This window comes from Brevibacterium sp. FME17, assembly GCF_014897515.1.
Lineage (GTDB): Bacteria > Actinomycetota > Actinomycetes > Actinomycetales > Brevibacteriaceae > Brevibacterium.
Genome location: NZ_JABUYD010000009.1, coordinates 1 through 115,343, shown reverse-complemented (window position 1 = coordinate 115,343; position 115,343 = coordinate 1). Strand labels below are relative to the sequence as shown.

The 115,343-nt window shown below is 61.6% G+C and carries 102 protein-coding genes and 3 tRNA genes (1 of these 105 running past the window's edge); 45 read left to right on the top strand and 60 right to left on the bottom strand.

From position 1 onward, the window contains the following. From INT40_RS10270 to INT40_RS10220, 11 genes are all read right to left on the bottom strand, one after another. Positions 1–1,306, bottom strand: the 5' portion of a protein-coding gene (locus INT40_RS10270; protein ID WP_101572430.1) for a homoserine dehydrogenase. Its footprint begins 2 nt before the window's first position; only the first 1,306 of its 1,308 coding nucleotides appear in the window; its start codon is at positions 1,304–1,306; only part of the stop codon is in view: it crosses the left edge, with 1 base visible at position 1. Positions 1,307–1,337: 31 nt separating this feature from the next. Then, positions 1,338–2,774 (bottom strand): diaminopimelate decarboxylase, encoded by a 1,437-nt coding sequence (lysA, locus tag INT40_RS10265; RefSeq protein ID WP_101572432.1) that lies wholly within the window; start codon positions 2,772–2,774, stop codon positions 1,338–1,340. Next, positions 2,774–3,697: a DALR anticodon-binding domain-containing protein gene (locus tag INT40_RS10260; protein ID WP_101572434.1), complete on the bottom strand. Its 924-nt coding sequence runs from the start codon at positions 3,695–3,697 to the stop codon at positions 2,774–2,776. The genes lysA and INT40_RS10260 overlap by 1 nt, the downstream gene beginning before the upstream one ends. Positions 3,698–3,782: 85 nt before the next feature. Beyond that, positions 3,783–4,958, bottom strand: a complete 1,176-nt coding sequence (locus INT40_RS10255; RefSeq protein ID WP_101572435.1) for a CynX/NimT family MFS transporter — start codon at positions 4,956–4,958, stop codon at positions 3,783–3,785. 45 nt (positions 4,959–5,003) lie between these two features. Then, positions 5,004–7,538, bottom strand: a complete 2,535-nt coding sequence (locus INT40_RS10250) for an ABC transporter permease (protein WP_193096030.1) — start codon at positions 7,536–7,538, stop codon at positions 5,004–5,006. Further along, complete coding sequence (locus INT40_RS10245) at positions 7,535–8,272, bottom strand: ABC transporter ATP-binding protein (protein ID WP_193096029.1); 738 nt, start codon at positions 8,270–8,272, stop codon at positions 7,535–7,537. The genes INT40_RS10250 and INT40_RS10245 overlap by 4 nt, the downstream gene beginning before the upstream one ends. A 112-nt stretch (positions 8,273–8,384) precedes the next feature. Next, positions 8,385–8,460 (bottom strand) — tRNA-Arg (locus INT40_RS10240). Between the two features lie 87 nt (positions 8,461–8,547). Further along, a complete protein-coding gene (locus INT40_RS10235) occupies positions 8,548–9,585 on the bottom strand; it encodes a D-alanyl-D-alanine carboxypeptidase family protein (RefSeq protein ID WP_101572440.1) in 1,038 nt (345 codons plus the stop codon). A 277-nt stretch (positions 9,586–9,862) separates the two neighbouring features. Continuing rightward, entirely contained in the window at positions 9,863–10,918 is a 1,056-nt protein-coding gene (locus INT40_RS10230) for a hemolysin family protein (RefSeq protein WP_101572442.1), read from the bottom strand. Continuing rightward, positions 10,918–12,246: a hemolysin family protein gene (locus tag INT40_RS10225; RefSeq protein WP_101572444.1), complete on the bottom strand. Its 1,329-nt coding sequence runs from the start codon at positions 12,244–12,246 to the stop codon at positions 10,918–10,920. The genes INT40_RS10230 and INT40_RS10225 overlap by 1 nt, the downstream gene beginning before the upstream one ends. 131 nt (positions 12,247–12,377) lie before the next feature. Further along, positions 12,378–13,835, bottom strand: coding sequence for a GuaB1 family IMP dehydrogenase-related protein (locus tag INT40_RS10220; protein ID WP_101572445.1), 1,458 nt, complete (start codon positions 13,833–13,835; stop codon positions 12,378–12,380). A gap of 101 nt (positions 13,836–13,936) precedes the next feature. On the opposite strand from INT40_RS10220, the gene INT40_RS10215 reads away from it, so the two are divergent. The 3 genes from INT40_RS10215 (at position 13,937) to INT40_RS21350 (ending at position 18,504) form a co-directional block, all read left to right on the top strand. Beyond that, on the top strand, positions 13,937–17,704 hold the full coding sequence (locus tag INT40_RS10215; protein ID WP_101572447.1) for a multifunctional oxoglutarate decarboxylase/oxoglutarate dehydrogenase thiamine pyrophosphate-binding subunit/dihydrolipoyllysine-residue succinyltransferase subunit: 3,768 nt from the start codon (positions 13,937–13,939) through the stop codon (positions 17,702–17,704). Beyond that, positions 17,701–18,315 (top strand): GDSL-type esterase/lipase family protein, encoded by a 615-nt coding sequence (locus tag INT40_RS10210; RefSeq protein WP_101572449.1) that lies wholly within the window; start codon positions 17,701–17,703, stop codon positions 18,313–18,315. Before INT40_RS10215 ends, INT40_RS10210 begins: the two co-directional genes overlap by 4 nt. Before the next feature lie 114 nt (positions 18,316–18,429). After that, positions 18,430–18,504 (top strand): 50S ribosomal protein bL37, encoded by a 75-nt coding sequence (locus tag INT40_RS21350; RefSeq protein ID WP_374701025.1) that lies wholly within the window; start codon positions 18,430–18,432, stop codon positions 18,502–18,504. A gap of 84 nt (positions 18,505–18,588) precedes the next feature. On the opposite strand, the gene rsrA is transcribed toward INT40_RS21350, so the two are convergent. Beyond that, the gene (rsrA, locus tag INT40_RS10205; protein WP_101572451.1) at positions 18,589–18,861 is read right to left on the bottom strand and encodes a mycothiol system anti-sigma-R factor; all 273 of its coding nucleotides are present in this window, start codon (positions 18,859–18,861) and stop codon (positions 18,589–18,591) included. Continuing rightward, the gene (locus INT40_RS10200) at positions 18,858–19,514 is read right to left on the bottom strand and encodes a sigma-70 family RNA polymerase sigma factor (RefSeq protein ID WP_374701024.1); all 657 of its coding nucleotides are present in this window, start codon (positions 19,512–19,514) and stop codon (positions 18,858–18,860) included. The genes rsrA and INT40_RS10200 overlap by 4 nt, the downstream gene beginning before the upstream one ends. 150 nt (positions 19,515–19,664) lie before the next feature. On the opposite strand from INT40_RS10200, the gene INT40_RS10195 reads away from it, so the two are divergent. From INT40_RS10195 to INT40_RS10175, 5 genes are read left to right on the top strand one after another with little or no spacing between them, the layout of a single operon-like run. Then, on the top strand, positions 19,665–20,162 hold the full coding sequence (locus tag INT40_RS10195) for a DoxX family protein (protein ID WP_101572455.1): 498 nt from the start codon (positions 19,665–19,667) through the stop codon (positions 20,160–20,162). Continuing rightward, entirely contained in the window at positions 20,155–21,471 is a 1,317-nt protein-coding gene (gene aroA, locus INT40_RS10190; protein ID WP_193070646.1) for a 3-phosphoshikimate 1-carboxyvinyltransferase, read from the top strand. The genes INT40_RS10195 and aroA overlap by 8 nt, the downstream gene beginning before the upstream one ends. Position 21,472: 1 nt before the next feature. Continuing rightward, positions 21,473–22,510: a ribosome small subunit-dependent GTPase A gene (gene rsgA / locus INT40_RS10185; RefSeq protein WP_193070647.1), complete on the top strand. Its 1,038-nt coding sequence runs from the start codon at positions 21,473–21,475 to the stop codon at positions 22,508–22,510. A 9-nt stretch (positions 22,511–22,519) separates the two neighbouring features. After that, entirely contained in the window at positions 22,520–23,320 is an 801-nt protein-coding gene (gene hisN / locus INT40_RS10180; protein WP_101572461.1) for a histidinol-phosphatase, read from the top strand. A 49-nt stretch (positions 23,321–23,369) separates the two neighbouring features. Continuing rightward, positions 23,370–24,641: an aminotransferase class I/II-fold pyridoxal phosphate-dependent enzyme gene (locus INT40_RS10175; protein ID WP_193070648.1), complete on the top strand. Its 1,272-nt coding sequence runs from the start codon at positions 23,370–23,372 to the stop codon at positions 24,639–24,641. A gap of 173 nt (positions 24,642–24,814) precedes the next feature. Here INT40_RS10175 and INT40_RS10170 read toward each other — a convergent pair whose 3' ends face one another. Then, positions 24,815–25,363, bottom strand: a complete 549-nt coding sequence (locus INT40_RS10170; protein ID WP_101572465.1) for a YceI family protein — start codon at positions 25,361–25,363, stop codon at positions 24,815–24,817. Between the two features lie 189 nt (positions 25,364–25,552). Here INT40_RS10170 and INT40_RS10165 point away from each other — a divergent pair. Continuing rightward, positions 25,553–25,626: transfer RNA gene (locus tag INT40_RS10165), tRNA-Met, on the top strand. Positions 25,627–25,768: 142 nt separating this feature from the next. Here INT40_RS10165 and INT40_RS10160 read toward each other — a convergent pair. Then, positions 25,769–26,263 carry a hypothetical protein gene (locus tag INT40_RS10160; protein ID WP_193070649.1) on the bottom strand — a complete coding sequence of 165 codons (495 nt, stop codon included), beginning with the start codon at positions 26,261–26,263 and terminating at the stop codon, positions 25,769–25,771. A 55-nt stretch (positions 26,264–26,318) separates the two neighbouring features. Between INT40_RS10160 and INT40_RS20930 the strand changes: the two genes are divergently transcribed. From INT40_RS20930 to INT40_RS10135, 6 genes are all read left to right on the top strand, one after another. Then, entirely contained in the window at positions 26,319–26,450 is a 132-nt protein-coding gene (locus INT40_RS20930) for a hypothetical protein (protein ID WP_257930165.1), read from the top strand. Between the two features lie 6 nt (positions 26,451–26,456). Beyond that, positions 26,457–26,738, top strand: a complete 282-nt coding sequence (locus INT40_RS10155) for a hypothetical protein (RefSeq protein WP_180958979.1) — start codon at positions 26,457–26,459, stop codon at positions 26,736–26,738. Next, a complete protein-coding gene (locus INT40_RS10150; protein WP_145997431.1) occupies positions 26,735–27,130 on the top strand; it encodes an IS3 family transposase in 396 nt (131 codons plus the stop codon). The genes INT40_RS10155 and INT40_RS10150 overlap by 4 nt, the downstream gene beginning before the upstream one ends. A gap of 66 nt (positions 27,131–27,196) precedes the next feature. Further along, positions 27,197–27,270 (top strand) — tRNA-Met (locus tag INT40_RS10145). 282 nt (positions 27,271–27,552) lie between these two features. Further along, positions 27,553–27,870 (top strand): MGMT family protein, encoded by a 318-nt coding sequence (locus tag INT40_RS10140; protein WP_101572471.1) that lies wholly within the window; start codon positions 27,553–27,555, stop codon positions 27,868–27,870. A gap of 82 nt (positions 27,871–27,952) precedes the next feature. After that, the gene (locus tag INT40_RS10135) at positions 27,953–28,978 is read left to right on the top strand and encodes an ABC transporter substrate-binding protein (RefSeq protein ID WP_101572473.1); all 1,026 of its coding nucleotides are present in this window, start codon (positions 27,953–27,955) and stop codon (positions 28,976–28,978) included. 125 nt (positions 28,979–29,103) lie between these two features. On the opposite strand, the gene INT40_RS10130 is transcribed toward INT40_RS10135, so the two are convergent. Then, positions 29,104–32,082 (bottom strand): UPF0182 family protein, encoded by a 2,979-nt coding sequence (locus tag INT40_RS10130; RefSeq protein ID WP_226831113.1) that lies wholly within the window; start codon positions 32,080–32,082, stop codon positions 29,104–29,106. 32 nt (positions 32,083–32,114) lie between these two features. Then, the gene (locus INT40_RS10125) at positions 32,115–33,254 is read right to left on the bottom strand and encodes a PDZ domain-containing protein (RefSeq protein ID WP_101572477.1); all 1,140 of its coding nucleotides are present in this window, start codon (positions 33,252–33,254) and stop codon (positions 32,115–32,117) included. A gap of 171 nt (positions 33,255–33,425) precedes the next feature. On the opposite strand from INT40_RS10125, the gene INT40_RS10120 reads away from it, so the two are divergent. Together INT40_RS10120 and INT40_RS10115 are read left to right on the top strand one after the other, a co-directional pair. Then, the gene (locus INT40_RS10120; RefSeq protein WP_101572479.1) at positions 33,426–34,886 is read left to right on the top strand and encodes a zinc-dependent metalloprotease; all 1,461 of its coding nucleotides are present in this window, start codon (positions 33,426–33,428) and stop codon (positions 34,884–34,886) included. Continuing rightward, on the top strand, positions 34,887–35,456 hold the full coding sequence (locus tag INT40_RS10115; protein WP_193096028.1) for an NUDIX hydrolase: 570 nt from the start codon (positions 34,887–34,889) through the stop codon (positions 35,454–35,456). Here INT40_RS10115 and INT40_RS10110 read toward each other — a convergent pair. Both INT40_RS10110 and INT40_RS10105 read right to left on the bottom strand, forming a co-directional pair. Continuing rightward, entirely contained in the window at positions 35,434–35,991 is a 558-nt protein-coding gene (locus tag INT40_RS10110) for a M48 family metallopeptidase (protein ID WP_101572484.1), read from the bottom strand. The two genes, INT40_RS10115 and INT40_RS10110, sit on opposite strands and share 23 nt — an antisense overlap. Positions 35,992–36,161: 170 nt before the next feature. Further along, entirely contained in the window at positions 36,162–36,446 is a 285-nt protein-coding gene (locus INT40_RS10105) for a hypothetical protein (protein ID WP_193070650.1), read from the bottom strand. 61 nt (positions 36,447–36,507) lie between these two features. On the opposite strand from INT40_RS10105, the gene INT40_RS10100 reads away from it, so the two are divergent. Further along, complete coding sequence (locus INT40_RS10100) at positions 36,508–37,410, top strand: hypothetical protein (protein WP_193070651.1); 903 nt, start codon at positions 36,508–36,510, stop codon at positions 37,408–37,410. Here INT40_RS10100 and INT40_RS10095 read toward each other — a convergent pair. Beyond that, positions 37,387–39,426, bottom strand: coding sequence for an ATP-dependent DNA helicase UvrD2 (locus tag INT40_RS10095; protein ID WP_193070652.1), 2,040 nt, complete (start codon positions 39,424–39,426; stop codon positions 37,387–37,389). The two genes, INT40_RS10100 and INT40_RS10095, sit on opposite strands and share 24 nt — an antisense overlap. Beyond that, positions 39,423–40,400, bottom strand: coding sequence for an NAD(+) diphosphatase (nudC, locus tag INT40_RS10090; RefSeq protein ID WP_193070653.1), 978 nt, complete (start codon positions 40,398–40,400; stop codon positions 39,423–39,425). Before nudC ends, INT40_RS10095 begins: the two co-directional genes overlap by 4 nt. Positions 40,401–40,505: 105 nt before the next feature. On the opposite strand from nudC, the gene INT40_RS10085 reads away from it, so the two are divergent. Next, on the top strand, positions 40,506–41,606 hold the full coding sequence (locus tag INT40_RS10085; protein WP_193070654.1) for an aminoglycoside phosphotransferase: 1,101 nt from the start codon (positions 40,506–40,508) through the stop codon (positions 41,604–41,606). 12 nt (positions 41,607–41,618) lie between these two features. Here the strand turns inward: INT40_RS10085 and INT40_RS10080 are convergent, their stop codons facing one another. Together INT40_RS10080 and INT40_RS10075 are read right to left on the bottom strand one after the other, a co-directional pair. Then, the gene (locus INT40_RS10080) at positions 41,619–44,804 is read right to left on the bottom strand and encodes an ATP-dependent helicase (RefSeq protein ID WP_193070655.1); all 3,186 of its coding nucleotides are present in this window, start codon (positions 44,802–44,804) and stop codon (positions 41,619–41,621) included. Then, the gene (locus INT40_RS10075; protein ID WP_193096027.1) at positions 44,804–48,076 is read right to left on the bottom strand and encodes a UrvD/REP family ATP-dependent DNA helicase; all 3,273 of its coding nucleotides are present in this window, start codon (positions 48,074–48,076) and stop codon (positions 44,804–44,806) included. Before INT40_RS10075 ends, INT40_RS10080 begins: the two co-directional genes overlap by 1 nt. A 154-nt stretch (positions 48,077–48,230) precedes the next feature. Between INT40_RS10075 and INT40_RS10070 the strand changes: the two genes are divergently transcribed. Both INT40_RS10070 and INT40_RS10065 read left to right on the top strand, forming a co-directional pair. Next, complete coding sequence (locus INT40_RS10070; protein ID WP_240520347.1) at positions 48,231–48,767, top strand: TetR/AcrR family transcriptional regulator; 537 nt, start codon at positions 48,231–48,233, stop codon at positions 48,765–48,767. 91 nt (positions 48,768–48,858) lie between these two features. Continuing rightward, positions 48,859–49,080, top strand: a complete 222-nt coding sequence (locus INT40_RS10065; protein WP_096162875.1) for a DUF3107 domain-containing protein — start codon at positions 48,859–48,861, stop codon at positions 49,078–49,080. Positions 49,081–49,206: 126 nt separating this feature from the next. On the opposite strand, the gene INT40_RS10060 is transcribed toward INT40_RS10065, so the two are convergent. Further along, the gene (locus tag INT40_RS10060; RefSeq protein WP_096162876.1) at positions 49,207–49,839 is read right to left on the bottom strand and encodes a ferritin-like fold-containing protein; all 633 of its coding nucleotides are present in this window, start codon (positions 49,837–49,839) and stop codon (positions 49,207–49,209) included. Between the two features lie 62 nt (positions 49,840–49,901). Here INT40_RS10060 and INT40_RS10055 point away from each other — a divergent pair, with 62 nt between their 5' ends. Both INT40_RS10055 and INT40_RS10050 read left to right on the top strand, forming a co-directional pair. Beyond that, positions 49,902–51,371, top strand: a complete 1,470-nt coding sequence (locus INT40_RS10055) for a DEAD/DEAH box helicase (RefSeq protein WP_096162877.1) — start codon at positions 49,902–49,904, stop codon at positions 51,369–51,371. A gap of 135 nt (positions 51,372–51,506) precedes the next feature. Beyond that, a complete protein-coding gene (locus INT40_RS10050) occupies positions 51,507–52,613 on the top strand; it encodes an acyltransferase (protein WP_096162878.1) in 1,107 nt (368 codons plus the stop codon). A 9-nt stretch (positions 52,614–52,622) separates the two neighbouring features. On the opposite strand, the gene INT40_RS10045 is transcribed toward INT40_RS10050, so the two are convergent. Continuing rightward, on the bottom strand, positions 52,623–53,480 hold the full coding sequence (locus INT40_RS10045) for a PHP domain-containing protein (RefSeq protein ID WP_096162879.1): 858 nt from the start codon (positions 53,478–53,480) through the stop codon (positions 52,623–52,625). Between the two features lie 79 nt (positions 53,481–53,559). Here INT40_RS10045 and INT40_RS10040 point away from each other — a divergent pair, with 79 nt between their 5' ends. Further along, positions 53,560–55,074 carry an aminopeptidase P family protein gene (locus tag INT40_RS10040; RefSeq protein WP_096162880.1) on the top strand — a complete coding sequence of 505 codons (1,515 nt, stop codon included), beginning with the start codon at positions 53,560–53,562 and terminating at the stop codon, positions 55,072–55,074. Further along, entirely contained in the window at positions 55,071–56,147 is a 1,077-nt protein-coding gene (locus INT40_RS10035) for a P1 family peptidase (protein ID WP_096162881.1), read from the top strand. Before INT40_RS10040 ends, INT40_RS10035 begins: the two co-directional genes overlap by 4 nt. A 133-nt stretch (positions 56,148–56,280) precedes the next feature. Here INT40_RS10035 and INT40_RS10030 read toward each other — a convergent pair whose 3' ends face one another. Further along, positions 56,281–58,206: a calcineurin-like phosphoesterase C-terminal domain-containing protein gene (locus INT40_RS10030; RefSeq protein WP_135447183.1), complete on the bottom strand. Its 1,926-nt coding sequence runs from the start codon at positions 58,204–58,206 to the stop codon at positions 56,281–56,283. A gap of 191 nt (positions 58,207–58,397) precedes the next feature. On the opposite strand from INT40_RS10030, the gene INT40_RS10025 reads away from it, so the two are divergent. From INT40_RS10025 to INT40_RS21200, 4 genes are read left to right on the top strand one after another with little or no spacing between them, the layout of a single operon-like run. Further along, positions 58,398–59,669, top strand: coding sequence for a magnesium transporter MgtE N-terminal domain-containing protein (locus INT40_RS10025; protein WP_101572505.1), 1,272 nt, complete (start codon positions 58,398–58,400; stop codon positions 59,667–59,669). 2 nt (positions 59,670–59,671) lie between these two features. Further along, complete coding sequence (locus INT40_RS10020) at positions 59,672–60,205, top strand: DUF1003 domain-containing protein (protein WP_101572507.1); 534 nt, start codon at positions 59,672–59,674, stop codon at positions 60,203–60,205. A gap of 43 nt (positions 60,206–60,248) precedes the next feature. Next, positions 60,249–61,373, top strand: a complete 1,125-nt coding sequence (locus tag INT40_RS10015; protein ID WP_135447185.1) for an Mrp/NBP35 family ATP-binding protein — start codon at positions 60,249–60,251, stop codon at positions 61,371–61,373. A 7-nt stretch (positions 61,374–61,380) separates the two neighbouring features. After that, positions 61,381–62,823, top strand: a complete 1,443-nt coding sequence (locus INT40_RS21200) for a polysaccharide deacetylase family protein (protein WP_101572510.1) — start codon at positions 61,381–61,383, stop codon at positions 62,821–62,823. Positions 62,824–62,862: 39 nt separating this feature from the next. Here the strand turns inward: INT40_RS21200 and INT40_RS10005 are convergent, their stop codons facing one another. Continuing rightward, positions 62,863–63,336, bottom strand: coding sequence for a twin-arginine translocase TatA/TatE family subunit (locus INT40_RS10005; RefSeq protein ID WP_101572512.1), 474 nt, complete (start codon positions 63,334–63,336; stop codon positions 62,863–62,865). Positions 63,337–63,421: 85 nt separating this feature from the next. Here INT40_RS10005 and INT40_RS10000 point away from each other — a divergent pair, with 85 nt between their 5' ends. Continuing rightward, positions 63,422–63,754, top strand: coding sequence for an MGMT family protein (locus tag INT40_RS10000; protein WP_101572514.1), 333 nt, complete (start codon positions 63,422–63,424; stop codon positions 63,752–63,754). Between the two features lie 12 nt (positions 63,755–63,766). Then, positions 63,767–64,429 (top strand): O-methyltransferase, encoded by a 663-nt coding sequence (locus tag INT40_RS09995; RefSeq protein WP_226831081.1) that lies wholly within the window; start codon positions 63,767–63,769, stop codon positions 64,427–64,429. A gap of 85 nt (positions 64,430–64,514) precedes the next feature. Here INT40_RS09995 and INT40_RS09990 read toward each other — a convergent pair whose 3' ends face one another. The 6 genes from INT40_RS09990 to dapE all read right to left on the bottom strand — a co-directional run bounded on the left by INT40_RS09990 (position 64,515) and on the right by dapE (position 69,220). Next, entirely contained in the window at positions 64,515–64,685 is a 171-nt protein-coding gene (locus tag INT40_RS09990; protein WP_101572516.1) for a DUF3117 domain-containing protein, read from the bottom strand. 130 nt (positions 64,686–64,815) lie between these two features. After that, complete coding sequence (locus INT40_RS09985; protein ID WP_135447187.1) at positions 64,816–66,051, bottom strand: hypothetical protein; 1,236 nt, start codon at positions 66,049–66,051, stop codon at positions 64,816–64,818. Beyond that, positions 66,048–66,317, bottom strand: a complete 270-nt coding sequence (locus INT40_RS09980; RefSeq protein ID WP_101572520.1) for a DivIVA domain-containing protein — start codon at positions 66,315–66,317, stop codon at positions 66,048–66,050. Before INT40_RS09980 ends, INT40_RS09985 begins: the two co-directional genes overlap by 4 nt. A gap of 31 nt (positions 66,318–66,348) precedes the next feature. Then, positions 66,349–67,248, bottom strand: coding sequence for a dihydropteroate synthase (gene folP / locus INT40_RS09975; protein WP_205683597.1), 900 nt, complete (start codon positions 67,246–67,248; stop codon positions 66,349–66,351). Then, positions 67,245–68,048 (bottom strand): TIGR00730 family Rossman fold protein, encoded by an 804-nt coding sequence (locus INT40_RS09970; protein WP_193070661.1) that lies wholly within the window; start codon positions 68,046–68,048, stop codon positions 67,245–67,247. Before INT40_RS09970 ends, folP begins: the two co-directional genes overlap by 4 nt. Before the next feature lie 5 nt (positions 68,049–68,053). Then, positions 68,054–69,220, bottom strand: a complete 1,167-nt coding sequence (gene dapE / locus INT40_RS09965) for a succinyl-diaminopimelate desuccinylase (RefSeq protein WP_193070662.1) — start codon at positions 69,218–69,220, stop codon at positions 68,054–68,056. Positions 69,221–69,263: 43 nt separating this feature from the next. On the opposite strand from dapE, the gene dapD reads away from it, so the two are divergent. Next, positions 69,264–70,208 carry a 2,3,4,5-tetrahydropyridine-2,6-dicarboxylate N-succinyltransferase gene (gene dapD, locus INT40_RS09960; protein WP_193070663.1) on the top strand — a complete coding sequence of 315 codons (945 nt, stop codon included), beginning with the start codon at positions 69,264–69,266 and terminating at the stop codon, positions 70,206–70,208. A 320-nt stretch (positions 70,209–70,528) separates the two neighbouring features. On the opposite strand, the gene INT40_RS09955 is transcribed toward dapD, so the two are convergent. The 3 genes from INT40_RS09955 to fdxA all read right to left on the bottom strand — a co-directional run bounded on the left by INT40_RS09955 (position 70,529) and on the right by fdxA (position 73,476). After that, positions 70,529–71,812, bottom strand: a complete 1,284-nt coding sequence (locus INT40_RS09955; protein ID WP_101572529.1) for a citrate synthase — start codon at positions 71,810–71,812, stop codon at positions 70,529–70,531. Between the two features lie 215 nt (positions 71,813–72,027). Then, entirely contained in the window at positions 72,028–73,149 is a 1,122-nt protein-coding gene (gene dapC, locus INT40_RS09950; protein ID WP_193070664.1) for a succinyldiaminopimelate transaminase, read from the bottom strand. Between the two features lie 3 nt (positions 73,150–73,152). After that, positions 73,153–73,476, bottom strand: coding sequence for a ferredoxin (gene fdxA / locus INT40_RS09945; protein ID WP_101572533.1), 324 nt, complete (start codon positions 73,474–73,476; stop codon positions 73,153–73,155). Positions 73,477–73,676: 200 nt separating this feature from the next. Here fdxA and INT40_RS09940 point away from each other — a divergent pair, with 200 nt between their 5' ends. Beyond that, entirely contained in the window at positions 73,677–74,750 is a 1,074-nt protein-coding gene (locus INT40_RS09940; RefSeq protein WP_135447196.1) for a GNAT family N-acetyltransferase, read from the top strand. A 40-nt stretch (positions 74,751–74,790) separates the two neighbouring features. Here INT40_RS09940 and INT40_RS09935 read toward each other — a convergent pair whose 3' ends face one another. From INT40_RS09935 to INT40_RS09905, 7 genes are all read right to left on the bottom strand, one after another. Beyond that, positions 74,791–76,548 carry a VanW family protein gene (locus tag INT40_RS09935; protein ID WP_193096026.1) on the bottom strand — a complete coding sequence of 586 codons (1,758 nt, stop codon included), beginning with the start codon at positions 76,546–76,548 and terminating at the stop codon, positions 74,791–74,793. A gap of 13 nt (positions 76,549–76,561) precedes the next feature. Then, on the bottom strand, positions 76,562–77,932 hold the full coding sequence (locus INT40_RS09930; RefSeq protein WP_226831079.1) for a PIG-L family deacetylase: 1,371 nt from the start codon (positions 77,930–77,932) through the stop codon (positions 76,562–76,564). Positions 77,933–77,948: 16 nt separating this feature from the next. After that, on the bottom strand, positions 77,949–79,859 hold the full coding sequence (typA, locus tag INT40_RS09925) for a translational GTPase TypA (RefSeq protein WP_101572542.1): 1,911 nt from the start codon (positions 79,857–79,859) through the stop codon (positions 77,949–77,951). A gap of 250 nt (positions 79,860–80,109) precedes the next feature. Continuing rightward, positions 80,110–82,050 (bottom strand): ABC transporter ATP-binding protein, encoded by a 1,941-nt coding sequence (locus INT40_RS09920; RefSeq protein WP_135447200.1) that lies wholly within the window; start codon positions 82,048–82,050, stop codon positions 80,110–80,112. Next, entirely contained in the window at positions 82,050–83,081 is a 1,032-nt protein-coding gene (locus INT40_RS09915; protein WP_101572546.1) for an ABC transporter permease, read from the bottom strand. Before INT40_RS09915 ends, INT40_RS09920 begins: the two co-directional genes overlap by 1 nt. Further along, on the bottom strand, positions 83,078–84,622 hold the full coding sequence (locus INT40_RS09910) for an ABC transporter permease (protein ID WP_135447201.1): 1,545 nt from the start codon (positions 84,620–84,622) through the stop codon (positions 83,078–83,080). The genes INT40_RS09915 and INT40_RS09910 overlap by 4 nt, the downstream gene beginning before the upstream one ends. A gap of 100 nt (positions 84,623–84,722) precedes the next feature. Next, positions 84,723–86,531, bottom strand: coding sequence for an ABC transporter family substrate-binding protein (locus INT40_RS09905; RefSeq protein ID WP_101572550.1), 1,809 nt, complete (start codon positions 86,529–86,531; stop codon positions 84,723–84,725). A 251-nt stretch (positions 86,532–86,782) separates the two neighbouring features. Here INT40_RS09905 and INT40_RS09900 point away from each other — a divergent pair, with 251 nt between their 5' ends. Beyond that, complete coding sequence (locus tag INT40_RS09900; protein ID WP_240689197.1) at positions 86,783–87,370, top strand: hypothetical protein; 588 nt, start codon at positions 86,783–86,785, stop codon at positions 87,368–87,370. A gap of 33 nt (positions 87,371–87,403) precedes the next feature. Here INT40_RS09900 and INT40_RS09895 read toward each other — a convergent pair whose 3' ends face one another. Genes INT40_RS09895 through INT40_RS09875 form a run of 5 tightly spaced genes read right to left on the bottom strand, consistent with a single transcriptional unit; the run spans position 87,404 to position 92,268 of the window. Then, positions 87,404–88,060 (bottom strand): MBL fold metallo-hydrolase, encoded by a 657-nt coding sequence (locus INT40_RS09895; RefSeq protein WP_101572552.1) that lies wholly within the window; start codon positions 88,058–88,060, stop codon positions 87,404–87,406. A gap of 7 nt (positions 88,061–88,067) precedes the next feature. Beyond that, positions 88,068–89,138, bottom strand: coding sequence for an NADH:flavin oxidoreductase/NADH oxidase (locus INT40_RS09890; RefSeq protein WP_101572554.1), 1,071 nt, complete (start codon positions 89,136–89,138; stop codon positions 88,068–88,070). Positions 89,139–89,167: 29 nt separating this feature from the next. Next, the gene (locus INT40_RS09885) at positions 89,168–90,763 is read right to left on the bottom strand and encodes an SLC13 family permease (RefSeq protein ID WP_193070669.1); all 1,596 of its coding nucleotides are present in this window, start codon (positions 90,761–90,763) and stop codon (positions 89,168–89,170) included. Positions 90,764–90,805: 42 nt separating this feature from the next. Next, positions 90,806–91,594, bottom strand: coding sequence for an alpha/beta fold hydrolase (locus INT40_RS09880; protein ID WP_193096025.1), 789 nt, complete (start codon positions 91,592–91,594; stop codon positions 90,806–90,808). Between the two features lie 32 nt (positions 91,595–91,626). After that, positions 91,627–92,268, bottom strand: a complete 642-nt coding sequence (locus INT40_RS09875; RefSeq protein ID WP_193070671.1) for a thymidine kinase — start codon at positions 92,266–92,268, stop codon at positions 91,627–91,629. A 140-nt stretch (positions 92,269–92,408) separates the two neighbouring features. Between INT40_RS09875 and INT40_RS09870 the strand changes: the two genes are divergently transcribed. Genes INT40_RS09870 through INT40_RS09860 form a run of 3 tightly spaced genes read left to right on the top strand, consistent with a single transcriptional unit; the run spans position 92,409 to position 95,821 of the window. Then, positions 92,409–94,637, top strand: a complete 2,229-nt coding sequence (locus tag INT40_RS09870) for an NADP-dependent isocitrate dehydrogenase (protein ID WP_193096024.1) — start codon at positions 92,409–92,411, stop codon at positions 94,635–94,637. A 47-nt stretch (positions 94,638–94,684) separates the two neighbouring features. Next, a complete protein-coding gene (locus tag INT40_RS09865) occupies positions 94,685–95,173 on the top strand; it encodes a lipopolysaccharide assembly LapA domain-containing protein (RefSeq protein ID WP_193070673.1) in 489 nt (162 codons plus the stop codon). A 3-nt stretch (positions 95,174–95,176) separates the two neighbouring features. Beyond that, positions 95,177–95,821 carry a 4'-phosphopantetheinyl transferase family protein gene (locus tag INT40_RS09860; protein WP_193070674.1) on the top strand — a complete coding sequence of 215 codons (645 nt, stop codon included), beginning with the start codon at positions 95,177–95,179 and terminating at the stop codon, positions 95,819–95,821. Positions 95,822–95,868: 47 nt separating this feature from the next. Here the strand turns inward: INT40_RS09860 and INT40_RS09855 are convergent, their stop codons facing one another. Beyond that, entirely contained in the window at positions 95,869–96,276 is a 408-nt protein-coding gene (locus INT40_RS09855; RefSeq protein WP_101572568.1) for a hypothetical protein, read from the bottom strand. 60 nt (positions 96,277–96,336) lie between these two features. Continuing rightward, entirely contained in the window at positions 96,337–97,764 is a 1,428-nt protein-coding gene (locus tag INT40_RS09850) for a PLP-dependent aminotransferase family protein (protein ID WP_193096023.1), read from the bottom strand. A 168-nt stretch (positions 97,765–97,932) separates the two neighbouring features. On the opposite strand from INT40_RS09850, the gene pdxS reads away from it, so the two are divergent. From pdxS to INT40_RS09835, 3 genes are read left to right on the top strand one after another with little or no spacing between them, the layout of a single operon-like run. After that, positions 97,933–98,814 (top strand): pyridoxal 5'-phosphate synthase lyase subunit PdxS, encoded by an 882-nt coding sequence (pdxS, locus tag INT40_RS09845; protein ID WP_193096022.1) that lies wholly within the window; start codon positions 97,933–97,935, stop codon positions 98,812–98,814. Continuing rightward, complete coding sequence (gene pdxT / locus INT40_RS09840) at positions 98,811–99,392, top strand: pyridoxal 5'-phosphate synthase glutaminase subunit PdxT (RefSeq protein ID WP_193096021.1); 582 nt, start codon at positions 98,811–98,813, stop codon at positions 99,390–99,392. The genes pdxS and pdxT overlap by 4 nt, the downstream gene beginning before the upstream one ends. Positions 99,393–99,402: 10 nt before the next feature. Beyond that, positions 99,403–100,986, top strand: coding sequence for a helicase HerA-like domain-containing protein (locus INT40_RS09835; RefSeq protein WP_193096020.1), 1,584 nt, complete (start codon positions 99,403–99,405; stop codon positions 100,984–100,986). Here INT40_RS09835 and INT40_RS09830 read toward each other — a convergent pair. The 6 genes from INT40_RS09830 to INT40_RS09805 form a co-directional block, all read right to left on the bottom strand. Then, a complete protein-coding gene (locus INT40_RS09830; protein WP_180958980.1) occupies positions 100,983–101,966 on the bottom strand; it encodes a diacylglycerol/lipid kinase family protein in 984 nt (327 codons plus the stop codon). The two genes, INT40_RS09835 and INT40_RS09830, sit on opposite strands and share 4 nt — an antisense overlap. A 7-nt stretch (positions 101,967–101,973) precedes the next feature. Further along, on the bottom strand, positions 101,974–103,056 hold the full coding sequence (locus tag INT40_RS09825) for a winged helix DNA-binding domain-containing protein (RefSeq protein WP_193070679.1): 1,083 nt from the start codon (positions 103,054–103,056) through the stop codon (positions 101,974–101,976). 54 nt (positions 103,057–103,110) lie between these two features. Further along, positions 103,111–104,418, bottom strand: coding sequence for a carboxylesterase family protein (locus tag INT40_RS09820; protein ID WP_226831077.1), 1,308 nt, complete (start codon positions 104,416–104,418; stop codon positions 103,111–103,113). A gap of 10 nt (positions 104,419–104,428) precedes the next feature. Next, positions 104,429–104,938, bottom strand: coding sequence for a phosphoribosyltransferase (locus tag INT40_RS09815; RefSeq protein ID WP_101572585.1), 510 nt, complete (start codon positions 104,936–104,938; stop codon positions 104,429–104,431). A gap of 59 nt (positions 104,939–104,997) precedes the next feature. Beyond that, positions 104,998–105,471, bottom strand: coding sequence for a DUF2087 domain-containing protein (locus INT40_RS09810; protein WP_101572587.1), 474 nt, complete (start codon positions 105,469–105,471; stop codon positions 104,998–105,000). 188 nt (positions 105,472–105,659) lie between these two features. After that, positions 105,660–106,040 carry a YchJ family protein gene (locus tag INT40_RS09805; RefSeq protein WP_226831075.1) on the bottom strand — a complete coding sequence of 127 codons (381 nt, stop codon included), beginning with the start codon at positions 106,038–106,040 and terminating at the stop codon, positions 105,660–105,662. Positions 106,041–106,095: 55 nt separating this feature from the next. Here INT40_RS09805 and INT40_RS09800 point away from each other — a divergent pair, with 55 nt between their 5' ends. From INT40_RS09800 to INT40_RS09790, 3 genes are all read left to right on the top strand, one after another. After that, positions 106,096–106,674 carry an HhH-GPD-type base excision DNA repair protein gene (locus INT40_RS09800; RefSeq protein WP_101572591.1) on the top strand — a complete coding sequence of 193 codons (579 nt, stop codon included), beginning with the start codon at positions 106,096–106,098 and terminating at the stop codon, positions 106,672–106,674. 134 nt (positions 106,675–106,808) lie between these two features. Next, the gene (locus INT40_RS09795) at positions 106,809–107,450 is read left to right on the top strand and encodes a hypothetical protein (RefSeq protein ID WP_145997433.1); all 642 of its coding nucleotides are present in this window, start codon (positions 106,809–106,811) and stop codon (positions 107,448–107,450) included. A gap of 461 nt (positions 107,451–107,911) precedes the next feature. Continuing rightward, positions 107,912–108,307 carry a hypothetical protein gene (locus INT40_RS09790; RefSeq protein WP_193096019.1) on the top strand — a complete coding sequence of 132 codons (396 nt, stop codon included), beginning with the start codon at positions 107,912–107,914 and terminating at the stop codon, positions 108,305–108,307. Between the two features lie 40 nt (positions 108,308–108,347). Here the strand turns inward: INT40_RS09790 and INT40_RS09785 are convergent, their stop codons facing one another. Continuing rightward, a complete protein-coding gene (locus INT40_RS09785; RefSeq protein WP_257930170.1) occupies positions 108,348–109,847 on the bottom strand; it encodes a DHA2 family efflux MFS transporter permease subunit in 1,500 nt (499 codons plus the stop codon). Positions 109,848–109,925: 78 nt separating this feature from the next. Between INT40_RS09785 and INT40_RS09780 the strand changes: the two genes are divergently transcribed. Then, positions 109,926–111,164, top strand: a complete 1,239-nt coding sequence (locus INT40_RS09780; RefSeq protein ID WP_101572617.1) for an NAD(P)-binding domain-containing protein — start codon at positions 109,926–109,928, stop codon at positions 111,162–111,164. On the opposite strand, the gene INT40_RS09775 is transcribed toward INT40_RS09780, so the two are convergent. Next, positions 111,134–111,625: a hypothetical protein gene (locus INT40_RS09775; RefSeq protein WP_226831073.1), complete on the bottom strand. Its 492-nt coding sequence runs from the start codon at positions 111,623–111,625 to the stop codon at positions 111,134–111,136. The genes INT40_RS09780 and INT40_RS09775 overlap by 31 nt on opposite strands. 291 nt (positions 111,626–111,916) lie before the next feature. Here INT40_RS09775 and INT40_RS09770 point away from each other — a divergent pair, with 291 nt between their 5' ends. Beyond that, a complete protein-coding gene (locus INT40_RS09770; protein WP_193070687.1) occupies positions 111,917–112,633 on the top strand; it encodes a PIG-L deacetylase family protein in 717 nt (238 codons plus the stop codon). 38 nt (positions 112,634–112,671) lie between these two features. Here INT40_RS09770 and tpx read toward each other — a convergent pair whose 3' ends face one another. Next, on the bottom strand, positions 112,672–113,172 hold the full coding sequence (gene tpx, locus INT40_RS09765; RefSeq protein ID WP_193070688.1) for a thiol peroxidase: 501 nt from the start codon (positions 113,170–113,172) through the stop codon (positions 112,672–112,674). A 79-nt stretch (positions 113,173–113,251) separates the two neighbouring features. Further along, positions 113,252–115,267, bottom strand: coding sequence for a 5'-nucleotidase C-terminal domain-containing protein (locus INT40_RS09760; protein ID WP_226831071.1), 2,016 nt, complete (start codon positions 115,265–115,267; stop codon positions 113,252–113,254). Between the last annotated feature and the right edge of the window lie 76 nt (positions 115,268–115,343).

The window sequence follows — 115,343 nt, the reverse complement described above, 5'->3', positions numbered from 1 at the left end:
ACTGTCCTTCTACGCGGATCACGGATTTGACGGCGCGCACCACGGGGAGGCCGCTGAGGCGGTCGACCGTTTCCCGGAGGGTTGCGTCGGTGTTCGAGTGGGTGGCGAGCACGAGCTTCGCGTGCTGAGTGCCTTCGTCGTCGACCTCTCCCACGGTCTGGCGCATGAGTTCGATCGACGCACCTTCGTCGGAGAAGACCTCGGAGACTGCGGCGAGAACACCAGGACGGTCGACCACGTCGAGCGTGATGTGGTACCGGGTGGTGATCGCCGATATCGGCAGGATCTTCGAGTCCTCGTGGAATGGGCGCTCATACTGTCCCCGACCACCGAGCACCTTGCGACGGGCCACGGAGACCACATCTCCGAGGACCGCAGATGCGGTCGGTTCGCCGCCGGCACCCTGTCCGTAGAACATGAGCGAACCGGCAGCCTCGGCCTCGATGAAGACGGCGTTGAAGGCACCGCGCACTGTCGCCAGGGGGTGGCTGCGTCCCAGCAGGGCCGGGTAGACGCGAGCGGACAGGCCCGGTCCGGCAGGTGATTCGCTGACTCGTTCGCACACGGCGAGGAGTTTGATGACGAAGCCCTGATCCCGGGCCGTGGCGACCATCTCGGGTGTGATGTCTTCGATGCCTTCGACGTGGACATCGTCGATCGAGACCGGAGCGTGGAAGGCCAACGACGAGAGAATGGCGGCCTTCGCGGCGGCATCATGGCCGCCGACATCGGCGGTGGGGTCCGCCTCGGCGAATCCCAGCTCCTGCGCGGTCTTCAGCGCCTCATCGAAGCCCCATCCCTCGGAGTCCATCTGGTCGAGGATGTAGTTGGTGGTGCCGTTGACGATGCCCATGATTCTGTCGATCCGGTCCCCTGCCAGCGAGTCGCCGACAGGACGGATGATCGGAATGGCACCGGCGACGGCTGCTTCGTGCTCGAGGCGCACACCGGCGGAGTCTGCCGCCGACATCAGCTCACCGTAGTTGGCAGCCAGCAGAGCCTTATTGGCTGTGACAACGGAGGACCCGTGGTCAAGGGCTGAGCGGATAAGCGTTTTGGCAGGCTCGATGCCGCCCATCAGCTCGATGACGATATCGGCGTCGGCAATGGCCGCCTCAGCATCTGTCGTCAGCAGGCTCGAATCGATTCCCGGGCGCTGCTTGGAGGTGTCACGGACGACGATTGCGCTCAGTTGCAGCGGCGCACCGATCCGTTCGGCCAACGCCTCGCTCCGATTCTGGATGCGGGCGGCGACCTCGGTGCCGACGACTCCACATCCGAGCATGGCAACTTTCAAAGCCTGCATTTGTTCACCTTTTCGCTGTCTTCAATGGCACTCATACGCGCTCTCCGGCGTTCATTCCCGGATCGCTGCGCAACATCTGAGAGTAGTCCTCGGGTGTCACAATCCACTCAACCTTATCCGTTGTCACGGCCAGGACCCCTGGTTTGGGCACGTGGTTGTAGTTGTTGGCCAGTGACCGGCAATAGGCACCGGTGTTCGGGACCGCGACGAGGTCACCGGCGGACACATCAGACCCCATGTATTCGTCTCGGACGATGATGTCACCGGATTCGCAGTGCTTGCCCACCACGCGCACGATGGCCGGTTCGGAATCGGAGTTCCGATTGGCCAAGGTACACGAATAGTCGGCATCGTAGAGAGCTGTCCGAATGTTGTCACTCATCCCCCCGTCGACGGCGACGTAGGTGCGTACGCCGTTGTCTGTGTCGACCTCTTTGACGGTGCCGACCTGGTAGAGGGTGAATACGGATGGGGAGATGATCGCGCGTCCGGGTTCGATTGAGATCCGCGGCACGTTCGTGCCCAGTCCACGACATTCCTTCGCGACCACCTCGGCGAGTTCCTGGGCCATCTTCGCCACCGGGATAGGTGTGTCCTGTGAGGTGTAGCGGACGCCGAAGCCGCCGCCCAGGTCGACATCGGGCAGATCAACGCCGTGTTCGGCCATGATCTCTGCGCGCAGCGCCAGGACGCGGGCGGCAGCGACTTGGAAGCCGGAGATGTCGAAGATCTGGGAGCCGATGTGCGAGTGCAGACCGTCGAAACGCAGATGTGAGGAGTTCGCCACCGCCGCGGCGGCCTTCGCAGCGGTCCCGGCGGAGACGGAGAGGCCGAACTTCTGGTCTTCATGAGCCGTGGCGATGAAATCGTGGGTGTGTGCCTCGACGCCCACCGTGACGCGCAGCATCACCGGAGCGGTGGTTCCCTTCGCTGCCGCGATCGACTCGAGCAGTGCGATCTCGTCGAGGCTGTCGACGAAGATCCGTCCCACACCGTAGTCGAGAGCATATTCGAGCTCGGCCGCAGATTTGTTGTTGCCGTGCAGGCCGACCCGCTCGCCTGGGACCCCTGCTGCATTGGCCACCATCATCTCCCCCAGGGAACAGGTGTCGAGGCCGAGGCCCGCTTCGTGGACCCACCCGGCGACAGCAGTGCACAGGAATGCTTTGCCCGCATAGAAGACGTCGACTCCGGCCAGGCCTTTGTCTGTGGAGAAGGCAGCCGAGTAGGCGCTGACGTAGTTCTCGGCGCGCGCTGTGAAGTCGGCGACGTCCATGACGAGGGTCGGGGTGCCGTAGCGTTCGGCGAGGTCGGTGACCGAGTGCCCGGCGATGGTGAGGACACCGGAGTCGGACTTCGTCACATTGTCTGACCACAGGCTGGGCAGGAGCGCATTCACGTCCTCTGGGTACGGCAGCCACACGGGTGCTGGGGTGGCGTGCATGGTGCCGGCGATATGGGCTGGCATTACATCCTCTCCGGGGCGCTGACGCCCAGTAGTCGAAGTCCTGTGGCCAGGACGATGATGGCGGCTCGGTCGAGGACCAGCCGGGAAGCGTGGAGTCGCGTGATCTTCTCGTCGATGCTCGGTGTCACAGAGCATGCCTGCGCCCAGTCTAGGAACAGCTGGGCTATGGCTTCGAGGAGGCAGGTGATGCGCTGTGGTTCGCCCCAGGAAGCAGCGTGGCGCGTCGTGGTGATGAAATCGGCCAGTGCTGCGGCCAGAGCGGTCTCTCGGGCATCGGTCAAGGTGTTCGCGTCGAAGTCGGAGGCATCGATTCCAGCCGCTGCCGCACGCCGTTCGACTCGACGGGCTGCGGAGTGCGCGAGCTGGACTGCGTACATAGGGTTGTCCGAGTGGGCTGTGCGCAGCACTTGGGTGTCGCCTGGCTGCGGCGGGGACGTGCTGCTGCGTGCGGCCAGGAAGCGAAGCGCGTCGGTTCCCACCGCGACCTGCAGTGCCTGCAGCTCGGAACTGGCCAAGATGCGCTGGCCGATGGCGGCTTCGATGCGCGCTGCTGCGTCACGATCAGGACCGAAGGGCTGATCGGAGTCGACGATGTCAGCGGCGGTCTGGGCGAGGCTGCTGGGACTGACCGTGATGTTGAGGAATCCAGGTCCGGCGACTTCGACGTCGGCTACTCGTATGTCCGCGCGCAGCTGAGACGCGATCTCTTCTGCCAGCAGTCTGGGATCCGTGTGCAGGCTCGCAGCACTGCGCAGTGCAATGGTCGAAACCCAGTCCCCGGGGCGTGAGGCCTGCGGCCGACGGCGCTTCTCCTGCACACGGCGGAGGGGCGGCTCCGGAACAGGGACGTTGTGGATTCCTCGTGCGGCGGCACTGCTCGCCAGTGCACGCGCCAAAGCGGTCTGCAGAAGTTCCGGGGTCACCCGATCAGATTACTCGTGTCCGGTTGTCGACGGCGAATCAGGTGTCATAGTCCTCAGCATCGTCTCAACCCGGGAGGTGGACGGATCAGATCGAGCCTGGGCGACAGGCGGAGAAGCTGACCGCGAATTTCACCGCGGTGGAGGCCAGGACCACCGCATAAGCTGGCCACATCGCATCAAAGGACTGAATCAAGAAGGCGAAGATCAGGGGGCCAGTTGCTGCCATCAGGTAGCCACCGCCCTGAACGAAGCCGGACAGCGCTGCCGAGGCCTCGGCGCTGCGAGAGCGCAGGGTGATCAGGGTCAGGGCCAGTGGGAACGTTGAGATCCCAATTCCCAACAGAATCGTCCACAACACTGGTGCGGCTTCGGGGACGAGCCAGAGACCGAGGTACCCGGCGGCCAGAGAGCCGCAGAAGACCGCGACGATCGGTGAGGCTGTGCGCATCTTCTGTGCCAGAAGCGGCAGAACGAACCCGAGGACGAGAGGTATCGCGGTCACCAGGGCGAGCATGGCTCCTGCAAATGCCGGGTCGAAACCGGAACGTGTGAGCAGGGTGGGCAGCCAGGTGAACAGGATGAAGTTGTTGAAAGAGGTCAACCCGGTCATCGTCATCAGGGCCCAGGCGCGCTTGGTCTTGACCAATCTGAGCAGCTCGCTGCCGCCGACGACTGTGGCTGTAACCTGCGATCGGGGCGAGGGCCGGAGAACGGCGATCAGGACCCAGACAGCAATCCCGGCTGCTGCGGATGCTGCCCACACGAGCAGAGACCCGCGCCATTCGAACTTCGATGCCAACGGCACGGCCACCAGTGGCGGGATGAATGTTCCCAACTGCAGCATGCCCACGTGCACAGTCGACATGAGTGCGACCCGATCGGGGAAGTAGGACTTCACGATCGGTGGCACGACCACGTTGCCGATGCCCATGCCCAGCAGCGCGAGAACGCTGAGTGCCAGGAAGAGTGCGGGAGAGTCGACGATCGCGCGCAGGCCAAGACCCGCCGTGATCATGATCATCACTGCCAGGGAGATCGTCAGTCCAGAGAAGCGGTTGTACAGCCGTGGGGTGATGAAGCCGCTGATTCCGTAGAGCAGCGGCGGCAGCATTCCGATGATGGCCAGAAAGGCGGAGCTGAGATGGATCTCGGATCCCATCGCATCCAGCAGCGGCGAAAGCCCCGTCACGCCTGGACGGAGATTGAATGCGGCGACAATGATTCCGATGCCGATCAGAATTGATGCCCACGCAGATTTCATGCTTGCATTTCTACCATCCGGTACCCCGCACCAGAATCGCCGGGGTCAGTTCTCCTGTTTAAGTCCTTCGACCGGTGACAGCCGTGCTGCCCGTCCGGCCGGTGCCAGCGCCGAGAGCAGACCGGCCAGAATCGCGACAAGAAGGATACCCAGAGTTGAGGGGATCGACCAGTCGACGATGAGCCGATTGGAATAGTCATGCGTGATCAGACTGGTGCCGACGATGCCCAGTCCCCCGCCGAGGAGGAGCCCGATGAGTGCCGCCACAGACGAGATGAGGGTGGCTTCCAGTGCGAGGATCGATCTCAGCTGGGAGATGCTCAGGCCCAGTGCCCGGAGCAGAGAGTTCTCTCGTCGACGTTCGATCACCGACAAACTCACCGTGTTCGAGACGCCGAGGAGGGCGATGAGGACGGCGACGAACAGCAGGGCCACCGCAACGATGAGGAGGACATCGATGAATTCGGAGTATTGGCCTCGGACCACTGCCGAACCACCCACCTCGTCACTGGTCACGTCGAGTTCTTCGGCTACGTCCTGTTGGATTCGAAAGATGTCGGAGACTGAGGCATCCGGATCGACCTTGACCAGGACGGAGGTGGAGGTCGCGGACACACCCAGATCATTGCCGACATCCGGGGTGGTGAGGAAGACCAGACTCGAGTCACCGGCCTTCTCAACCGGAAGAGTCGCCTCGGTGAGCCCCTTGATGCGGATGCTCTCTGGCCCGTAGTCGTCGGGGACGAGCACTTTCCCCGGAACGGGTGGCTCGGCGCCCTCACTGAGCACAGTCTGGGCGGAATCGGGATCGATGACATAGAGCTCGGGGGGCATATCGCCGTGGTCACCGAGCACCTCCGCCCGATGGGCGATGACGACGGCTTCCACCCCTGCAATCTCACGCACACCATCGGCTTCGTCCCGATCGACGGTGGTTTCGAGCGGAACGGAGATGTCGACGGGATAGCGCTGGTCGAGTCCGAAGCTCAGCGTGGCCTTCGTCGACATTCCACCGACCACGATCGTCGCCACCAGGGTGACACCGATGATGAGTGCGGTTGCCGTAGCCGCGGTTCGGCTGCGATTGCGCAGAGTGTTCAACGTGGCGAGGCGGCCCGGGACGCCGAAGGGACTGAACGCCAGGTCGCCGATTGCTGCGAGGATCGGCGGAATGATCATCACGGAGCACAGGATCAGGCCGAAAACGAGCAGTGCGCCCCCGAGCGCCCCACCCAGGATCCACCCCGGTGATCTCCCGATGAGATAGACCGAAGCGACGAGGAGCACGATTCCGAGGCCGATGCTCGACCACCCGATGAGCTGACGCACCCGGCTGTGCCGCGAGGGCGACAGGGACTCGTCGAGGGGCTGCAGCGCCTCCAACGGCGTCACAGCGATGGCGCTGCGGGCCGGTCGGATGGTGGCAAGGACCGTGAGGAGCACACCGACGACAATGCCGATCAGCAGCGCCGAGAGAGGAACGCTGAGGCTGAGATAGTCGAATTCGTTGGGCCAGACCTGCTTCGCTCCCGCGGCGAGGCAGAAGCTGAGCCCCGTCCCGACCACCACTCCACAGATCGAGCCAAGCAGCCCGATAAAGGTTCCCTCGGTCACCACGGACCCGTAGAGCTGAACCCGTGATGCACCCAGGCAGCGCAGCAGTGCCAGTTCGCGCCTGCGACCGGCCACGATGACGGAGAAGGTGTTGGACACCACCAGTATCGCCACGATGACGGAGATGCCGGCGAAGGCCAGGAGCAGCCAGGTGACGACCTCATTGCTGCCGGAGAGCCGATCCGTCTTCACATCGATGGCATCGCCGACGCTCATCGCCTCCAGGCTTCCCTGCAGAGCTGAGTCGTCGATCGCGTCCTGAAGGTGTGCGCGGACCACGTTCGGATCAGCACCCTCGTCGAGAGCGATCTGTATCGCGACAACATCACCCTGCGAAGCGAAGTACTCCTGATAGCTCGCCGAGGTGGTTAGCCCGCGGTGCGATCCTGCAGTCGCCGGGCCGCTGTCCATAGAGGCCAGGCCGACGACGGTGAACGTCGTGTTGCTTTGATTCGGCCCCCGGTAGACGGGCATCGCCTCATCGTCAGGGCCGACGGAGAAGCGGATCTCGTCGCCGATGCCCACCCCCAGGTCATCCGCGGTCTTCTCGTCCAGGACGAGATCTGTGAGGGACTCGGGCCGGGTCCCATCGGTGAGCGCGAATGTGTCCAGGCCCGGGTCTGCGGGTGCAGGTGTCAAAGCGAACGTGCTCTCAGAGAATGTCTGCCCTCGACCGGTCGTCGTTGTTCGCGCGTTGACAGTTGCAGTGTCCACTCCCTCGACCTGTTCCAGCGGCTTGGTCAGCGGAGCGGCTTCCTGCCCGTTGACGAAGATGTCCTGGCCCGGGACGATGACGAGGTCGGCCTCGGAGAATGTGTGCGACACAGACTCCTTCAGGCTGGCCTGCAAAGACGAGCTGATAATCAGAGTAGAGGCGACGAAACCCGCGGCCAGCGCGATGCCGAGTCCCACTGCGAGGAATCGCGCCCAGTGGATACGAATCTCCGCCAGAGCGACTGCGATCACAGGTCGCTCAGTTCACCCAGCGCGGAGACCACGGACTCTTTGGAGGGCTGGTGCACTTCCCCTCCGGCACGACCGTCTTTGAGGAGCACGACTCGATCCGCGTGTGAGGCGGCTACGGGGTCGTGGGTAACCAAGATGATCGTCTGCCCGTAGCGGCTTGTTGCTCCATGCAGCAGCGCCAGCACTTCAGCACCGGCTTGTGAGTCGAGGTTGCCTGTGGGCTCGTCGGCGAAGATCACGTCAGGGCGAGTCAGCAGGGCACGAGCCACAGCAACACGCTGCTGCTGACCGCCGGAGAGTTCATGCGGGCGATGTTTGAGCCGATCCCCCAGCTCAAGGCGCTCAACGACTTCGGTCTTCCACTCGGGATCGATCCTTTTGCGTGCCAAGGCCACCGGCAGTTCTATGTTCTGCTCGGCACTGAGAGTGGGAACCAGATTGAATGCCTGGAAGATGAATCCGACGCGGTCGCGTCGCAGTTGCGTCAGTTCCTTGTCGTTGAGACCTGTGATCTCCTGACCGCCTAGGGTGATGGTGCCGGAATCCACTCTGTCGAGACCGGCGAGGACATGCATGAAGGTGGATTTTCCTGAACCCGAGGGGCCCATGATCGCACTGAACCTACCGGCTTCGAAGTTCACCGTGATGTCGTCGAGGGCTGTCACTGCGGTGTCGCCGCGTCCGAAGCTCTTGCGCACCGATTGTGCACTGAGCACGACATCAGAGCTCGTCACGTCCGCAGGAGTCGACATCATGACCTTCATCAGCTGGTTGAGATTCGTTATAGACCACCCTAATCGGTGATAGCAGAAACCGCCCACCTCAGGTGTTGAGGAGGGCGGCATGTGGTGCCCGCGACAGGATTCGAACCTACGACCTTCTGCTCCGGAGGCAGACGCTCTATCCACTGAGCTACGCGGGCAACGGATGCAATGCTATCACCGACATGTAGTGCTTCCCAAAACGAAACCGCGTGCAATCGAGACTCGATTGCACGCGGTTGAAAGCATCAGGCGCCCTTCATGTCCTTGCGCCCGGGAACATATTCCCAGTGCCAGAGTTCATAGGAGTTGCGCTTGGCCCAGTCCGGGTTCTCCCAGCCGTACTTCTCACCGTTGGCGATGAGCCACTCGGACTGCGGGCCGGTTCCTGTCTCGGTACCGCCGCCGAGGTCGAGCGCGATTCCCCAACCGTGGTTGGACGTACCCGGCCGGGCAGCGAATCCGGGCTTGCGCTCGGCAACGGAGATTTGGGATTCGAGCGAGCGATAAGAATCAGTGATGGCAAGTTCCTTGCCAGTGTCCTTCTTGTACGCAGCGTTCATCTTTGCGAACGACACGGCGGCATCGGAACGCAGCTTGTGCTTGCCCACGCCGACCTCGCACAGCCAGTCTTCGGGCAGTTCGCCGTTCGACACATGGCCCTTGGGCGCCTCGTCCTTGCAGCCGGGCAGCACCGTCTTCGTGATGGCGCGCGAGGCGGCCTCCACCTTGGTCTGCTTTGCGCTGGGCGCTCCGATGGCCATGCTCGTCTTCTCGTCGTCGGCCTTGATGTCGGCCGAAACGGATTCGGAATTGATTGCACGAGCCTGAGTATCGGCTGCAGTCTCGTCGACCTTGACTTCCTGGTTGCCGCTCATGTTGCCGGCGACCATGACGGCAGCGATTGCGGTACCCGTCACGGAGACAGTTGCCAGTGCGGAGAAAGTTGTCATGCGACGACGACGGACCGACCGCAGAAGAGAACCGTCCGATCCGCGGCTGCCCATCCGGGCGGCGACGAATGCCGAACCACCATGATCGGGACGAGCCGACGCTTCTTTGGCCATTGCGGCCCGACGCGGTGACCCTGCAGCCGCTTTGGCTTCTGCAGCCATCGCGGCGCGTCGCGGCGAGAGTGGTGTTGAAGGAGTCGGGCCCGAGTGCTGCGGCGCCGATGGCGCATGCTGCTTGGAGAAGACAGATGTCACGGGTGAAGACGTATGCTGCTTGCGCAGATCGCGGCGGCGAACCGGTTGCGCCTCTGCGGTCGAGGACTCACTCGACATATTACTCCGTACTGTTGTCCCTATTTCGGCCGTGATGATTACCGGCAAACGAAAACCTTATGTCACAACACTATAACGACCTCGTTACAGATTGTCATTTTCCGTTCATACTTGGCGTGTGACCTCGGGTTACACATGCTTTCGCCCCCACCAGGGCGGCACAGATAACGTATTTGCGGCCGCTGGTCGGGGAGATTCGTAACATATTGTTATAAAGCATTAAGTTCGTGGATGACCCGCGTCACAGATCGATAGTGATCTGTGGGCGATGTCATGCTCAGTGCTGGTGTCGGCCCCGCTGCATGGCGTCCTGAACCTCACCGACAAGTTCTTCCAAGACGTCTTCGAGGAAGAGCAGACCCAGCACGTTGCCCTCTTCCGAGACGACCCTGGCCACGTGGATGCCGACCTTCTGCATCTGGGACAGTGCCTCTTCGACCTCATCACTGGCGGTCACAGTGAACAGAGGACGGAATCGCTTCGCCGGAACGGGCGCACCGTATTCGAGCGTGCTGTCGGCGTAGAGAACGTCCTTGATGTGGAGATAGTCCTGCGGGTAGCCGTCATCGTCGGTTACGAAGTACCTCGAGAACCCGGTTTTTCCAACCAGGGTGACGAGATCGTCGGGGGTCACACTCGAGACGATGGTGATCAGTTCGGACATGGGCACCATGATGTCGGCGGCTGTTTTGTCACTGAATTCCAGCGCACCCTTGAGCAACCCGGTGTCGTCGGTGAGCAGGCCTTCGCGCTTGGACTCAGCGACGATCGATTCAACCTGCTCGATCGTGAACGCTTCATTGACCTCGTCGCGAGCCTCGATTTTGAACAGATGCAGGATCGAGTTGGCCAGACCGTTCAGCGGTTTGATGACGAAGCCGAAGACTCGGGACAGGAAGACGAGCGGAGGTGCCAGCAGCATCACTGCCCGCGCCGAGCCCGCCAGCGCCATGTTCTTCGGCACCATCTCACCGATCACCACGTGCAGGTAGGTGACGACACCGAGAGACAGGATGAAGGAGATCGTCGAAGACAGTCCTGCCGGAATCCCCAGTCCCTCCAGCGGGCCGGACAGGAGGTGGTGAATGGCCGGCTCCGCAACATTGCCCAACAGCAGAGAGCAGACGGTGATTCCCAGCTGACAGATCGCGAGCATCACCGAAACATGCTCCATCGCGTACAGAGCGGTCTTCGCTGCCGCCGACCCCCCCTGTGCTCGGGGCTCGAGCTGCGATCGTTTGGCCGCGACCACGGCGAATTCGGCGGCCACGAAGAAGGCATTGCCCAGAAGCAGCACGAGGAGCCAGATGAGGCCCAACCAGTCGGTGCTCATCAGAACTCACCACCCTGTTCATAGCCGACCGCGTCGGTTGCACGAAGGAGTATGCGCAGCCTTTCGATGCGTCGACCGTGCATCCGTTCGACTCGGATCAGTGCGTCCTCAGTGCGGATCTGGTCGCCGGGCTCCGGGATCCGGCCCAGCTCTTTGAGGACGAATCCAGCCAGAGTCTCATAGTCGGAATCTTCAGGTATGTCGAGACCGATCGTCAATGAGACTTCGTCGGGGCGAAGCTGTCCCGGAACGATCCAGGTGCCATCACGGGCGGGCCGTGCCGCCACACGCATCCGGTCATGTTCGTCGGCGACTTCACCGACGAGTTCTTCCACGACGTCTTCGAGGGTCACGACACCGGCGGTGCCTCCGAACTCATCGACGACGACTGCCATCTGCAGGCCCTTGGCTCGAAGTTCCATAAGAAGCGGATCGAGCAGAAGGGTTTCGGGAATCTCGGTCACCTCGGTCATCAGTCCCCCAGCGTATGCATCGTCGCGGTTCGCCAGCGGAACAGCAAAGGCCTGCTTGACGTGAACGACGCCGAGGATATGGTCCTTGTCTTCTCCGGCGACCGGGAAACGGGAGAACCCTGTCTCTCGGGCCTGTTCGATGATCGCTCGCGCGGTCGTGTCCTTGACCACCGATGACATACGTGTGCGCGGAGTCATCACGTCCTCTGCGGTTCGCTCGGAGAAGCTCAGCGTCCGCTGGAGAAGGTCAGCCGTCTGCTCATCGAGCACTCCCTCTTCAGCGGAGTGACGCACCAAAGAGGTGAGCTCTTCGGGCGAGCGGCCAACAGAGCCCTCCTCCTGAGGCTCGATGCCGAAAGTCAGCAGGATCTTGTTGGCGGTGCCGTTGAGCACGCTGATCACAGGCTTGAAGACAAGGGAGAAGACATACTGCACCGGCGCGGCGATACGACCGGTGGCCAGGGGAACTGCAATCGCCAGATTCTTCGGCACCAGCTCACCGAAGATCATCGACAGGATCGTGGACAGAATGAGTGCGATCGTCAGCGCGATCGGAGCAGCGAGCCCTGGACTGGCACCCATCGCTTCGAACACCGGTGCCAAAAGCCTGCCCAAGGACGGCTCCATCAGGTAACCGGTCAGAAGAGTCGTGATTGTGATGCCCACCTGTGCCGCAGACAGCTGCGTGGACAGGTGGGTCATCGATCGGCGGAGGATCTTGGCTCCGACCACGCCGTCCTCCACCGCTTTATCTGCAGTGTGGCGGTCCAGCGTGAGAAGTGAGAACTCGGCAGCGACGAAGACGCCGGTGCCGCCGATCAGGAAGAGTGCTAACGCAAGGTACAGCCATTCCATCAGTGACGATCCCTGCCGTTCGCGGTCAGGAGATCACGTTGAGTGATGTGATCGAACCTCAGGGGGTGAGGGTCGTCGTCTGGGGCGCCGGCTTCCCGCCGGCCGGGACTGTCACTGTGCATGGTGAGAGCTTACCAACTCCGGGACAACGGTCGGCCTTCGTCATAACCGGCCGCGCTCTGCACTCCGACCGTGGCAAGATCCGCGAATTCCTCTAGACTCCGGGCTCCCGCATAGGTGAAGGAGCTGCGCACACCCGAAGTGATGCCATCGAGCAGGTCCTCGACTCCAGGAGATTCTGGGTCAATGTACATAGTCGACGACGAGATGCCCTCTTCGAACAGTCCTTTGCGTGCACGCAAGAATGCGGATTCAGTCCGAGTCCTGTTCGCCACGGCCCGTGCAGATGCCATGCCGAAGCTCTCCTTGTATTTGCGGCCCTCACCGTCGATCAGAAGGTCACCCGGGGATTCATGGGTGCCGGCGAACCAGGACCCAACCATGACCTGCGATGCACCAGCAGCGAGAGCCAGCGCCACATCGCGGGGATAACGCACTCCCCCGTCCGCCCATACGTGAGCACCCAGTTCCCTGGCAGCCTCGGCGCATTCGCGAACAGCCGAGAACTGCGGACGGCCGACTGCCGTCATCATGCGCGTGGTGCACATGGCACCGGGTCCGACACCGACCTTGATGATCTGGGCACCGGCCGACACGAGATCGCGAACACCGTCAGCGGTGACGACATTGCCGGCGACGATGGGCACTCCGAGATCCGCGGCCGCGATCGAGGCCAGGGTATCGAGCATCTTCACCTGATGGCCGTGTGCTGTGTCGACGACCAGCACGTCGGCTCCGGCTGCGACCAGAGCGGAGGCCCGCTCGACGGCGTTGCCGTTGACTCCGACAGCCACCGCGATCTTCAGCGAGTCCTGACTATCGAGGTTAGGGGCGTAGATCGACGAGCGCAGCAAAGACTTGGGTGTCAGGGATCCCAGCACCCTGTCGCTGTCATCGACGACAGCGGCGAATGGGGTGCGGGCCTCGTTCATGGACTCGAACAAGGACTCCAGCTGCGCGCCGTCCGACCAGTCGACATCCGAGGCTCTAATGATGTGCGGAGAGGGTTCCAACAGTGCAGACACCGCGGTGAACCGGTCGACGTCCTTGAGGCTCGACGAGTCGATCACTCCTTCGAGCTTCCCGTCATCGTCGACGACCACTCCGAAGCCGTGGGCACGTTTGGCCAATACGTGCAGTGCATTGAGCACCGTGTCCTCCGGAGAGAACCGCAGTGCAGAGTCGAAGACACGGTCGCGACTCTTCACCCACGCGATCGTGTCCTGGGCCGCGGACAGGGGGATGTCCTGCGGCAGAACCGCGAGACCACCTCGGCGTGCCATGGTCTCAGCCATTCGGCGGCCGGATACGGCAGTCATATTCGCGGCCACGATCGGGGTCGTGGAGCCCGTGGGATCGGTCGTCGACAGGTCGACATCGAACCGAGAAGTCAACGAGGACGAATTGGGAACCAGGAAGACATCTGAGTAGGTCAGATCATTATTCGGGTCATTTGAGATGAAACGCATAACACTATTGTCCCCTATGCGGACATACGCGGGTACATCGCGTTAGGCTGGTCATGTCGTTAAGCAGCAATTCTTGAATCAGGAAGTAGGCGATCAACGCCGTGTCCGTCAATACTCCGAACCGCACCGTCGACGACTTCGGGTCGAATGAGTGGTTGGTCGAGGAATTGTATGAACAGTACAAGTCCGATAAGAACTCGGTCGACCAGTCATGGTGGCCGTTCTTCGACAAGTACGAAAAGAACGGGAATGGGGTAGCAGCGAAAACTGCAGACGCCAAACCCACCGCGCAGACCGGCACCAAGCCGGCCGCGAAGTCCAATGCGAAACCAGCAGCCAAAGCGCCGACTAAGTCCGCCGACAAGTCCGCCAAGGATGCCTCGAGTGCAGACTCTGTCGCGGATGACAGTCCCCGCGGAATCTCCCCATCGTCGGCTCAGTCCGAGACGCTGAAGGCCGAGACCAAGTCTGTGCCCACAGTCGCCGTAAAGGACACCGAGCCGAAACCGGCTCCCGAGGAGACCGTGACTCCATTGCGCGGTCCCGCGAAGCTGATCGCCAAGAACATGGATGATTCGATCGAGGTTCCCACGGCCACGTCCGTCCGGGCGCTGCCTGCCAAGGCCCTCATCGACAATCGCATCGTCATCAACTCCCACCTCAAGCGGACCCGCGGTGGCAAGGTCTCCTTCACCCACCTCATCGGCTTCGCTGTCATCCGGGCTCTGCAGAACTTCCCCTCGCAGAACGTTTCCTATGATGTCCGCGACGGCAAGCCGGTCATGGTCTCCCCCGCTCACATCAACTTCGGTCTCGCAATCGATGTGCCGAAGAAGGACGGTTCGCGCACGCTTCTGGTGCCGAACGTGAAGAAGGCTGAGACCCTGACCTTCCGCCAATTCGTCGATGCCTACGACGGTCTCGTCGACAAGGCTCGGCAGGGAAAGCTCACGGCCGATGATTTCGCGGGCACATCGGTCTCGCTGACTAACCCCGGCGGAATCGGAACCGTGCACTCAGTGCCGCGTCTGACCAAGGGCCAGGGCTGCATCATCGGTGTCGGTGCTCTCGACTACCCGGCAGAGTTCCAGGGCGCCAGCCAGCACACGATCAACAAGCTGGCCGTGTCCAAAGTCCTGACGCTGACCTCCACCTACGATCACCGCGTGATCCAGGGTGCCGGATCGGGCGAGTTCCTCAAGCTCGTCCACAGCTACCTCCTCGGCGAGGACGGCTTCTACGACGACGTCTTCGAGTCACTGCGTCTGCCCTACGAGCCTGTGCGCTGGGTGCCTGATGTCTCTGCTGAAGACCAGGACGATGTCAACAAGACCGCTCGCGTCATCGAGCTCATCGACGCCTACCGCACCCGCGGGCACCTCATGGCGAACATCGATCCGCTCGTCTACCGTCAGCGTTCCCACCCGGACCTCGACATCAACCAGCACGGCCTAACCTTGTGGGATCTCGAACGCGAGTTCCCCACGGGTGGCTTCGGTGCCAAGCCGATGATGCCCTTCCGCAACATCCTCGGACTCCTGCGCGAGAGCTACTGCCGCACCATCGGCTTTGAGTACATGCACATCGCCGATCCGCTGCAGCGTCGTTGGTTCCAGGCAAAGATTGAGGTTCCGCATCAGGAGCTGACACGCTCGGAGCAGGGACACATCCTCGGCCGCCTCAACGCAGCCGAAGCTTTCGAAACCTTCCTACAGACGAAGTACATCGGGCAGAAGCGCTTCAGCCTCGAAGGCGGCGAATCAGCCATCGTCCTCCTCGACGAGGTCCTCAACCAGTCGGCGGACACCGGCATGGAACAGGTCGCCATCGGCATGGCCCACCGTGGACGTCTCAACGTGCTCACCAACATCGCAGGCAAGTCCTATGCGCAGATGTTCCGTGAGTTCGACGGAACGATGTCTCCGGACAGCGTGCAGGGATCCGGCGATGTCAAGTACCACTTGGGCACCGAGGGTTCCTTCACCTCGCCAGCGGGCAACTCCACCGATGTCTACGTCGCGGCCAATCCCAGCCACCTCGAGACCGTGGACCCGGTTCTCGAGGGCATCGTGCGCGCCAAGCAGGACTTCATCGACCAGGGAGAAGCCGGATTCACCGTGCTTCCCGTCCTCGTCCATGGCGACGCGGCATTCGCAGGTCAGGGTGTTGTCACTGAGACCCTCAACCTCTCGGAGCTGCGCGGCTACCGGACCGGTGGAACCATCCACATCATCATCAACAACCAGGTCGGCTTCACCACGCCCCCGGCCTCGGCCCGCTCGTCCTACTACTGCACCGACGTCGCGAAGTCGATCAACGCACCGATCTTCCACGTCAACGGGGATGACCCCGAAGCTGTTGTGAGGGCCGCCCGTCTCGCGTTCGAATACCGTCAGGAATTCAACCGCGACGTCGTCATCGACCTCGTCTGCTACCGCCGTCGGGGACACAACGAGGGTGACGATCCATCGATGACCCAGCCGCTGATGTATTCCCTCATCGAGAAGAAGGGTTCGGTGCGCAAGCTCTACACCGAATCGCTTGTCGGCAGGAAATGCATCACCGCCGAAGAAGCCACCGAAGCCCTCAAGGACTACCAGTCGAAACTGGAATCGGCATTTGCCGAGACCAAGGAAGCCGAGTCCGGTTCCTACGACGGAGACGCCTTCAATGCTCCGCACGTGCCCAGCGACATCGAAGCATTCAACAATGCCGAGACCGCGATCAGCTCGGAGACTCTGCAACACATCGGCGAGACATTCGCCGCTGTTCCAGAGAACTTCACCATCCACAAGAAACTGCGTGCCCTGCTCGAGAAGCGCAAGGAGATGTCGCTGTCCGGCGGCATCGACTGGGGCTTCGCCGAGCTGTTGGCCTTCGGCTCGCTGCTCATGGACGGAATTCCTGTTCGCCTCGCCGGCCAGGATTCACGTCGCGGCACCTTCGTGCAGCGCCATTCGGTGCTCATCGACGCCGTCAACGGCAATGAGTGGACTCCGCTGCAGAATCTCAGCGATGAACAGGCTCGATTCTGGGTCTATGACTCCCTGCTGAGCGAGTACGCTGCGGTCGGCTTCGAATACGGATATTCGGTCGAACGCAAGGATGCCCTGGTCGCCTGGGAAGCCCAGTTCGGTGACTTCGCGCAGGGTGCTCAGTCCGTGATCGACGAGTTCATCTCGTCCTCGGAGCAGAAGTGGCAGCAGAACTCCGGCGTCGTCATGCTCCTGCCCCACGGATATGAGGGACAGGGACCTGACCATTCCTCTGCTCGCATCGAGCGCTACCTACAGCTGTGTGCCGAATCGAACATGACCGTCGCATACCCGTCGAATGGTGCCTCGTACTTCCACCTCCTGCGCCGTCATGCGATGACGACGAACAAGCGTCCGCTCATCGTCTTCACTCCGAAGTCGATGCTGCGGCTCAAGGCCGCCGCGAACTCACCTGAGGACTTCACTTCGGGAACGTTCGAACCCGTCATCGACGATTCCATCGTCGATCCCGCGCAGGTTGAGCGCGTCGTGATGGTCTCCGGAAAGCTCTACTGGGACCTGCTGGCACAGCGTGAGAAGCGCAATGACACGACGACGGCTTTGGTCCGCGTCGAACAGCTCTACCCGCTCGACGAGGATTCCATCGCGGCTCTGCTCGACCGGTACCCTGCCGGCGCTCAGCTGGCTTGGGCCCAGGAAGAGCCGGAGAACCAGGGAGCTTGGCCGTTCATGGCGCTGAACATGCCTGAGCTCCTCGGCGATCGTGAGCTCACCGTGATCTCACGTCCTGCCTCCGCTGCGACTGCGACCGGACTCAAGCATGTCCACGAAGTCCAGCAGCAGGAACTCATCGACAGGATCTTCAGCCGGTGAGCTCAGTGACTCCAACGACCGTTGCTGTGATCGGTGGCCCTCTGGTCGCCGGTCACGGTGATGGTCGTGGCCTCGGTTGGGTCGGACGCGTCACGGCCAGGACCTTGCCGAGCCTGCCCGACCTCAGAGTCTTTCCCCTGGCCGTACCGCACGAAGACTCTGCGGATCTGCATGCCCGAACCATCTCCGAGGCGTCCCTGAGGTTCACCTCCGATGGGGACAACCGTTTGGTGCTGGCCCTGGGCTCCGGGGACCTCGATTCAGGTCGTTCCGTGGCTCGTGCTCGGCTCGATGTGGCCAATGTGCTCGATGAGGCGCTGGCGAGGAAGGTCTCAACATTCGTCATCGGGCCTCCCCCGGAGTACAACTCCGACCGGAATCGTGCGATCGCTGAGCTCAATGCGAGCTTCTCAGACGTCGCAAAGCGCCGAGGAATCGCCTATGTCGATACGTTCACGCCTCTGCTGGGCCATCCCGTGTGGCAGCGTGAGATCGCATCCTCACGAGACCATCTTCCAGCTCAGGAAGGCTACGGGCTGCTCGCTTGGTTGGTGCTGCATCGTGGCTGGTTCCCATGGCTCGGTGTCCAAGATGCCATGGGCGATTCCTGACCTGGGCCCAAACAGTCGCAAACCGCAGGAGTCCGACCGGCTATGACCTGAGCGATACTTTGCCCAGACACACCAGTCATGAAAGAATGAAGCATCTAGCGAAGGAGTGTGATTATGAGTAAGCGCAGCCGTAAGCGTCACGATCGTCGCCGTAACAAGGCGAACCACGGAAAACGTCCACTCAGCTGATTCCTTCGAATCAACCAGGACATATGAAGAGGGCGGGGAGAATAGATATTTTCCCCGCCCTCTTCATATGCCTGTTTCGTATCTCTACGCTCCGGTTCCGGGCCACACGGCCTGTTCGCTGGCGATACGCAGGCGGATCTTCTCGCGCAGCCCCATCGGTGCTTCTTCCCGACTGCAGGATCTGCGCACCAATTCCTTGAGCAGCGCCTCGATCTCGTATTCGTCATGGCACGACGGACACTGTTCGAGGTGTACCGAGATCTCGCGGATCTCCGTCGTCGTCAGCTCTCCGTCAAGATAGTGGTAGATGCGCATCAGGGATTCCGCGCGCACATTCTCACAGCATTCATCGCTCATTTCGCACCTCCTGCAGGTGAGGAGAAGCCGCGATCCGCAGCGTAGTCGGCAAGCATGTCACGCAGCTGACGGCGCCCCCGGTGCAAGCGCGACATCACGGTGCCGATGGGCGTATCCATGATCTCAGCGATCTCCTTGTACGGCAGACCTTCGACATCGGCATAGTAGACAACCATGCGGAAGTCCTCCGGAAGCTCCGACAGCGCGTCCTTGACGTCGGAGTCGGGAAGATGGTCGAGAGCTTCGAGTTCTGCGGAGCGACCACCGGAGGACGAATGACTCGCAGCCTGGGCGATCTGCCAGTCCTCGATGTCCTCGCTGCCGTGCTCCAGCGGCTGGCGCTGCTTCTTCCGGTAGTTGTTGATGAAGGTATTCGTCAGAATCCGGTACAGCCATGCCTTGAGGTTGGTTCCCGGCTTGTACTGATGGAACGCCGCATAAGCCTTCGCGTAGGCCTCTTGGACGAGGTCTTCGGCGTCGGCAGGATTTCGGGTCATTCGAAGTGCAGCTGCGTAGAGCTGATTGAGATACTCCAGAGCGTCACGCTCGAAACGGGCCGAACGCTCGGCCTTGGTTTCGGGGACATCTTTGACTGATTCGGTCATCGTAGTCAATGGTACGCCCGTTCTCTCGAGGACGGCAGTGGCGTTCACAGACTTCTCCTTCTGCCTTTCGACTCTGCACCGGGAAGGATCTCCCTCACCGGCGCGTGTTCTCCTGTTCAACACCGGGCCGAGGCCCCACTATTCCCGCACAACCGTTATGCTTGCCAGTGAGATGCCCGACACGTAGGAAGGACCATAGTGTCTCCAATCAGATTCCTCGCACGGCCCATGCTGGCCGCCGGCTACATCAGCAACGGGGTCGACCGTCTGCGCAGGCCAGAAGCAGCGGCCGCCTCGATCGGTGCGCTGCTGAACATGGCACGCAAACAGATCGACGTACCCATCGATGCTCCTACCCTGGCACGCGCCACAGGAGCGGCTCAGGTCGCTGCGGGATCACTGTTGGCTATCGGACGATTCCCTCGCGTGAGTGCCACGATCCTCGTCGGCACTTACCTCCTCGACACCGTCGGCGAGCGTATCGCTGCTGACAAGACGACATCGAAGGATGACAAGCGGGCACGCACGGAGCGCACCCTGATCCGCACCTCGATGCTCGGTGGCGCGTTGCTGGCCAGCGTCGACACGGCGGGCAAGCCAGGACTCTGGTGGCGCACACAGCATGCCGCCGAAGATCTCTGGTCGTCGGTCGAAGACACCTCGAAACAAGCAATGAGTGCACTTGGCGTTGACTGACACACCCGATCTCACCGCACCCGCCACAGGTGACTGGCTTGCGCCGGTCGCCGGTGGCGGCGTCACCGCCACTGTCAGCGTTCCCGGTTCAAAGTCGCTGACCAACCGCTATCTCATCCTCGCCGCACTGGCCGAATCGCAGTCACTCGTGCGTGGGTGGCTGCGCAGTCGTGACACTGAACTCATGGTCGATGCTCTGAAGGCGCTCGGAGCCGATATCGACAACGTCAACGGCAACCTGCACATCACCCCCATTGACTTCTCCGCACACCGTGAAGGCCCACCCGTCGCCATCGACTGCGGACTGGCGGGAACCGTGATGCGCTTCGTGCCCCCGCTCGCCGCAGCCACTGGACGTGAGATCGTCCTCGATGGCGACGAACAAGCCAGGGTCAGGCCGATGTCGGTGATCATCGATGCTCTGACCCGCCTCGGCGCCTCCATCACGGCAGAGGACAATCTCCTGCCGATGACGGTCCATGCCCAATCACAGCTGCGCGGCGGCCACCTTGAGATCGATGCCAGCGCCTCCAGCCAATTCGTCTCGGGCCTGCTCTTGACCGCGCCGGTCATGCCCCTGGGAATCGAGCTCGTCAATCGCGGCGAGGCTGTCCCCAGCCGAGCTCATGTCGATATGACCATCGAAGTCCTCGCCGATGCGGGCGTCGACGTCACCGAGCCCGAACCCGAACGCTGGATCATAGAACCGGGTCGCCCACGCGGACTCGACGTTCACGTCGAACCGGATCTGTCCAATGCGGCGGCCTTCGTCGCCGCTGCTCTGGCTACCAACGGCGATGTGACGATACTGGATTGGCCAGCTCATACGACGCAGGCCGGTGATGGGTTCAGAGCCATCACCGAAGCCTTCGGCGGCACTGTGACTCTGGATCGAAACGGCCTGCGAGTCCAAGGCCCAGAAGTCCTGCAGGCTGTTGACCTCGACCTCTCCGCCATCGGTGAACTGACACCCGTCGTCTCTGCTCTGGCGGCATTGGCAGACGGCACCTCGAATCTGACTGGGATCGGTCATCTCCGAGGGCATGAGACCGATCGGCTCTCGGCACTTCGCCGCGAGCTCGGTGCCATCGGGATCGACGTCGACGAAAAACCGACATCTCTGACGATCACGGGCGCCTCCCCGCGCCGAGGAACCTGGCATACGTACAACGACCACCGAATGGTCATGGCCGGAGCCATTCTCGGTCTGCGCGTCGACGGGCTGGTCATCGAGAATGCCGACACTGTAGCGAAGACACTGCCGGAGTTCACCCAGCTGTGGGAAGACATGTTGAGTCGGCGGTCCTGAGATGGCACGGATCTACCGTGACGAGGACTATCGCCCCCGGCCCAGCAGACGCGGTTCCAGGCCACGAACGAAGAACCGGCCGAACCACGATGCTGCGATCGAGGGACTCGTCACCGCTGTTGACCGGGGACGCTACCGCGTGGTCGTTGCCAATGACAGCGGTGACGTCCGTGATTCCCCCGGCGCTGGCGCAACCACTTCAGATGTCACGGCTGTACGAGCCTCCCACCTGCGCAAAGACGCAGTCGTGCCCGGGGACATCGTCAAACTCGTCGGCGACACTTCGGGCGGCAAGGGGTCGCTGGCGCGCCTCGTTGAGATCACTGAGCGGCGAACACTGCTGCGTCGCAGCGCTGATGACACAGACCCGACCGAGCGGGTGATCGTCGCCAATGTCGATGTCATGGGCATCGTCACCGCAACCGAGGACCCCGAACCTTCCTACGGTCTCATCGACCGGGCCCTGACTGCGGCCTTCGACGCTGGCATCACTCCCCTGCTCATCGTCACCAAGACCGATCTGAAACCGGCCGATGGCATCATGGAGCGGTTCTCGGAGACCGGAGTGGAGATCATATCCTCAGGGCTCAGCCCCGACGGCACACTGACCGATGCGAGGGTGTTCGACCGTCTGCAGGGCCAGATCAGTGTGCTCATCGGTCATTCGGGGGTCGGCAAATCGACCCTCATGAATGCTCTCGTCCCCCGCGCTGACAGGGCCACCGGCCACGTCAATGACGTCACCGGTCGGGGTCGACACACCTCGTCTTCCGCGATCTGTCTTCGTCTTGACGGTGGCGGCTGGCTCGTGGACACCCCGGGAGTCCGCAGCTTCGGTCTGGCCCACGTCGATCGCGAGACACTGATCTCAGCCTTCCCAGAACTCGTCCAAGCCACTGCCGAGTGTCCACGCGGCTGCACCCATCAGTCCGAGGCACCGGGATGCCAACTCGACTCCTGGGTCAGCGAGGGCAAGGCCGGCCCCGGCGGAGTCTCACGGTTGGAGTCGCTGCGCAGACTGCTGCCCTCGTCTGGATAAGGTGGGAGCATGAACGATCTCGACCTGGCGACCGAACTCGCCGACCTCGCGGACTCCATCAGCAACCGTCATTTCGTGGCGCAGGACTTCACCGTCGAGACCAAACCGGATCTGACACCCGTGACCGAATGCGACCGTGCCGTGGAGACCGCGATCATGGATCGTCTCGAACGCGAACGACCGGAGGACAGTGTCCTGGGCGAAGAGTTCGGATCCCACGGAACCTCGCCGAGGCGGTGGATCATCGATCCTATCGACGGCACGAAGAACTTCGTCAGGGGCGTTCCCATCTGGGCCACTCTGATTTCCCTGTACGACGGACAGACACCGATCATCGGCATGATCTCAGCTCCTGCTCTGGGGCGACGATGGTGGGCCGAAGTCGGTCACGGAGCTTTCACCTCGGCGCTGGGAGAACCTGCGAAGCCCATCCACGTCTCTGACGTCGATGCCCTCGAAGACGCCTCGATGTCGTATGCTTCCCTCTCCGGCTGGAAGGAACTCGGCGTCCTCGACGACTTCCTTGCGCTCTGCGATTCCCTGTGGCGGACCCGAGGCTTTGGAGACTTCTACTCATACATGCTTCTGGCCGAAGGCGCCGTCGACATCGCCTGCGAACCCGAGCTGGAGCTCTACGACATGGGTGCGCTGGTACCCATCGTCGTTGAAGCAGGCGGAACGTTCACGAACACGGCCGGCGAGTCCGGACCGTTCGGCGGGAATGCCCTGGCCAGCAACTCGAAACTCCACGAACGTGCCCTCGATGCGCTGGGTCGGATCGCCCCTGCCACCCCTCAATCCCACACCTGAGCGTCAGTTTTCGACGCAACCCGAACATCTTTGACGAAGAGGGAGACAGATGCCCGATGTGATGCGTGCTGATCTGTGGCATTCAATGGCCGATGCGGCCGGACTGATCAACGCCGACGGAACGATCGGCGAGACGATTTATGGACAGATGACGGCTTTCGCGGCAGAGACCGGAGCTGTGAATTTGGGGCAGGGAGCGCCTGGAACCGATGCTCCTGCCGAACTCATCGAGGCCGCGGCAGACGCCATGCGTGAGGGCTGCAACCAGTACCCGCCGGGCCAGGGCAGTCCGGCGCTGCTCGAGGCTGTGGCTCACCAACGGCAGCGGGACTTCGGCCACGAGGTCTCACCCCAGGACGTGCTCTACACTTGTGGAGCCACAGAGGGCATCACCGCCGCGATTCTGGCTCTCCTCCCCCGGGGCGGGACGGTTCTCGCATTCGAACCGTTCTATGATTCCTACCCTGCGGCAATCGCCGCCGCCGGTGGGTCGATGATCACCGTGCCGATCTTGTCAACCGCTGAGGGCGGGTTCGAGCCCGATTGGGACATCTTCGACAATGCTGTCACTGCTGCCGGCAGCCGTCCCTCGATCATTCTCATCAATACTCCCCACAATCCGACAGGTTTCATGTTCACCGAACAGGATCTGGTTCGCATCGGTGAAGCAGCAGTCGCCGCCGACGCGTGGGTCCTGACCGACGAAGTGTACGAACAGTTGGTCCTCGACAGTACGCCACATGTGGCACCGGCCGTGGCCATGAGCGACAGCTCACGAGTCGTCACAGTCTCCTCAGCGGGAAAGTCCTGGAACGCGACCGGATGGAAGATCGGGTGGGTGATTGCTGAGCCTGAGGTCAGGCAGGCCATCCAGACGGTCAAACAGTTCCTCACGTTCACAGCAAGCGGTCCCCTGCAGGTGGGCCTGGCACGGACACTGGCCGGAGGTTCGACGTTTGTGGATGAAAATCGATCTTCACTGCAGCAGCGAGCAGACGTCCTGGTTCCGGCTTGCCGTGCTATTCCAGGGGGCATTGCATCAACGCCGGCTGCTGGGTACTTCACCGTCGTCGACTTCTCCGCCCTGACTGATCTGGACGCTTTCGAGCTCAACAACCTATTGGCTCGACGGTATTCGATAGTCGGAATTCCCGTTCCAGCCCTCTGTCGGACCGGATCCCCTGCTCACACGGCGTACAGAGCATCAATCCGCTACTCATTCTGCAAGTCTGCAGCGGATGTCGATCGCGGGGCACAGCTGTTCTACGAGCTGGCTGCCGACCTGAAGCAGAATCCCAATGCGCTGCGCAGCCAGGACTGATGCCACCAGCCCTGATCTGAACACAGAACGAAGCACCAGGCTCACACAGAGCCGGCACATATAGAGGAGGGGACGAATCGCAGTTCTGCGATTCGTCCCCTCCTCTATTCACTCCTTTTCACTGTGACCGCCACAGCGCAGATGCACCTGTGGCAGCGTCAGCGTCAGACTGTTCAGGCCTTGACGAGTTCGAGTTCAAGTTCGATCTTGATCTTGTTGGAGACGAGCAGTTCTCCACCGCCGAGGACGGCATTGAACTCCATACCGAAGTCCTTACGATCGACCTGGGCCGCAGCCGAGAGGCCCGCGACCTGGTTCTCGTTGGGATCGGTGGCAACGCCGCTGAACTCGGTGGCGAAGGTGACTTCCTTCGTCACACCGCGCATCGTGAGGTCACCGATGAGTTCGAACTCTTCATTGGAAGCAGCGTTGATCCGTGTGGACTTGAAGGTCAGCTTCGGGTTGTTCTCAGCCTCGAAGAAGTCACCGCCCTTAAGGTGACCGTCGCGCTGAGGATTGCGTGTGGTGATCGATTCGACGTCGGCCTCAGCGGCAACTGTGCTGCCTTCGAGGGTCTCACCGACGTTGACGCTGCCAGCGATGTCCTCGAAGTGTCCGCGCACCTTCGAGACGCCAGCGTGGCGTGCGGTGAATGTGAACTCGGAGTGCACTGGGTCGATGTTCCAGGTTCCTGCAGTGAGTCCCTTTGGAAGAGCAGTCATGATTTCTCCTGTTGGTTGAAATTTGAAGTACAAGAATGATTATAGTTTTTATTTCAACTACATGCAACTCAATAGACGCACTCAATTCCAGAATGGGGCGCCAGTTGAACGGCAAGCAGACATGTGTTGGACGTCACTCATAAACGGTTTGGCCCGCAGGAGACCACTCGTGTAAAGTAGAAAACACGACGCGGGGTGGAGCAGTTCGGTAGCTCGCCGGGCTCATAACCCGGAGGTCGCAAGTTCAAATCTTGCCCCCGCCACGTTGCGAATGTGTCGCGAAATCTTTCACTCGGTTTCGCGGCACATTCTTTGTCTCTGGCTCCCCGCATCCCCATGATTGGGGGTCATAGGCCAAAATGTGTGTATGGGTAGAGTGTGTCCGGCAGGCTAGCCCTGATGGTCTCACCGTGATCGCCCGTCCCACACTTTCTGGATCCCGTTACCGTCCTTGACGCTGAACGACGTCCCATACAAAGACTTTGTCTCCCGGCGACTGGCATCAGCCTCCGCGGCTGTGCGCCGAGGCTTCTTCGTCCTCGCAGCCGACGTGACGAAGTCCCACGGATCCCTCGCAGCTTCTGTCTGCAGATACAACAGCCAGTCGACTCCCCGCCCGGCATGATCGGCCGTTAGACCCTTGCAGAGTCGTAGGAACTCCTTGACGGCCCCGTTCGACCCGCCCTCTAACGGGTTCGTCGTCCGCGCGACCTTGACGCCCGCCTTCGCCAGGCCCAACCAGGTGAAAAGCTGGTCGTCACGGATCAGTCCGGCCAGGAGTCTCCACGCCCGCCTGGTCCGTAGGTGTGTGTACCACCAGGTCTGGCCCGGTCTGACGTACGAGGGTCGAGGCGTGCCGGCGTGGGCACGAGTACGGTGTTTGAGGAGGTGAATCGCCATCGCCCTGAGGATAATAGAGGCAGGGAGATTGGAAGAAGGAGATCCTCTCATACCAATGAAATACACCGACGAACCCAAAGCTCGTGCCGTCGAACTCGTCATCCATACTCAAGCCGATCCTGAGACCGCGAATGGGGCAATCACCCGCGTCGCGAACGAACTCAGCCTGAGCAAGGAGACCCTGTGAGTCTGGGTGCGCAAGAACAAGGACTCCGGCAAAGCCACGCCGGCGGAATCGGTCGACCTTGATGCCGAGAACCGTCGACTGCGCGCCGAGTTGACCGAAGCGAAACGGGCAAACCAAATACTGCGCCGGGCGTCGGCTTTCTTCGCGGCGGAGCTCGACCGCCCATCCAAGAGGGGGCACCTCCCGCTTGCGGGGGAATCGTCGGCTTCATCGACAACAACTGCGACGAGTTCGGAGTCGAGCCAATCGTGCGCGCCCTTTCAGGGACTGCTGCACGGATTGCTGTGAGCTCGTATTACGCGCTTAAGAAGCGCCTACCCTCAGCCCGTCCCCGTCAGGACCGGGAACTCATGGTCATCATCCAAGACATCTATGAGGCGAACTATTCCTGTTACGGGGCGCGGAAGATGTGGAAGGCGATCAATCGTGAGCATACCGGCCGGTTCGGTCCGGTGGCCCGGTGCACCAGCAAGAGGTTGATGCACAGGCTGGGCATCGATGGGGTTCGTACGAGACGGAAGCAGCCGACGACCGCTCCGGCCAGGGCCGAAGAATGCCCGGACGATCTCGTCATGAAGTCAACCAAACCTTCAGCAGCCCCCTTCTCCCCCGATCCCCCGGCCCTGTCCAAAACAACATCCTGCGGTGGCGACTCGGCCGTGTTGCCGGGGGAGACGTAGTGTCATCTGCATGCCGATTATGCTTCTGACTTGCGAGGACGTAGTATTTACCAAGTAAACAAACGCCGCGGGGTGGAGCAGTTCGGTAGCTCGCCGGGCTCATAACCCGGAGGTCGCAAGTTCAAATCTTGCCCCCGCCACGAAAGTCGTAGAGCCCCCATCCATTGGATGGGGGCTCTACGCATTCACCTGACCCGCGCTCCCCCGTACACATCTACTGACCTATAGCCCCCCATCGTCCGCGCCAGATCTTCAACCGCAGGTCTAGGGTGGAAGAGATACCAACGGTCACGCTCAACTTAGATGAGGGATGCAGATCATGGGAGCACAGGCGCTTATGAACACAGGGCGATTCCTACTCTATATCGGTTCAGGAGGCAACGGCTGTAACTCCACCACATTTGCAATCAGGCGGTACGGCAATGCGCAGCCCGATTGATTCTGCGAGTGCGAAGCGGCCGAGCCTCCAAGACGCAGTTCGGAGGGCTGTGAGATCTGTGCCTGCCGGATACGTGGCAATGTACGGAGACATCGCGACCATAATCAACGTCGGCCTCCGCCAGGCAGGACGCCTCGTGGGTCAGATCGCTGATGCTGCGCCGTGGTGGCGGATCATCTATGCCGACGGCACACCCAGCACCTGTCACAGTCGCTTGGCCACAGGCCTGCTGCGTCAGGAGGGAAACGAAATCCTCGGACAGCGTGTGAATTTGGCCCTCCACCGTATCAACCGTGACTAAGTGTGAACTGTGACCACGTGCCACCTGTGACTGAGTGACACCAGCGCCCAAGAGTCACCGTTAGCAAGGTTACGCTTACCTTATGCATATTACTTCCCGCGGAACCTGCGCAGTGGCCGCAACCGCTTTGTCCGTCCTCCTGCTCACCAGCGCCTGCACATCCGGCACAGAAGCTGACAGGGGTGAGGACACTGGAAAAAAGGATGTTGCTACCGGTGGTAAAGCCTTCGCAAAAGCCGATGAAGAGACCGCTGAGCTGGGAAGTGATGCTGAGCCCGGGGCATTTCCCCGCACGGTGAAACATGCCAACGGCACCACCGAGATTGAGGAAGCGCCCAAACGGGTCGTCGTGCTCGACACCGGTGAACTCGACGATGTCCTCGCCCTGGGCATCACTCCCGTCGGTATGGTCACCACCGAGGGAGCTCACCCGGTGCCCTCCTACCTGGACGATCAGGTCAAAAACGTCGACACGGTGGGCACGATCAACGAACTCGATCTCGAGGCGATTGCCGAGCTTGAGCCGGATCTCATTCTGGGCAGCCAACTGCGTGCCGACACGCTCCACGACGAACTCGAATCAATCGCACCCACGGTGTTCTCGATTCGGCCGGGGTTCCCGTGGAAGGAGAACTTCATGCTCGTCGGCGAGGCGCTGGGCATGGAGAATGAAGCCACAGACGTGCTCAATGAATATGCGAAGGCCACCGACGAACTCGACGAGACGGTCGAGGGCGAGCCGACTATCTCACTCGTGCGATTCATGCCCGACAGGTTGCGGCTCTACGGCAACAAGTCCCTCATCGGCGTCATCCTCGACGATGCCGGGCTCGCCCGTCCTGAAGCACAGGACGTTGCTGAGCTCGCGGTCGAGATCTCTCCGGAGAATCTGGACCAGGCTGGTGGAGACTACGTCTTCTACACCAGTTATGGCGACCCTGAGGCCACCGGTGAGACCGCAGCAGTCTCCGGCAGCCAATGGTCGGGGATAAAGGCAGTAGAGGACGACAGAGCCTTCCGAGTCGAAGACGACGTCTGGTTCCTCGGGTTGGGGCCAATCGGGGCGAAACAGATCGTCGATGACCTCGATGGATACCTGACAGACTGACCCGACTAAGCCGTCGCCTCCCTGAAAGGGGCGGCCCGCATGTCGGCCCCGGCACATGAGTCAGGCCCCTGGGATCCGAACGGATCCCAGGGGCCTGACTCATTCAACGTCGACCGGCGCGGGTGTCAGTTGTCCCCGCCCTTATCGGCAGGGGCACTGGCCGGAGCTGACGCTCCGTCCTTCGAACCATCCTCGGCGAGAGAAGGATCGGCTGCTACCGCATCTTCAATCGCATTCTTCAGACGATCCTGCGCCTTTCCATACTTCTCGAAGTCACCCTCCTTGAGGGCTGCGTCGGAATCCTCCATAGCCTTCTTAGCCTTCTCAAGCGCATCGTTGAGATTCTTGTCATCAGGCTTGGAGCCGGAATCGTCGTCGCTCTTGGACCCGCCCGACTTGCCTGCTGCACCGCTGTCCTCGGTACCCGCGTCGCCGGCCTTGGCACCTGAGTCGCCGCCGAAGACCTGGTCGAGGGCTTCGTCCAGGGTCGGAGCGAATCCGATGTCCTCGCCGAATGCCACCAGTACGTGCTGGAGCAGTGGGTAGGACGTGTCGCCTGCGGACCGTACGTAGACGGGCTGCACGTAGAGCAGACCGCCGCCGACGGGCAATGTGAGCAGGTTGCCGTTCTGGACTTCAGACTCACCCTGACGAAGCAGGTTCAGGCTGCGCTGAACATCCGGGGCAGTATTGAAGTTGTTCTGAGCCTGACCTGGTCCGGGCACCGTCGTGTTACGCGGCAGCTGCAGAAGCCTGAGCTTGCCGTATCCTTCTGCAACCTCTCCCTTGGAACCGCCGGCATCGGCATCTGCTGACAGGAAGCCGGTCAAGTTGTTCCGTGCCTGCCCCTCAGAGGAGCGTGCAGGAATATAGGAGCTCGTCAGAGAGAACGACGGGGACTTCTGGCCCGGCATCTGCAGGGTCATGTAGAACGGAGGCTGAGTCAGACCGCTGTTGGCCTTCTTCGTCGGATCCGTCGGCAGCGTCCAGAAGTCCTGGCCGGTGTAGAACTCGCTGGCCGAAGTCACGTGGTACTTCGTGAGCAGATCACGCTGCACTTTGAACAGGTCTTCCGGATATCGCACGTGGTTCATCAGGTCGCCCGACATCTCGGACGAGGGTTTGATGAGATCCGGGAAGATCTTCATCCACGTCTTGAGAACAGGATCCTTCTTGTCCCACTGGAACATGTCGACCTTGCCGTCATAGGCATCGACAGTGATCTTCACCGAGTTCCGAATGTAGTTGACCTCTTCATCCGGAAGTGTCGCCACGGAGTTGGGCGCAGTTGCCGTCACCGAATCCTCGGTGGCCTCCTGCAGCGGCTGAGGCGTCGAATACGGGTAGTCCTTTGCTGTTGTGTAGCCGTCAAGGATCCACTTGATCTTGCCGTCGACGATAGCCGGGTACGGGTCTCCATCGATCTTGAGGAACGGTGCCAGCTTCTGCACGCGTTCACGCGGATGGCGTTCGTAGAGGATCTGGGACTTCTCGTTGACCGCGTCGGAGAGCAGGATCTGCTCGTCCTGATATTTCAGAGCGTAGGCGAGACGGTTGAAGAGTCCACCCACGGATGGCCCGCCGTCACCGGTGAACGTGTTGTTCACCTGGCCCGAACCACTATCCTCATCGGACGGGTAGTCCAGCTCTCGAGGAGTTGTGTCCTTCTCGCCGCCGACGATCGAGTAGTCCGGTGAATCCTCACCGAAGTACACGCGCGGTTCGTATTTCGGGAACTCTCCCTTGGGCGGAATGTCGGATTCCATGAACACCGGTTCACCATCGGGGTTACGCTGATTGCCGTTGGCGGCGACAACACCGAACCCGTGCGTGTAGACGATTGCACGGTTGTACCAGCTCTGGTTGTTCACCGAGTCCGGAGCCAATTCACGCACCGCGATCACGGTGTCGCGCTTCTCACCGTCGATGTTGTAGCGATCGACGTCGAGCTGTTCGGGGAAGGAGTAGTAGGGCCTGACCTGCTGGAGCTGGCGGAACGTGTCCGATACCAAGTTGGGGTCGAGGAGACGAATCGATGCAGCAGTCTCAGCGTCTTCGCGCAATGCACCTTTCTCACCACTGGTGCTCGGTTCGTAGGGAGTGACATCCACGTCATCGAAGTCGAAGGCGTCACGGGTCGCATCGATGTTGTGCTGAATGTATTCAGATTCCAGGCTCTGCTGGGACGGAGCGACTTGGAACTGCTGAACCATCGCGGGATAGGCGATGATCGAAATGCCACCGAGGACGATGAGTGTGGCGGTCGCAATGAGCGAGATCCGCCAGTTTCCCTTCCACGCCGTATAGACGAACAGCAACGCCACAAGCACCGCTGCGATCGCGACTATGGCCATGGCCGGAAGTGCCGCCCTGTCATCGGTGAAGGTCACTCCGGGAACAATGCCACCCGTCGAAGTCAGTCGTTCGTACCGGGCAAGCCAGAGACGGCCTGCCTGAACGAGGACCAGGGCGGCAACGGTGATTCCCAGCTGCCACTGGGCGGTCTTCGTCAGGATGACGCCCTTCTGCTCTCCCGGGCGGATACCGCCGAAGAGATAATGTCCGACGAGTGCAGCGATGAGCGACAGCAGCACCGCCATCCCCACCTGGTCCCCGATCAATCGCAGGCCGGGCAGGACGAAGACGAAGAACGACTTGTCCATCCCGAACTGGGCATCCTGCGAGCCGAACGAGGTCGAATTCATCCACTGCAAGACGGTGTTCCAGTGCGCCGAGGCGGTGATTCCGCTGAGCAGGCCGACGACCGCTGGGATCGCGAAGGTCGCGACCTTCCGAAGCGGCTCGATTGCTTCACGGTACCGATCGAGGTTCTCCTGGCGCGGGGTTGTCGGCGCATACACCGGGCGATTGCTGAAGGCCAGATGCAGGCTCAGCCACACCGGGACCGCCATGATGACGAATCCGGCGAGGAAGGTGAGTCCGCGGGTGAACCACATGGTGCGGAAAACCTGTGAAGCATCGATCTGCTTGAACCACAGAACTTCGGTGTACACCTGTGTGAACGCGATGAAAGCGACGAGCAGAATCGCCACTGACACAAGAGTGAGCAGCAGAGGCGAACGTCTGGGCCGGTTCGTCGGCATTCGTGCGGAGGTGGGTGAGGACGGAGAGCTCACTACTGCCCTTTCTCGTTGTTGTCGGCGCCGCTGGCCGGACACTTCTTCAGATCTGAAGTGTCTCCAGCTGCGTAATGTTCCACGGCGTTCTGCGCATCATCGAGATTATCGATTCGCGCCACCGTGATTTTGGATTGATCGGCAGCCTCGATGACTTCTGCGCAGTTGTCTGCGGGGGAAAGGAAGAGTTTCGCCCCCTGCTCAGTCGAGGCCGCTACCTTCTGTCGGGCACCACCGATGGGGCCCACTTTTCCTGCAGGATCGATCTCGCCGGTTCCTGCCACATGCTTACCACCGGTCATCGCCCCGGGTGTGAGTTCGTCGATGATCGCCAATGCGAACATGGTGCCGGCAGATGGGCCGCCGATACCCTCAACATTGAATGCCACGTCTACGGGGAATTTGAAGTCCTGTTTCATACTGATGCCGATGGCTTTGCGACCATCGATCGGCTCAGGTTTCAGCGCGACGTCGATCTTCTTACCCCCGCGTTCGACGACGAGGTCAACCGAGTCAGAGGACTGTACCGTCTCGCTCATGATCTGTGCGGCTGCAGGGTCGGAACCCAACTTTTTGCCGTTGACGGACATGATCCGATCGTCCTTGCGCAGTTTCGCCTCGGCGGGAGAGTCGGGAACTACGTCGCCGACGAGAAGATGAACCTCGTACGGCTTGTCCAGCTGTCCCATTGCGGCCGCAACGGCCACATCCTGACTGGATGACATCTCCACCGCGTTGGTGGCCGCCACGTCTTCCCTCGTCGTGTCGAGTGGGTAGTAGGCCTCGGTGGGGATGACTGTTTCCTTGCCGTGGAGCAGAGCGCCGAGGGCCTGCGAAGCATAGGTGTCACGACCCGGGCCGCCGCTAACAGCCACCGTGAGCATGTCGATGCGACCATCGGTCGGGTAGGTTTTGGCGCCGGTGACGTGGATCATGGGTTTGCCCTGATAGTCACCGAGGGTGTTGAAGACCGGGCCGGGCAGCTGCAACATGTATGGCACCGGCAGCAGAACTGCCAGAGCGATGAGGAGATAGGTCATGACCCCTGAAGTCGTGGTCAGACGTGGGGCGCGTCGGCGAGCGTTGCCACGCGTCGGTGCTTCGGGCACCGGCACGGCCCGAGGAGTATTAGCTGTCATGTGTTCCTTTCGCTGCACCGCCCGACCAGTCTAGTTGAAACCTGACCGTGAGTTTCACAGACTCCTTTCGCCCGGTGCGAACATCCTCCGAAACCTCCCGGAATTGGGAAGCTTCCCACATCCGGAACCGTTAACGTATAGGACAAACCGATTCTTGGGGGCATTGAGAAAATGAGCGATGACAATAACAACGAACAGAATCCGTTCGAGCAGATCTTCGGAATGCTCTTCGGAGCCAACGGTCCCGGGGCCGGTCAGGGCGAAGACAAGGACGGCAACGCCGGTCCGCAGGGCTTCCAGATCGATCCCGCGATGATGTCGACGATCATGAATCAGATGCAAGGTCTCTTCGGGCAGGGCGCCGACTCTCAGGCGCAGGCGACGCAGATCGCGAAGAAGGCGATCCCGACTCCTGACCCCGCTGTGGGCGAGGAATCTGCTAAGGCAACCACAGACGCCTTCCGACTTGCCGAACTCTGGCTCGCCGAAGCCACCGAGTTCTCCGTGGCCAACCGAGCAGCCCGCACACTCACCCGCGAGGACTGGGTCAGCGAGACCATGCCCGGGTGGCAGAAATTCGTGCTCCCGATCAAGGAGAACATGTCCACTGCCCTGACAGGGGCACTGGAGACTCAGATGCCGGCAGAGATGAAGGGAATCCTCGCAGGTGCCTCTTCGATGTTCGGCTCGATGAGCGATTCGATGTTCGCAATGCAGATCGGTCAGGCCGTGGGCGCGTTGTCGGAGAGCGTGCTGACCGGCACCGAGGTGGGACTGCCCCTATTGCCGCAGGACAGTGCAGTGCTCGTGGAGACCAACGTGGAGAAGTTCGCGTCTGAGATCGACGTTGACGCTTCGGAAGTCCGGATCTACCTGGCCGCCCAAGAGCTCGCACATCTTGCACTGTTCGAACGGGCCCCGTGGCTCAGTGCACAGGTAGAAGCTGCGTTGACACGCTATGCGCAGGGTCTGAAGGTCGATACCTCACAGATCGAGGACATGGCCTCACAGATCGATCCATCCAACATCTCCGACCTCAGTGACAATATCCGCCAGGGACTGTTCAATCCCCCGACGACCGAGGATCAGAAGAAGGCACTGACGAATCTGGAGAACCTCCTCGCGGTCATCGCGGGATGGGTCGACGTCGTCGTCTACTCCGCATGTGCTCATCTTCCGGGACGCGACCAGATCCGTGAGGCTCTGCGCCGCCGTCGAGCCACCGCGGGCCCTGCTGAGAAGACGTTCTCAACCTTGGTCGGCCTGCAATTCAATCCACGGCGTCTGCGTGATGCTGCGGCGCTGTTCGGATACCTCGAGACGCAGGGAGGCACAGAGGCCAGAGACAAGGTGTTCTCACACCCCGACCTTCTGCCCACAACACAGGATCTCGACGATCCGTTGGGATACTCCGAACGTCGAAATGCCGAATGGACCAGCGAATCAACTCTTGACGAGGCCTTGAACCGTATTCTCGCCGAAGGTATTGAAGGTACCGAAACCAGCGGGGACTCGGAACCGCAGAACAACGCCGGATCCGACGCTAGTTCCGACTCCGACACCAGCTCGAGCTCCGACACCGACGATGGGTCAGACGAGGGTGATGAGACTGGCGGCCGCAGCGAGAGCTGAATGATCCATCTCGAGACCGCCCGTGCCGAGGTCGGCGCCACGTCGGCACCGTCTGATTTCACGCTCGATTTCGAGCGCCTCTTCACCGCCGTCGGCGCCTCAGCGCTGCAACGCGAGGCTGGTGCTGAGCATGTCACTGCCAGTTGCCTCGTCTTCGACCCGGACACGGAGTCCGTGCTCCTCAACCACCACCGCAAGGCCGGTCTCTGGGGTCAGTTCGGGGGTCACCTCGAGGCCGAAGACGACAGTCTGCGTTCTGCGGCCCGCAGAGAGGCCATGGAGGAGAGCGGACTGAGTCGGCTGACCTGGTTCTCCCCCGCCCCGATCGATCTCCATGTGCATGATCTCTCGGCCTCCTTCGGTGCGTGCGAACGTCACTTCGACGTGGTGTTCGCCGCTATCGCGTCTGTGGACCAGGTTCCAGTCGTCTCCGACGAGTCTCTGGCAGTGAAGTGGTTCCCTCTCACTGCCCTGCCGACCGCGTTGATGCCCGACCTCATTGTGCGACTGCCGGAACTCTATCGGGGAGGTGTGGAAGCACGACAGGTCAGCGACCGCCGCCACGACTGAATTGCTCTCCTGCACTGAAGCCCTCTAGATAGAGCTTCGCCTCTGCCTGACGGGGGTGCCTGTCCGCCAACTCATGGAATGCCTTGTTGTGCGGTCCGACCTGCAGATGAGCTAGCTCATGGACGATGACGGTCTCCAGCACCCAACGAGGCACGGCCTGCAGACGGTGGGAGACCCTGATGTCTCCTGACGAGGTCGTCGTCGATGCCCACCGACTGATGTTCTGATTTGTCACCCACCTGATCGACTGCGGACGCAGACGCCCATCGAAATAGCGGGCGTTCATCTCATCTGCCACAGCGACGAGGTCCGACGCCGAAGAATGGTCCCTGGCCGCGAGGCGATTGAACAGATCGGTCAACGAGCGAATGTTGTGTTCCACGCTGTATCGCACAGGCGTGCTGAGAACGTAGGTATCGACTTCCTTCGAAACCGAAATGGTCTTCTTGCGGCGCGCGGAGCGACGCACTTCGATCTCCCCACGGGCGATAGCCCGCAGCACATCTTCTTCGGTCCATCTGTGTAGAGTTGCCACAGACCCATCATAGGAAATTCGTCAGCCGTCGAATCACCTGTCTCTACTTGTGAGTTTCCTGAGTATCGTCATTTCGACAGCCCCGTGGGGCTGTCCCCAGGCCGAATCATCCATGGAGACCGCTGTATGCGGAAGTGACCTACGGTTTCGCTCTCCCCGGAGTCCCAAATTCAATCATTCAAGGCACCTTTTCTCCACAACTCAGGGCGACATATCCACAGGTTATCCACACTCTGTTGACTGGTCTGTGGATGAACCGACATTGACGGGGCGGCAAATGCAGAATAGGTTCTATGATTGACCCCGGAAAACCCGGAGATGCGTGCGGAAGGGGAAGCTGCACGAGTCTCCGCGAGCGCCTGGGGCACAAAGCGGTTGAGGGCACGTCGGGATGCATTTTCCGGCTTGCCCTCGACTGTTTTCCACAGGGTTTTCCACAGTTCCATCTCGTCCATGGCGGATGCTCTCCACCTTCACTACTGTGGAAGTCCGAAGGGTTCGAGGTGAGGTGGAGACATGTTCCGGATTTTTCCCAGTGTGCCGATCACGTGGCGGTCGCCATCGTGTGTGCAGTTCGGCGTCGATGATCCTGTCCTCATCGACGGTCTCCTGCCCGCAGATGTCACCCTCGTCGAGGAACTCCGAATGGGTGTCGGTTCGGCCCAGTACTATTCGCGGGCACAGGATCTCGGTGCCGACCTGGGCCGGGCGAGTTCGTTGATCACCTTGCTCGACGAAGCAGGAGTGCTGGTTCCCGACGATTCCGATGCCGTGCTGGTGACGAAGAGTTCGCCGCTGTTGGCGACTGCACAGATCTTCGCCCTATCCCCCGATCGTGTGTCGAGGCTCCTCGGCGAATCGCCGATCGTGGTGCTGGGCCCGCTGCGAGCAGTCACCGAGCAGTATCTCTCAGCCTCCGGATTCGCCATCGCAGAGCAGCGCCGCGTCGAGGAGCTCGATCTGCTGTCCTCACCGCTGGTGATCACGACGTCCTACCTCGTCCCGGATATACACGTCGCAACTTGGCTCACAGATCACGAAGTTCCCTATTGCCAGGTGGTGATCGGGGAGTATTCTCTCGAGGTCACTGGCCTCATCCGTCCGGGAACGACACCGTGCGCCGTCTGTGCGTGCCTGCGGAAGAAGGACGCCGATGATTCCTGGTTGGACCAGTATTCCCACGTTCGAGCACTCCCCGACAGAGAAAGTCTCAGCGATCCCCTGTCACGTGTGCTCGGCGCACTCAACGTCGTCCAGGTCCTCAGACGATCGCTGTTGCAGCCCGATACAGAACCGGTGAATAGAAACGTCTCACTGGCCACAGGGATCGGCACGGACGAGAGTCTGGCTTTCCATCCCCGCTGCCAATGTCGAGTATCTGTACCGCACTTCGACCTAATCGACGAGCAGGCTCAATAGTCCTGACCCGTAGAGTTCGAGTTTGGTGGCTCCGACACCTGGGATCTTCGCCAATGCAGTCATGTCCTGGGGCCTGATCTCTGCAATCGCAGAGATGGATGTGTCGGTGAGAACGAGGTAGGGAGGCAGACCCTGTTCCAAACCGACGCGTGCCCGCCACCGGCGCAGTCGGTCAAGGAGTTCGAGGTCGATGTCGGGTGGGCAGTCGGCACACCGTGACAGGGCCCGGTCGACTTGGGAGACGAGCACCTTGCCGCATGATCGACAACGGTTCATCGCCACCGTGGTCGAAGTGCGACGGCCGTGACCTGCAGATGGATCAATGCGACCGAGCTCGCTGAGGAATCGGGACGGCTTACGCGGTCGCTGCCTGGAATCATGGCGTGACTGTGACCAGCTCAAGCTGAGATCTCTGCCCGCACGGGTCAGCGCCACATAGAATAGGCGACGCTCCTCAGCGACCGTTCGCGGCGTCTGGGCGTAGCTGATGGGCAACAGGCCCTCACTGAGTCCGACGAGGTGCACACTGTCCCATTCGAGGCCCTTTGCGGCGTGGAACGAGGCCAGGGTGACGCCTTCGATATCGGGAGCGAATTGGTGTTCGGCGCGATCGCTGAGATCAGCGAGAAAAGTTTCTAGAGGCACCGGCAGTTCAGATCCTGCTTGGAGCGTCCCCGCCAGATCAACCAGAGCCTTCAGTGATTCCCATTTCTGTCGACTTGCACCTGCTGCAGGCGGTTTGGTCGAGTATCCCAGGGACACCAGCACCTCGGCGACGACCTCAGGCAGGGATCTGCCACTTGAGGTGGCACGGGCCGCCTTGAGCATAAGAATGGCTTCTTTGACTTCCTTACGCGCGAAGTACCGTTCTCCTCCGCGCAGAACATACGGGATTCCGGCTGCGGCCAGAGCCTGCTCGTAGGCGGGACTCTGACCATTCGTGCGGAACAGAACTGCGATGTTGCGCGGACGACGACCGGCATTAACCTCGGCGGAGATGGCCTTGACGACCCCAACGGCTTCAGCATCATCGGTCGGGTACTCAGTCATGACCGGCGCTTGGCCTTCAGGGTTGTCGGTGCGCAAGGTCAATGCGGTCCGCGATGTGTGGCGAAGCAGGTTATTCGCCGTGGACACAATCGCCTTCGATGACCGATAGTTGCGAACCAGTTGGATCGTCGTCGACGTGGGCAATGAGGCATCGAGTGTCCCCAGCAGTGAAGAATCTGCTCCGGCGAACGAATAGATCGTCTGGGCCGGGTCACCGACGACGCAGAGGTTGTCCCGTGGCCCCAGCCAGCGCGAGAGGACATCGTATTGGAGGGGCGAAACGTCCTGAAACTCATCGACGACGAAGTGTCGGTACTGATCGCGAATGTCTGCTGCGATTGCGGGATACTCGGCGAGGACTCCGTCCAGAACAAGCAGAACGTCTTCGAAGTCCATGAGACGCCCGCGTGTCTTCGCTTCACTGTACGCCTCGAAGATGCGCACCATGTCCTCAACACTCAATGTGCCGGGAAGATCGCGCGTAGCGGCGTGGGTGGCATAGTCGTCGACCCCGAGGAGCGACGCGGCAGCGAATTCGAGTTCGGAGGCCACGTCCCGATTCAATTCCCGGCTGGTCTCGATGCCCATTCCCTGCAGCACTGACCCCAGGATTCCGGCTTTGTTGTCAATGATTCGGGGGAAGTCACCTGTTGCGAAGCGATCCCAGAAGAAGCGCAGCTGGCGCAGAGCAGCGGAGTGAAAGGTCCGGGCCTGGACCGCGGGTACACCGAGGTCACGCAGGCGCGAGCGCATCTCCCCTGCGGCCTTGGCCGTAAAGGTCAGGGCCAGAACATGGTTAGGAGGGAACACCTCGGTGGCGATGCCGTAGGCGATACGATGGGTCATCGCACGGGTCTTGCCTGTCCCGGCGCCTGCCAGAACGATCACCGGTGTAGAGAATTGGGTGGCGACCTCCTTCTGCTCGTCGTCGAGGGCATCGAGCAGTGCTACGGCCTGAGCATTCAAATGTTGTCCAACCAGCTGTAAAGGACCTGCCCGGCGATCGATACGAGTCCGGGGGCACGGACCGTGCCGCTTTCGATGGCTGCGTGCAGCTCTTCCCGGGTGAACCATGTCAGTGTGGCGATCTCTGCCTCATCGGCAGCGAATTCGAGGCTTGGGGCTTCAGCTGAGAAGCCGAGCATCAGTGAACACGGAAACGGCCAGGGTTGGGATCCGAGGTACTGCGGATTCCTCACTTCGACATGAGCTTCTTCGAACACTTCGCGAATGACAGCGCGTTCAAGGGTCTCACCGGGTTCGACGAAACCAGCCAGCAGGGAGAAGCGGTCGGCCTCCCAGGCCGCGTTGTTGCCCAGCAGCACTCTTTCGACCCCGTCCTCATCTGTGTTGATGATGAGGACGATGACGGCTGGGTCAGTGCGGGGGAAATGTTCGCTGTCATTCTCGGGGTCCGATCTCACCCAGCCTCCCATGGTTGGTCGGGTGGGCAGTCCGGTGCGGGGCGAGAACTGGTGGGCTCTGTGCCAATTGCCCAGGCTCACGATCTCACAAGCCAGGGACACCTGCACGTCGTCGAGCGATTCTGCCAATTGGCGCAGGGGCAACCAGACCGGCTCGGCGCTGTCGATGCCCTCTCCCGGTGCGGTCAGCAGGTCTGTGGCGTCGCGTGCCCGCCACGTCGCCAGCGACGTATCGAGTTGACTGCGGCCGGAATCATCGAGAGAGACTCCGATGTACTGGTGTCCTTCACCATCGCGACCGAGATAGATCTCGGTTTGGCCTCCCGGCACCAAATCTGGATCACTGATGAACAGACCCCCCGACGCCACGAGGAGTGAACCACGATGTTCGAACACGGGTTTTGCTCCGCTGGCCCACAGTTTTTCCAGGTCACCGTCTTGGCCACGAGAAAGATGGTCGCGATCGATTCCATGACGGGCCAGACTGATCGGTTTCACGGGTGGCAGTGGCTTCATGTCCTCCACGATAACTCAGGGTCCTGACGCGAGAAGTGTGGGTGCTGACACGCTCAACGGCCAAATCTTCTGTCTCCGGCCGTGCCAGACGGTAGATTGGGGAGGGTGAATACCAAGGCGCTCAAGTTGGCAGCTGTCGCGGCAACGATGCTCGACGACTTTTCCCCGACGGAATGGGTCCCCCTACCGTCGTTGGGACTGGGAATCAGAGTTCTGCTCGACGATGGTCAGCAGCAGTTGGTGGCGACAGCACAGACAAGCCTCGATCGGTCAGCAGACACCGGTTCGGCTGCCGAAGCAGCTCGAATCTACGACATGATGTATCCGCATGCCGGATTCGTCTGGCCTCATCTGCGCGCCATCACCGAGGTTGAGCCTGCATACTTCGACACGTCTGCACCGATCACTGTGACCCTGATCGACCCCCTGCCTGGTGCCCCTGTGGGTGATCAGGCCATTGCAGACGTCGCTCGAGCTAGTTCCTTGGCACAGGCTCTGGCCACCGTACATTCGGCAGCACCAGAATCGATTTCCGAGGCGGGTTTCCCCGTCGAGGACCCCTCACGGTTCCAGTTTCAGATCCTCGAGAGGCTCGACCAGGCCGCGGCCACAGGTCGGGTGCCAGCTGATCTGCTCCAGCATTGGGAAGAGGAGTTTGAGAAGGTCTCTCTCTGGCGCTTCCTCGCCACCCCCATCCACGGTGCGATCGACGAAACCAGTGTCTACACCGATCAGGAACGCGTACTCGCGCTGTCGGGAATCGAGCGTATGCGGGTCTCAGACCCTGCCATCGATTTGGCTGCAGCCTCGGCGCTGATCGATCCTGCTGCTGTTCCGTCCTTCTTCAGCGAGTACAGAAACTCCCGACCACGGGCCGACGAACATGTCATCACCCGTGCCGAGCTGTTGGCCGAATTCGCCGTTCTCGACTGGTTGCTCGAAGCAGTAGATTCCGGCGATGAGGAGGCAATTCAGGACGCAGGTGAACTTCTGTCCTCGTTCAACGATGTCCTGTTCGCCAAAGACGATGCCCAGCCTGCTGCCACTCCCCCGGAACCAGCAGCCGCAGACACGGTCCACGACCCAGTTCACACGGAGGCTGTGCCGCCCGAAGAGCCCGAGTCGGAGACTGAAGACATCATCGACAAGGATGCCGCATCGGACGACGGTGAACCGACCGGGGGAATTCCTCGCCCCTCAAACTGAGCTGTTCCTGCCTCACGTGCTGTCGTTGGCCTCCAACCACGCAATGATGTCGGCTTCCTCCGGCAGCTGGGTGAACCTCACGATGTCGTCGCTGCCGACGAAGTAGAAGGTCCCCGTCACCTCGGTGATCTCGGGATGGACCCGCTGAATGGCGAACCGGTAGAGAGCCAGTTGCCATTTCATGACCTCCAGAGTCTGCTCGTCCGGCTGTTTGGACGTCTTCCAATCAACGACCTCAGCGTGATCGCCTGTGATGAAGACCGCGTCGATCTTGCCAGGGACTCTGAACCGGCCGAGGACGAGTTCGAATGACATCTCGATGTGATCGGCATGCCTGCTCGCGAATTCGGAGCCGATGAATGTCTGCTGCAGACGTTCGATCGTCGCTTTGTCGATGGCCTGGACCTGTTGTTCGTCGTCGATGTCGATGCTCGCCTGTCCGAAATGCTGCTCGACCCAGGAGTGGAAGGTGGTTCCGATCTCTGCGGCTCGGCTCGGGGGATTCGGGATCGGGCGCAATGTCTGAGTGATGAATTGTTGGGGGTCTCTGCGCCACGAGACGAGTGCTGTCGCCGAGAGTCGATCCGGCACGCTTCCGGTGGTGCCTGCGCCTTGGCGACTGCTGATCCGCAGCGCCTGTCGCGCATATCGGCCCACCAAGCCCGGCTTCTGCCCCAACTCATCCAGGCCGGCCGGGGCAGCGGAGCTGACCCAGTCTGCCGCTCGCCTGGCTGTGGACACGCGGTCAGTCCGGGGCACGGGCCAGATGCTTGTTTCGATACGGTCCTCAGCAGATTCCTCGGCGGGTTCCGGCATGTCGACATTGCACTCCAGTACCTCGATCGCCTCGGTCAGGAACGGGGACGGTTCGTCTGGGTTGGCTCTGGCGCCCATCAGCTCCGCACCCAACCACAGGTAGTGCTTGGCGCGGGTGAATGCCACGTAGGCAAGGCGTCGTTCCTCTTCCTCGTGCGCATCCGCGATGGCTGGTTTGATGAATTCGCTGACCCATTCATCGAGTGCCTTCTTCGTGTCGAAGTCGGCGGTGCGAAGATCATAGTCGACCAGATGAGCGCGGTCGCCTCGCAGTGGGTACGGAAGTGCTGTTCTGTCCATCCACCCTTCTTTGTCTCGCGGTTCCGTCGGGAAGTCCTTGACTACCAACGACGGCACAGCGACTGCGTCGAACTCGAGTCCCTTCGAGGCGTGGACCGTCATGATGTCGATCGCGTCGGAGGCTGAATTCGGCTCGGCCACGCTCAGCGCATCCTTCGCCTCCATCAGGGTCAGCCATTCGAGGAAGCCCGGCACGGACGGCTGATCGTCGGTTGCCGAGTACTGGCTTGCAGCGGACAGGAAGGAGTCGATCGCAGAGCGGTGGAGGTTGCGCAGAGAGTCACTCAGTCCCCAGATGTCGGAGTCGACGCCGGTTTCAGTCATCGCGGTACGAATGATGGTCGCGATGGTCCCCGAACCGGAACGGACATGGCGCAGAGCCCGTGCCAACCTCACCAGGCGGTCGAGTGCGGTCGTGCTCAGACCGGAATTGCGGAAGTTGTTCACCATTGACCGTGCGTCGGCGTTGCGTGCCGACCCGTCGAGCGTGTCAGAGAGGTCGATGAGTTCGTCAAGGCCTTCGACGATGGTCGGCTGGTCGATGGATTCGGGCACGACTCCAGCACCGTCAGGACTCTCGCCTATGAACTCGGCCAGTCGCGAATCGTTCTGCTTCCGGGTGAATGTCTGCAGAGCGGCGATGTCTGTGGCACCGAGTCCCAGCAGACGTCCGCTGATCAGCCGCATCAGACTGTCACCGGCCATCGGGTCGACGGCGGCCGTGAGCACTGCCCGCAGGTCGGCGACGAAGGGGTCGCTCAGGAGACCCGATGAGCCGTGGACGTGAACGGCGTAGCCGGCAGCTTCCAATGCCGCGGCAACCGGTGCGAAATGGGCGCGTTTGCGGCACAGAACCGCGATGGATGACCCTGCGGGAACGGTGGCGACCCACTGTGTCAGTGACCTGAGTCCGACAGTGAGGAAATCCGGATCGTGTGCTCCCGAACTGATGTCGATGGCCACGCCACCGTCTCCTGCTCCTGCGCGAGCCGACAACGGCGTTTCTCTGCTCCCGGCCAATCCCTCAGCTGTCCGGTTGGCGACTTGGAGAATCGTGTGGTCGTTGCGCCAGCTGGTGCTCAGAGTCAGTGCTTCCACATTGTCGAAGTCTGCTGAGAAGCGGATCATGTTGTCGGCGCTGGCACCGCGCCAACCGTAGATGGCTTGCCTGGGATCGCCCACGGCGGTCACAGCGGTGGATTGGAACAAGTCGTGCAGCAGGTTCAGCTGTGCGACCGAAGTGTCTTGGAATTCGTCAAGGAGAACGATCGACCACCGCTGCTGTTCGGCGCTGCGGGCCGCCGGCACTTCGTCGAGGATGCGCTGAGCGAACCGCACCTGGTCCGAGAAATCCATGGCCAGGTTGCGACGTTTGGCCATCATGTATGCGTCGGCCAATTTCGCTGTCTTGATCTTCGCCTCGAGTTTGGCCCGACGACCGTTGGGATCCACGGGCTTGCCCTTGCTCGAGACGAGTGCCTGCAGACACTGGTCGAGATAGTCCGTGACTTCGTCGAGGTCGCGACCATGGTCATTCATCGCCGCTGCCAGCGAGATGATGTCAGCGATCATCGTCTCTCGTGCGAAGTCCCCGGGGATCTCGTCTGTTGAGGTGGAGTCGACGATCGAACCGGCGATCGTATGGGCGGCGGCATCATCGAGCAGCACCGTCTCTGGTTCGATGCCGATGCTGATTCCGTGCTCGCTGACTATTGAAGCCGCATAGGAGTTGTAGGTCGACACTGTGGGGTTGTCGAGACCAGGCAGGCTCATCTCCGCCCCCAGCCCGAGGTTATGGCGCAGCCGGGCCAGGAGCACTCTGATCCGACCGCCCAGTTCGCCCACGGCCTTCCGAGTGAAGGTCAGCCCCAGGATCTCTTCGGGGGCCACGAAGCCATTGGCCACGAGCCATACGACGCGTTGGGAGATCACAGTCGTCTTGCCTGAACCTGCGCCGGCAGTGACCTTCATCGATTGCTGCGGGTCGGCTTCGATGATGATTCGCTGCTCTTCGCTCGGTGGGAATGCCTGCCCGGGATCGGCGGCGGTCAGGCGGGCCAGTTGTTCTGCAGTGAAGCGCATCAGGACTCTTCCAACGTCTGTGGCCCGATTGCCGGGCAGGAGGTGCGGACAGGACAGCTCAGACACTTCTGAGGTTCGACTCGGGCCGGGAATTCGGCAGCTCGCATACGATCGGAGACATCGTTGATGAGGTCTCGGGCCCACCCCGGGTCTTCGTCGATCTCGAGCGCGGACTGCTCTCTCGTCGTCTGTTTGGAATGGCGCAGGAACACGAGTTCCGCTCCATACGCTTTAGCGTCGATGACCTGGTCGTCACCGATGGTGATGGTTCCGGAGTTGATCGCCTCCTGGTAGACACCAAGCTGAGCGTGGCGGGGCATCTCCTGACCCTTGACGACGTTCTTTCCGGTTTTGAAGTCGACGATTCGGATGCCCTCGGGCATCTGTTCGAGTCGGTCGAGGCGCCCGGTGACCTTCCATTCCTGGCCCTTGTCATCCACCCCGGTGGCGTACACCTGAGCTTCGACTCCGATGGGTTCACCGGGTGCGGTCTTGATGTATTCACCGAGGCGGTCGGCCATCTTCATCGCCACAGAGTGTTCGCGATCCCGCTCCCACTCCGCGTCGAATTCGAGGGTCGCGAATTCATGGTCGACGTATTCCCGGATGTCCGAGGCAGGCCCCCGTGGGAAGTTCTCCGCCGCGGCATGGATGATTGTCCCCAGATTCTGGGCCATCGACCCTGGCCTATCGCCTCCGTTGCGTGTGAGGAACCAGCGCAGTGAGCAGTCGGTGAAGGACTCGACCTGCGATGGTGAGACTCGCACTGTGTCCTCGGAGGTGAAGAGAGGCTCTGAGGAGGTGATGTCTTCGGTCTCACGCCATTGTTCGGGTGGTTCGACCGTAGAGCTGGTGGCCGTCAGCGCCGCCAGCAGCTGCGCCCAGTCCTCCACCTCTTCATCGGGTGCTTCTTCCTGTCCCGGGGCTGCAGCGGCACTCAGCAGGCGTGCCCGAGTGTGCGCAGCCATCTCTGCCAGCGACAGGGGAAGGAGCTCGTCTTCGTGAGTGATCGCGTAGCTGTCGGCATCCTCCGTGCCCTTCTCTGTTCGTGCGGCCATGACGTCGAAGAACGGTGATGGGCTGCTCTCTGCATCAGAGATTGCGGTGACGATGATGTGTGCTTCGGCCCGAGTCAGCGCCGTGTAGAAAAGTTCGCCCTCTTCGCGCAGGTTCTTCCGTTTGGCATGGGAGTGGTAGCCCGGGTCACCGGTCGCGGTATCACCGGTTGCCAGCACGGCGCTGAGATCGTCGAGCCCGAGGATGCCGCCACGAATCTTCGGGTTGGGCCATACCCCTTCGTTCACCTCGGCGATGATGACCAGCGGCACTCGCAGATGTGCCAGAGACGACGGGGTGCCCACCTGCACGTGATCATCCGTGCCGGCCCGCGCAGCCAAGGAGTCCTGCGCGATGTCCTGTTCGGCCACGATCCCAGCGAACGAGCGTGCTGTGAATCCTCCACGGTCGGAGATCTTCTCCGCTAAGGTGAACAACCGCAGCACCGAGTCCAGGTGGGAATTGGCCACTGACTCCGGGTCTCGAAGCGCCTCCGACTGCCACCTCTCGGCCACACCCGACGCTGACCAGATCATCCACAGTGCCTGATGCGGGTCGACCGATCGCACCTCAGCTGCTGCTCGCAGCATCCGAGCGATCGTGGCCAGCCCGGTTGGAGATGAGTCGTCGACCTCGCTGCGCAGTGCGTGAGCCAGAGACGTCGAACTGTTCGGTGCCGGAAAATTCTTCCTCACCACGCGTTTGAATCGTCTGATCTGAACCGGGTCGAGACGAACATAGACGCTTCCGGCCAAGGCCAGAGCCTGTGCCGCAATCGATTCGTCGTCAGCGAAGTCTGGTGTGTGCGAAAGCAGCTCGAGCAGCGGTGCGGTGGCGGGATCGATGCTGAGAGGCTGCATGATGTTCGCGGTCGCAACGCCTGAGGCACTCAATTCGTTCGCCACGACTCGGGCAGTCGAGGTGTTCCGACACAGCACGGCCACATCTGACCACGCATGGCCGGCGTCGACGAACTCCGTCACTCGCCTCGCCAGGTACCGATAGCTCGAGGCTGCTCCCTCGAACACATGCGTCTCCACGCTCGCTGGCACATCATTCACGGACGAAGTGTCCGCGCCATCGGGTGTGTCGACATCGGCGTCGAGGGACACGTCACCGGGTGCCGAGCTGTCGTCTGTGGTCTCAGGATCCCCCGTGGGCCGCGGCATATGGCGCAGACCCCACCGTGTGGTGATGCGGCGACCGAAGTCATCGCTGACGTCGATGATGTCGGGTCCCGTGCCCTGCACGTCGGAGAGGACCACGGTCGTGAAGTCCCCATCGGCAACGCTGCGATCGATGATCGAGGCGTCGGCCCCGTGAAAGCGTCCGGTCACGGTTTCTGGACTGCCGAACAGCGCCAGAGCACTCCCGCGCTCACGCAGCTGCTCTAGCAGACCCCAGCTCGCAGCGGGGAAATCTTGGACTCCATCGGCTAAGACAACGGTGGGAACCACATCGGGAGCGAAGGTCCAGGCTCGGCCCGCGGTCACCTCGGCGGGTTCGCGCAGGACTTCGAACGCCGCTCGCGCCAGGACGGTCGCAGAGTCTGTGCCTCCGTAGCCGGGCATGCTCATGATGTCGAGGTACTCGTCGAGCACCTGGGCCACAGCCTCCCACCGCGGATCGTGGTGTCTTTCAAGCACACGACCAAGGACGCTGCGACCGAAGTCGAACACGAATTCCGGAGCCTGACCGGGCACACCGTCGACCGCCGGGGCCGGAACCCGAACACCGAAATCGAATTCCATGATTCTGTTGAGGAAGTCACGGACCTCTGTCCGAAATGCCGAAGTCGATCTCACCTCCGCGGTGATCTCGGACGGCCAGGCGGGGCCTCGAACATAGCCGTGCTCATGCCCGGCGAGAAGATCAGCGAGAAACACGTCCTGGTCCGCTCCCGAGATGAACTCCAGGTCTTCCCCGGTCTGCGTCGTGTGAGCCGCCCGGGCAATCCCGTAGGCAAACGATGAGATGCTTCGAGCAGGAGCCGCTGCCAACACTGCATCTGCTGGCACTGCGAGTCGGTTGCGCAGCACGTCGGCATGATCACGGTTGGGCGTGAGAACCAGCACCGATGCGGGACTCACCGCCGACATCAGATGCGCGTAGACGGTTTCGAGCATCGTCGTCTTGCCCGTTCCGGGACGTCCCACGACCGTTACCGACTCCCCCGCGAGCAGCTTCGCGCCGATTCCCTCAGTCACTTCATCCATACTCGTATTCCATCACGAGCCACGGACATGGGGGCGATGTGGCCGAGGTCGAGCGCGTTGCCGGGACCCGGACTAGGTTTTCGCGTAGCATGATGGGATGTCGAGTCCGCAACAAAGATTGCCCCGTGAACAGCGCCGTGACCAGTTGGTGGGGGTGGCACGTTCTGTCTTCGCAACCCGCGGATACCGGACCACCTCAATGGACACGATCGCCGAGGCGGCTGGCGTCTCAAAGCCTGTCCTCTACCAGCACTTCGCATCGAAGCAAGACCTCTACCTGGCGCTCATCGACGATTCCGCCGCGCACCTCGACACGGCCCTCGATGTCGCGATCGGATCGACCGATGATCCCCATGAGAAGGTCCGTGCCACATATCGTTCCTACTTCGAATTCGTCGTCTCCCACCGCGAAGAATTCGTCATCCTCTTCAACTCAGATGTCTACGAACCCGAGGCACAGCAGCGAATCCGCAACCTGCGTGAACGCACCGCCTCCCGTGTCGTGTCTGCACTGAAGAGCTACACCGATCTTGATGACATCCAGGCTCGAATGCTGTGCCGGACGCTCATCGGCACCGCCGAGGTCGTCGTCAAACAGCTTGAGACGACGCCGGAGATCGACGTCGACACCGCCGTCAGCCTGCTCACACAGATGAGCTGGGGCGGACTCCAGTCCTTCACTACGAAGTGACTGGGAACTCTGACCTGATGAGGGAAGAAAACACGTCTCCGCTGACGTTATGCTGAACACGAATCACACCACGACCTGTACAAGGAGCACAATGGAAATCAAGATCGGCGTCAAGCAGTCACCACGCGAAATCGTCATGGATTCCGACGAGACACCGAAGGATCTGGCCGCACGCTTGGAAGAATCCGTCAAGGCCGATTCGCTGCTGTCCTTCACAGACCAGAAGGGCCGCCAGGTCTTCGTCCCGGCATCGGCTTTGGCCTATGTGGAGATCGGCACGGAAACTGCCCGTCGCGTCGGCTTCGGAGCCTGAACGACTGCCTGCGCAGAGCATCGTGCACGGCTGAACACCGCGTCTCGGTGAATTCCCCGTGAATAGGCTGGGGGCCCGGTTTCTCACCGGGCCCCCAGCCTATTCACGTACCGGAATCGCGGAGCCTCAGGCGACGAGTCCCAGAGCCGACATCCGCTTCGAATGATTGGCCGTCACCGCAGGAATCGATGCCACCACCGATTCCTCGTCGATGCCGAGAAACGGGTCGGTGAGAAGGTTGCGTGCACGCCCCAGGGTCTCGGCCACAAGCTTGCGTCCCCACAGCGCCAGACGCGAGGCCAGCTGGGTGTCGGCAGCCACGTCTGCAGTCAGACGATTGCGCACATATTCGGTCGCACGTGTATCATCGAGAATTGTAATTGCCAGGCTGTATCCGGGCTCGCTGAGCTCATTCACGGCCGTGCGGTAGAAGTCATTCATGATTCCGTCGAAGACGAATCCCTTCATGAGACTTTCGTGCCAGTCACGAGGACGAGTCCGTTCAGCCAGCACGGAGAAGGTCGGCTCGAAATGCTGACAGAGCTCGACCGCATCCTGGCCCAATCGACTGATGTGCTGCGAGAGCTCTTCGAAGTTCGCAAAGGACAGAGAGGCCAGCCGCGCCAAAGTGACTTTATCGTCCATGTGCACAGCGGTGGTTGCGTTGGTGGCCATTCGTTCGAAAGCGGTCAGCTCGCCGAACGCCAGAAGCGCGAGCGTAGCAGCATTATTACCGGCCAATGGGGCAGAATCGGGCATAACTCAAGAGTACCGGTTCACGACCATGACGAGCGCGAAGGCGCTAAAAGGAGTTTTGAAACATGGCGGAGACAGAACCAGATTTCGCTGAACTTGGAGTTGCTGGACCGATCGTGGCCGCGCTGGCTGCCAAGGGCATCACCCACCCCTTCCCGATCCAGGCGATGACACTGCCGGTGGCACTGTCCGGAGCCGACATCATCGGACAGGCGAAGACCGGAACCGGCAAGACGCTGGGCTTCGGCATTCCTCTGCTCCAGCGTGTCATGGGCAAGAATGAAGACGGGTCTGCCCCGGTCGATCCCGAGAACACGCCCGAGATGGTGTCCGACTCGAGTGAGACACGCCTCCCCCAGGCTCTCGTTGTCGTCCCCACACGTGAGCTCGCGAAGCAGGTCGCTGCCGACCTCGTCACCGCATCCACTCAGCGTGACATCGACATCATGACCATCTACGGCGGCATGGACTTCGACCCGCAGATCAAGAAGCTCAAATCGGGTGTCGATGTCGTCGTCGGCACTCCCGGCCGCCTCCTCGACCTCTACGGGCGCAAGGTCCTTAGGTTGCACAAGGTCCGCACGGTCGTCCTCGACGAGGCTGATGAGATGCTCGACCTCGGGTTCCTGCCCGACGTTGAGAAGATCATCAACGCTGTGCCCGCACACCGCCAGACGATGCTCTTCTCCGCCACCATGCCCGGCGCGGTCATCACCTTGGCCCGCCGCTACATGAGCCGCCCGACACATATTCGCGCCCACGACAACGAAGACCTGTCACTGCTGGGCAAGAACACACAACAGTTCGTCTACCGCGCCCACTCCATGGACAAGAGCGAACTCGTCGCCCGCATGCTGCAGGCCGAGGGACGCGGACGCACCATCATCTTCACCCGCACCAAGCGCACCGCAGACAAGCTCGCCGCCGAACTCGGCGACCGTGGCTTCCAGGTCAAGCCCCTGCACGGCGACCTCGGCCAGGCCCAGCGTGAGAAGGCACTGAAGTCCTTCCGCGACGGTCAGGTCGACGTCCTCGTGGCCACCGATGTTGCGGCCCGCGGAATCGACATCGACGATGTCACCCACGTCGTGAACTACCAGTGCCCTGACGATGAGAAGACCTACGTCCACCGCATCGGCCGCACCGGTCGTGCCGGCAACAAGGGCATCGCCGTGACCCTGGTCGACTGGGACGACATGCCTCGCTGGCGTCTGATCAACAAGGCTCTCGGAATCGACCATGACGAACCGGCCGAGACCTACTCGACCTCACCGCACTTCTTCACCGACCTCTCCATTCCGAAGGGAACGAAGGGGCGCCTGCGCAGGCAGCAGACCGAAGGCTCCGACGACCACACAGGTCCCAAGAAATCTGAATCGCGGCGAGGCGGTTCCTCGAACCGCAGCGGTTCTTCCGCAGGCGACGAAGCACCGAAGAAGCCACGCCGCAGCCGTGAACGTCGACGCACCCGCGGCGGCAAGCCTGTGGGACGCACGTCAAGCGCCCCCAGCGAAGGCCAGAACTCCACGGAATAGGGACTTCGTCTAAGCACGTCACAGCCGAACGAGCGGCCCCGACCACACCGGCCGGGGCCGCTCGTTCATATTGCGTTCAATTCGTGCCCAGACAATGGCTGAGCCTATGTCGTCTAGCATGAACGCGAGTGAGTTTTGTTCGGTTCACACCCACCGGATGCGGAGTCCTTCGAAGCACCACCACCGGATGGCATCCGCCCCCAGACACGGCCTCAGGAATTCCCCCTCGCTTCCCAAGGCCACCGCCACGACGTCGATGTCATGCGGGTCCTGGCCGGACTGACTGTGATGGTCGGACATTCCGGTGGTGTCCTCATCGGACGCGGTGAGGCCGAAGAGAGCAGTCACGCCTGGCTGTTGGGCCACCTCGCCGAGGCGGTCAATCCGTGGGCGGTGCCGATGTTCTTCATGATCGCCGGCTGGGCGACCCTGGTGGGTGCACCCCCGCGGTCAGGCGCGAAAGTTTGGGATCGCATCATCCGTCATTTCGTGCCGCTGTTCGCGTGGTCGATCATCTTCATCCTCGGCTTCAATCTCTTCGACACTGACAGTGTCGATGTGCGACACGACCTGGTCAGAACCTTCCTCGAAGCCGACCGTCCTGCCTTCCACCTCTGGTATCTCTACGCTTATATCCCACTCATCCTCGTCTTCGGAACTCTCGTGCTGTTCTGGCGCGGGCAGCGGCCGTGGAAGCTCGCAGCCCTGGCCGTCGTCTTGGCCGGCTCGAGCGTCTGGGCGCCGTTCGTGCTTGAGCAGCTCGGTTCCAGTCAGGACGCCTGGAGGTGGGGTTTTGCGACCTACCAGGTGGTGTACTTCTGCATGGGTGCATTCTTCATCCACTATGCAAAGGATCTGCGACCACCCAGGTGGACCCTCGTGCTCGCTTTCGGAGTCTGCGCAGCTGGGGTCTTCTTTTGGGAATCGGACTATTCGTACCCGATTGCCAATGCCAACCCGCTCATCGTGGGACTGGCGGTCAGCGTCATCCTCATCATCTCCCGCATCGAACTGGGAGAGCGCACGAAACGGTTCTTCACGAAACTGGCTGGTGCCTCATTCGGTGCCTTCCTCGTCCATGTCTTCTTCCTCGAGCTCTTCTTCGAGCGCCTCTTCGTCGTCGATGCCTCGCCCCTGCTGCTGGTTGTGCAGTATGTGGGCTATCTCGGCCTGACCGCGGTCTTGTCCTACGCACTCAGCTTGGCGTGGGGAAAGCTGCGCCTGCGCAGAATCCTCGGGTGAGATCGGTGCTCAGCCCTGAATGAAGTCGACTCCCCCAGGACGGGAGTTCGCACGATCGAGGAGCTTTGCGAACATATGGTCCGTCGTCACGTGCTCACCCAGCCGGTTGGGCTTTCCAGTGCCGTGATAATCACTCGACCCGGTGATGATGAGATCATGCTCGTTCGCGAGCCTGCGCATGATCTCGCGTTCGTTCGGCGGGTTGTCTCGATGATCGACCTCAAGACCGTCGAGACCGACGGCGATGAATTCGGCCATCGCCGTATCGGGGACGACCAGTCCGCGCATTGCGGCGCGCGGGTGGGCGAAGACGGAGACTCCCCCGGCCTCTCGAATCAGTGAGATGGCCGTGATGGGATCGATCGTGGGCAGACTGACATGATATTTGCCGTGGCTGGACAGGATCGAGCCGAAGGCTTCGGTGCGCGACTCGACGATTCCGGCGGCGACCAGAGCGTCGGCGATATGAGGTCGACCGATCGTCGCATCTTCACCGGAGACTGCGAGAACCGCGTCCATGTCGATGGGGTAGTCCTCTGCGAGACGATCGATGATGAGGTGAGTGCGATCAATCCGGGCGCGTCGGGTCTCCTCGACCACCGCGGCCAAACCGGTGTCATAGGGGTCGTGGAGGTAGGACAGCAGGTGCACGCTGATTCCCTCGTGTCGACACGAGATCTCCATTCCCCGGACCAGACCCAGACCGTAGACCCTGGCGGCAGCTTCCGCTGGCGCCCACCCGGCGGTGGAATCATGGTCCGTGAGGCCGAGCACGTCGATGCCTTCCATCGACGCTTCGGACATAAGTTCGGACGGGGTTTGAGTCCCGTCCGAGAACGCAGTGTGCACATGGAGATCAATGACCATGCACCCAGTCTATCCGCTGTCACTGAGGAAGCTCATCCTCGTTCAGGCTCTGCCTGCAGGCAGAGCCTAGAATGGAAGCATGACAGCCCAGAATGAAGATAGCACCGACACGACCCAGGCCCTCGACGATCGCGTCAACAACCGCTCCCACCGCCCCAATTCGCAAGCATTCCGCGATTTCGTCGCCGAGGGGTGGGACCGCACGCCGCTAGACGCTCAGGCTCTTGCCGCAGCCGGGTTCACTCCCGAACGGCGGGCACAGGTCTCCGCGGCCTTCCCCGGTGAACGACTCGTCATCCCAGCCGGCGGTCACAAGGTGCGCTCAAACGACACCGACTACCGGTTCCGCGCCCACTCTGCATTCATCCACCTGACCGGACTCGAGGCCGACTCTGAGCCCGACGCCGTCCTCGTCTTCGAGCCCGAGGACGACACCCACAACGTGACCTTGTACTTCCGCCCCCGCGCAGGGTCGGACACCGTCGAGTTCTTTTCCGACTCCCGGTACGGCGAATACTGGGTCGGACCCCGCGCCGACCTCGAAGCGATGTCGACGATGACAGGTATCGCCACCGAGAGCTCGGCCACAGTCGACGACGCGATCACCAAAGACCTCGGCGCGATCTCCGTTCGACTGGTCCGCCAGGCCGATGCCCGCATCGACTCTGTCATCGACGTCGCCCGCACCCAGGTGCAGGCCGATCTCGAGATCTCCGAAGCCGGCGATGCCGAGCTGACACAGCTGCTGTCCGAGCTGCGACTGATCAAGGACGAGCATGAGGTGAAGGCTCTGCGTGAAGCCGTGGCCATCACCCGCTCCGGCTTCGACAACGTCGTCGCCGCACTGCCCGATGCACTCGCCCATCGACGCGGCGAACGCATCATCGAGACTGCATTCGAAACCGCTGCCCGCTCCGATGGCAACGGCATCGGCTACGACACGATCGCGGCCGCAGGCAATCACGCCTGCACCTTGCACTGGATCCGCAATGACGGTGCGGTGCAGGCCGGGGATCTCGTCCTCGTCGATGCCGGCGCAGAGGCGGATTCCCTCTACACCGCCGACATCACCCGCACTCTCCCGGTTTCCGGAACCTTCACCGAGGTCCAGGCGAAGATCTACGATGCCGTCCTCGACGCTTCGGATGCGGCCTTCGCTGTCGCCGCTGATCACGTCAACCGTGAGGTCAAGTTCCGCGAAATCCACGGAGCGGCGATGGAGGTCATCGCCGCCCGTCTCGAAGAATTCGGCATCCTGCCGGTCTCTGCGGCCCAGTCGCTGTCGCCGGAAGGCCAGCATCACCGCCGGTGGATGGTGCACGGAACCAGCCACCACCTGGGACTCGACGTCCACGACTGTGCGCAGGCTCGGGCCGAGATGTATCTCGATGCAGTGCTCGAACCCGGCATGGTCTTCACGATCGAGCCCGGGTTGTACTTCAAGACCGATGACCTGCTCCTGCCCGAAGAATTCCGCGGCAACGGTGTCCGCATCGAAGACGACGTGCTCGTCACCGCAGATGGGGTCGAGAACCTCTCGGCCGACTTCCCGCGCACCCGCGCCGAGGTAGAGGCTTGGGTCCAGGGACGATGAACGCAGGCCCGATACGGGGTCGGGGCATCCTGGAGATCCCGGGGATCGCTGTGGGCCACGCCGGTCAGTTCGCCCCGCATCGGCTGACCGGCGTCACCGCCGTACTGCCTCCCCCAGGAGCGCAGGTCGGCGTCGACGTCCGCGGCGGCGGGCCAGCCACCCATGAAACGGACGTCATCGCCCCCGGCACCCATTCCTACGGTGCCGATGCGATCGTCCTCACCGGGGGCTCGGCACTGGGACTGCAGTCTGTCAGCGGTGTCGTTGCCACCCTCGCCGAGGCGGGGCGTGGATTCCCCGCCCCAGGACTTGCGGACACGGTCATTCCCCTCGTCCCGGCGGCCGCGATCTTCGATCTCGGGCGCGGCGATGGGACGGCCCGTCCGCCCACACACGACGACGGCGTCACTGCGGCTCATAGCGCTCTGCAGCCAACCCACGAAGGGGCAGAGCCAACCTCGGTCAGGGGCAGCCTCGGCGCCGGTCTTGGTGCTCGATCGGGAATGCAGACCATGCGCAGCTCATTGGGTTCGGTCTCGATCCGACTGCCCAGCGGGTACATTGTCGCCGCGCTTGTGGTGGCCAACCCGCTCGGGACGATCGGCACCCCCGATGGCACGCTGTGGGCGCGCCCACTTCTGCGCTCCTATGGGTTAGATCTGCCCGGGATCGGGCACCTGCCCGCGGCCCCCGTATCCACGGCGGAGGCCACCTCGGCGAAGAACACGACCATCGCCATCGTCGCCACGAACGCCACCTTGGATCCGGCCCAGGTCACCCGCATGGCCTCAGGTGCTCACGCCGGCATCGCGCGGGCAGTCCACCCCTCGCACACGCTCTTCGACGGCGACACCGTCTTCTCCATCGCGACTGGTGAGGTCGACCTGCCTACAGACTTCGCGGCCTCGACACTCGACCAGGTCTCGATCACCGCCGCGGCAGCGGATGCCCTGAGCTTGGCCGTCATCGACGCTCACGTCGCTGCCGCACCGGTGGAGGACTCGTGGGACCAGCCACCGACACTCAGCGACATCGCCCCCGAGTTTGCACAGGCTTTCGCCGCATTGGACTGAGCAGATCACGGCGGCGACTTGACCGACTGACTGGCTGCAGACTGAAACAGGGGCGGGCGCCGACATCGATGATGTTGGTGCCCGCCCCTGTCCTATGCGAATCAAGCTCAACCGGTTCGCTCAAAGGAATCTCTCAGTTCGCGGCCTGTCGCGCCTCGTCCGAGCCGAGCCCCTTGCGATCGTCTTCGTCGACCTTGGTCTCCTGCTGTGTGTCGAATCCGTCTTCCGGCAGCAGCTTCTTCGAGGTCTGCTCCGCAGCGGCCTCGTCCTCGACGACAGTGAAGCGGATGGTCTCCGTGGACTCACGACCGTAGCGGTCCGCGCCGGTGACTTCGGCGGTGTGCGTGCCCAGGTCGAGGTCGGAGGGGATCTCTGTGCGCCACAGGTGCGAACTGGTCTGACCGACGCTGCCCGAGGTACGCAGGTTCTGCGATGTCGTGTACGGGTCGGAGTATTCCCAGCCCTTGGCCAGCGACTCGCCCTTGCCGGGCTGAGTGTGCTCGGCGACGGTGTTCGCCTTGCCGTCGAAGCTCATCTCGACTCGGGCATCCGAGGTCCCTGCGAGGAAGCTTGAGGTCAGCCAGGTGTCGCCCTGTTTGAGGTCCTCGCGGGTGACGACGCGCTCGGAGATGGCCTCAGGCTCTTCGCCTGCCTTGTCCGCGTCCTGCCAGTCCTGAGCCTTCTGTGCCCAGTCGCGCCATTTGGGTGAGTTCACACCCAACAGCAGCTGATGATCATCGGATTCGTTGCGGACCGTGTAGCGCTCGCTGCGGTCGGAGCCGTCGAATTCGAGGGTGAGAATGCCGGGTTCTGACCCATCGCGAGTGAAGGCGTAGGGAAGCCCGTCTGCGTTGAGTCCGCCGGAGTACCAGTCACCGGAGACGGCACCGGCGACGATCTGGGTGTTCGGCAGGGTGTCGATGCCCGCGTCGGCCCATTCCTTGCGCTGTTCGCCGGCGACGAGGTTCTCCTGCGTGTGCGTGTGACCGCCGATCGTCACCGCATTCGGGTAGTCGGCGATGACATCGTAGAGGTCGGGTGCGTCATCGACGATGACCTGCTGGTGGTCGACGATCGGTGCGTGTGTGGCGATGACGACGTGGTCGTTCTTCGCCACGTTCTTCAGATCGTTCTCCAGCCATTCCAGCTGCTCTTCACCGATCTTCTCCTTGTACTTCTTCGTCGAAGCGTTGCCCGAGTACTCGATGCTGTCGAGGACGACGAAGTGCGTCTCGCCGATGTCATAGGAGAAATAGCCGGGACCGAACTGGTCACGGAAGGTGTCGAGCGCGTGAGCATCGTCAGGCGAATCGTAGTCCTGGTCATGATTGCCCGGTGCGGCACGGACAGGTCCGTTCATCTGCGAGTAGACGTCGCGGAGCTCGTCATTGAGGCTGAGGTCGTCGCCCACATTGTCTCCCAGCAGGAGGACGCCGCAGCCCTTGTAGTCGTCACGATCGGCAAGGTCGCCGACTGCGCCGTCACGCGCGTAGCCCATCTCGGTCTTGTCATAGGCCTGCGTGTCGGAGGCGATCGCGCAGTTCTGCTTCGCCGAGGCGGTCGCCGCGGACTCGATCATCGGGAAGTTCACGGCATTCGGAGTCTCGCCCGTGGGTTTGATTCCGCCGTATTTGAGGCCTGGTGAGCCCTTGGGCAGATGGTTGTAGCTGAACTGCGCGAAATTATCCGAGTCGACAGGAACCTGCCAACCGGAGGGCTGGGTGATGGAGACCGTCATATTGTCGCGCACGGGCAGCTCGTAGATGCCTTCTCCGTCGGTCTGGACGACGTCGACGCCGTTGGTCACTGCGACATCGGCGATGCCGGTCTCGTCGCCGTCGAGTTTCGAGTTCTCGTTGACATCGTCGAACACCTGCCCCTGCAATGCCTCGGGGTCATCGGCCTGGCCCCGGTCGACCTGCACGTGGCCTTCATAGAGTTCAGCCGGTGTATCGGCGGCCGCTGCGGAGCTGGCGCACACCAGCGGCGCCGTCAGGGCGAGAGCGGCACAGGCGCTGAGCCCCGTCATCGCACTCGGACGAAGTCGTCTCTCGAACATTTAGTTCTCCTTGTTTTCGGTAGTGAGAAGAGCTGCCGAGAAAAGACCTTAGGGAAGCTGAGAGAATCCTGAATGGCGCAGGCACGACCGTGTGATGAACGGGAGATGATGCGTCCGTGGAACCTGCTCACGGCCAGTGGCCCAGGCGCGTTTCGCGCACACTGCTGCGATGACCCCGTAGGCTTAAGACCATGAGTGGTCCACCGAAAAGAGTCTTCGTCGCGCGCCTCATCGCCGTCCCCGTCTTCGACCCTCTCGGGGATCAGGTCGGACGCGTTCGAGACGCCGTCATCGTCTACCGGGCCACCATGCGCCAGTTTCCCCGCGTCATCGGTCTCGTCGTCGAAGTTCCGGGTCGGCGACGCGTCTTCGTGCCGATGGGTCGGGTGACGTCGATCGATTCCGGTCAGGTCATCACCACCGGGCTGGTGAATATGCGCCGCTTCGAACAGCGCCGTTCGGAGACCTTGGTCGTCAACGACCTCCTCGACCGTCGACTGCGATTGCGTGAGGACAACTCCCCAATCCAGATCGAAGACGTCGGCATCGAACAGCAGGTGAACAAGGACTGGGAGGTGACGCGGCTCTTCGTACGCAGAGTCCAAGAGCGCAGCGCCTTCTCCGCATTCCGCAGACGCGGTGAGACGATGCAGATCGACTGGACGGACACCGAGCACCCTACCGATTACAACGTCGATCAGGAGGCCACACAGCTCATTGCGGCCTACCAGGATACGAAGCCTGCCGACCTCGCCGACGTGCTGTTTGAGATGAAACCCGAACGTCGGCTTCAGGTCGCACGAGCCCTCGATGACGAACGTTTGGCCGACGTCATCGAGGAGCTGCCGGATGAGACGCAGGTTGAACTTCTGTCCGCCCTCGACACCCAGCGTGCGGTGACCGTCCTTGAGGAGATGGAACCCGATGACGCTGCCGACCTCCTCGGCGAGCTCAGCGATGAGCAGGCCGAACGGTTCCTCGCCCTGATGGAGCCCGACGAAGCCGAGGATGTGCGCACCCTGCTGTCCTATGACGATGACACCGCCGGTGGCCTGATGACCACAGAGCCGGTCATCCTGACGCCGGAGACCACCGTCGCCGAGGCGCTGGCCCATGTCCGACGGGAGGACCTTCCCGCAGCACTGGCGGCGGCGGTCTTCGTCTGCCGTCAGCCCATCGAGACCCCGACGGGCAAGTATCTGGGCATCGTCCACATTCAGGAGATGCTGCGCCATCCTCCGCACGAAGCTGTCGGCATCATGCTCGACACCGAGGTCGAGGCGCTGCCGCCGGACTCGCCGCTGGGCGAGGTCACCAAACTGTTGGCGGCGTACAATCTGGTGTCGGTGCCGATCACCGACGACAACGATCACCTCATCGGTGTGGTCACCGTCGACGACGTCCTCGATGAGCTGCTTCCCGATGACTGGCGCACCGGTCGTGATGATCACAGGAGGGGATAACAGTGGCCGTTGACGATTTCGACGTTCCCCGTTCAAGCAAACGCCGACTCCCCAACATCGCAATGTCACCGGAGACATTCGGCCGTGGCGCCGAAGGCTTCGCCCGATTCATGGGCACTCCGGCCTTCCTCGTGGGAATGACCGTGTTCTGCGCCGTCTGGCTGGTTTGGAACACTCTCCTCCCCGAGGCCTGGCAGTTCGATCCCCGCTCATTGAACTTCACACTTCTGACGCTGATCCTGTCGCTGCAGGCCTCCTATGCCGCGCCGCTGATCCTGTTGGCGGAGAATCGCAGCACCGACCGTGACCGCGTCGAGTTCGAACATGACAGGCAGCGAGCCGAACGCAACCTCGCCGACACGGAATACCTCGCTCGTGAGGTCGCCGCCCTGCGCATCGCCATGCGTGAGGTCGCAACTCGCGACTTCATCCGCTCCGAACTCAAGGACCTCCTGAAGGAACTCGAGGAGGAGACGAAGGGACCTGTCAGCGACCCCGGGCGAAGTGACCGGTCCGATGGCGAGCAGGTAGGCTGAAGGCCCCGGGAATATTGATCGGGAAGAGAAAGGACGTGAGCACATGACTGGGCCATCCGAGGACTCCGTTCGCGAAGCCCTGACAGGGGTCATCGACCCGGAGATCCGCCGCAGCATCGTCGAACTCGACATGGTCGATTCCATCAGCATCGACGGCGGCAAGGTCACCGTCACCGTTCTTCTCACCATCTCCGGCTGTCCGCTCAAGGACACGATCACTAAGGACACCACAGCCGCGGTGTCCAAGGTCGAGGGTGTCACCGAGGTGTCCGTGATCTTAGGCACGATGACCCCCGAGCAGCGCACCGCGATGCGGGAGAAGCTCCAAGGTCCCGGCACGAGCCGTGAGATCCCGTTCAACCGGCCCGACTCCCTGACGAAGGTCTACGCCGTCGCCTCCGGCAAGGGCGGTGTGGGCAAATCCTCGATCACCGCGAATCTCGCTGTGTCCTTGGCCCAGAAGGGCCTGCGCGTGGGCGTCGTCGACGCCGACATCTACGGCTTCTCGATCCCTTCCATGCTCGGCCTGTCCGGGAAGCCGACCCGAGTCGATGACATGATCATCCCGCAGATCGCCCATGGTGTGAAGGTCATGAGCATCGGCATGTTCGTCCCGCCCAACCAGGCCGTCGTCTGGCGCGGGCCGATGCTTCACCGCGCCCTGCAGCAATTCCTCACCGATGTCTTCTGGGGCGACCTGGACGTGCTCCTCCTTGACCTGCCCCCGGGCACCGGTGACATCGCGATCTCCGTGGCCCAACTGCTTCCGGGCTCCGAGCTCCTCGTCGTCACAACGCCGCAGCAGGCTGCCGCGCAGGTCGCCGAACGGGCAGGGTCGATCTCCACACAGACCGATCAGCGACTGGCCGGGGTGATTGAGAACATGTCCTGGATGGAGATGCCCGATGGCACCCGGATGGATGTCTTCGGCTCCGGCGGCGGTGCTCAGGTGGCCGCGAATCTGTCCGAGACCATCGGCTCACAGGTTGAGCTGCTGGCTCAGGTGCCACTCGACACACAGGTCCGCGAGGGTTCAGACGATGGAACCCCCGTTGTGTTGGGACAGCCAGACTCACCCGCGGCGCGCGAATTCGCTTCGCTGGCCTCGACTCTGGCGCATCGCTCACGCGGCTTGTCGGGCAAGTCTCTCGGTCTCAGTCCCGTCTGATCATGGCGTGATCATCCATCGCACGCAGCTGCGACGCATCCTCGCGCTCCTCGCGACCTGCGCAGCGCTGACTCTCATTGCCGGATGTGTCGTCTCCGGTCCCACCCGCGACAACCCCACTCGCAGCGGGCAGCATCGCACCGACCCTGCAACAGGCAAGCACAACGCGGACACGGCAGAGGCGAATCTTCAGGTTCTGAGGCAGAACATCCGCAGCTATGCGATCGTCGATGCCAAGCGTGATCCGAAGACGAACATCCATCTCTTCGGTCTGCCCGGCGCCGACTCCCTGAGTTCGGCTACCGAGAAGACTCTTCTGCAGGCCATCAGGTCCGCAGGAGGCTTCCACACTCACCGGGCCTACTCCCCTGTGGCGACAGCACCGGCCCACCGCTGGGCCTCCACGTCATTCGTTCCGGGCACAGCCACCTCGGCGAAGGCCTCCGACAGCGGTCACAACCACAACGCGTCCACGGACGTGGAGGTCAGCAACCGTATTATCGCAGCCGGTGGGGACTTCCTCATCTCCTCGCTGACAACGCATTCCCCCACCGAGAAGACCTGGGCAGTGCTCACCGACCTGGTGCACGACACTACGGTGCATGTCCAGGACATGTTCACCTCGAAGATCGACCCCGCCGAGGTTGCTGCGGACGAATCCGGAAACCTGACCGTCGGCGGTAAAGTTCCCACCTCAACCGATCTGACTTCGCTGGGAATACGAGTCATCGATTCTCTCTATCTCCCGCTCACTCTGCCCGACGGCACCGACGAGCGTGATCCCGACTTCTCCTGCACGTTGCTGCCCTGTGCTGCACTGACCTATGACGACGGCCCGGGGAAGCCCGAAATCGAAGACAGGCTGCTCAGAGAAGCAGCCACGGCGAAGGTCCGGATCACCTATTTCCTCGTCGGCAAGAGGGTGGCCGCCGACCCTGCCACAGTGAAGAGGATCTCTGCTGCCGGGCATGAGGTCGCCAACCACACGTTCTCCCATCCACGACTCAACAAATCGAGCGACGCCAAGGTTAAGAAGGAAGTCAAGAGAACCGACAGGGCGATTGAAGCAGCAACGTCGAAGGCGCCAAAGTTGGTGCGTCCACCCTTCGGCGCGCTCGACAGATCGGCCGCGTCCGCTCTCGGCCGGCCGGCGATCATCTGGGACGTTGACACCGGTGATTGGCAGCACAAGGACGCAGAACGCACGGTTTCCGAGGTCGGAGCCGATGCCGGGCCGGGCTCGATCGTCCTCATGCACTCGATCCATCCGACGACGGTGGATGCCGCACCCGGTGTCTTCGCAACCGTGAGGGACAAAGGCCTCTATCCGGTCACCATCAGTCAGCTCTTCGCAGGGATCGGGTTCGAAAAGGGCGGTTCCTACTTCTGCCGCGGCTACGCAAACGAACTGTGCTCGAACCCCGAACACCCTGCGGTGCACAAAAACTGATTGGGAAACTCAGTTCAACCCGATGCAGACCAGCGTGGCTCAGGTGGCCTCGGTATCGAAGGGCGCGGCGACTGAGCGATCACGCATGACCGACTGCGCCTGGAAACGTTCGATGGGTGACAAAGGCTGCGCTCGGGACTCGCCAGCACCGGACCCCGCAGTGTCGGTGGAGCCTTCGGAACCGGCCTCGATCTCCTGAGCCGGCTTCTCGCTCGCCACCGTCGACTGCTCCCGACGTTTGGACTCCCGGATGGCTGAATCCTCTTCGACAAGAGCCTCCCGCACGATGCGGCGCGGATCATACTGACGAGGATCCAACTTCTGCCAATCGACATCATTGAAGTCATCCCCGAAGTCGCGGCGCACGCTGTCCTTCGCGCCTTCGGCCATGCGACGCATCTGGCGCACCAGCTCACGCAGCTTCTGCGCGTATTCGGGCAGGCGTTTGGGCCCGATGACGACAAGAGCCACTACCACCAGGATCAACATCTCGGTGCCGTTGATACCCAACATGGGCACAAGTCTACCGTGGACCGCAGTATGCTCGACTCACGGTCAACACAGGATTGCTCACACGCCACAGGAGGGATTTCCGAGCATGGACGAGGTGGTTGTGGAGCGTGTGCTGCGCATCGTCGAACTCGTGCCTGAGTGCCATGTGGTCAACTACGGCACCGTCGGTCTGGTCGCCGGCTGCTCCCCGCGCTATGTCGGACGAGTGATGAAGGAGTTCGGCTCCAATGTCAGCTGGTGGAGGGTCGTCAATGCTGCGGGAGTGCTGCCGGAGGCGCTCTTGCCCACCGCCCGCGAACACTGGGACGACGAGGGCATCCCTCACACGCACGAGAAGGTGAGCAGGTCAGCCTTCGTCGATGTCGATGATCTCGAGGAGCTGTGGCGGACCCACGGCATCGACCCCGGAAGCAGTTAGACTTGGAACCAAATGTCAGCCGAAAGCGAGGGTCGATTGTCACGCGAGAATTCAGGTGATCTCACCTTCTCCGAACAGTACAACGGGCCCGACCCGCTTCTGGACGCCGCACGGGCGCTCTCTCACGAGAACGGCCTGGCTCCGGTGTCGCAGACGACAGCGTCGACGCTGACCCTGCTGGCGCGGCTGCTCACCCCGGTCGCGGCTGTCGAAGTCGGCACGGGCGCCGGCACCTCCACGCTGGCTCTGCTGCGCGGAATGCCCAGCTCAGGGATCCTGACATCGATCGACACGAACTCCACTGCTCAGGCGGCTGCCCGGGACCTCATCGACATGGCAGGGATCCGGCACAGCCGACTGCGCCTGATGAGTGGACGGGCCGAAGACGTCCTCCAACGTCTGGCGCCGGGTGCCTATGACATGGTGTTCCTCGACTCGGAACCGACGAACCTCGAACGCATGATCGAACCTTCATTGCGTCTGCTTGACGCCCACGGGCTCCTCGTCATCCACCAGACGCTGCTCAAAGGCGGCGTGGCCGACCCTGTCGACCGCTCGCCGCGGACACAGGCAGCACGTGGACTTCTCAACCGCCTAGCAGACCAGGAACGACTCGAACACGTCCTGCTGCCAATCGGCCAGGGCCTGCTGATGGTGCAGAAGACCCGACGCTGAATGCCAAAACAGCAGAGACTCTGCGAAGTCTCTGCTGTTCGTTTCGCTGAGCTCTGTGCTCAGCTGAGGAAAAGTGCTGTCCTGGTCACTGGCCCAAGGTCTCAGCCAGGGTGTCACGCAGGTCCGTGGCCTCGTCTCTGCTGAGCTCGATCACCAGGCGGCCTCCGCCCTCGACTGGAAGTCGCATCACCATGTCTCGACCTTCTTTGGTCACTTCCAGAGGTCCGTCGCCGGTGCGGGGTTTCTGGGCTGCCATGTGGGCTCTTCCTTCCGTTGATTATGCAAAGACGGTTCACGCTCGATGGACCGAATGTAATACCTACGATTATTCCATGATCCGGTCATCGACGGGTAACCCGACCGAAAACTGACATTAGGACTGGCTGTCAGGGCGGCAGATCCGCTGGTGGAGTGAAGTGCCAGAGGTAGGCGACCCACACGATCTGAAGCAGAATGAACGCGCACAGGACTGCCGCTCTGTACCCGCGAGAGCGGACCAGAGACAGGGTGAGCGCCATCGGAAACAGCGGCAGCAGAAGACGCAGGGTCGAGGTCTGAGGAGTGAAGAAGATGAGCAGGTAGACGCCGTAGGCCAGGCAGAAGTACTGCAGGGTTCTGCCCATCTTCGCCCCTGCCGGCGAGAAGATCAGTGCCAGCATTCCTGCAATGACGACGAAGAGGAGCACCGGGCCCAGCGGACCGATGAGGTTATTGGCCTGAGCCAGCCACTGCACCAGATAGGTCGACTCCCCCGTGTGCCATGCCGCCTCGGTATCCGTATACGCGGTCATCGACCCCGTCACCAACCACGCGTGAACGGGGTGAACCAGGGCCGCGACACACGAGAGCACACCCAAGGTCCAGGATCGGACCACCTCGGCGATGGGATAGGAATCCTGCCTGCGGTGAGCGTACCGGTCGATGAGGTGCAGCAGCATGAAGAACGCGAAGGCGACGCCGATGGGCCGTGACAGATCCATGAGGAACACGACGGGGATCGCGCTCAGGTAGCGGCGTTCGACGATCAGGAGTAGCGCGGTGGCCTGCAGCAGAAGCGTCAGGGACTCCGCATACCCGGTGGAGAATATGGCCGCCGGGGGAAAGAACATGACGAAGGCCAGCCCCGTCAGAGCCTGCCCGGGATCAGTGTATCTGCGAAACAGAACGAGGATGACGATGGCGGCGAGTCCGGCCGCGAGCGTCGAGACGATCGGCGAGATCACCTCATAGCTCAGGCCGGTGAACGTGGAGATATAGTCGACGATCTCCGGATGCAGCGGGTAGAAGGCCCACTGGTTCTCCGTCACCGTGCCCGCGTCATCGACGGGCAGGATGCCCGGGTAGCCCTCCTCGGCGACCCGTCCGTACCAACCGCCGTCCCAGAAGTTGAGGAAGTCGTTGAGAGTCGTCGTAACCGGGCTCGAGGACCAGTTCGCCGGGTCCTGACGTTTGAGGACAGCGGCGAAGATCGAGATGCTCACAACACGTGAGACGAAGTAGACGGCGATGGCCTGAACCCACACGGGCAAGGCGAGGAACAGGGTGCCTAACCGGGACAGACGGGAGGAGTTGAAGACTTCGGGTGCGAGGGTGATTCCGGGGAGGTCGTGGGCTCTGCTCATTGCTGCCCGCGTGCGGCTTCCAACTCATGGATGCGGGTTCGCAGGACTCTCACCGCGGCGTCGACGTCCTCCATCCGGTAGCCGCGCAGGGCGGGCCGGAACGTCAGTTCGTCGAGATCCTCGGGGTTGAAGTCAGGAGGCAGGGGGTCCCACGCTGCCTCGGTCTCCTCGGCGGATTCGGCGGAGAAGACGTTGAATGTTGCCGCCAGCACGATCACGAGTACGAAGATCGCCGCGGCCACTCCGATCACAATCCACAATGGCATGATGCTAGTTTCTCACAGTGGGCTCACCTGCTCAGCGCAGGCCGCGCACGGTGTGTTTGGGCAGGGCATCTCCAGTCATCGCCAAGGTCACGTCGATGGCGTCTGCAGTGGCGCGGACGTCGTGGGTGCGGATCATTGCGGCACCCTTGGCCACGGTCAGCGCGGTGGCCGCGATGGTTCCGTTGAGACGCTGTGCCGGTTCCACGTCGCCGATGGCTTCGCCGACGAAGTCCTTGCGCGAGATGGCCAGCAGCACCCGGAACCGGGTTTCGGTGAAGCGGCCCAGTTCACGCAGCACCCGCAGCGACTGGTACGTGTTCTTCCCGAAATCTGGTGTCGGATCGATGATGATCTTCTCGGCCGCGACACCGGCCGTCAGTGCCGCCTCGGCCAGTCCGAGCACGCCTTCCAGGGTCCGGTCGACGACCTCCCCGGCGCTCAAGCCGTACCGGTTGCGATGGGCATCAGTCCGTGGTGACAGGCCGCCCGTATGTGAGCAGACGAGGCCCACTTCGTTCTTCGCCGCCACGGAGGCCAGTTCGGGGTCGACCCCTGCCCAGGTGTCGTTGAGCAGTCCTGCGCCCGCGGCGCAGGCAGCTTGGGCGACCTCATGTCGCCAGGTGTCGACGCTGATGAGCACGTCGGGGTGGCTGTGTGCGACGGCTTCGATGACGGGACAGACCCGGTCGATCTCCTCGGCGACGGAGATCTCCCTGCCACGACCGGCGCGCACCCCTCCGATATCGACGATGTGCGCGCCTTCCTGCACAGCGGCGGCAACAGCGTCGATGGCCTCCCCGGCGGTGGACGCGGATTCGTAGAACGAGTCCGTTGTCCGGTTGATCACGGCCATGATGGCGGGATTGCCGGGCCGGGCCTGTGCCAATTCGAAGCCGCCGAGGAGGGTGCTCGGTTCCGCTGCATCCTTCACAGTTCTTCTCCATCGATTGCAGTGCCGATGATGTCGACGACTTCATCGATGTCGTCTGTGAGGGTGAACAGGTACATATCGCGGTCGCTGATGGTGCCTTCGGCCACAAGGGTCGCCGACATCCAGTCGACGAGGCCCTGCCAGTAGTCGATGCCGAAGAGAACGATCGGGAAGGAGGTTACCTTCCCGGTCTGGACCATTGTGAAGGCTTCGAAGAGTTCGTCGAGAGTGCCGAAGCCTCCTGGCATGACCACGAAGCCGCGTGAGTATTTGAGGAACATCGTCTTCCGGACGAAGAAATAGCGAAAGTTCACGCCGAGTTCGACGTGATCGTTGAGCCCGGATTCGAACGGCAGCTCGATACCGAGTCCGATCGAGACTCCCCCTGCCTCCCTGGCGCCCAGATTGCCGGCCTCCATGATGCCTGGTCCGCCACCGGTGATGATCGCGTTGCCGCCTGCGGCGATGCGCCGCGAGATCTCGCGAGCATCCTGATATGCCTGCGTCTGGGGGTTCAGGCGGGCCGAGCCGAAGATCGACACAGCCGGTCCGATATTCGCCAGCGAGTCGAAGCCCTCGACGAACTCCCCCTGGATCCGCAGCACCCTCCAAGGGTCTTCATGAGTCCAATCGGAGGGGCCACGGGAATCCAGCAGGCTCTGATCGGCGGTCGTCTCCGGTACCTGAGAGCGGCGCAGACGCAGGGGCCCCTTGCTGTAGAAGCTTGAATCGGGTGAGCCTGCACCGCTTTCTGCCCCCGCTGCGGCCGAGTGCGCGGCTGCTGAATCGTGTTCACTCATCGGTCTCAACGACCTTCGAGGTAGTCGCGCAGCGTCTGACTGGCCGCTGCAACCTCTGTGACGGCGACGTGTTCATCTGACTTGTGGGCGTACAGGGGGTTGCCTGGCCCGAAGTTCACAGCAGGAACTCCCAGCGCACTGAACCGCGAAACATCGGTCCAGCCCAGCTTCGGGGCAGGTGAGAGGCCGAGCGTATCGATGAAGTCCTGAGCAATTGGACGGTCGAGGCCGGGCCGGGCACCTTCTGCTGCGTCCGTGACGACGACGTCGAAACCGGTGAAGAACTCGCGGAGGAAACCTTCTGCTTCTCCTGCGGACTTGCTGGGGGCAAAACGGTAGTTCACGGCGACGGTGCAGGTGTCGGGGACGACGTTACCCGCCACTCCCCCGGAGATCGACACGGCGGACAGGGATTCACGGTAGTCGAGTCCGTCGACGTTCACGGTCCCGGTCTCGTGCTCTGCCAGGCGGGACAGAACCTCGGCTGCGGCATGGATTGCGTTGTCACCCATGAAGGCGCGCGCGGAATGCGCGCGGACGCCTGTGGTGGACACGTCGACCCTGATGGTGCCGTTGCAGCCGCCTTCGACGGACGCGTTCGAGGGTTCGCCGAGGACCGCGAAGTCACCGGACAGCCAGTCGGGGTGGTTGCGGGAGACCCGGCCGAGCCCGTTGAGGGAGGCGTCGACCTCCTCATGGTCGTAGAAGACCCAGCTGACGTCACGGTTCGGATTCTTCAATGCCGCGGCGGTGACCAATGCCATCGCAACTCCGGCCTTCATATCGCAGGCGCCTCTGCCCCAGATGACTTCGTCCCCGGTGTAGTCGCCGCCGTCTAAGTGTGTGCGCCGAGGCGGCAGGTTATCTTCCACGGGAACGGTGTCTAAGTGTCCGGCGACGACGATACGTTCGGCGAGCCCCAACTGGGTGCGCGCCACGATGGTGTCTCCGTCGCGCAGGATCTCCAAATCCGGACCGGACCCGGCGCTGATACGCTCCAGCACCTCAGCGACGGCATCGGTGATCGTCGTCTCGTCACCGGAGACCGACTCGATGGCACACAGGCGGCCCGTGAGTTCGGCCGGGTCGCTTAAAGCCTCGAACAGGTAATCGGCCAGGTCACCGGTGGGTTTGAAAACGGATTCGGTCTCAGCAGATGGATCGACAGTCATACCGCTTAGCCTAGTACTGTCGCCACCGACTAGTCTTGGGGGCATGACAGAACGCATAGTTTCCGCACGTGGCTTGGCCACCCTGCACAACGAATCCGTCCTCACCACTTGGTACCCCACCCTGAGCACGGGAGACACCCCGGACGCCGCCGAGGCGACCGCCACCTCTCGCGCGAACACCGACGGGCTCGATGCCCTTGTCGGCACCGATGAGGCTCGAGGCACCCGGACCGAGGTCGTGACCACGACGATCGATCTCGACGCCGGTCCTGCCTCGGCCGCCGACGCCTACCTGCGCCTGCACGCGCTGTCTCATCGTGTCGTCGCTCCCAATGACGTCAACCTCGACGGCATCTTCGGTCACCTCGCGAACATCGTGTGGACCTCCGCCGGTGCCTGCTCACCGGAGGACTTCGAAGCCACCCGCGCGAAGCTGCTGGCCAATGGCCCCGTCGCCGTCTACGGCCTTGACAAGTTCCCCCGCATGACCGACTTCGTCATCCCCTCCGGTGTGCGCATCGCCGATGCTGATCGTGTCCGCCTGGGTGCGCACCTGGCCGCGGGTACGACCGTTATGCATGAGGGCTTCGTCAACTTCAATGCCGGCACACTGGGATCGGCGATGGTCGAAGGACGCATCTCCCAGGGCGTCGTCGTCGGCGACGGTTCCGACATCGGAGGCGGTGCTTCGATCATGGGCACTCTGTCCGGTGGCGGCACGCACCGCATCTCGATCGGCAATGGCAGCCTGCTGGGTGCCAACTCCGGTGTGGGCATCTCCATCGGCGATGACTGCATCGTCGAAGCCGGCCTCTACATCACCGCCGGCACACGCGTCAGCGTTACAGGTGAGGACGAGGCCGTGGTGAAGGCCTCCGAGCTCAGCGGTCAGAACAACATCCTGTTCCGCCGCAACTCCGTCACCGGAGCCGTCGAGGCGATCTCACGCACGTCCAAGGGCATCGAGCTCAACCCCGACCTGCACTGAGGCTCACGCTGCATAAGCTCTGATCACAAGGGCGCGTCCACGGAAGTGGGCGCGCCCTTTGTCGTATCTCTGCGTCTCACAGCCTTGAAAGGCCCTGAAGGACAGTCCAGCGAAATACCCTGTGAACACGTGCGGCCCAAGCAAACATGCAAATACGCCCTACACTCAGCTGCAACTCACCGTGTTGCCACGGGTGGAAGCAATGCTGCATGTAGGACGTATTCTGCTAGCTGCAGGACGTGACGTCAGTTGTAGGAAGTGACGCCTTCAGTGCGGAACGCGGCCGACTGTAGAAGATGTCACCGCCGCGCCAGGGACGATCAGCGGTCGTTCATGTCCTTGTAGTCGCGTGAATAAGCACCCGTGTAGATCTGGCGCGGACGGCCGATCTTGGTCTCGGGGTCGTTGATCATCTCGCGCCACTGGGCGATCCAACCTGGCAGACGACCGACGGCGAAGAGCACTGTGAACATGTTGGTCGGGAAGCCGAGTGCCTTGTAGATCAGACCCGTGTAGAAGTCCACGTTCGGGTAGAGCTTGCGCTCGACGAAGTAGTCATCGGCCAATGCGATCTCTTCGAGCTTCTGTGCCACATCGAGCAGCGGGTCACCGCCGGAGCGGGCCAGGACCTCATCGGCTGTCTTCTTGATGATCTTCGCGCGTGGATCATAGTTCTTGTACACGCGGTGACCGAAGCCCATGAGACGAACACCGTCTTCCTTGTTCTTCACGCGTTCCATGAACTTCTCGGGGCCGTCATCGGAGGCTGCGATCTCTTCCAGCATCGTCAGGACGGCCGAGTTCGCGCCGCCGTGCAGTGGTCCGGCCAGAGCGTTGACGCCCGCGGAGATCGACTGGAACAGGTTGGCCTGCGAGGAGCCGACGAGTCGAACCGTCGAAGTCGAGCAGTTCTGCTCGTGGTCTGCGTGGAGGATGAAGAGCTGGTCCATGGCTTTGACCGTCAGTGGATCCGGCTCGTAGTCCTCCGCGGGAACACCGAAGTTCACGCGTAGGAAGTTCTCCACCAGACCCAGGGAGTTCGATGGGTGGATGACCGGCAAGCCCATGTTCTTGCGGTGGGCCAGAGCCGCGATCGTCGGCATCTTCGCGAGCAGGCGGAAGGTCGAGGTGTCGACCTGGCCCTCGTCAAAGACATCGAGGTCATCTTGGTAGAAAGTCGACAAAGCGGCGACTGCCGCTGCCACCATGGGCATCGGATGCGCATCATAGGGGAAGGCACGGAAGAAGCGACGCAGGTCTTCGTGGACGATGGTGTGTCCACGCAGTCGGCCGTCGAATGCGTCGTACTGCTCCTGGGTCGGCAGCTCTCCGTGGATGAGAAGGTAGCTGACCTCAACGAAGTTTGAGTGCTCAGCGAGCTGCTCGATGGGATAGCCGCGGTACTGCAGAACACCGGCGTCACCATCGATGTAGGTGATGGCCGAGGAACTTGATGCAGTATTGGCGAAACCTGGGTCGTAGGTGACCGCGCCGGTGTCTTTCAGCAGCGAGCCGATGCGATATCCGTTGTTGCCCGCGGAGGATGCCACCTCGGGCAGTGTCAGCTCCGTGTCCCCGACCTGCAGACTCGCATCCGATGGCATATGTTCTCCTCAGCCTCGACCCACCTCAAGAACTTCCTGAGGTGTCTTGCACAATTCCCTCAAAGACTACCGATAACTGTAGGAATCAGAAAATCACAGCTCCGCACAGGAACTGATCGGTAACCTGCTTACTCTAGCCATATAACGGTGTCTCAGACTCCGGTTCGGATGCTCCCGAGATGTGCCTTAAGCCGGTGAACGTCGCATCCGGCGTCTCAGCCGACGGCGCCGTGCAGCCGCTGCGCAGCGGCGCGAATACGCTCATCACCAGCAGTCAGAGCGACGCGCACATGGTCGGCAGCGGCCTCACCATAGAATTCGCCGGGACCGGCGATGATGCCCAGATCTGCCAGCTTCGACAGTGAGTCCCAGCAGTTGACGCCGGCGCTCGACCACAGATAGAGACCGGCGGACGAGTGATCGATACGGAATCCGTAGGCTTCGAGCCCGCTGCGCAGCAGATCCCGACGAGCTCGGTAGCGTTCCTTCTGCTCGAAAACGTGAGTAGTGTCTCGCAGGCCCGCGATCATCGCTGCCTGGATAGGGAACGGCACGATCATGCCCGCATGCTTGCGCGACTTGGTGAGGTCGGCGATGAGCTGGCTGTCTCCGGTTACGAAGGCAGCACGGTAGCCGGCGAGGTTCGACTGCTTCGACATCGAGTACACACTGAGCACACCGCTGTGATCGCCACCGGTGACGTTGAGGATGCTCGGTGCCGGTGACTCGGATTCCCAGTTGAGCAGTCCGTAACACTCATCGGAGGCGAGAACGACTCCGGCTTCACGGGTACGACGGACAACTTCGGCCAGGGTATCGGTGTCGAGCACTTCACCGGTCGGGTTTCCGGGGGTGTTGATCCACAGCAGACCGATCCCATCGAGGGAGGCACCGTTGGCAACATCCGCCGCGTCGAGACGACGACAGTCGACACCGGCGATCGTGGCACCCATCTCGTAGGTCGGGTAGGCCGCTGAAGGGCAGGCAACGTCCAGGCCAACCTGACGCAGCCCCAGCAGCGTGGGCAGCCACGCAACCAGCTCCTTCGAACCGATGGTGGGCAGCACCTCAGCGGCGGGGTCGAGTGTGACTCCATGCCAGTTCTGGTACCACCAAGCAATGGCTTCACGCAGTTCATCCGTGCCCGCCGTCGTCGGGTAGCCGTGAGCATCGCCGCCGACCGCCAGCGCGGATTGGATCACCTGGGGTGTGGGATCGACCGGTGTGCCGATCGACAAATCACAGACCCCGTCGGGGTGCTGGGCGGCCCGGTTGCGGTACTCGGTGAGTCGATCCCAAGGGTAGTCGGGCAGGTTGAGGCCGAAGCGAGAAGACATGGCTCAGTCGTGCTGCTGCAGGGGCAGGGCTGCGATGATCGGGTGATCCAGGCCAGTGTTGCCCAGCTTCGCGGCTCCGCCGGGTGAACCGAGCTCGTCGAAGAATTCGACGTTTGCCTTGTAGTACTCCGACCATTCCTCCGGAGTGTCATCTTCGTAGAAGATCGCCTCGACCGGGCAGACAGGTTCGCAGGCACCGCAGTCGACGCATTCATCCGGGTGGATGTAAAGGCTGCGCTCACCTTCGTAGATGCAGTCGACCGGACATTCGTCGACGCAGGCCTTGTCCTTCAGATCAACACAAGGCTGGGCAATGATGTACGTCACGAGTACGACTCCTATTAAGACTCAGCGAGATTGCACGTATACAGCCTAAGACTACGCCTTCCGACTCGGTAGGGTCCCATCGGGTCGACGTGATCCTTCTTTCACGTTCGTGTCCTCCGTCACGCCTGCGGCCGCTGCGATGCAGGCTGGATTAGGCTGGGGGCGCAAGAGCTCTAAGATGTTTCGGCGGAAGGCGACAAGTGGACGATCTGCAGCCCGGCAAAAGAGTGGTCGTGCGGTATTCGCTCGAGCCCGGTGATACACATTCGACTTCGGATGCCCTCGGGGTCGTCAACACCGCCGACGAGTCGACGGTGGAGATCGGAACCAAACGGGGGCCCATCCGGATCAACCGGGACCAGATCATGCTCGTCCACGAGGTTCCGCCGGCACCGACCAAATCGGGTCGCACCCATGAGATCGTCTCTGCTGTCGACCTGCGCAGGATCTCGGCCGCGGCATGGCTGCCGCAGGACATCTCCTGGCTGCACATGGAGAATCTGCGTAACGAAAGCGCGGAGACCGATTCCGACATCGGACTGCTGCAGAAGGGCTGGCTGCTGCGCAGCTCCGAATCGGTGACCCGCCGAGCCAACAGCTGCCTGCCTGTGACGGACACCGGAATGGACTGGGAGCAGAGCCTCGATGCTGTCGAAGCCTGGTACTCAGCGCGGGACAAGCCCAGCTGCATCCAGATCTACTCAAGTGAGGATTCCAGTGCGCTGGCTCCGGCCTGCGAAGGTTTGGCGTCGTTGCTTTCGGCCCGGGGCTACTCCCCGTCTGAGCCGGTCTTCCTGCTGGCCGGTTCCACCGCCGAGGCGGCTGCTGGGGCTGCGCATCCCGGTGACGCGGCTGCACCCGGGCTATCGATCGACGTCAGCGAGCAGCCGAGTCCCATGCACTATGCGGCGTGGACGAGTGAGCGCGACCCAGGCTCTGAGGAGGCGTTCCGTGGGCTCATCGAGGCCGCGGATCCATGTGAGTTCGTTACCGCCTATGCTGATCACCCGGATGGGAGTCGGACCATGGTCGCCAGTGCCCGGATCGTCGAACGCAGCAAATGGGGTGTGCTGACGAATCTCGTCACCCATCCCGATCTGCGCCGCCGCGGAGCCGGTCGGTCTGTGGCCCGGGCCGTTGCAGCACTGCTGTCGCAGCGGGGAGTCCGTTCCTACCTTGTCGATGTGGAAGCCAGCAATGAAGCCTCGCTGAACCTCTTCACGTCCCTTGGCGCCACGGTTCGGCACCGCTCCTGGTACGCTCTCAGAGGCTGAGGCGGGTCAACCTCGTAGCCGAGACCGCGTAGTAGGCGGGTCAGTCCTTGCACTCGACCTTATTGATCGGTCGATAGACGGTGACGAATGAGTCCTTCGTCGTCTTACCGGATGCGATGTCCTTCATCGTCCGGGTGATCTTGATCGACCAGCCCTGCTTGGGTGACTGTGGCGTGCATTCGGGACCCGAATCGGTCACGGAGCCTGGCGAACTGTAGTTGTACCTCTCGGAGGAGTCTGAGTCCACCTTGAGCTTCTTATCGCCGAATACCTTCGCATGTACCTCTCCACCGGATAGGTACATGTCGAGAACGATCGGCTGTTTCGATGTGTTCGTGAACTTCATGTCGATCGACGACCAGTCCAGCGTGGATTCCCGGCCTTCCGGGTAGCGGGAGATATAGCGCGAATGAGCCTGGTGTTCGTCCAGGTCGAAACCGGCGAAGAAGGCGGCGTTGAACAGTGTCGTCGACACCTGGGAGACTCCCCCGCCGAAGTCTTCCTTCATCCGGCCATCTGAGATGACGCCTGCGGCTTTGTATCCGTTGGCCGCTGTGCGCTGTCCGATGGCTTCGTTGAGGGAGAACTGTTCTCCGGGCTGCACCACTGTGCCGGAGACCTTCTTCGTGGCGACCTTGAGGTTGGTGTCGCGGTTGGGTTCCGAGGAATATCCGGTTGAGAACTCGGACATCACGTCTGAGACATTCGCCTTCTTCGCATCCTTCGTGGTGAAGTCCGGCTTCACCGAGGCGAGTGTGACTGTTGGCTTATCGGTCTCACCCTTGATGGCATCGGTGACAGCCTTCGTGAGCTCATCCTTCTTGATCCCGATTCCTGTTTCGGAATCGACGACCTTCGGCTTACCGCCCTTGATCGTGAAGCTTGCGTCTTTGGCGGGCTTGCCCACGTCCTTATTGGCCGCCAGGACACGCTTCTGCAGGTCCTCTTCGGCGAAGACCGGGACCAGCTTCGAGTCCTTCGGTTCAAAGGTCAGGGTCTTCGCTACCGTTGACGGGCTGACTGTGAGATCGCCGGCATCGACATCGGAGTCGGCGTCCTTCGCAGGTTTCGCGTGGACGGTGAGTTCCTTGCTCACAGCGTCCTTAGCGAATCCGTCGGCAACGTTCTTCGCCTCGGCGGTGGTGATATCGGGTTCGACGTCGGTGGCTGTCACGGGCAGCGGATCTTCGGTGCGCAGCCACGACTCCTCGATCGCCGTGCGCACTTGTGAGGTATCGACGCTCTGACCGTTGGAGCCGTCTTTGACCTCCGGCTTGGACTTCACATAGCTGAGCTCGGCGTCGACGGGTTCGAGTTCGAGGGATTTCGTCACCTTTCCGGTGGCGTCCTCAAAGGTCTTTTCGTCAATGCTGATGACGGGGTCTATTTCGTCATCCCCGAAGAGTCGGTCCCAGATGATGGTCGGGTTGAGTGTGAATCCGGTGGCCCGCCCGATGGTCCCCGGCATGTCGAAGCTGACTCCGGCTTTCTTAGGGTCGAGGGCGGCGGTGGGCTTTCCGGCCTTAAGCTCAATCTCCTCCCCCGCTTTGTCTCCCAGTTCGCCGCGCAGAGTCGCCTCGGCAGACGTAGTGGACTGACCGCCTATGTCGACACCGGCCACGGTCGTCCCGGGTGAGAGGACTCGTCCGGTGAGGAAACCGAGCACCAGATAGAGGGCGGCGAGGGCGAGAAAGATGATGACGGCAATCAGCCAGGGTCTGCGCTTCGGAGTCTCTGCAGCACCCTGCGGGCGACCGCCGGGGTTCGGAGAGGAATGGGACAGAGTCTGAGTCGGCATAGTTCTCCCGATTCTAACGGGCTGCTTCGGGCCGCCGCACCTTGATGAACGCGAGGATCGCGGCGATGAGCATCGGACCGATCAGCCACGCTGCTGAGCGCAGTGTGCCGGTCACGATGATGTCCGCGCCAGGCAGCCATGACGGCTGGCCGAAGACATAGGAGAGGATGACGATGACGAATGCGGCGATCAGCATCGGTGAGGAGCTCAGGTACATGGTCTTGAGGTGCCAGAGACCGCAGGCAGCCAGGAGCAGGGCCAGGGCCACGCCCCAGGGCACGATGACGGTGGCGCCGGCCACGTCGAAGACGCTGGCGTTGAGGTGCTGCATCGCACCGAGGAAGCCGATGAGCACAGCGAGGACCACTGCGTGGGCATAGGCGAAGAAGCCGGGTTTCTTCGGCTCCCGACGTCGGCGACGCAGCGGCTTGGCGGCACCGACACCACCCGTGGCGGCAACACCCGTCGTCTGTGCCTCGCAGCCGTCGATGTCGAGGTCGCTGAGCACATGAGGTGCGGGCCCCGATTGCAGCCGTTCATCTGAGATGGGGGTTCCTGCTCCGATGGAGTAGTACTCGTGATCGATGATCTTCATGCCGATGCTATTCGACAGGGCGAAGAAGGAGCCCGAGACGCTCACCTGGGTGCGGTGGGCGGCCAAGGCCGCGCGTTTGGCGTTGAGGGCCGAGGAAATGTCCTGGGCGATGACGATCTCACCCACAGGTGGTTTGGTGGGGATCGTCTGGGCCGGTGAGAAGCCGGTTTCGGCGAATCCGGGCTGATTCGAGTCGAAGGTTTCCCGAGCTGCTTCAGCGGGGACGTCGACGAACAGCAGTCGTCCGATCTTCCAGGAAGAGATATCGACGGCGGCGACTGTAGCCTCATGGACGCGCACATGGTCGGGGTGGCCGTAGCCTCCGTTGGAGGCATAGGTGATGACCGCATGCGGGCGAACTTCATCGATGACGGCAGCGATATAGCTGGCTACAGTCGGAAGTTCGGCCGCACAGAGAGCATTGGCCGGCATGGTCGAGGCGGCGACGGCGTGACCGTCGGCGCCCCATTCCATCCCTGAGTCTTCGAAGATGTGGGCACTGCCGCCCAAGAACAGGTGCTCGCGCACGCCCAGGGCAGACATCGCCTCGGCGATCTCTGCTTCCCGGACGTGGGCGAGCCCGGCCCGATCTCCTTCAAGACCTTTGAGGTCGGCGGGGATGACCTCGCCGTCCTCACCACGTGTGGCACTCAGGACCGTGACCCGCGCCCCCTCGCCGACAAGCGCAGCGATCGTGCCTCCGGTTGTGATCGTCTCATCGTCGGGATGAGCATGCACGAAGAGGATGCGGGGTACGACGGTCATGTGGTCCTGAGTGCTCGTGGTCATGCTGGGTTGGTGGAACTCACGCGTTCTGTTTACGCAGCTTGGCGTAGGTCTTCGCACGTTCCTTCGGGTCGAGCTCAAGCTTGCGGATGCGCACTGCCCCCGGAGTGACCTCGACACATTCGTCCTCACGGGCGAATTCGAGGCTTTCTTCGAGTGTCAGCTTGCGCGGCGGAACGAGGTTCTCGAAGGAGTCCGCCGAGGCCGAACGCATGTTCGTCAGCTTCTTCTCCTTCGTGATGTTGACGTCCATGTCGTCGGCGCGGGAGTTCTCGCCGACGATCTGGCCGGTGTAGACCTCCGAGGTGGGCTGCACGAAGAAGCTGCCACGTTCCTGCAGGTTGATCATCGCGTACGGCGTCACAGAACCGGGACGGTCAGCGACGAGAGATCCGTTGGTGCGGAACTCGATATTGCCGGCCCAGGGGCCGTAACCGGCCGAGAACGAGTTGGCGATACCGGTACCGCGGGTCTCGGTGAGGAAGCGGGTACGGAAGCCGATGAGCCCGCGTGCGGGAACGGTGAATTCCATTCGGACCCAACCGGTGCCGTGGTTCGTCATGGTCGACATGACACCCTTGCGGCTGGCCAGGAGCTGAGTCACCGCGCCGAGGTAGTCCTCAGGTACGTCGATCTGGAGCTCTTCGAAGGGCTCATGGACCTTGCCGTCAACCTTCTTGGTGACAACCTGCGGTTTGCCGACGGTGAGCTCGAAGCCCTCACGACGCATCTGCTCGACCAGAATGGCCAGTGCGAGCTCGCCACGTCCCTGGACTTCCCAGGCGTCAGGACGCTCGGTGGGAAGAACCTTGAGCGAGACGTTACCCACGAGTTCGGAATCAAGGCGATCCTTGACCATACGTGCGGTGACCTTGGTGCCCTTTTCGCGACCCGCCAGTGGCGAGGTGTTGATGCCGACGGTCATCGAGATCGCAGGATCGTCGATGATGATCGCAGGCATGGGCTTCGGGTTGTTGATGTCGGTGAGCGTGTCACCGATCATGATGTCGGGGATGCCTGCCACAGCAACGATGTCGCCGGCAGACGCCTCGGTGGCCGGAACCCGGTCGAGGCCCTGAGTTTCCAGGAGTTCGGTGATCTTGACCGAGCTGATGTCATCGCCACGAGCCCAGGCGACCTGCTGGCCCTTGCGCAGGGTGCCGCCGAAGATGCGCAGCAGTGCAAGACGGCCGAGGAACGGCGAAGCGTCAAGGTTAGTCACGTGCGCCTGGAGGATGTCGTCATCGTTGATCTCCGGAGCCGGAATGGTCTCCAGGATCGTCTTGAACAGTGGCTCCAGGTCCGCGTTGGACGGGGCTTCACCATCGGCAGGCTGTTCAAGGGAGGCAGCGCCGACCTTGGCTGCAGCGAAGACGGTAGGCACGTTGAGGACCGAGTCGACGTCGAGATCGGGGACTTCGTCCGCGAGGTCGGAGGCCAGGCCGAGGAGCAGGTCTTGAGCCTCTTCGACGACTCCGTCGATGCGAGCATCGGCACGGTCGGTCTTGTTGATCAGGAGAATGACCGGCAGCTTCGCAGCCAGCGCCTTGCGCAGCACGAAGCGGGTCTGAGGCAGAGGGCCCTCTGATGCGTCGACGAGGAGGACGACTCCGTCGACCATGGACAGGCCGCGCTCGACCTCTCCACCGAAGTCGGCGTGTCCTGGCGTGTCGATGACATTGATGACGATGGGATCGTCACCAGCTGACGGTCCGTTGTAGAGAACCGAGGTGTTCTTCGCGAGAATGGTGATGCCCTTCTCGCGTTCGAGGTCGCCGGAGTCCATGACGCGTTCAGCAAAATCACCGTGTTCGCTGAACACACCGGTCTGGCGGAGCATGGCGTCAACCAGAGTGGTCTTGCCGTGGTCGACGTGGGCGACAATTGCAACGTTGCGGCGGTTTTCCCGACGCGTGATGGCTTCAGTCATCAAAAACCTTATGAGCTAGAGAGATTGGTCCGGTGCGGACCCAACAGACCATTATACGGCCACACACTTACCGGAAATGACAGGTGGTGTTCAAAAAGCACACGGGGAATGCAAACATGAATGCATTTGGTGGTCGCAGCGGGCGAGTGAGAGTCCGTTCGGAAACGGATCTGACTCGTCCACTGCGACCAACATGCGTTCGCTTCGTCCCGCTGCGCAGACCTGAGAGCTGGCATTGGTCGAACTGAGTTCAGGCGTTGGCTGTGGCCTCCAAAACAGCGTCCCTGGCTTCACGACGTTTGCGCTGTTCGCGCGGATCCGGGACCGGGACCGCCGACAGCAGCCGCTGTGTATAGGGATGAACCGGGTTGGCGACAACCTGCGAGCTCTTCCCGATCTCCACCAGATATCCGTGACGCATCACTGCGATGCGCGAGGCGATGCGTTCGACGACAGCCAGGTCGTGGCTGATGAACAGACACGCGAACCCATATTCCTGCTGCAGTCCTTCGAACAGGTCGAGGACCTTCGCCTGGACGGAGACGTCGAGCGCCGAGGTCGGCTCATCGGCGATGAGCAGCTTCGGCCGCAGTGTCAGTGCCCGGGCGATGCCGATCCGCTGTCGCTGACCGCCCGAGAGTTCGTGCGGGTAGCGGTTGCGCATCGATGTGGGCAGCTCGACAGCGGTGAGCAGCTCCTCGACGCTGTTGCTCAGCGCCGGCCCCTTCATCCCTTCGTGGAGGTACAGAGGTTCGCCGATGGACTCCCCCACAGGCAGGCGTGGGTTGAGCGAGGAGCCCGGATCCTGAAAGACGATCCCGACTTCCCTGCGCAACGGCCGCAGCTGTTTGTTGCTCAGGCCCTTGATACTCTTGCCGTTGACGACCATATCGCCTTCAACAGTGGGCAGGAGACCCAGTGCAGCGCGGCCGATCGTCGTCTTGCCCGAACCGGATTCACCGACCAGCCCCACGACCTCGCCCGGAGCGATCATCAGATTGATGTGGTGTGCTGCACGGAACGCCTTCTTCCGTCCGATCGCCGGATACTCGATCGCGGCATCGCGCAGCTGCAGAGCCGAAGCCTTCGAGAAGTCGGCCTGCGACCCCGGATGGTAGTAGGTCTCCGTGGAGTCCATCTCGATGTCGTGGTCGTGCTTCGGAGCGCTGGCCGCTTCTGCTGCTTCAGCCAGACCCGAGACTCGGTCGGAGCCGCCCTCGGTCACGAAGGGACTGAGAGTCGCCTTCGGCGAATGAACACCATCGTCGTTGCCCCCTGCAGTTACGTCGTCGGCCGTACCGTGGGCGGCCTCCAATTCGTGGACGACTGCAGAGTCTTCGACATCGGCGAGGTCGGCGCCGAAGGCCTCCCCTTCGATGCCCGTTCCGAGGTGGGGCACTGCTTCGAGGAGCTGCTTCGTGTACGGGTGCTGAGGGTTGTAGAAGATCTCCTCCGCATTGCCCGATTCGACGACCCGTCCTGCCTTCATCACGATCATACGGTCGGCCATATCGGCAACAACACCCATGTCATGGGTGATGAGGATGATGCCGGCGTCGAGCTTCGATTTCAGTTCCCGCATCAGTTTGAGGATCTCAGCCTGCACCGTGACGTCAAGAGCTGTGGTCGGCTCATCGGCGATGAGTAGCTTCGGTTGGCAGGCCAGGGCCTGAGCGATCATGATGCGCTGACGCTGTCCGCCCGAGAGCTGGTGGGGGAACGAATGGAACCGTTCCTCCGGATCCGGGATCTCAACGAGACGCATGAGTTCGAGAGCGCGTTCCTTGGCCTCGGTGGGGCCGACGTCGAGGTGGACTCGCAGAGTCTCCACGATCTGGAAACCTGCTGTGTAAACCGGGTTGAGTGCCGTCATGGGCTCCTGGAAGATGACGGAGATCTCGTTTCCGCGAATCTGCTGCATCTTCTCAGGGGGCATGCCGATGAGTTCCGTGCCGCCCATCTTGGCCGAACCGGTCGCCCGGCCATTGCTGGGTAGCAGACCGAGCAGTGACATGCTCGACTGCGATTTACCGGAACCTGATTCGCCCACGATCGCGAGCACCTCACCGGCGTTGACGGTGTAGTTGAGCTCTTCGGCCGCCATCCACCATTCGTCGTTGACCCAGAAATTCACTCCCAGGTCTTTGACTTCGAGGACCGGTGATTTGGCTGTGTTTGTCTGTTCAGTCATCACTTCGTCCCTTTCTGTGTCATGCGCTCGGCCTTCTTCATCTTCCTCCAGCTCGGAATGGTCTTCATCCGCGGGTCGAACGCATCGCGCAGACCGTCGCCGATGAAGTTCACACACAGAGCAATGACGATGATGAACAGACCGGGCCACCAGAACAGCCACGGACGCGTAGCGAAGGACGTCTGATATTCGCTGATGAGCTGGCCCAGAGAGATCCCGGGTGGACTGATGCCGAATCCGAGATAGCTCAACGAAGCTTCGAGCACGATCGCCTGGCTCATGACCAGCGTTGTGTTGACGATGATGACACCCATGGCATTGGGCAACATGTGCTTGAACATGATGCGGAAGTCGCTGGCGCCGGCCACACGAGCCGAGTCGACGAATTCGCGTTCACGCAGGGACATGAAGTCACCGCGGACGAGTCGCGCCAGGCCGGTCCATAGGATGGCGCCGAGCGCTAGACCGAGCAGTGGTCCGTTCGCGCCTCCGACCAGCTTGCCGAGGATCGAACCGATGACAATGACCGGGAGAATGATGAATCCGTCGGTGACGCGCATCAGCACCGAATCGATCCAGCCACGATAGTATCCGGCCAGCGCACCGACGATTGTGCCGATGACGAGGCAGACCAGGCCGATGATGATCATCACGATGATCGAGATCTGCGTCCCTTTCATCACTCGGGCGAAGTTGTCACGACCGATATCGTCCTGCCCGAAGGGATGGTCGCCCAAGGAAAAGAAGTTTGAGAATGACCACGTCGGCGCACCGCCGGCGTTGACGATCTGCCCCGAGGAGGTGTGGTTGTAGATCCACCACCCCGGGATCGGGCCGAAGCCTACCGCCGAGAAGGCGAACAGCGCGACGAAAGCGAAGACGCCGATGCTGATCATCGCACCCTTGTGGCGGAGGAACTTGCGAAAAACGATCTTACTCTGAGACAGACCTTCTGTTTCTTTGGCTTCGATCGCGTTGTCCCCGACATCGTCGGGGGCGAGAGCAGTCTGCTTGTCGTTGTTGGTACTCATGCGTTCACTCTGATTCTGGGGTCGAGGACTGCGTAGAGGAAGTCCGCGACGAGGTTGGCGATGATGGCGAGCAGGCCGGTGATGAGGATATAGGCCATGATCGGGTCGAGTTCGGACTGTCTCATCGAGTCGATGAAGAGTTTGCCCATGCCGTTCCACCCGAAGATCGTCTCCGTGATCACGGCACCACCGATCATCGTGATGATGTCGACCGGAATGATCGATGCCAGCGGCAGCAGCGCATTGCGCAGCGCATGGCGCATGACGACCGTCCGCTCGTTGAGGCCCTTGGCCCGTGCCGTGCGGATGTAGTCCTGTCCCATGACCTCAAGCATCGAACCACGCGTATAGCGCGTGTACGAAGCGAAGGAGATGAGGATCAGTGCGATCGAGGGCAACAGGAGATGGGTGAACGTGTCGAGGTTTGCGATCCAGAAGTCTCCTTCGAGGTTCGGTGTCGATGCACCGATGGTCGCGATCGGGCGGTTGTTGATCGCGGGCTGGTCGGAGTACTCACCCCAGCCCTGCAGAACTCGGTCGGAGAAGATGAGGACGGCGATGGTGAGGCCGGTGAAGAACGTGGTTCGCACTGTGTCCCAGGGATCAGGTCCGCGGAACGCCAGCCCGACGCCGATGGCAACAGCGACCGTGACGATCAGGAGTCCGATCATCCACAGCCAGTTCATCTCCTGGTAGTAGAAGAGGTACTGCAGCGGCATATACAGCAGTGCTCCGATGGCGGCCATCGTCAGTGTGGCGTAGAGGACACGTTTGTTCTTCAATCCCGTCGACAGGAAGGTCATGACGACGGCAGAACCGAGGCCGATGATGACGACACCGACGATGCCGATGCTTGGCTGCTGCAACCAGCCACTGGCCAGGATGTAGTAGATCGTCGCGAAGGTGATGATGGTCGCCGCAAGGAAGGTGATGAGCCTGCGCTTTCTGCTGCCACCCAAAGCACCCATCCAAAACAGCCCCAAGCCGATGCAGACGAGGATGATCGGCATCCAGCTGCTCATTGTCGGGTCGTTGATGAAGTTGTTGATCTCGATGGCACCGTACTGCTTGAGCAGGACTGCCACCCAGAACACGGGTAGCGAGTACAGGAGGAACGAGACGAATGTGATGAAGTAGTCGAAGCCCGAGTACTGGCGAATTGCCGAGACCATGCCGACGGCGATTCCGAGTACGATGGCCACGATCGTCGAAGCGGTGATGAGTTTGACCGTGTTGGCGATCGCTCCCTGCAGCTGAGAGGTGACCTCTTGGCCGGATTTCCAAGCGATGCCGAAGTCACATTGCCCGACCACACAGCCGCCGACGCCGGCCAGCCATTTGAAGTAGCGCACGATCGCCGGGGTGTCGAGGTCAAGCAGTCGGCGACGGGACTCGTAGAGTGCCTCGATGTTGGGAGAGGTGCTCGAACGCAGGTCCCAGAAGAAGTCGAGGGCGACGTTGAGCAGGAGGTAGAGGACGAATGTCACGACCAGGAGCACGAGGGCTGTCGAGAGAAGTCGCCTGAGGATGAATCTTGTCATTATGTGTCCGTTTCAATCTTCCGAAAACGCCGCTGTGGGGACCACACAGTGATCCCCACAGCGGATGGGGGTGGAGGAGACCGGCCGCGTCAATTGCGGATCAGTTGGTCTCCCACTCCCAGTAGTTCCAGAAGATGGTCGGCGACACGGTGGTCGATTTCGCATTCTTCAATTTATCTCGGTAGATAACAAGCTCCGGATGCTGGAACAGCGGCGCACCAAATGCGTCAGTAGTCAACTGCTTTTCCAACTCTGTTGACAGTTTGGCGTGTTCGGACTCTGGCGCACCGACGATTTTGTCAAGAATCTTGTCGGTCTTCTTGCTCGAGTAACCGCCGTAGTTGTTCTGAGCCCCGGTGCGGTAGTTCGCATCAGAGTCAGTAATTCCTGTCGATTCGGACTGCCAGCCGAACAGCGAGACATCGTAAGTGCCATCGCCGAGGCGAGTACCCCAGTTGACATCTCCGACATCTTCGATCTTGAAGCCGGCCTTCTCAGCCGATTCCTTGATGAGCTGGAACTCCTGCTGACGGCGAGAGTTTGTGTTGTCATACATCACGCGCACCTTGGGAGCATCGACACCTGCATCCTTGAGCAGCTTCTTAGCACCCTTCAGGTCCACCTCTTTGAGGTCTTCCATCCCATTGCCCTTGATGATTTCGTCATACATCGGCGAGCCGGGAACCTGGTTGAAGGAGTCGCGTGTTACTGCATCCGGGTTGAGCGGTTTAATGATCTTATCGACGATGTCCTGGCGAGGAAGAGTCTTGAGGAACGCCTGACGCACCTTCTTCGCCTTCTCTTCGTCGCCGCCATTGGCAGTCGGGTCAAAGGGGCCTTTGTTGTCGAAGGTGAAGTCCACATGTTCGTAAGTCGCACCGTCGGCGGAATCGACATTGACGCCGTCGATGTCTTCGGCTGCAGACAGAACATCGGCGGTCGCCTGAGGCTGGGTAAAGTCAACCTCACCGTTTTCGATTGCTTGAACCATAGCCATTGGGTCACCGTTGTAACGCACCGTGACGGTGTCGACCTTCGGCTTCGTTGGGCCGGTGTACTTGTCGTCAAGTTCAAGTGTGACGTGCTGCCCCTCTTCGAACTTGGTCATCTTGTAGGGACCATTGTGGACGAGGAGGTCTTCGTCTTTGGGCATCGAGGTGAAGTCAAATCCGGTGTTCCAAGTGTTCGAGATCTTGGAAAGTTTCTCCGTGTCCTTGTCCTTAATCGCCTTGAGTATCGCCTGTTTGCCCTTTTCGGGATCGTCAATTCCCAAAGCTTTCTTCGCAACGATGTGGGAAGGGAGCCCTACCCCGTTAGGGCCGATTCCGGCAAAGCCGGTCTGCCAATCAGCGAAGGGCTTGGAAAACTCAAAAGTAGCTTCAGAGCCGTCATCGGAAATCTCAGGGAAGTCCTTCACGAGCTTCGGACCGATCGAGGCCGAGTCGAAGTACACAGTCTTCGCATCATTCTCCTTGACCGAACCGTCGTCGTTGTTGTTCTGATCGACGGTGTTGAAGTTCGACGATGTGGCTGCCCATGTGAGGGCCAGGTCGGCGGCGTCCACAGGGGTGCCGTCAGACCATTTCGCATCATCATTGAAGGTGTACTTGATCTTCAAAGGATCATCAGCGACCTTCTCGAGCTTGCCAAGCGCACCGTCCTGCACCTCGAGGTTGTCGTCGTAATACCCGAAGTTGTCATTCATCATGTAGGTGAGAATGGCGTTCGAGACAGCATTACCGTTCGCTGACTGAGTATTCATCGAACGGAAGGACTCATTCCAGCCAATATTAAGGTTCGATTTCTCTGACGACTTCTCATTGTCTCCGCCGCCGGGGGGTGTGCACGCAGTGAGCACCATTGCTGCTGCGGCAACTGAGGCTCCGGCCGCGAGGAAGCGCTTTTTCACGTTCTCTCCTTGTTGTCATGAGGCTGTTTCGCCCGTGTAGCCACGCCCGCAATTCGGGGCGTGCTGCGCTCGAGCACCCCCTGGTCGGGAGTGTGACCGCGTTCATGTTTTTCACATGGAATGTCTCAAAGTTAATTCACGCGGCAGTGTGACAGAGTCCACATGCTGAGCATATTTCACAATCGTTACCGTTTCGAGATCAAGGGAACATGCACACAACCCGGAGTCTCAGTGGATAGGATGTTCAGGTGGTGAACAGTGAGATAGATCGCAATTCAGGGAACAATCAGCCGACGATCGTGCGGACTACGAGCTCCACGGTGCTCTTCATCGTCATCGCGGGGCTCTGCGTGATCGGCCTGGGCTCAATCATCGTCGGAGACTTCACAACACGAGGCCTGGCTGTGGCGGGAATCCCGGTCGCCATCATCACAGTTGTCTACGCCCTCTACCGGTTTCCTCGCGTCGAGCTGGGGCACAAGGAGATCGCACTGATCAATCCCATGCAGTCCGTGCAGATCCCCTGGAACCTCGTCGACGGGTTCGACATCCATTTCGGACTAGGCGTACGCACTCACCAGAAGGTCTACTCCTCGTGGCCGTTGGCCGGCAGAGGCAAGAAGATGGAAAAGGACGAACATGGCATCCGCAGGCTGATGGACAACCCGAATCCAGCCGTCGATACCGTGCTCGAACGCTACTCCGGCCTCTGCGACGAGGAGTTGGCGAACCCACGCGGCGAACGCACCATCACCATTACGTGGAATTTCGGTATCATCGCCGCACTTGTGGGTGCCATCATCTGGGCAGGCGTCGGCTTCGCTGCTCTGCCCAGCTGATCAGGCAGCCAGCGGATCAGGCGTCCCGACTGATCACCAGCCGCGTTCGCGCCATTCGGCCAGTTTCGGACGCTCTTCGCCCAGCGTGGTGCCATCACCATGTCCGGGCAGCACTCGAGTCTCATCAGGCAGCTGAGCGAAGACGCGTTCTTCCAAGTCATCCATGAGTGAGGTGAAGTCCTCTGGATTCCAGGTCTTGCCCGGCCCACCGGGGAACAGCGAATCGCCGGAGAACAGGATGGTCTCTCCCCCATCGCGCAGCAGCAGGGCGATCGAGCCGGGTGTGTGCCCACGCAGTCCGATCGCCTGCAGGACGAACCCACCGAAGTCTCCGACGTCGAGATGCTCGACAGCATGTGCGATCTCGACGCCCTCGGCCTCGGTGATTGCCTTCGCATCCGCACTGCCGGCGATGGCCATCGCATCAGGGTATGCCGCCGAGGTGGCCGCCAGTGCCCGAATATGATCCCAGTGCTGGTGTGTCGTAATGATCGCGCGCAGAACGGGGTCCGCGGAGGTGTCATCACCTCCCGAGGCAATGAGGTCCTTGATCGCATCGGCATCGTCTGCGGCGTCGATGAGTACCTGCGCCCCGGATTCCTTTGCGGTGATGAGATAGACGTTGTTGGCCATGTCTGACACCGCAATGCTGCGGATGACGACGTGCTCAGTCTCGATGATCTTCGTCATTGTCGGTTCACCATGCTCCTCTTGTGTACTGCGGTGGATACGGCCCGGGTTCAACTCCGAGTTCGTGGGCTGCTCGCTGCGGCCAGGCTGGTTCGCGTAATGCTGCCCGAGCCAGGAAGATCGCGTCCGCCTGCTCTGAGGCCAGGATCGTCTCGGCTTGTTCCGGGTCGGTGATGAGGCCGACGGTGCCTGTGCTCACGCCCTCTGCGTGGATCGCTGCCGACAGCGGAACTTGGTAGCCGGGCCCGACCGGGACCTTGACAGGGAAGTTGCCACCGGAGGAGACGTCGATGAGGTCGACGCCGCGGTCGTTGAGGTCACGGGAGACCTCGACGGCTTCGGCGATGTCGAAGCCTCCCTCGCGCCATTCGCTGGCGGAGAGCCGGACCAATACGGGCACCTCCTCCCCCACGGCTGCGCGTACGGCCTGATAGGTCTCGACCAGCATGCGTGATCGTCCGGCCAGGTCACCACCGTACTCATCACTGCGTTCGTTCGACAGCGGAGACAGGAACGAGTGGAGCAGGTAGCCATGGGCGGCATGGAGTTCGACGACATCGAACCCAGCGCCGATGGCTCGGGTCGCTGCCGCGGCGAAAGCATCGACCACCTCGGCGATGTCGTCCTTCGTCATCTCTTGGGGCGCTTCATACCCGGGGTAGGCGATGGCACTGGCGCCGAGTGTGGGCCAGCCGCCCTCGGCCTCGGGCACACTTCCCCGAGGATTGCCCTCGAAGGGGCGGTATGTGCTGGCCTTGCGGCCCGCATGTGCCAGCTGCACACCGATCTTGCTGCCCTGCGAATGGACGAACTCGGTGATCGAGGACCATGCTTCTGCCTGATCGTCATTCCAGATGCCTGCATCCTGGGGTGAGATCCGCCCCTCGGGCAGAACAGCGGAGGCCTCGGTGAGGATGAGCCCGAACCCGCCCTGGGAGCGCGCACCCAGGTGGACGAGATGCCAGGTGTCCGGCATTCCGTCTTCGGACTCGCAGGAGTATTGGCACATCGGTGCGAGCCAGATGCGGTTGGCGATCTCGGTGCCGCGCAATGTCATAGGTGTGAAGAGATGAGTCATGTCTCCAGTCTGCCAAGCTTCCTCGTCGATCAGAGCATGATGTTGAATACTGGTACGGCCAGCAGATACACAGTGGCGGTGATGAGGACGATCCCGATGACGTTGAGCCACAGGCCGCCCTTGACCATCTGCGCCACCGTCACATATCCGGAACCGTAGGCAACGGCGTTGGGCGGTGTCGCCACCGGAAGCATGAAGGCACAGGTCGCGGCCAGAGCCACCGGAATGGTCAGCAGCAGCGGGTCGAGGTCGAGACCCATCGCCACCCCACCGACGACGGGAACGAAGGTGGCCGCGGTCGCGGTGTTCGACGTCAGCTCCGTGAGGAACAGAATGATCGCAGCGAAGATCGCGACGACGAAGACCGTCGGCAGCACTCCCAAACCGCTTGTGGACTTACCGATCCATTCGGTGAGTCCCGAGGACGAGAACTGTGCGGACAGAGCCAGGCCACCGCCGAAGAGGAGGAGCACGCCCCAGGGCAGCTTCTCTGCGGTGTCCCAGTCGAGGAGGCGGACTCCGCGATTGGCTCCGCCGGGGATGAGGAAGAGAAGGAGGCCAATGACCATCGCAATGCCTTCATCGCTGATCGGAGGCTCATCGAAGATAAGCGGAAGGGAGATCCAGCTGGCCGCGGCGAGGACGAACATGCCCAGCACCAGCTTTTCGCCGGTCGACATCGGGCCGAGCTTCTTCAACTCGTCGCGGATGAGTTCGCGGCCGCCTGGGATCTCATCGATTTCGGGCTTGAACAGCACCTTGACGAGGAGGAACCACGCGATGACCATCATGACGATCGCCAGCGGGACCCCGACGATCATCCACTGGGCGAAGCCGATGGAGATGTCGTGGTTCTCCTTAAGGTAGCCGACGAGGAAGAGGTTCGGCGGTGTGCCGATGATGGTGCCGAGCGATCCGATGGAAGCCGAATACGCGATGCCCAGCATCAGCGCTGTGCCGAAGTTGGACTTCACCACGGCGTCGAGTCCGGTGTCGCCTCCGTCTCTCCCTGACACTTCGTCATCCGAGCTCGCAGCGTCGGTGATGGCGCCGCCGACGACCTTGCTCACGATCATCAGCACCGAGATTCCGATGGGCAGCATCATCACCGCGGTCGCGGTGTTTGATACCCACATGGAGATGAAGCCGGTCGCGATCATGAACCCAGCGATCATCGGCCCCGGCTTGTTGCCCATGATTGACAAGGTAATGAGGGCGATTCGTCGGTGCAGGTTCCAGCGTTGCATGGCCAGGGCGATGAGGAACCCGCCGAGGAATAAGAAGATGATGGGGTTGCCGTAGGACGCGCCTACCGTCTCCATCTCGACCTCGGTGCCGAAGACGGGGAAGGCCACGAGAGGCAGCAGAGAGGTGGCAGCGATCGGCAGAGCCTCGGTCATCCACCACACTGCCATGAGCGCGGCGACGGCGGCCGTGAGCTTCGCGCCGTGTTCGACTCCGTCGGGCATGATCGCATAGACGAGGGTCGAGAGGATGAGCCCGAGGAGGAATCCGGTCCAGCGAATGCGCACCGTCTGTTTGGACAGCCCAGGGGCCCTCTCCCCTGGTGACAGTTCGCCCAGTTCGGTCGAGGTGTCGGTTCGCGAGTGCTGTTCCTGAGTCATCTGCGCTCCTCTTTGAGCAAGGTCGGATGCTGTGGACTACATCTACACTCTACTCAAGAACGTCTCGATATGGTCGAAGACGAGGTCCGGGTGTTCAGCCATCGGCAGGTGGGCGGCATCGGGGACGACCTTGAGCTGGGATTCAGCAACCTGCGCCGACAGTTCTGCCATGGCTTCGGGCGTGCAGCCCGGATCCTGGGACCCGGCCAGGAACAGCGTCGGCGTCGTGATGGAGCGAAGTCCATCGCTGAGATCGTAGCTCTGCAGCGCTTGGGCGCAGGCACTATAGGCCTCGTCGTCGATGAGCGCGAGGTCTGTGAGGATCAGGTGCCCGGCGGAGATGTCTTCGGTGAGGAACCCGGCCGCGAACCAGCGGTCAGCCGTGTCATCGAGCAGTCCGCGCGTACCGTCCTCTTTGACGTCCTTGATGCGCTCGGCCCAGGTTTCCGGGGTCCCGAACTTCGTCGAGGTCGCACATGCGATGAGCCCGTTCAGCACCTCAGGGTGTTCGAGGGCCAGGGTCAGGCCGATCGCCCCGGAGATCGAGACACCGGCAAAGGTGAACTTCTCCACGCCGACGTCGGCCAGAGATTCGACGAGGCCGGTGGCGAGGTCGGAGACCGTGAACCCTGCCCCCGCCTCGGTGATGGTGTCACTGTTCTCGGCAGCCGGAAAGGTGTGCCCGGGAAGATCCGAGAGGTAGATCTGATAGTCGTCGGCCAGACGTCCGGCCACCGCCGACCACAGGGACATCCTGGTTCCCAGGGCATTGCCGAAGACGATGACGGGTGAGCCAGGATTGTCATTGAGAGGTTGGATGCGGACGCGCATAAAAGCTCCTAGCAGAAGACGAGGTGGGACGGTCAGGAGTCAATCGCGCTCAGCCTACCGTCCGAGAACTGGAGATAACAGCGCGGGCACAGTGACTCATAGGTCACTGCGTTGCCGTCGATGGCCACCTGGTCGCCGTCGAAGATGAAGCGACCATCGACGAGGCGGCCGTTGAACATTGCCTTGCGGCCGCAGCGGCAGATCGTCTTGAGCTCTTCCAGAGTGTGAGCAATCTCAAGCAGCCGACCAGAACCGGGAAAGGCCTTGGTGCGGAAGTCGGTGCGGATGCCGTAGCACATCACCGGCACCGAGGCGTTGGTGGCGATGCGCATGAGCGAATCGACCTGGAGTGGTTCGAGGAACTGGGCCTCGTCGATGAGAAGACAGGCCACGCGTGCCTTGGGTGTGTCGATGGATTCGAGCAGAGCATCGTGATCGACGTAGTCAGCGTGTTCACGGTAGATGGTCTCAACGTCGGAGCCCGCGGGGATGAGGAAGTCGACTTCACGGGTGACGCCGAGGCGGGAAACGATCTCGCCAGCCCCCTTCGTGTCGATGTGGGGTTTGGCCAGCAGAACGCGCTGGCCGCGCTCCTCGTAGTTGAAGGCAGCCTGCAGCAGAGCGGTCGACTTTCCGGAATTCATCGCCCCGTAACGGAAATAGAGCTTGGCCACCGTTGTCCTCTCTGTCCTTCGTGATGATTCTCGTATTGTCAGTGTGACGAAACAGAACCCTACCGGGAAGCCGAGCCCTGCAGGGTCAACGGTAGGATGGAGTGGTCAAACCCCGAGACGATGTGGAGTAGTCCATCACCATGGCCAAAATCATTTATACGCGCACCGATGAAGCGCCTCTTCTGGCGACGTACTCGCTCAAGCCGATCATCGAAGCATTCGCCACCTCGGCGGGTGTCGACGTGGAGACCCGCGACATCTCCCTCGCCGCGCGTGTGCTGGCGCAGTTCACCGATCTCCTCCCTGAGAACCAGCAGGTCGCAGATTCTCTGGCGGAACTGGGCGATCTGGCCAAAACCCCTGAAGCCAACATCATCAAGCTGCCCAACATCTCGGCTTCGGTCCCCCAGCTCAAGGCCACCATCGCCGAGCTCCAGTCGCAGGGCTACGACCTGCCCGCCTACCCGGACGAGCCATCGACCGATGAAGAGCGCGATGCTAAGACTCGCTACGACAAGGTCAAGGGTTCAGCCGTCAACCCTGTCCTGCGTGAGGGCAACTCCGACCGCCGTGCCCCGCAGGCCGTGAAGAACTTCGCCAAGGCCCACCCGCACTCAATGGGCGAATGGTCCTCTGATTCCAAGACCAACGTCGTCACCATGGCCTCGGGTGACTTCCGTGACAATGAGAAGTCCGTTGTCATCCCTGCCGATGACACCCTGCAGATCCGCCTGCGTCCCGCCGAAGGCGAGACCGTTGTGCTCAAGGAATCGCTGCCGGTCCTTGCCGATGAGGTCATCGACGCCACCAAGATGGATGTGGCCGAGCTCCACAAGTTCCTCAAGGATCAGATCGCACGTGCCAAGGAGGAGGGCGTCCTCTTCTCCGTGCACCTCAAGGCCACCATGATGAAGGTCTCCGACCCGATTCTCTTCGGTCACGTCATCGAGGCATTCTTCCCCGAGGTCTTCGCCGAATACGGTGTTGCCCTCGCCGAGGCGGGACTGACCTCCGATAATGGCCTGGCCGCCATCCTCGGCGGGCTCGACACCCTTCCAGCCGATGTCGCTGAAGGCGTCAAGGCCGGCATCGATAAGGGCTTGGCCGAGGGGCCTTCCCTGGCGATGGTGAACTCCGATAAGGGAATCACCAACTTGCACGTGCCCTCCGATGTCATCGTCGATGCTTCGATGCCCGCAATGATCCGCGTGGGCGGCAAGATGTGGAATAAGGATGACGCGACCCAGGACGCGCTGGCCGTCATCCCTGATTCCTCGTACGCCGGTGTGTACCAGGCCGTGATCGAGGACTGCCGCGCCAAGGGTGCCTACGATCCGACGACGATGGGCACCGTTCCCAACGTCGGCCTCATGGCCCAGAAGGCCGAGGAGTACGGCAGCCACGATAAGACCTTCGAGATCGCCCAGGACGGCGTCGTCGAGGTTGTCAACTCCGCTGGCGAAGTCATCTTGTCGCACAAGGTTGCCGCAGGTGACATCTGGCGTGCCTGTCAGACCAAGGACATCCCGGTCCGTGACTGGGTCAAGCTGGCCGTCACCCGCGCCCGCCTGTCCGAGACCCCGGCCGTGTTCTGGCTCGATGAGACCCGCGCCCATGACCGCAACCTGCGGGCGAAGGTCGAAGCCTACCTCGGTGACCATGACACCGAAGGTCTCGACATCCGCATCATGAATCCGGTCGAGGCGACTCAGTTCTCGATCGATCGCATGCGTGAGGGCAAGGACACCATCTCGGTGACCGGCAACGTCCTGCGCGACTACAACACCGACCTGTTCCCGATCCTGGAACTGGGCACCTCGGCGAAGATGCTCTCCGTAGTACCCCTCATCGCCGGCGGCGGACTGTTCGAGACCGGTGCCGGCGGTTCGGCCCCGAAACACGTCCAGCAGCTGGTCGAAGAGAACCACCTCCGTTGGGATTCCCTCGGTGAGTTCCTCGCTTTGGCCGAATCCTTCCGCCACGAGTTCAACGTCCACGGCAACGCCCGTGCCGGTGTTCTTGGCGACACCCTCGATGCGGCGACCGGCAAGTTCCTCGAAGAGAACAAATCGCCTTCACGCAAGGTCGGCGAGATCGACAACCGTGGCAGCCACTTCTTCCTCACTCTCTACTGGGCGCAGAACCTGGCCCAGCAGACCACGGATGAACCACTGGCCGAGGCCATCAAACCTGTTGCCGAAGCCCTCGAAGCCAACGCCGACAAGATCTCGGCCGAACTCCTCGAGGTCCAGGGCGGCCCCGTCGATCTGGGTGGCTACTACTACCCAGAAGAAGACAAGCTCGACGCAGCCATGCGCCCCTCGGCAACGCTCAATGAGATCATCGCCTCGCTGAGCGCCAACGTCTGAGGCACATACACATCACTCATGCGCCTATCTGCGACTATGATGGGCGCATGAGTACTCAAGACCCACGTGGCGAATCCCAAACGCCCGAAGAGCTGCTGGCCGAGACGCAGTCCGTGCTCGGCGACGAGGATCCAGAGACCGGGAACACCCGCGAGGTCGCACCAACTCAGCAGGTTGATCCGACACAGCGAATCGAACCGGCGCAGCAGAGCGATCCGGCCCAGCGTCAGGAACCGACTCCGGCAGGCAAGAACGCCGATCTTGCACAGCTCAAAGGCGGTTCGGGCATGTCCGCAGGGATGTGGGTCTCCCTCATCCTCGGAGCCGTCATCGTCGTGCTCCTGCTCATCTTCATTCTGCAGAACAATGTGCCCGCCGACTTCCAGTACTTCGGCTGGCAGTTCCAGCTGCCCTTGGGCGTTGCCATGCTCTTCGCCGCAATCGGCGGCATCTTCATCGCCGGCATCATCGGATCCGTGCGCATCTTCGTGCTCAACCGCAAACTGAAGAAGATCTCAAAGGCTCTGGGCCGCTGATACATGCAGTCTCACCCCGGCTTCACACTTCTGCCCACCCAGCTCGATTCCACCATCGTCCTCGCCGATACTGAGGCGGAGGCAGAATGGGCGCGCATCGATCTCTCCTCGCTGACGAAGCAGGAGATGAACTACGCGACGGAATTCGAACCCGATGCTGCGGCCACCTGGGCTGCTGGTCGGGTCATCCTGCGTCACGTCCTCGGCACACACCTGAACTGTGATCCGGCCGAGATCGAAATCCGTCTCGATTCGGCCGGCAAACCGCGAGTCGAGGAATGCGAGTTCTCCGTCACCCGAGCCAGACGATTGGTCCTCGTAGCTGTCGCCGACGATCCCATCGGGGTCGACCTCGAAGCTGTGCCTGAACACGCTGTGGCCGCCGAGGCTATGGCATTGCTGCACCCGAAGGAGCAAGCCGAACTCGAGCAGGTCGCCACCTCTGATCTGGCCACAGATTTCGTGCGTGTGTGGGCCCGGAAGGAAGCCTTCCTCAAAGCACTGAGCACGGGTCTGGCACGCGACCCCGGCATGGACTACATCGGAGCGGCCGCCTCACCAGGCTCCCCGCACCCGGACATCGAAATCTTCGATCTGGAGTCGGGACTGCCCGAGGGCTATCACGCCGCCATCGCGTTCAACCGGTGAGAATCAGTCCCGGTCAAGGACTCAATGTGTTCAGTCGCCAGGTGTGTTCAGTCGCTCGATGCTGAAGACTCGTCAGAACTCTCGTCCTCACCGAAGTCGGGACCATTTGCCCCGGTAGTGAATACGATGGCGATGGCCAGCGAGCCGAGCCCGATGAATCCGAACCAGATGAAGCCTGCCGCGGGGTTGTCGATGAGGGCAAAGATCACCGCGATGATGGTTGAGACCACCCAGAGCGAGTCGAAGATCGCCAAGTACTTCACGTAGCTCTTCTCGCCCCTGCGGGCGCCATAGGAGATCTCCGTGGCGCCGCTGAGGAAGAGCAGCACTGCAGCGGCGATCACCAGCCACCGCGGCGAGTCGAAGAAGCCTTCGAACGCGGGCAGAAACGCGATGATGGCAAACGCCACCAGGAATTTGAAGACGCCATCGGCGACGAACCCGAATTTCATCATGCTCCGATCCTACTCAACTGCCCCTGTCGGATCGTCACTGGTCGGCCTCGCCCCGGATCATCACTGGCCAACCTCGTCCAGCAGCGACTGCACCGTCTCCAGGGCCTGATGGAGCACGGCGCCTTCAACATTCGAGTGGGCGACGACAATACCGTGTCTGACCTCGGTCTCGGCACTCCAACCGGCAGCCAGCGAGGCCACCAGGATCCCTCGCTCTGCCAAGTCGCTGCGCAGTTGTGCAGCGGTGGCCGCCGTAGTTTCGATGACGAGGGTTCGACCTTCGTGGACGAGGCCAGGGATCGGTCCGATCTGAGCCAGGACCGCCTCGGCGGCTCTGAGCCTGCGCCGACCACGCGAGATGCGCCGCCGCAATCCTCCCGAACTGAGATAGGACGCAATCGCCGTCTGCATGACCGGTGAGAAGGCCGGGCCCAGAGCGGTACGCATACTGCTCAATCGGTGCCCGAGGTCCCCATGGGCGATGACGTACCCGGTGGACACGGCCGAGGTCAGCAAAGTCGAGAAGGTACCTAGGTGGACCACCTGGGCCGAAGCGTCCGTGGACACCGCGAGATCGTAGAGGGTGGGCACCACGGTACGGGTGTAGCGGGCTTCACTGTCGTAGTCGTCTTCGATGATGATGACGCCGGTCGACTGTGCCCATTCCAGAAGTCTGACCCGCCGGTCGATGGGCATGGTGGTTCCGTGCGGGAACTGGTGATTGGGGGTGACAACGACCGCGCCCAGACCATCAGGGGTGCCATCGGGTAAGTGTGTCGTGTCGATGGCCTGGAGAACGCGGTCGGACATGGCCTGACGCAGACCCGGAAATCCAGGGTTCTCGACACCGATCGCACCCTCGACACCCGTTGTGAAGAGCAGCCGCAGACCGTCACGGGACCCGCTGGTGAGGATGATGTCATCCGGGTCCACGCTCATCCCCCGCGTCAGGCGCAAGTGATCGGCGATCGCCCATCTGGTCTGCGGCTGGCCCAGCGGATCGATCGGGCCAGGATCGATGTCGAGCGAATCACGCCACGCTCTGCGGAATGCGGGCTCCTGCAGTGGGTTGTCGCCGCCGAAGCCCGGACGCAGGTCGACGAAGCTGCGCAGCCTGCGTCGCGGGACCTGAGCTGGACGCATCCGTGGGTTCCGTGTGCGCGGCGTGCTCGGCAGCTCCGGGTTCACTCGTGTCGCGGAGCGTTCCGCCGTGATGAGGAACCCTTCGACGACGAGCTGGGCGTACGCGGTTTCCACGGTCCCACGGGAGACTTCGAGGTAGGCGGCCAGACGCCTGCTGGCGGGGACGGGTTCGCCGGGACGAATCGCTCCGGCGGCGATGAGCCGCCTGATCTCGGCCACCAGCTGGTCCGGCAGCGGTGTCGACGCGCCCCGGTCGATATCGATGGGCAGCGCAATCCCATCGGCTCGAGGCAGGAGCGTTTCCGACTGGAGGGCGGGGGGACGCGTCGGCTGAACTGGAAGCATGCTCTGATCATACTGGCCTAAAACTTTTCATGTTTTCTGGCACTCCTGTTGAGCCACGGATGGATCTACTCTTGTGGTGAACGGCCGTTCTCACCGATCAATTCGCCCGGCCCATCGGGCACGCCACGCTCGCTCACATCGAGCTCACCACGAACGGAATGCACGACAATGACACAGACACAGACCTTGCTCAACACCGGCCTGGCCCAGATGCTCAAGGGCGGCGTCATCATGGACGTCGTCAACGAAGAGCAGGCGCGCATCGCAGAGGCGGCCGGAGCCTCGGCGGTCATGGCACTCGAACGCGTGCCCGCCGACATCCGCGCTCAGGGTGGAGTGGCCCGGATGAGCGACCCCGACCTCATCGACGGCATCACCGCTGCCGTGTCGATCCCGGTGATGGCCAAAGCCCGAATCGGCCATTTCGTCGAGGCTCAGATCCTCGAGACACTCGGTGTGGACTACATCGACGAATCCGAGGTCCTCTCCCCCGCTGACTTCGTCAATCACATCGACAAGTCCGTGTTCAAGGTTCCTTTCGTCTGCGGTGCGACCAACCTCGGCGAGGCTCTGCGTCGCATCACGGAGGGTGCCTCGATGATCCGTTCGAAGGGTGAAGCAGGCACCGGTGACGTCTCCGAGGCGATGCGCCACCTGCGGACCATCAACTCCGAAATCAGGGCTCTGGGTGCAAAGAGCGAGGACGAGCTCTACGTCGCGGCCAAAGAGCACTCGGCCCCGTATCACCTGATCAAGCAGGTCGCCGACCTGGGCCGACTGCCCGTCGTGACCTTCGTCGCCGGTGGCATCGCCACCCCGGCGGATGCGGCGATGATGATGCAGCTGGGCGCCGATGGTGTCTTCGTCGGCTCCGGCATCTTCAAATCCGGCAACCCCGAGGCTCGTGCCAAGGCCATCGTCGAGGCGACCACTCACTTCGATGATCCGATCGCCGTGGCGAAGGCTTCCCGCGGGCTCGGCGATGCGATGGTCGGCATCAATGTCGCAGATGTTCCCGCACCCCACCGACTGGCAGAGCGCGGCTGGTGAGAGTCGGCGTCCTCAGCCTCCAGGGAGCCTTCAGGGAACACCTCGGTGTCCTGGGCTCCCTGGGTGTCGATGCCTGCAAGGTGACACGACCAAAGCACCTTGATGGCATCGACTCGATCATCCTTCCCGGAGGCGAGTCATCGGCCATGGTGCGCATCGCTGCCACCACCGGGCTCTTTCCTGCACTCGGTGAGAGAATCGGTGCTGGTCTGCCGGTCTTCGGAACCTGTGCGGGGCTCATTCTTCTGGCCGATCGGCTCACGGATGAATCGCTGGACGGCTTCGACCGCCTCGGTGGTCTTGATGTCACGGTTGCCCGCAATGCCTATGGCCGGCAACGGGATTCGTTCAGTGCACCTGTGCAGGTCACCGGGCTCGACAGCGAATTCGACGCGACATTCATCCGGGCTCCGCGGATCGTGGACTTGGGTGCTCGTGTCGAAGTGCTCGCCTCATTCGCCGAGCTGCCGGTGCTGGTGCGCCAGGGAAATATCTGGGGCGGCAGTTTCCACCCTGAACTCGGGGCCGATACGAGGATCCACGAAGAATTCCTGCACAGCCTCGGTGCGGCCGTGTAAAGATTGAACCATGACGAATGAGACGCTGCACACACTCAAGTCCGGATACACCTTCGACGGTCCGACCCTGCAATTGGGGGTGGCACTGAACGAGGATGTGCCCGACAAGGACACACCCATTTCTATTCCCCTGTCGATGCTCAATCGGCACGGGCTTGTGGCCGGCGCCACCGGCACAGGCAAGACCGTGACCTTGCAGGTCCTGGCCGAGCAGCTCTCCCGCGCCGGTGTTCCCGTGTTCGCCTCCGACATCAAGGGCGACCTATCTGGAGTCGGTGCGGCAGGAAAGGCTTCCGACAAGCTGAGCAAACGACTCGAGGCCGCGGGCCAGGAGTGGAATGCCTCGGCGAATCCTACTGAATTCTACACGTTGGGCGATTCGGGGCTGGGGACCCCGCTGCGCGCCACTGTCACCTCGTTCGGACCGATTCTGCTCTCGAAGGTTCTCGAACTCAACGACACGCAGGAGTCGGTGCTGTCGCTGGTCTTCCACTATGCCGACACTGCTGGTCTCGCACTCCTCGATCTCTCCGATCTGCGCGCGGTCCTGAACTTCCTCACCTCGGATGAGGGCAAGGCGGATCTCGAAGACATCGGTGGGGCGTCGAAGGCCACCGTCGGGGTCATTCTGCGAAAGATCTCCGAGCTCTCTGCGCAGGGCGGCGATGTGTTCTTCGGCGAACCCGAGTTCGACACCGCAGATCTTCTGCGCCTTGACGACAATGGCGCCGGCATCATCTCGGTCCTCGAGCTGCAGAAACTCAATCAGTCTCCCGCTCTGTTCTCCACCTTTCTGATGTGGCTTCTGGCCGACTTGTTCCAGGATCTGCCGGAGGTCGGTGATGCCGACAAACCCTCACTCGTGTTCTTCTTCGACGAGGCCCACCTGCTCTTCGCCGACGGGTCGAAGGCCTTCCTGCAGTCCGTGACGCAGACCGTGCGCCTCATCCGTTCCAAGGGTGTTGGCATCTTCTTTGTCACGCAGACTCCGAAGGACGTGCCCGAAGATGTGCTCGCCCAACTGGGTTCGCGCATTCAGCACCAGTTGCGTGCGCATACTCCCAATGATGCCAAGGCGCTGAAGTCGACGGTGCAGACGTTCCCCAAGTCTGACTACGATCTTGAAGAGCTGCTTACTTCGCTGGGTATCGGCGAGGCTGTCGTGACGGTCATGGACCCCGAGGGTGCGCCCACTCCTGTAGCCCCAACGAGGATGCGTGCGCCCGAGTCGCAGATGGGGCCGATGTCCGAGGACGAGATCAAGTCGGCAGTGGCGGCATCCCCGCAACAGGAGAAGTACGGCACTGCCATCGACAACGAGTCTGCTCGCGAGATCCTCACGAAGCGTCTGGAGTCAGGCTCCGAGGCTCATAAGCAGGAGCAGGCGGCTGCGGACAAGGTTGCGTTCCCGGAAGATGCGACGCAGAGTTCGCGTTCTGGTTCGGGCTCGCGGTCAGGTTCCGGTGCGAAGCAGAAGGACGACGACAGCATGTTCTCCAAGGTCGTGAAGTCTTCGGCGTTCAAGCAGTTCTCTCGCACCGCGGTCCGAGAGATCACACGCGGAATCTTCGGCACCTCGCGTCGCCGGCGCTAGTTCGGCGTCAGGACCGTCAGAGAGGTCGTTCCCGCCCGCAAGTCCAGCCGACGGCAGTCACCGATGAGGTCGCCGTCGAGCTGGACCGGGGCCGGAGCGTCAAGGCTGATGCTGACTTGGTCTCCCCGCCAGTAGTGCATCGCGGGATGATGTGCCGGACGGCGGTTCACACAGTCCCAAGCGATCTGCGCCCATTCTCCGAGGCGGCCGCCGGGTTTCGTCGTGGTCAGCTCCACTGCGAGGAATTCTAATTCTTCTGCTCCCAGGTTTGCGTGCTCGAACACTGGGATCGGACCTGCGGGTCGTGCCGTCTTCGACGCCATCACCGACCACACTTCTGATCCCACCGTGCCGGCGTTCGGATTGCCGACGATCCGCGGATCAGCAATCTCCGGGGCGCCGATCTGAGTGTCGGTGATGCGCGCATTGATGAGTGGAGCGAACAGTGCTCGACTGGCGCCATAGGCATAGCCGAGGACTCCCAATCTCAGCGCTCTCGGCACATGTGGACGCCCGGACACTGCTCTTGCGTCTCCCCCGATTCCTGCCAACGACACAAAGTGCTCGCGTCGCAGACCAGCCGTGGTGGTGAAACAGTCTGCTTCGTTCACTGGTACTTCGCAGCGGGTCACTGTCTGGGAGTCAATATGCTCTTCGGCCAGCTGCATGGCATGTTGCGCCGATCGAATCCCAAGATGCTTTGACAAGACATTTGCGGTTCCGGTGGGAATGATGAGCACCGGCACTTTCGCTGCTGCCAACACCGGAGCACTCACGCGCAGAGTGCCATCGCCGCCGAGCACGACGATGAGATCGGCGCCCCAGTCCAGCAGTTGCGAAGCCTGCTTGTTGCCCGGCCACTGCCGCGTCGTTGTTGCACTGCAGTACGTGGTGCGAGCTCGAACTAGGAAATCGACGAGATAAGCATAGGCACGCATGGTGCGTGGGTGCTTCGGATTGGCGAGGATCCCCACTTTCATCGCTGCCTCAGTCGAAAGCGGGGTGGGTAGAAGCAACAGCCTCGGCGCGGTCAGTGTCGACAGCTCCATCGTCGAAGGGGTCGATGATCAGTCGTGGACCGGTCTTGCGTGGTGAACGCTTCCACGTTGCTTGGGCCTTGGTTTCGTCGATGAGGGTATTTTTGAACATGCCGTTGCCGCCGGGAACAACAATTCTCTCGTGTTCCGGGTCCAAGGTGGCGCTGCGATCTTTGTAGCCGAGGATGATCTCATCGAATCCGGGCAGCAACAGGAGTTTGTTCGCTCCCGACCTGCTCTCGTGCAGGCGGTCTTCCAGCTCGGGAGCTTGGTAGTGTTCACGGCCCTCGATGGTGTCTTCGACGATCTCGCCATCGGCGACGGCCGCGGCAATGGCAGTGCGCACCGGTGTCTTGGGCAGGCCCGTCCACCGTGCGGCGTCGTCGATCGTCACTGGTCCATGGCTGAGAACATAGCGTCGCATCCATTCATGCAGGGCCGCCTCGGTGTCGAGATCGACCGGGTTCGGGATCCAGTCGGCGCTCAGGACGTATTTCATATCGTCCTTGCCGTCGACCATCGGCCCCTGCGTGATGATATTGCGCAGCGCGAGGGTGGTGATGAGGTAGCGCTCGTGCCCATATTCTTTGCCTGCCTGCAGCGGTTCGAAGGCGTTGAGCAGTTCTTGGCGGGTCAGAGGCCCACGATCACGGATTGCCTCTTCGGCCAGTAGTGCCGCGGCGTCGACCATTGCATCATCGATGCCGAAGAACTCACGCCGCTTCGCCACGGATTTCAAAGTCCGCTGCCCGGTCAGCTTGAGAATCCATCCGAGGTCCTCGGCCGCAGTCAGATGGATCGTGCCTCGCTGCGTCCATGTCCGAACGATGGCGCCGGAGTCCATCGCCGCACGGACAGCAGCAATCGAGGTACCTGTGCGCAACGCGATCGAGACCAGTGCACCTCCGAGCGCCTGAGCCTGGACGCACCCGAGGTGACGGACCACAGAGAGTGCCGTGACGGTTTCCGATCGCGGAGAATCGATGAGCCCTTGGGCGATTAGACGGGCGGCGGAGACTTGGTGTGAGTCCATGAGTTCACGATAGTCCAACGCACTGACGCAACATGCAGCCTGGCCGTAGGTGGATCAGCCGAGTATATCGATGAGTCCGGGGACTGGGACTCGAGGCAGGGCGCCGGAGGTGGCGAAGCGTCCCCAGATAGTGCGCAGTTCTGGGCCGGCGATCTGTGCCGTCTCCCCGTAGTCGAGGAAGCTGTCGTGCCAGACTTTGCCGGGGAACAGCAGGGGAAGGTCACCGGAATGCGCGGCGTCGAAGAAGCTGCCATCACCGCGGGAGACGATGAGGAGGCGTGTGCCTTGGCCGCCCGACATACGGTGTCGGTCGTAGAATTCTTTGGCTGCACGAGTGTAGACCGCTGAGGTGATGCCTGAGATCAGTGATTCAAGCATGGGGGAAGTCAGGTGACGGTCGTGCAGCCGCCGGAAGGCTGGGACGAAACCGGCGAAGAAGGCGATCTCGCGTTCCGTGCGGGTCATGAGCACATCGTATTTGCGTGCGGCTTCCGACCAGGCGGCAGCGGTGTCGTATTTCGCCGGCAGCGGGTAGTCGCCGTAGTGGACCCCGAAACACATACCAGCGTGCAGGCCGCCGACCAAGGCCGACTTGTGCACTTCGTCCTGTGCGGCAAGTATCTCGTCAATGCTGGCATCGGGGTCGATCTTCGCTGCGACCTTCGCCATGGCCCAGTTCATCGCTTCGGTGCCACCGGCGAGTCCCAGTGGTGCCGATGCCAGGATCACGCGGTGGAAGAGGCCATCGGTCGCCCCGGCGATCATAAGGTGTGCGCAGGCGTCGGCACCTGCGCTCTGCCCTGCGATCGTCACATTGGTGGGGTCTCCCCCGAAGGCCGCGATGTTGTGTTGGACCCACCGCAGCGCAGAGATCTGATCAAGGAGGCCGAGATTGGAATGTTCGGGCTTACCCGTGCCCAAAAATCCCAGGACGCCGAGGCGATAGGTGACCGAGACGACGACGATGTTCTGTTCTTCGACGAGGGTGTGCGGATCGTAGATCTCCGCGTCGCCGGCGCCGGCGACGTAGGCACCGCCATGAATCCACACGAGCACAGGAAGAGCTGATTCGCCTTCGCCCGTGGTCGCCGGAGATGTCACGCTCACCCGCAGGCAGTCTTCGCTGGTGGGCAGGCCGCCGAGCTGGTCGAAGGTCATTCCAGCGTTCGGGTCCCGACGGTACTGCGGACTTCCGGGGCCGGGTTGCCTGCCGTCGATGTCGGCGACGGGCGGCTCATCGACGGGGTGAGCGAAACGCTGCGCGCGGGCATAGCGAATGCCCCGCGCGCGGATCACATCACCGTCGACATAGGCTCTGACCCGACCACACGGGGCATCAACATCCCGCCAGGCGTTCATCATCGACTCGTGCCTATTTGGAGGCGACGACCGGAGGCTCGGCCGACCATGGGAACACGATCCACTGATCCGTGCGCTTCCATACGAAGTCCGGGTCGATGATCGACGCTGACTTTGCGTAGATGACTGCGGACTGTGCTTCGGCACCGTGCTTCTTGAGCAGTTCAAGGACAAGCGCGAGCGTGCGGCCCGAGTCTGCGACGTCGTCGACGACGAGCAGCTTTTTGCCTTTGATGGCTTCGATGTCGAGCATCGGGGCCAGGAGAATCGGGTCGGGCAGAGTCTCATGCACATCGGTGTAGAACTCGACGTTGATGGCGTCCGAGAGTTTAAGGCCGAGTGCGTAGGCCAGTGCACCGGCCGGCAGCAGGCCGCCACGGGCGATCGCGATGACGATTTCGGGGTCATAGTCGGAGTCGGCGATGGTCTGTGCCATCTCTCTGGCCGACGTGCCGAATGTATCCCACGTGAGGATCTCTTTATCGTTGAGATCGGTCGAATCGGCGTGGTATGCCTGGCCCATAGATGCTCCTTGTGTTTGCCCGGTGTTGACCCGAGCTTCAAGGATACGCGGTCGCCGACTCAGTGCAGAAACGTCTCAAAGGCTGCCGTTTCCTGACCGAGGTTCCCGCTGCGTTTCGGCACCGGCGAGTTCACCCAGTACTGGCCGGTGTGCGCGTCGCGATCCAGGTACTTGTAATCGATGAGTTCCCGTCGCAGTCGTGCGAAATCCGGATGGAAAGCGCTGAGGAGAGTGTTGACGTCCTTCTCACAGTAGATCCGATCGGTCTCAAAAGCTGTGAGGACCTCCAACAGGACCACGACGAGGGCCTTACGCTTCGTAGGGATCGAGACCAGGTGCCCCTCGCGCATGAATGTCCTCAGCGTCTTGGCTCTGAAGGCTTCCGCTTGGGGATCTGCCAGGGAGGTTGTGCGGTGGTTATGGTCCGCGCTGGATCGGTCGTCCAGCAGTGCTGCGCGTGCCGTGGTGAAATTCTCTCCCGTTGTGCTCATGCGAGTGCGGACGAGGTGTTTGAAGTCTTTGTGCTTGGTCATGGCGTGTGATCCTCAGCGACCAAGTCTCCCCCAGCACGAAACCTGGTCAGGAGATCACCGTGACAGGTTCGTCCGAGGATTCTCTCCCCTTCGCCGAATAGTCAGTGAGCTGGGATCACGACCGTGGCTGGGCGATGGATGCGCCGCTGCCAACAGTATAGACATAGTTCGTCGTTTGAGAAGGGCAGTCAATCAAGGGCATCCAGGTAAACCCAGCGGCCGGCACGACGGACGAATGCGGAGTTCTCCTCAAGGGTGTGCTCGCCGAGGTTGTCCCTGCATGTTGCCCGAAAATGTACCGTTCCCGTTTCATCAGTTTCAAGACCGTCTGTCGTGTCCATGATTTCCAAACCCAGCCAGACGGTATCCGAATCCAATCCGATGTCGCGCGGTCGGGTCTTGGCATGCCAGGTACGGAAGAGGTGATTTTCGTTGCCGCGGGCGAATGCGGTGTAGCGGGAGCGCATGAGAGCCTCAGCGGTCGTTGGCCAGGTCTCTGCGTCCAAGGCAGGACGGCAGCAGTTGTCATAGTCGGCGCCGGGCGGCATTCCGGAACAGGGGCAGATCATGACTCGATGGTATCTCTGAGGTGCTTGCGAACTGGATACATGCCACTATGGATCCATGAGTTCAGTATTCCTCTCCGGCGATGCCGAAGCCGATGCCCTCCTTGCCGATGACCCCTTTGCCCTGCTGATGGGCATGCTGCTTGACCAGCAGGTCCCGATGGAAGTCGCGTTCGCTGGGCCGGCGAAGCTTGCGCAGCGTCTGGGCAGACTCGATGTGGTCAAGATTGCTGAGATGAATCCCGATGAGTTTCTGGAGAAGTTCTCTATCAAGCCCGCAGTCCACCGTTTCCCGAAGTCGATGGCGACCCGAGTGCAGAAGCTGGCTGCAGAGATCGTCGACGAATATGACGGCGACACTGCCGCAATCTGGACCTCAGGTGATCCGACGGGCCCCGAAGTCCTCAAACGTCTGAAGAAGCTGCCAGGGTTCGGGGATCAGAAGGCGAAGATCTTCCTGGCCCTCCTCGGCAAACAGTTTGATTTCAAGGCTGATGGATGGCGTGAGGCCGCAGGTGACTACGGTGATGAGGACAGCCGTCGCTCGATCGCCGATGTGGTCAATGAGGACACCTTGTTAGAGGTCCGCGCATTCAAGAAGCAGCAGAAGGCCGCCGCGAAAGCAGCCAAGAAGTAGGTTCGCTCACTCACGAGCAAGTTATCCACAGATTCAACTGCGCCTGTTCTCAAAGTCACGGTTCTCGCATAATGTAGAGATTCCGGGCGCTCTCCATTCTTCTGCGTCGGAGTTCTCGACCACAGAGGCGTGGAATGAAAACTGGACTTGGCGAACGTATCTGTTTGCGCACGACGACAGCTATGACATTGGCCGCATTGCTCTCGCTGCCCCTGGCGCTGTCAGGATGCGAAGACCATTCCCCCGTTGCTGCACCAACTTCGACGTTGCCTGCCGAAGATTCGTCGAAAGCCTCCCCTGCCGCTGATCCGCAGCCGACAGTCCCCGCCTATGAGACTGATCTTGACCTCAGTGCCGAGGAGACGGAAGCCGTCGAGGGGGCGTTGGTTGCGTTTGAGGGATTCCTTACATCGATAAATAATGCCTACTCAGGCGACTTCGACAAGATCGACAATTTCCCAAAGTACGCCACGGGCGAGGCGCTTGATTCGATCAAAGCCGAAGCAAACTCTGTTCAAAATAAAGACGCAACTTTTGAGGGCGCAATCAATCCACTTTCTGTGGAAATATTCGAAGTAGCGGATCCTGCAGAGGCACAAGATCCACCAAACGTAGTAGTTCACTTCTGTGTAGATACGAATGATTGGGCATTAATCCAAGCCGGTGACCAAGGAGCTGGCAAGCCAGACGGACTTGTGACAATGGAGCACCGGATTGTGTTCGAGCGCGACAGCTGGCTAGTTGACAAGCAGTCGCTATGGGAGCGTAAGTGCTAAGACTTCGCTTGTCTGAAATCGCAATCGCAACTCTGACAATATCGTTGCTAGTTTTGTGTGTTGTTGCTCCGGCCATGGCGAGGCCCGGCTGCAGCATTGGTGACACCAGCAAATGCGATGCTATTAAACCGCCGCCCCCTCCCCCTGCACCAGGCGGCCCCGGCGGCGGAGGCGGTTCGGGAGGTTCTGGCGGTGGAAACGGCGGCGGCTCAGGTGGAGGAAACGGTGGCGGCGGGAACGGCAGTGGAGGTTCCGGCGGGGGCGGAGGCGACCTGCCGGATTGCGTCCTCGAGGAAGTCGGACATATCTGTGCCAGCCTGCCAGGCCCCGGCCCTGCCCCTGGTCCCGGCGGTGGCGGTGCTCCCGCGAGGCCCGAGCCGCCCACTAATATTCCCGAGTCGCAGTTCCAGACCTTTGACATTCCCGCCCCCACGATTCATGCCTGGCCCAAGGACTGGGCCGTGATCGGCAAACCTGCTGCTTTCTGGACAGACGCGGACACCAGCTATATCGATATGACCCTGTTGACGTACGCAGTCACGGTGAAGGTCACTCCGGAGAAGTACTACTGGAATTTCGGCGACGACACTGGCGGGACCACCTCAAAGCCTGGATCGAAGCCACGCCCAGGCGACGAGCCACAGATCGGACATGACTACCAGAAGACGGGCGCGAAGACTGTCGGCATGACTGCGACCTTCAGCGGGGAGTTTTCCGTGGACGGCGGGCCGTGGTTGCCCATCGACGGTTTCGCACACGTAGCAAGCAACGAGATCTCGATGGATGTTGACCGCTTCCACCGCTACTTAGTCGATGAGGACTGCTATATGAATCCGCAAGGACCCGACTGTACTTAGACCTCTGCCGGCATCAACTACGAGTCTTGGAGCAAGAAGGTCAGCCGAGCACCCGGGCTTTCGGTCTTTCGAAGAACAGCACTGCGACGAAACCGATCAGGATGAGTCCTGCTGGCAACCACAGCGACTGGCCCATCGCATGCGCAAACCCGGTGGCAATTGATTCCGGCATCCCTGATCCCCCGCCTTCCGGCGCCATAGCGGCCACAGCCTCCGCACCGGAGCCACCCGACGTCCCGCTGGCATCGCCGATGTTGGCCGCCAGACGAGACTCCATAGCCACAGCGATCGCAGCGCTGCCGAACACTGCACCAACCTGTCGCACGGTGTTGTACACACCCGAACCTGCACCGGCGTGATGAAGAGCAAGGTTACGGGTCGCCGTCGAACTGATCGGGGCCCACATGAAGCCGTTGGCCACACCTAGAAGCAGGATCGGCGGCATCAGCACCCAGGGCGAAGTGTCCGAGCCCAGAATCGAGCCGATCCAGAACAGTGCGATGGAGAAGGACCCCAGACCGATGCCGGCGAATACACGCGGGCTTCCCCGATCGACCATCTTGCCCACGAACGGTGCCAGCACCCCGGAGAGAATCGCCATCGGGGACACCAGCAACGCTGACTGAGTTGGCGAATACCCCAGCACAGTCTGAGCCCACAGCATCAGGGGGAACATCAAAGCGGTGATGCCGAAGCCCACCGTCAACATTGCGATGCTCGCCAAGGTGAAGTTGCGATCTTTGAATAACGATAGGGGAACGAGCACCTCGGCGTGTGTGTACTTCTGCCACAGCACGAATGCGATGAGGAAGAGCACTCCCCCGCCGATGACGAAGGGAACGGTGACAGGTCCGATCAGCGGGCCCCACTTGACGTCATGCGCCTGCTGAATGCCGTAGACCAAGAGGAACAGTCCACAGGCGGAAAGTACGACTCCCAGCCAGTCGAAGCTGTGGGCGTGCGTTTCCAAACGCGGCACAAGCCTCCACGCCAGGACGAAAGCAATGATTCCGACGGGAACGTTGACGAAGAAGATCCACTCCCACCCGAATCCATCAACGAGCAGTCCTCCGGCGATTGGTCCGACCAGTGTCGCGATACCGGCAACCGCACCCCACATTCCCATGGCGGGGCCACGACGGTCTGAAGGGAACATCCGAGTGATCACGGCCATGGTCTGCGGCGTCATCGCTGCCGCGCCGAGCCCCTGCACAACGCGAGCCACGATCAGTGCACCCACGGTAGTTGTCAGTCCGCACCACAAGGAGCTGGCGGTGAAGATGATGAGCCCGACCATGTACACACGCTTCGGTCCGAATCTGTCGCCCAGTCGGCCCGTGATCAGCAAGGGCACGACGTATGCGAGCAGATACGCCGAGGTGACCCATACGACCGCGTTGATGTCCGCATTTAATGAGTCCATGATGTCCGGCATCGCCACAGTCACAATGGTCGAGTCGACGAGAATCATGAAAAAGCCGATGCATAACGCCCACAGGGCACGCCACGGATTGGTCGAAGGATCTGCCTGATTGCTCACCGACCAATCTTTATCCCGATCCCCGCCGTCGTCAACTCCTTTGGCCCAAAGGCGCCGCGAACCTGAAACAATGGCATCATGGTGTGCCGAATTTCGGAGTTGCTGGTCGACTCTCATTGGCCGATCGTCATTATCGGCGCAGGTCAGGCCGGGCTCTCAGCCGCCCATTACCTTTGGCGCGACGGCCTGGTTCCAGGCAAAGACTTCATCGTCCTCGACGCTGGGGCCGGACCCGGTGGCGCCTGGCGTGAACGGTGGGATTCTCTGACGCTGGGGTCCACGAACCATGTGGCGGACCTGCCCGGGTTCCCGCTGGGCACACCCGATCCCTCAACACCTGCCTCGGCGGTGGTGTCCGACTATTACTACCGGTTCGAACGCGAGCTAGAACTCTGCGTCGTCCGCCCCGCCGAGGTAGTCACGGTGAAGTCGCCCACTCCTGGTGCCGGCCCTCTGCAGATCACAGCAGACATCGACGGTGAACGTGTTCAACTCTCTAGTCGATACCTGATCAATGCGACCGGAACCTGGACTCACCCTTATGTTCCTTTCGTACCCGGCATTGCCGAGTTCGAGGGCCGCCAACTGCACACCGCGAATTTTCGAGACGTCGAGGATTTCCGTGGTCTGAGGACCTTGGTCGTCGGCGGCGGCATCTCCGCGACACAGTTCCTACTGGAGCTGTCGGAAGTCACCGAGACGTTGTGGGCCACACGCCGGCCTCCAAATTTCACCTCGCGAGCCTTCGACGGCAATTGGGGCATCGAGGTCGAACGTGCCGTGCGCTCTCGGACCTTGGCCGGCCTTGCTCCCGCCAGTGTTGTGCGCACCACGGGCCTGCCTGTTCGTCAGGATTTTCGAGACGGCGTCGAATCCGGTGTTCTCGTCTCACGTGGAATGATCGATTCGATTCTGCCCCATGGGGTCCATTTCCCAGGCAGACCAACCCAAGCACAGACGACTTCGGAGGGCCTCGGGCCCTCGGCGAGCGACCACTTGGCGCTACCTGAGTCCTGGCAGCCCTTCGAACATGAGCGAGTCGAAGACGTCGATGTCATTTTCTGGAACACCGGGTTCCGGGCAGCTCTCAACCATTTGGCGCCCTTACGTCTGCGCACACCCGAGGGCGGAATCTCCATGGACACCGAAGTCTCGGTCAAGGATGATCGACGCATCTTCCTTGTCGGGTACGGTTCGGCGAGTTCAACAGTCGGTGCGACACGAGCGGGCCGGATCGCGGCCAGAGAGCTGCTCAAAAGGCGCAAGACAGAACACCCCACGCCCACCTATGAGGGGGCTGGTGGCTCCAGGACCTGATCGGCGAAACTGACACTCGGCAACATCTGTGCGAAGAGGTCGGCCACGGACTGGTTGTGTGCCACGGTGACCATCTCGACGCTGACCTTGTAGAGTCGGCCGTTATCGGAGATCCCGGCGATAGCTCCGTAGAGCACGGACTCAGTCTGATCGATGGCGCGGACTTCCTGGCGGGCAAGCAACCCGTGGACAGTCCAATAGCCGCCACCGGAGACTGTTCCGGATGTCTCCTCCAGAATGCTCGATCGCGATTCTCCGAAGGTCTGTTCCTGTGCCGTGTCGATGATGCTCTGTGCCGTCTCACCTTCGGCTCTATAGCAGTTGACGGTGATGATGGAACCATCGTCGCGAGTGTAGAGCTGGTAACTGTCGTAGGCGAGATCATCGTTCCACCGTCCATCCATCGCCATCTGCACCTTGATCGGGCATTCTGGCCCCAGATCGACCGTCACCTCAGTCATGCCAGATGGGATCACTGAAGTGTCAGGCTCTTGGTGTGGTTCTTCTTTCGAACCGTCATTGATGCCGACGCTGACCGGCCGCGAATCACCTTCAGCTGTGCTCACCCGCAGGGCTGAGCACCCGGAGAGGGACAGACCCAGCACCATCACACTTGCCAGGAGGAGACTCCGGTACATGGGCCTGCTTTCAAATGGTGAAGTGGCACTGCGTCGACAGAGCCACTCACATAGTACCGAGTGCATCCGAAGACTGCTCTGGCACATGTGTCGTGTGAGCCTTAGCCTGGGACTATGACTGAGCTTCCGATCTTCGACGACGATGAGGTCAATCGACTCCTGTGCATCGTCGCCCATCCCGATGACATGGAATACGGTGCCTCCGCTGCTGTGGCCAAATGGACAGACCAGGGAAAGCCTGTGTCCTATCTGCTTCTGACTCGTGGTGAAGCAGGAATTCGGGAGATGGCCCCCGAGAAAGTCGCTCCCCTACGCGCAGAAGAACAACGTCAGGCGTGCACGATCGTCGGAGTGGATGACCTTGAGATCCTCGATTTCCCTGACGGACTTCTTGAGCCGAGTCTTGAACTGCGGCATGCGATCGCGAGGAAGCTCCGCCAATTCAAACCTGATGCCGTGATGGTGACGAACTGGGAGCTCAACATGCCATGGGGACTTAACCATGTCGACCATCGTGCCGCCGGCATCGCGACAGTCGATGCGATCAGAGATGCCGACAATCCATGGGTCTTCACCGACCTCAAGGATGAGGGTCTCAACGCATGGAAGGCCGACAAACTGTTGGTCAACGGTGCCGACGCCACACATGCCGTGCCCCTCGACGATGATCATGTCGATAGAGCCGTGCGCTCGTTGCAGGCTCATACCGTCTATCTTGAGGCGCTGCCCGACCATCCTGCACCTGCGGACATGATCCCGGGAATCACCTCGGAAGGCGGAACACGGGCAGGCGTGAAGTACGCGCTGCCCGTGCAGGTATTCGACATGTAGGACCCGGCACGACTGAGCGGTGACCGGCTCCGAGGCGCTCAGGCGCCGAGTGCCGCAACCGCCGAGTCGTAATCCGGTTCGGTCCCGATCTCGTCGACCAACTGCTTGTGGATGACGGTGCCCTTTTCGTCAAGGACGACGACGGAGCGGGCCAACAGTCCGGCCAGGGGGCCGTCGACCATCGTCATACCGAATTCCTTGCCGAAGGCGCTGCGGAAACCTGATGCGGCCACAACGTTCTCGATGCCTTCCGCGCCGCAGAAGCGGGCCTGAGCAAAGGGCAGGTCGTTGGACACACAGAGGACTGTGGTGTTGTCCAGGCTCGCGGCGAGTTCGTTGAACTTGCGCACCGAGGCGGCACAGACTCCGGTGTCCACGCTGGGGAAGATGTTGAGCACAACTCGCTTACCAGCTGTGTCGGCCGAGCTCACTTCACCGAGGTCGTTGCCCACAAGGCTGAATGCTGGTGCCTGTGCACCCTTTACCGGGAGGTCACCTACGGTCTTGACCGGTGTGCCCTGGAATGCTGTCTTCGCCATGTTTCACTCTCACTTTCTGTCGTGATCACTGCTGTCAGTTACCACCCTACGTGAGAGGACGGACACGGGAATCGGTCGTTCAGATCCGACGTCGGCGGGCGATGAAGACCAATCCTGAACCGAGTGCGATGATGACTGCCGCGATCCCGAGCGTCGTGGCAAGTTCTGCACCGGTGCGTGGCAGGTCACCGCCGGCGTTCGCGTCCCCGCTGCCGTTGGAGGAGCTGCTGGTGGAGGAGTCCGAACCCTTGGCCGCAGCCGATGCGTTCGCAGCAGCCTCGTCGTTGGCATCGGAGTCATCCTTGGCACCAGCCGCGCCATCGTCGCCGTTGCCCTTGTCAGTGCCATCCACGGCGCCCGCGTTGCCACCGTCGGCCGTCCCGTCAGCTTCAGCCTCTGCCTGGGCGTTCGACGAATTCTCGTCATCGTCGCCGGGTTCCTGCGTGGTCGTGACGACCTTCCAGTTCTCGTCGTAGAAGGCCGTGGGGTCGACGACCTTGTTGTCTTTGACCCAGTCGATGAGGCTCTGGCGGACCTCGACCTGTTCGTTGTAGACCTCCTTCAGGTCACCGACCGGGTAGTCACCACCCCCGGACTGACGGTAGTTGTTGATCGCGAGGATGAATGTGTCATCATCACTGACAGTCTTCCCCTCTTTGTCGGTGAGGTTCTCGATTCGCTTGCCGACTGGTTTGGATACGTTGATGTCGTAGTCGATGCCTGAGAGCGCGTCGTAGTTGTAGTCGGGAATCGGGCGATCCAGGCCTTCGTCGATGGCGTTGGTTCCATTGACCGGGTCGAAGTCTGCCCCTTCTTCCGTCTGCTTGAAGTAACGAGCGGAGAACTCGAGGTAGTCCTTCAGCTGTGAACCGTTGATCTCGACGCCGCCGAGGGTGTTGTCGAAGACGTAGAGTCCTGCGACGTCGCGGATGGTGATGTCACCGGCGGGGAATTCGGCCGTGCGACTGAATGGTGAAGCTTGCGAGATGACGGGAACGTCCTTGTACTTCGTGTCAGCCAATGCGGTTTCCACCGTCTCGGACTGCACCTTTGAAATGAAGTCGAGGATCGGGGTGTCCTCATAGTACGAGTTCGAAGCGCTCATGGTCTCGGTCACGGAGCCGATCTTCGTGTTGACGTAGTCCACGGTCTTCTTGTGCTGAGAGTCGATGATGTCTTTGATCTCGGGATCCTCGGCGACGTCGCCCTGAGTGGCCAGAGGTGTGGCTTCGGGGTCGACAGTCCCCCAGTCGATGCCCATGTCCTCGAGGTCGATAGGCAGATCCACATCGGAGACCGACCGCGCCCAGTAGTTGGGCTGAGTGATGAGGGCCTTCGTCCCGTCTTCGCGGGACACGACCTGGCTGGGCTCGTTCAGATGGGTGTGCCCGGCGACGAGCACGTCGACCCCGGGGACCTTCGCGACCGAGGTGCTGACGTTCTCCTGCAGCTTCGTTGGGTCCCAGGACTGGCCTTCGGGATCCTTGCCTGAGTGGGAGAGGACGACGACGATATCTGCACCGGCGTCTTTCATCTTCGGGACGTATTCTTTCGCAGTCTCCACCGGGTCATCGAAGTGGACCTTACCGGAGAGGTTGTTCTTGTCCCAGATGCGACTGCCGGGGGTCGTCACGCCCAGCACGCCGATGGTGATCTCCTGCCCGGAGACGTTCTTCTTCACCAGGGTGTAGGGATCAAGGTGGGTCTGACCGTCATCGTCATTGATGATGTTCGCGCCGAGGAGGGGGAAGTCGACCTGTTCCTTGTATTTGGTGAGCAGGTCGAGACCATAGTTGAATTCGTGGTTGCCCACGACCTGCGCGTCGTAGCCGACGTGGTTGTACGTCTTGGCCATCGGGTGCATCTCACCGGTCTCGGTGATGCGTTCCTGTTGCGCGTAGTAATAGGTCAGCGGGGTGCCCTGGATCGTGTCGCCATTGTCGACAAGGAGCACAGAATCCTCACCTTTGGCCTCTTTGACTTCGTTGATCAGAGTGGAGGCTCGCGACATACCCAGCTCTTCCCCGTCAGGGTAGGGCGCATTGGCGAAGTAGTCCCAGTTGAGGACGTGTCCGTGGACGTCGGTTGTCGCCAACAGGGTGAGTACACCCGTGCCTGCGGCCGTATGGTTTTGTGAGACAGGTTTTAAGGAGCACTCACAAACATGACCA

What these genes read in the sequence shown, in the direction of transcription:
- lysA (WP_101572432.1), bottom strand. Translation starts at nt 2,774, where the DNA reads ATGCCAGCCCATATCGCCGGCACCATGCACGCCACCCCAGCACCCGTG.
- INT40_RS10255 (WP_101572435.1), bottom strand. Translation starts at nt 4,958, where the DNA reads ATGAAATCTGCGTGGGCATCAATTCTGATCGGCATCGGAATCATTGTC.
- INT40_RS10235 (WP_101572440.1), bottom strand. Translation starts at nt 9,585, where the DNA reads ATGTCGAGTGAGTCCTCGACCGCAGAGGCGCAACCGGTTCGCCGCCGC.
- INT40_RS10230 (WP_101572442.1), bottom strand. Translation starts at nt 10,918, where the DNA reads ATGAGCACCGACTGGTTGGGCCTCATCTGGCTCCTCGTGCTGCTTCTG.
- INT40_RS10225 (WP_101572444.1), bottom strand. Translation starts at nt 12,246, where the DNA reads ATGGAATGGCTGTACCTTGCGTTAGCACTCTTCCTGATCGGCGGCACC.
- INT40_RS10220 (WP_101572445.1), bottom strand. Translation starts at nt 13,835, where the DNA reads ATGCGTTTCATCTCAAATGACCCGAATAATGATCTGACCTACTCAGAT.
- rsrA (WP_101572451.1), bottom strand. Translation starts at nt 18,861, where the DNA reads ATGAGCGATGAATGCTGTGAGAATGTGCGCGCGGAATCCCTGATGCGC.
- rsgA (WP_193070647.1), top strand. Translation starts at nt 21,473, where the DNA reads ATGGCACGGATCTACCGTGACGAGGACTATCGCCCCCGGCCCAGCAGA.
- hisN (WP_101572461.1), top strand. Translation starts at nt 22,520, where the DNA reads ATGAACGATCTCGACCTGGCGACCGAACTCGCCGACCTCGCGGACTCC.
- INT40_RS10175 (WP_193070648.1), top strand. Translation starts at nt 23,370, where the DNA reads ATGCCCGATGTGATGCGTGCTGATCTGTGGCATTCAATGGCCGATGCG.
- INT40_RS10170 (WP_101572465.1), bottom strand. Translation starts at nt 25,363, where the DNA reads ATGACTGCTCTTCCAAAGGGACTCACTGCAGGAACCTGGAACATCGAC.
- INT40_RS10160 (WP_193070649.1), bottom strand. Translation starts at nt 26,263, where the DNA reads ATGGCGATTCACCTCCTCAAACACCGTACTCGTGCCCACGCCGGCACG.
- INT40_RS20930 (WP_257930165.1), top strand. Translation starts at nt 26,319, where the DNA reads ATGAAATACACCGACGAACCCAAAGCTCGTGCCGTCGAACTCGTCATC.
- INT40_RS10140 (WP_101572471.1), top strand. Translation starts at nt 27,553, where the DNA reads ATGCGCAGCCCGATTGATTCTGCGAGTGCGAAGCGGCCGAGCCTCCAA.
- INT40_RS10135 (WP_101572473.1), top strand. Translation starts at nt 27,953, where the DNA reads ATGCATATTACTTCCCGCGGAACCTGCGCAGTGGCCGCAACCGCTTTG.
- INT40_RS10130 (WP_226831113.1), bottom strand. Translation starts at nt 32,082, where the DNA reads ATGCCGACGAACCGGCCCAGACGTTCGCCTCTGCTGCTCACTCTTGTG.
- INT40_RS10125 (WP_101572477.1), bottom strand. Translation starts at nt 33,254, where the DNA reads ATGACAGCTAATACTCCTCGGGCCGTGCCGGTGCCCGAAGCACCGACG.
- INT40_RS10120 (WP_101572479.1), top strand. Translation starts at nt 33,426, where the DNA reads ATGAGCGATGACAATAACAACGAACAGAATCCGTTCGAGCAGATCTTC.
- INT40_RS10115 (WP_193096028.1), top strand. Translation starts at nt 34,887, where the DNA reads ATGATCCATCTCGAGACCGCCCGTGCCGAGGTCGGCGCCACGTCGGCA.
- INT40_RS10105 (WP_193070650.1), bottom strand. Translation starts at nt 36,446, where the DNA reads ATGGACGAGATGGAACTGTGGAAAACCCTGTGGAAAACAGTCGAGGGC.
- INT40_RS10100 (WP_193070651.1), top strand. Translation starts at nt 36,508, where the DNA reads ATGTTCCGGATTTTTCCCAGTGTGCCGATCACGTGGCGGTCGCCATCG.
- nudC (WP_193070653.1), bottom strand. Translation starts at nt 40,400, where the DNA reads ATGAAGCCACTGCCACCCGTGAAACCGATCAGTCTGGCCCGTCATGGA.
- INT40_RS10080 (WP_193070655.1), bottom strand. Translation starts at nt 44,804, where the DNA reads ATGCGCTTCACTGCAGAACAACTGGCCCGCCTGACCGCCGCCGATCCC.
- INT40_RS10075 (WP_193096027.1), bottom strand. Translation starts at nt 48,076, where the DNA reads ATGGATGAAGTGACTGAGGGAATCGGCGCGAAGCTGCTCGCGGGGGAG.
- INT40_RS10065 (WP_096162875.1), top strand. Translation starts at nt 48,859, where the DNA reads ATGGAAATCAAGATCGGCGTCAAGCAGTCACCACGCGAAATCGTCATG.
- INT40_RS10060 (WP_096162876.1), bottom strand. Translation starts at nt 49,839, where the DNA reads ATGCCCGATTCTGCCCCATTGGCCGGTAATAATGCTGCTACGCTCGCG.
- INT40_RS10055 (WP_096162877.1), top strand. Translation starts at nt 49,902, where the DNA reads ATGGCGGAGACAGAACCAGATTTCGCTGAACTTGGAGTTGCTGGACCG.
- INT40_RS10045 (WP_096162879.1), bottom strand. Translation starts at nt 53,480, where the DNA reads ATGGTCATTGATCTCCATGTGCACACTGCGTTCTCGGACGGGACTCAA.
- INT40_RS10040 (WP_096162880.1), top strand. Translation starts at nt 53,560, where the DNA reads ATGACAGCCCAGAATGAAGATAGCACCGACACGACCCAGGCCCTCGAC.
- INT40_RS10035 (WP_096162881.1), top strand. Translation starts at nt 55,071, where the DNA reads ATGAACGCAGGCCCGATACGGGGTCGGGGCATCCTGGAGATCCCGGGG.
- INT40_RS10030 (WP_135447183.1), bottom strand. Translation starts at nt 58,206, where the DNA reads ATGTTCGAGAGACGACTTCGTCCGAGTGCGATGACGGGGCTCAGCGCC.
- INT40_RS10025 (WP_101572505.1), top strand. Translation starts at nt 58,398, where the DNA reads ATGAGTGGTCCACCGAAAAGAGTCTTCGTCGCGCGCCTCATCGCCGTC.
- INT40_RS10015 (WP_135447185.1), top strand. Translation starts at nt 60,249, where the DNA reads ATGACTGGGCCATCCGAGGACTCCGTTCGCGAAGCCCTGACAGGGGTC.
- INT40_RS10005 (WP_101572512.1), bottom strand. Translation starts at nt 63,336, where the DNA reads ATGTTGGGTATCAACGGCACCGAGATGTTGATCCTGGTGGTAGTGGCT.
- INT40_RS10000 (WP_101572514.1), top strand. Translation starts at nt 63,422, where the DNA reads ATGGACGAGGTGGTTGTGGAGCGTGTGCTGCGCATCGTCGAACTCGTG.
- INT40_RS09995 (WP_226831081.1), top strand. Translation starts at nt 63,767, where the DNA reads ATGTCAGCCGAAAGCGAGGGTCGATTGTCACGCGAGAATTCAGGTGAT.
- INT40_RS09990 (WP_101572516.1), bottom strand. Translation starts at nt 64,685, where the DNA reads ATGGCAGCCCAGAAACCCCGCACCGGCGACGGACCTCTGGAAGTGACC.
- INT40_RS09985 (WP_135447187.1), bottom strand. Translation starts at nt 66,051, where the DNA reads ATGAGCAGAGCCCACGACCTCCCCGGAATCACCCTCGCACCCGAAGTC.
- INT40_RS09980 (WP_101572520.1), bottom strand. Translation starts at nt 66,317, where the DNA reads ATGCCATTGTGGATTGTGATCGGAGTGGCCGCGGCGATCTTCGTACTC.
- INT40_RS09970 (WP_193070661.1), bottom strand. Translation starts at nt 68,048, where the DNA reads ATGAGTGAACACGATTCAGCAGCCGCGCACTCGGCCGCAGCGGGGGCA.
- dapE (WP_193070662.1), bottom strand. Translation starts at nt 69,220, where the DNA reads ATGACTGTCGATCCATCTGCTGAGACCGAATCCGTTTTCAAACCCACC.
- dapD (WP_193070663.1), top strand. Translation starts at nt 69,264, where the DNA reads ATGACAGAACGCATAGTTTCCGCACGTGGCTTGGCCACCCTGCACAAC.
- INT40_RS09955 (WP_101572529.1), bottom strand. Translation starts at nt 71,812, where the DNA reads ATGCCATCGGATGCGAGTCTGCAGGTCGGGGACACGGAGCTGACACTG.
- dapC (WP_193070664.1), bottom strand. Translation starts at nt 73,149, where the DNA reads ATGTCTTCTCGCTTCGGCCTCAACCTGCCCGACTACCCTTGGGATCGA.
- INT40_RS09935 (WP_193096026.1), bottom strand. Translation starts at nt 76,548, where the DNA reads ATGCCGACTCAGACTCTGTCCCATTCCTCTCCGAACCCCGGCGGTCGC.
- INT40_RS09930 (WP_226831079.1), bottom strand. Translation starts at nt 77,932, where the DNA reads ATGACCACGAGCACTCAGGACCACATGACCGTCGTACCCCGCATCCTC.
- typA (WP_101572542.1), bottom strand. Translation starts at nt 79,859, where the DNA reads ATGACTGAAGCCATCACGCGTCGGGAAAACCGCCGCAACGTTGCAATT.
- INT40_RS09920 (WP_135447200.1), bottom strand. Translation starts at nt 82,050, where the DNA reads ATGACTGAACAGACAAACACAGCCAAATCACCGGTCCTCGAAGTCAAA.
- INT40_RS09915 (WP_101572546.1), bottom strand. Translation starts at nt 83,081, where the DNA reads ATGAGTACCAACAACGACAAGCAGACTGCTCTCGCCCCCGACGATGTC.
- INT40_RS09910 (WP_135447201.1), bottom strand. Translation starts at nt 84,622, where the DNA reads ATGACAAGATTCATCCTCAGGCGACTTCTCTCGACAGCCCTCGTGCTC.
- INT40_RS09895 (WP_101572552.1), bottom strand. Translation starts at nt 88,060, where the DNA reads ATGACGAAGATCATCGAGACTGAGCACGTCGTCATCCGCAGCATTGCG.
- INT40_RS09890 (WP_101572554.1), bottom strand. Translation starts at nt 89,138, where the DNA reads ATGACTCATCTCTTCACACCTATGACATTGCGCGGCACCGAGATCGCC.
- INT40_RS09885 (WP_193070669.1), bottom strand. Translation starts at nt 90,763, where the DNA reads ATGACTCAGGAACAGCACTCGCGAACCGACACCTCGACCGAACTGGGC.
- INT40_RS09880 (WP_193096025.1), bottom strand. Translation starts at nt 91,594, where the DNA reads ATGCGCGTCCGCATCCAACCTCTCAATGACAATCCTGGCTCACCCGTC.
- INT40_RS09870 (WP_193096024.1), top strand. Translation starts at nt 92,409, where the DNA reads ATGGCCAAAATCATTTATACGCGCACCGATGAAGCGCCTCTTCTGGCG.
- INT40_RS09865 (WP_193070673.1), top strand. Translation starts at nt 94,685, where the DNA reads ATGAGTACTCAAGACCCACGTGGCGAATCCCAAACGCCCGAAGAGCTG.
- INT40_RS09860 (WP_193070674.1), top strand. Translation starts at nt 95,177, where the DNA reads ATGCAGTCTCACCCCGGCTTCACACTTCTGCCCACCCAGCTCGATTCC.
- INT40_RS09855 (WP_101572568.1), bottom strand. Translation starts at nt 96,276, where the DNA reads ATGATGAAATTCGGGTTCGTCGCCGATGGCGTCTTCAAATTCCTGGTG.
- INT40_RS09850 (WP_193096023.1), bottom strand. Translation starts at nt 97,764, where the DNA reads ATGCTTCCAGTTCAGCCGACGCGTCCCCCCGCCCTCCAGTCGGAAACG.
- pdxS (WP_193096022.1), top strand. Translation starts at nt 97,933, where the DNA reads ATGACACAGACACAGACCTTGCTCAACACCGGCCTGGCCCAGATGCTC.
- INT40_RS09835 (WP_193096020.1), top strand. Translation starts at nt 99,403, where the DNA reads ATGACGAATGAGACGCTGCACACACTCAAGTCCGGATACACCTTCGAC.
- INT40_RS09830 (WP_180958980.1), bottom strand. Translation starts at nt 101,966, where the DNA reads ATGAAAGTGGGGATCCTCGCCAATCCGAAGCACCCACGCACCATGCGT.
- INT40_RS09825 (WP_193070679.1), bottom strand. Translation starts at nt 103,056, where the DNA reads ATGGACTCACACCAAGTCTCCGCCGCCCGTCTAATCGCCCAAGGGCTC.
- INT40_RS09820 (WP_226831077.1), bottom strand. Translation starts at nt 104,418, where the DNA reads ATGATGAACGCCTGGCGGGATGTTGATGCCCCGTGTGGTCGGGTCAGA.
- INT40_RS09815 (WP_101572585.1), bottom strand. Translation starts at nt 104,938, where the DNA reads ATGGGCCAGGCATACCACGCCGATTCGACCGATCTCAACGATAAAGAG.
- INT40_RS09810 (WP_101572587.1), bottom strand. Translation starts at nt 105,471, where the DNA reads ATGACCAAGCACAAAGACTTCAAACACCTCGTCCGCACTCGCATGAGC.
- INT40_RS09805 (WP_226831075.1), bottom strand. Translation starts at nt 106,040, where the DNA reads ATGATCTGCCCCTGTTCCGGAATGCCGCCCGGCGCCGACTATGACAAC.
- INT40_RS09800 (WP_101572591.1), top strand. Translation starts at nt 106,096, where the DNA reads ATGAGTTCAGTATTCCTCTCCGGCGATGCCGAAGCCGATGCCCTCCTT.
- INT40_RS09795 (WP_145997433.1), top strand. Translation starts at nt 106,809, where the DNA reads ATGAAAACTGGACTTGGCGAACGTATCTGTTTGCGCACGACGACAGCT.
- INT40_RS09780 (WP_101572617.1), top strand. Translation starts at nt 109,926, where the DNA reads ATGGTGTGCCGAATTTCGGAGTTGCTGGTCGACTCTCATTGGCCGATC.
- INT40_RS09775 (WP_226831073.1), bottom strand. Translation starts at nt 111,625, where the DNA reads ATGACTGAGGTGACGGTCGATCTGGGGCCAGAATGCCCGATCAAGGTG.
- INT40_RS09770 (WP_193070687.1), top strand. Translation starts at nt 111,917, where the DNA reads ATGACTGAGCTTCCGATCTTCGACGACGATGAGGTCAATCGACTCCTG.
- tpx (WP_193070688.1), bottom strand. Translation starts at nt 113,172, where the DNA reads ATGGCGAAGACAGCATTCCAGGGCACACCGGTCAAGACCGTAGGTGAC.